We start from the raw sequence: 93,601 nt of genomic DNA on the forward strand, positions 1-93,601 counted from the left end.
TCTCGGGGCGCTCGGACACGACCTACGCCGAGCGCGTGGCGCTGGACCTGGACTATGCCAGCCGCTGGAGCCTGCGCCGGGACATCGCGATCATGCTGCGCACCGTCCCGGCGGTGCTGGCCCAGCGCGGCAGCAAGTAGCGCGCAGACGCCAAATTTGCTGGCTCCGCGCTGACGGCGTTGGCGCATGCCGATGCATCGGTCTACAGGCGGACCAGTCCCGCATGCAGGGGCGGGGACGGTATACAATGAAAGGGCTGTTGCTGAACGCGCTGCTCGGCCTTGGGCTTGGGCGCTTCGGCTCGGTGTGGTGGCTTCTCGCACTCCTGCCGATCGTGGCGGCCGAACTCGCCTATGACGTCTACACCTACCATCTTAGTATGAGTGGCGGTCTTCGCCGCGGAACAGCGCTACTGGTGTGTGGCCAACTGGCCTTTCTACTCGGTGCACTTATGCGTCCTATGCGCGGCGAGACATAGCGACCGATTAAGAACTGCGCACCGGGTAACCATGGTCGCAGGTCGCACAGACTTCGGAACTGTTTAGGATAGCTCGTTGCTTCTCAGCTCCTAACGGAGAGCTGAGATCATGAATTCATCTCAAAACGGCACAGGCGAAGCTGGGCCGCCGAAGCGGAAACGTGGTCTAGGACAAATTTTGTTCGCGCGGTTCGGCGCGACAGCGATCCTCGCCACAGTGTTATTAATTACAATCGGCTGGATTGGCTTCCTGGGCTGGGCGCTAATATGGCTGATCGCTTGAGTTAGATCCTATGATATAGAAGTCAGATGTTATTCAGCCATTAGCGGAGCTTCCTGACACAGTCGCCAAAACTCGATGAGTCCGACGGTATAAGCGGCAAGAAAAACGGCACACCAGTGCATAATCGGATCCACCCACTCTACGCGCATGGTCATGCGTCCAAAAACTTGAATATTCTTTGCCAAGCTCGGACAGGTTTTCGGTCTGCTATCGTATGACGCTTTTTTGCTCCTATGATAGGGGCAAAAATGTATTCATTCTGCGTGGCGTTCGCTATCTGCAGCCTCCATCTACATTCCAGTGAGCTGCAGGGCTTCCCACAGGGCGGTATCGTCTCGCCACCCAACGGCAGCCATCAGGACCGCTAAAGCCGTCCGCGACACGGTGAAACAGCGTTAGGTCCAGTCGACGAACTCGACGCCGACCTGACCGTGTTCGCACCACACCGTCCGACAGCGGCGCGAACTGCCGGATAAGTCGGTCGTCAACTCAAACTGGTCAGGTACTGTCACGGAGCCGGGCACCTGCAGCCGCACGCCGCTGACAGAGATATCTACAACGGTGCATTCGGCCATCCAGGCCGCCTCGACGCACGCCGCCTGCTTGGCCGTGCCCATCGTTTGGTCCGCGATGTCGAGTTGTTGTCCCATGACGGCCGCGGCCTCCATCGCCAGGACGTAGGTGGTGGCTATCTGGTGGGCGAGCATCCGCTCCAGAGCATCGCCACCCTGGATCGTGTCGGCGGTATCGAGGACCAGCTCGAGCGAGCCCGCGTTCTCCGCTCGCTCGGCCTCGGCCAGCAGCGAAAGAAGGCAGCCCCGAAGGCTACTGAACCGGAGGAGACCGTCTCCGAGAAGCCAAAGGGTGCCGGGCGGCCGCGGAAGGCAAAGGAAGCCTGAGGCCAAGCGGGGATCTGCCCGTTCCGTCTGGCGATCCCCATATCCTCACCTATCGCAGCGGTTGAGCCTTCAGTGGCTCCCGCCTGCGAGCGCGCCGGTCGCCGTGTTCCCCCCGTTCACGCGTGGCCGGTGCGTCCCTTCACTGTCCGGGCAGCCGTCGTACACCTGAAACGAGGAAGGGAAAGTCGAACTTTCTGGGGTTAGCAGCTCGGGGCAGCTGGGAGCTGTCGCAGCGCTCAAGCCCTAGAGGCAGCAACATGAAGGGGAGGGCGGAGAGAGCCGGGCAATCCGGGAGAAGGCCAGGAAAGGTTTTCAAATCGATGCAGAAGGGCGAGGGCCGCCTTGATGCCTCCGCCGGCCGTGCCGGTGTCGTGGGCGGCACGAAGGTCGAGGCGGACGGCAGCGCGAACGTCCTCGTTCAGAAGCCTGGGCCGGACACCACCGTCCGCACCTCCGCCTCCGGCAACCTGTTCAAGGATGTGGTGCTGCAGCGGAGTCGAACGATGGCATCGGCTGGAGGGTAGATCGCAGGACCGACATCACGGTGTCCGGCCCCGCATCGCAGCCGGCCGGCACGATGATCTTGACGGCGAGGTCGTCGGTCGCGGAGACCTTCTGCATCGCCAGGCGGGCATAGGCGCGACGTGCGAAATAGAGCGCGTTGAGGCCGATCGCGGCCGCGCGGCTCTCGAGGTTCCAGCCGCGATAGACGTAGAATACGTGATCGTCGGGATGCGGCGCTCCCACGAGTGACGGGTCGGACCCGTATGGGCTGGCCGCGACAAAGTCGACGGATGCGGGCGCCGGGCAGAAAGCAAGCGTCACGACGTGGTGCCGGGCGGCGGAGCGTGGCAGCAGGACGCCCCCGCCGAAATCCACGAGGGCGCCGGAAACATCCCACGCCGCCAGGCCGTCGCCTTCAGACAGATGCCGGTAGGCGTAAACCCGCCCCGTGCCCGAGGCGACGAGGAGTAGGCACATGAGAGCAAGGCCGCCGTGAGCCCAAGATGTCAGGTTTGCGGGTTGAGCCGGCATGCACGCCCCTCCACGTGGAGCAGGACGGGGAGGATGGCGGCGCAGACGGAACTCAGCGCAACCCAGGACGATCCCGGCCCATCATGCCAAAACACGAATGCGTCGTGGGAGGGCAGCATCGCCAGGATGCGCGCGACATTGATCGCGACGACCAGGCAGGCGCTTACGCCCAGCGCACGGAACGCCGCTGGGCTCGCCGCTCGCCCGGCGATCTTCAGGATCGAAAGCCATATCAACACGGTCAGTGACAGGTTGTGGAAGGACGAGCAGCCTTCGAGGATCACGATCGACCAGTCGCCTCGGACGCTGAGGCTGGCCCCGGCCACTCCGAGGCCGCCGTAGAACAGGCGCCCGACCTCGTAGATCAGACTTACCTCGACCACCTCGATCGTCTGGTAGGCGAGCTTGAACAGAAGCTTCCCCCAGAGTTCGTAGACAGACAGGGCAAGCCAGACTTGGGCGATGCCGGCCAGCCGCCGGTCGGAGCGCCTCCCGAGGAGCGCCCAGGCCCCGGCGATCGTCGTGGCGAGATAGACTCCGTGCTGCTCAGGCACCAACCAGGCAAGCGCGGACAGCAGCAGCACGGCGATGTCCGATCCGACCAGCGTTACGTCCTCACGCCGGTCGGCGTGGACCAGCGACAGGATCGCAGCGAGCGCGAACGCCTCGCCCACGTTGAACTCGACGAGATGCTGGGCGGTCTGCGTCGCTTCGAGCAGGTGCCTCTGCAGGACCGCAGACAGGACAGTACCGCCGGAGAACACAGCTAGGAGCCAACGCGCGGCCGGGATGCGCCGCCGGGGCACCGGCGGGCATGTCCCTGGTCCGACGCCAGCGTCCAATGGCACAGAAAGGTAGGCCATCGCCAGACCTTCAGGCCGCCCGCACGGTCCGGCTGCCGCGCCTGCGGCGGAGGAAGGCGACCGTGCCGCCCACCAGGATCAAACCGAGGCCGGCATTCACCTCTGGCGACGGAGCGCCGCCTGAGTTCTGGCTACCCCCACCTCCGGAACTGAATTCGAAGACTGAACCGCCAGAGCTGTAAGAAGTAGACGCGCTGGCTAGTGGAGCGGGAGTGCTACCGCCACTTGGGGTCGGTGAGGGCGATCCGACACGCAGACCTCCGCCAGACATCTCGCCGTTCCATCCGCCGGCAAGGGCATTGCCGTTTCCTGCATGGGCAGGACTACATAGGCAGATCGCTAATCCGGCCGCGTATATTCTACCTAAGCATTTCATTTTTAGTCACCAAAACTACACACTCATGTGTTTATTAATGGCGATATATTTATTGGAAATGCAATACGCAGTTATTAGTTAATACGCACGAACCACAGACGGATTTTAAAGCTAAGCTTAATAGTCAAGCTGTCTGTGACATTCGTCAGAGGCGACGGTCGCGCAACCAGTCCAGTCGTTTTGATACCCACCCCGACATCGTGCAGAACCACGGGCGCCAGATGGCGAAGGCGGAGTAAGCTGCAGCTTTGACCGGCGCTTGTCACACCTTCGTGTCGTGACACCACCGGGCGCGGCAGTACGGTTGCGTTCGTCGATCCCGCCGATCCGACAAACCAACCTTCGCCTGCCCGGTCCGCCGGCGCAGGCTTTTTAGTGGTCTGCAACCACCCCATTGAGGGGCAGTCATCCCAGAAGCCCGATGACGCTGTTGATGCCCATGCCGAGCGCGAACACCCCGGCCCCGATCCACACGAGGTTGGCGACCACGCCCAGGATGATCATGGCGCGTCCCAGTCCATCGCGGCGCATCTGCCATTGACGTTCAACCCACGCAGACATTGCGACCTCCTGGTCCGCTGCTATGTGGGCCATGAACGCTGAACGTTTGCCTGCTGCTCCAGCCACACTCCCGTTATCCACTACCTACGCATAGCGATGCGCAGATGCGGAAGGCGGATTAGTCCGCCGTCCAGCATACTTCTCGATCGCCCAGGTCCCTGACAGCACCCCTTTGGAACGCGCTGCCGGTCCAAACGATCTCCTCGGCCTTGCACCGCTCGTCCGATATGTAGCGAGCGACAATCAGCCGGCTGTCGACCTGATATTTCATATCGAGCGACAGCATATCCTCACCCCCGAGAGGGGAGTCGAACACGCGTCCCGTCTGCACGTCGACCACGGGTACGAAAACGCAACTGGATCTGCAGCCGATCGTCACGAGGGCAAGGTGTCCCGCGAAGTTCGGGCCGGCCTTGGCACCGGCCAGGATGCGGGTTCTGTAAGAGGCGTGCTGGCGGTCACGCCCTCGAAAATCAGGGTAGCTGATGGGCCCTCGGTAGGGAGCAGCGGCATAAGCCGCGAAGTCTGGTGCCCTCGGCTTGGACGTCACGGTAGGGGCTGTCTGAGCTGTTGGCTTCGAGACATCGTCGAAGCACCGAAGGCGGAGCAACGAGTCCTTCACATCCCGGCAGGCGGCAATGTCCGATGCGCCCTCAGCCTGCGCCCCACCGGCAGCGACGACGAAGGCAAGGGCGGCGAGGGCTGTGCGCATGGTGGCAAAATAGCTGCCGGGATGGCGGTGTCGAGCGACAGCTTGGCAATATCAGCAACCCCACCCAAAAGCGTTGAGGTGGGCAGGGCACTGATACCTTCGGTCATTCTCTTGTGGATAGGTGTGGCTCCACACTGCACGACACCTTGTTGCAGCTAAAAACAGCCCTCTGTGAATGGCTGTGGATAAATCACGCGTTCCTAATTTGTCCTCTGGATGGTAATTTGGCGTCGCAATCAGTTTGTAGGGCAGACCGGTGAAGACCGCAGACCCGATCCCAACTCGCCTGCTCAAGGCGAAGGTTCACTCCCTCGCGGAGGACGCTGCTGCACGCTTAAAATTCAAGGCCGGCGATCCGCTTGAGCCGGTGGTTGTCCGATTGGGCGGCCGCATTGAATACAAGACTGCAGAGGTCACCGCCGATAAGTTGCCGGAGTCGATTATTGTAATCGCGCAACGATTTTACAATATTCCTTCCTAGCGTTACGTCAGTTGTTCGCGACAGATTTACGATAGCTCACGAGCTTGGACATCTATTTCTACATTACCCGTTGGTTGCGGCTCATAATCCTGGTGCGGTGATGATTGCGACCAGATGGGTGAATGAGGACAATGAGGCGTTGAAACGCGCGGAATGGGAAGCCAATTGGTTTGCCGCGGCCTTTTTGATGCCATCTGCAGAATTTAAAGAAATCTACGAAGCAATGGGCAGATCAACCGAGTTTACGGCTATGCAGTTTGGGGTAAGCCCCAAGGCGGCAGAGATACGCGCACAGTCGTTGCGGATTTAGTTATGGGCGGATGTCCGGAATGTCGCGTGCGACTATTCATGTCGGTTGATCTTGTTGGTTCAACGGCATTCAAAGCAAAGCACAGCGATAGACGGGATGGTGATGAGCCCTATCCGGTTTGGCTAAACCGCACGAGAAGTTTCTATAGGTAGTTCCCCCAGATTATTGATAAGTTATTCACGGAATATTCTGGTATTCTAGACGGAAGGGAAACGTTTAGACATCGATCACCGAAAGTTTGGAAAACTGTTGGTGACGAGATTATTTTTGTATCCGAATTGTCTGCCTTGAACATCTTGCGTGCTGTATAAGATCGTTTGTTAAAGCGCTATCGACTTATGGCGACCTTATTAATAGCCAAGAGCCAGAATTGGACGTGAAAGGTTGTGCTTGGATCGCGTCTTTTCCGGCCCCTAACGCTACCGTGACATCGGCAAGTCGGTTCACCATCCAGCAAACTGAAAGTCGAGTAGGCGATCAACTCGAAGAAGAAGATGAGCGATAGGCAGATATAAACCCAGGTGAATATGATTTTCTCGGCAAGAAAATTGATACAGGGTTTCGAATATCCAAGTTTGCTCAAGCTCATGAGCTGGCTCTATCAATCGACCTTGCATGGTTGCTGACGCTTCTTCGACAGCGCGATTTAGTCGATTGTCAATTCACTTACAGGGGCAAAGAAGCCTTAAAGGGTGTTATCGGCGGGGCTCCATACCCAATCATTACTTTGCAAACCGAGAGATCAACGGATAAACGCGAGCTAGACTCACTGGAGAGAACCGTAGCAGGAGTTTCCTTTGCGGAGCCCATCAGCTTGCGCAATTATTTGCATAGTTTTATGGAGCAAAATAAGGTCGAGATACCAATCATCGTCTTGCATCACGATAAGATTGATGAGACCAAGCTCCCGAAATGCTACGACGCCTTGAAGACTGCATGGGGCGTAGGTGAAAAAGAGGACACTGAGCGCGAGAAGGCAAAACAGGAGGCCAATGACTACGACGACGTTGCGGCGGTACTGCCCACGCCTGAAACGCCTGACCTTGTCCCTAATCCTGCCCCTGCCCCCGCCCCTGCCGAACCGAGCAATATTGGAGAAATAAACTTCACGGTTGACAGAATGATCGAGGAATATTGGTCGAGCGGGAAATGGTGATCCGCGATCATGGCAAAGTCCAAATTCTTATGCCGCCTCGCTTCCCCGCGCCCCCAATCCGCCCCTGCATCGCGGCCCGCTAGAGGTTCTGAATGATGCGGTATGCGATGGCCTTCTTCAGCCGCACACCCGGCCCCTCGCCATTCTCCTCAATGAAGATGACGCCAGCGGCTTCGAGCCGAGTAGCGATGCCGTGCACGCGTGACCTCGCCGGCTCGGCGGGCACAGTCAAACTCAAAGATCTGGCACCGTCGCATCCAGCCAATCTGCTGCAGCTTTCAGTGTCCCGAACTTGTGCGTCTCCTGCGTGAATGGAGCAGGATAGGGTGGGCTCTCGGCGAGCGTCTCGGCCATCCAGTCACCCTCACGGCCGTCCTCGGACACTTCTCGGACGAGACTACCGACAACCTTGCCGTCGAGGACGAGATCGAAGCTGCCTGGGGCGAGGCGTTGAAGGGTGTAGGGCATCAGGTTTCCAAAACGGACGCCGCGCCACGCGACATCAGCGCGGCAACGCCGGGAGGGGATGTCAGTTCGCCCCCTCAGGATCCTCGCGGTGCCGCACGTAGCCCTGGCCGATGAGCCAGTCCGTGAGGGCGTGGCGGATCGCTTCTCGACGGGTTGGCTTCGGATCGGGCTGATCGGCAATCCAAGCATCCAGTGCATCGGAGACGGCAGGCTGCATATCAATCGCTGCGATGCGCATGCGGTCGCGCAATACCGCTTCTGCTGCAGCCTTGGCGATGCCGTTGACGTGGCCGCTCATAAGAACCGCTTCGCCTTCAACGCCTCTTCCACGAGACGACGGATGGGGGTCATTGCATCTTCCTGGCAGTAGCGGTGGCGCCGAACGATGCGATGTCGTCCCTCTCTACGGCATCTGCGAAAGCGCGGTAGGCCTCCTGCTCGGTCGCAAACAGCGTAAGCCATTCGGTGCTGCCGCTCGACATGTGGACGACAGCCAACTGCCATGGATCCTGCGTGCCGGCGAACCTGTAGATCTCTACGTCGACGGTCTCACCATCGCGGGTAAAAGAGCCGGACAGCGGCGAGTGCTCGAACTCGCGATCCCCGTCCTCCACGAACGCTTCCATCAGTTCGCCCGCGCTCTACCCAAAACCGTGATGAGGCCGCCGGCAAGCAGCGTGGTCATCAGGATTATGACACCGGCGTGCTGGTAGCCAGCTTCGTGGAGAAGCCGCACCGACGCCATTGTCACGACCAAGAGGCCCAAGCCTACCGCCAGGGGTTCGGGCCTCATTTAAGATAGCCCTTCGCCTTCAGGTGCTCGGTGAGGGGCATCAGCTCGCCCCTTAGGATGTTCGTGGTCCCGCACGTCGCCCTGTGGCCGGCGAGCCAGTCAGTCACCGCGCGCAGACCAGCTGTCGCTCCGTCGCTCGGATTTGAGCCACCGGCTCTCGCTGCCGTGTCGATAGCGGCACATCGGCCTCGTCGTCGAACTGACACCCCGCATTGCCGAACGCCTGAATGGCCTGCGGTGTTCGGAAGCCGTAGCCCGCAGCCTTGAAGATCGTGTTCCGCTCGGACCACAGCTCCTCGCACGACGACGATACGGACCCATTCGGCGCGCTTCGACCGCTCGCGGCCGTGCGGCGGCAGCCGACGTACCGGGCGCTCACCCATCCGGTCTGGCCGGACGGTAGCTGGATGTTCACCCAGCCGCTCTGGCGGCCGAGCTCGGTGAAGAGGGTGTCGGGACCGAGCCGCGCGAGGCGGACGCCCTGGGTGCCGCTCGGGAGGCTGCGCAGCGCCAGGAAGTTGTCGCCGTAGGGATCGAGGCCGACCTGGTAGCTTAAGGCCTCCTGCTGAACCTGAGCCAGCGTCGGCCAACTCGCGACAACGGCGAGGGCCGCGGTTGCGGACAGAAGGAGGGGGAGGGAAGAGAAACGACTCGGTGAAGACCCAATGCGGTGACACTTTGGTGACACCGCCGGTCTCTGAATCAGGGTTGATCCCTGCTAAGTCATTGAGAATATTGGCGCACCCGACACGATTCGAACGTGTGACCTTTGCCTTCGGAGGGCAACGCTCTATCCAGCTGAGCTACGGGTGCTAACCGCGCCGATTCCCTAACCCAACAGCGCCGCCAGCGCAACGGCTTGGGTGAACCTGGAGGCCGAACCGCGTCCGGGGGCTGTGTCGGGTCGGGCATCGAAGATCGGGGCCCCGGCCAGAAGTACGAAGGCTGCCGGGTGTTGCCCGGGCGGCCTTGTGTTCACAGGCCGTTTGCCCGCCCCTGGACATCATTCGGGGGATCACGGGGCGGGGGCGGGTGTCGCAAGAGGTCAGCGGGGGAGACCGGGCCGCGAACAATTTCGGCTCGCTGCGCGTGCTCTTTGCCATCCTGGTCGTTCTTTCGCACGCACCGGAGCTGGCGGACGGCAATCGGTCGCGGGAATGGCTCACGCAGGTGTTCGGCACGCTGTCGCTCGGCGAGGTCGCGGTCGACGGTTTCTTCCTGGTCAGCGGCTATCTGATCACCGCGAGCTATCGCGCCAAGCGTTCGTTCTCCGATTTCGTGATGCGGCGGGCGCGGCGAATCTATCCGGGCTTCGTGGTGGCGTCCCTGGTCTGCATCGCCGTCGTCGCCCCCTTGAGCGGGGGGAACGTCGCGGCGGTCTCGCCCATGGAGACCGTGCTGCGGCTGTCGCTGCTGCTCATGCCCATGGTCCCGGGTGCATTCGAGGGGCTTCCCTACCCGATGCTCAACGGTGCGCTCTGGACGATTCCCTGTGAGTTCGGCTGCTACCTTCTCCTCGGCCTTGTCGGCACCGCACGCGCCCTGCGGCGGCGGGGCCGCTACCTCGTGCTGCTCGCCGGCCTCGGAGGGCTCTTGATCCTGCGCCGGCTCTACCTGCCGATAGGCGCGCCGGGCGACGGGCTCGGCACCCTGTCGGAGATGATCCGCCTGAGCTTCGTGTTCTGTTGCGGCGGGGCCTTCCGGCTGTTCGGCGACCGGATCGCCTATACCGGCCGGGGCGCGAGCCTCGCCGCGCTGCTGCTTCTGCCGCTGATGTTCAGCCCACCGCTGGCCGAACCCGCCTTCGCGATCCTCGGCGGCTACTTGATCTTCTGGTTCGCCCTGGCGGTGCGCCCGAACCTTCTCAGCCGCGCAACCGCGCAGGTCGACGCCTCGTACGGGATCTATCTCTACGCTTGGCCCGTGCAGAACCTGCTGGTTGCCCGGCAGCCGGGACTCTCGCCCTGGCTGGCCGCGCTCCTCGCCCTTGCGACGGCCATCCCCCTGGGCTTCCTGAGCTGGTATCTGGTCGAAAGGCCGATGCTCCGTGACCGGCCCGGCGGGTCTGGGGGCCAGGAATCCGGCGACGCGCTGGCGGCGAGGCCTGCGCTCAGCCCGTGAGGGGCCGGTAACCGCTGGCGGTCACGCGCGTTTTCAGAGGGAACGCGGGCTGCAGGGGGCGGGCAGGGGCGGGGGCACGGATGTCGCAGACGATCGATCGCGGGACGTTGGATCGGCTGATCGGCCTCGGCAGGGCGCGTGGTGAACTCACGGCCCAGGATCTCCAGGCCACGCTGCCGGTCGACAGCATGGATGTCGATGCCCTCGTGCTGGTGATGCTGGAACTCGACGCCGCGGGGGTCAGCGTCGAGCCGGAGGCCTTCGGGCCGCCCGTGGACCGGCCGGTCCCGGGATCGGTGTTGCTGCCGGCGCAGCGTTCCGGGACGCAGCCTCTGGTCCTGCCCGCGGGCGGGACGGGCGCCCCGGCCATCCTGACTGAGCCCGCGCCGGGTCCAGCCGCCACCCCGACCGAGCAAGATCCGGACGAAAGCCGGGACGTCACCCGGGCCGTCGCCTTCGCGGGCCTCGCGACTCTGCTCGTGCTCGGCGCCGTGTCGCTGTTGCTATGATGCCTAGCCGCGGGGCCCCGCGCCGGAACGCTTCCGCGACCGACCCCGTTGGCCCCGGTCCTGGCGGACCAAGAGGACGAACTCCAACCATGCGTCAACGAGCCGACAATACCCTGGCCCTGCTGGTCTCGGCCCTGCGCGAGAGCGCAGCGCATATGGAGGCGCTGCTGACGCTGGCGCGGACCGAGATCGACGGCAACGTCCGGGCCATCGTCTCGCTGATCGCGATCGTGGGCACGATCCCCGTCCTGCTGATCGTTACCTTCTTCCTCGGGCTCGACGCGGTGGTGAAGCTGCTCGCCGTGCCATTCGGCTCCGAGGCACCGGCAGCGCTGATCGTCGCGGCGCCATTCCTGATCGTGGCGCTCGGACTCGGCTGGCTCGGCCTGCGCCGGATGGCGCTCTCGAACCTGGAGCCGTGGCGGACCTGGCGGCAGCTGAAGCAGGATGCCCGCGAGGTGGCGCGGCCCCGGGCCTGACGCGCGGGCAGTCCTGCCTCCGGGATCGCGACAGGCGTTACTGCGTCGGCGCCAAGATCGCGCTCAGTCCCGGCGCGAGCGGCACATCGAGGTGGCAGCGCAGGCCGTCGGCCTCGAAGGCGAGGTCGACACGGCCGTCGAGCTCACGCCGCACCCCGCCGGAAATCAGGCGCGTTCCAAAACCGGCCCGGGCCGGTGGCTGCACCGGCGGGCCGCCGCTCTCCTGCCAAGTGAGCTGCAGGCGCGGCGTCCCGCCCTCCTGCGTGACGAGGGACCACGAGACCCGCACGCGCCCCCCGGGGGCCGAGAGCGCGCCGTACTTGGCCGCGTTCGTAGTCAGTTCGTGGATCGTCATCCCCAGGGCCAGCACATGCCGGGGGGACAGGGAGATGTCCGGCCCGTCGAGGCCGATCTGATCGCCGCCCGTACGATAGGGGCTCAGCTCGCTCTCCAGCACCTCGCGCAAGGAGGCGCCGCTCCAATCCTCGCGGGTCAGGAGGTCGTGGGTCTTCGAGAGGGCCAGGATCCGCGCCTCCAGCCCCCCATCGGCCCCCCGGGACTGGCGGGCCAGCGCCTGCACGGTGGCCAAGGTGTTCTTCACCCGATGGTTCAATTCGTGCAGCATCGTCACCTGCTGCTCCTGAAGGGCGCGCCCGCGGCGGATCTCGGCGTGCAGGTCATCGGCGTTGCGCTGGAGCGTGCCGGCCATGACGTCGAGCTTGCCCCCGAGGCGTCCGAACTCCGTCATACCGCGCAGGCCCGTGCGGGCGGTTAGGTCGCCGGCCTGCCAGGCGGCTGCGATCCTGAGCAGGCGATCGATCGGGCGGCGGATGAACATCCGACCGGCCAACAGTGCCGCCGCCAGCGCCAGTACCGCGCCCAGGACGATCAGCACCAACCCGCGGCGGGTGGCGGCGTCGATATCCGCGAAGGCCGCCGCGCTGTCGCGTCCGACCATCAGGCGCACCCCCGCGAGCGGTCCGCCCGGCATGGCCGTTGCGATGATCCGCTTGCGGCCGTCGAGGCCCTCGGCGATGCGAACCTCGCCGTCCCCGGCCGTCAGCATCACGGCGCGTTCCGGCGGGATCGGCTTGCCGATCCAGTCCGCCCCATTCGGCCGCCGCGCGATGATGAGGCCGTCACGGTCCGTCACCGTGATGGCCGTCTCCGCCTGGTGCAATGTCTGCTCCAGGTGATCGGACAGCCAGTCGAGATCGACGGCGGCCAGGAGGAGGCCCGTGGCCGGGCCGTCGATCGCGTCCCCGCCGGCCACAACCCGGGCGAAGTGGATCGAAGGTCGGTTCGATACCGTCCCCAGCGCGTAGCCTCCGACCGCGAAGCCGCCCGCCTCCAGGGCGCGGCGATGATAGGCCCGCGCGCCGGTCGAGTAGGATCCCGGCGCCGAACCGGCGCTGTCGCAGATCACGCTGCCGCCGGGATCCGTAAGCGCGATCAGGATCACGTGCGGGAGCCGAGCCGCGGATCGCTTCAGGTAGGCCGTGCAGGCGGCGGGGTCGCGCACCTGCACGGACGGATCTCCGGAGATCAGATCGAGGGCCTGCCGCATCCGCTCCGAGAGCTGGGAAAAATCCTCGGCGGCGCCGCGGACGGTGGCAAGGGCGTCGGCCCGCACCGCCGCGTCGCGGCTCGTCCGCAGGGCGACCTCGTTGTAGCCCTGGATCGCCAGCGCCGGGGTGAGCGCCAGCAGCACCAGCAGCAGGATACGCGTGGTGAGCGACATCGGCGGTCAGTCGAGACCCGCGCCGGAATGCGCAGCCTGGAGCGCGGCGCCTCCGACGTCGACCGGAACCTCCACGATCAGGTCGCGCAAAGCCGGCTCATCCTCTGCCACGCGCACGATGTCGCTGCGCCCGGTCTGGGGCGCTTCGGTCAGGCCTGCCGTCGCCGTCTCGGGCGCCACGACGGCGGCGTGCCACGACAGATAGAGCTTGACCGTCCGGGTGCAAACCGACTCGGCGTCGATACGGCCATGTCCCGCCGGCTCGATCAAACCGTCGTTCCTCGACAGGCTGGCGCAGAGCGGCACGAAGGCCTCGGCGGCGCGCTTCGCGCTCACGGCGCGCGGGCAGTGCGATATCGCCCGGGCACAGCCGGAGGAGCGATAGGGGAGAGTTCGAAGGCGGGACGCCGGCTCATCTCGGCCTTGTTGCAGAACCGCCTGACGCTCGCCAGCCCGCAGATGGCCTCGGAGGCCGACTGCCTTAATGCTCGCGGCTGCGGGCGCCGCCTGCGATGGGGCGAAGATGCAGGAAGCTGCGTTCGCCCGTAGCCGCCTCGGCCACGTGCTGGATCGTGTCGAGCAGCTCGGTGACCGCCTGCGGCGCGTCAGGGCGGAACTGCGCCTTGGGCTCGACCCAGCGCTTCTGGGTGCGCCTCGCGGCGATCTGAGCCTCACTCAGCGCATCGAAATCCCGGCGTCGAACCATGGCTCTGCCCTCCGCCCGGAACTGTGTCGAGGCATGGTTGACGAACGGTTAATAGGCCTGACGGATCGATGCCGGCACGGCGGCCATATCCCACCGAGGGGAGGGCTGCCGTGCCGCGGGGTGACGGCGCGCGAGCCTATAGTGACCCCGGTCCGCGCGGGTCCGGCTGGTCCGCTAAAGATTGCCAAGCTCCATCACCGCGTCTGATCCCTGAGTGGAGCCTGGAGGAGGCCCTGGCCGAAGCGCACAGCGTGATCGAAGAAATGGCGGGCTCCGTCGGGATGGGCGCCCCCGGCGCATCGTGGACCCTCGTGGTTCGAAATGCGGCCGGCTCGGTGGTCGGCCGCATCCCGATCCGGGCGTGACGCCGCCGCGATCAAAGAACCCGCCGCGGCACAGGCCGGGCGGGTTTGAAGGTGATCTCGTCTCGGAGAAGGCCGCACCCTAAACGCTGCATCCCATCGCTGCATCCCCCATCCGGGGGACAGCCTCCACACGATTCAGCGATCCCTCGTCAGCGATCCCTCGGCCGGGTGTGGCCGGCCCCGTAGATCAGGCCATCAGCGGCCGAAGGCGCGGGGCGGCAGGCCGGTCACTTCGACATCGAGCTCGAACAGCGCCCCGGCGGACGGCTCGTGCTCGACGCCCCGCGACGCCGACGTGACGAACAACCGATCGAGCCCGGGGCCCGCGAAGGCGCAGCTCGTGATGTTGGTGGCTGGGAGCGGGATCGCCCGCAGGAGGCGCCCGTCCGGATCCAGCCGGCTGATCCGGCCCGCCCCCCAATGGGCGATCCAGAGGCAGCCATCGGCATCCGTGGTCATCCCGTCCGGCCAGCCCCAGGCCTCGGGAAAGCGCAGGAATTCGCGTTTGCCCGACAGGGTCCCGTCGGCAGCGAGATCGAAGGCGAAGACGGTCCGGGCCGCGCTGTCGCTGTGATAGAGGATCCGGCCGTCGCGGCTGAAAGTCGGGCCGTTGGCAACGCCGTAATCGCCGTCCATCCGGCGCCAGGTCAGGTCGGGATCGAGCCGGTGCAGGGCCCCCGAGATTGCGGTCTCGGCCTGGTGCATGCTCCCGGCCCAGATCCGGCCGGCCGAGTCGACCTTGGCGTCGTTCAAGCGGTTGTCCGGGTAATCCGGCTCCGGATCGCCGATCGGCGTCACGCTGCCGGCCTCTAGGTCGAACAGTGCAAAGCCGCTCTTCAGGCCGATCACGAAGTCGCGCCGGCCGGCGCGGGGGATGATCCAGCCGATCGGCTCCGGGAACGGGCGCGTGCCCGTCTGGCCGCTCGCGAGGTCGAGCCAGCGGAGGGCCGGCGCCTCGATATCGACCCAGAACAGCCGCCCCCGCTCCGGCACCCAGATGGGGCCTTCGCCGAGTCGGTCGCGCTCGGCACGGGGGACGATGCGAAACTGTGCTTCCATGGATTGCCTTGTCCAGTCCGGCGACGGGGCACGGCCCGCCGCCGCGTGCGGCCTCGCCGACGATGGCTGATCAGGCGCGGTCGGAGGCGACTTGGCCCGGCCGGCTGCCCCAGAGGGCGAAGAACAGGACGTAGAGCTCGCAGGCGGCGGTGATCAGGAAGGAATACTGCAGGCCGAACCGGTCGGCGGCCCAGCCCTGCACCACCACCAGGGAGCCCCCGGCGATCGCCATGATCAGCAGGCCCGCCCCCTCCTCGGTCAGGGGCCCGAGGCCGCGGATGCCGAGGGTGAAGATCGTCGGGAACATGACGGCGTGGAACAACCCCACGGAGATCAGCGCCCACATCGCGAGCGGCCCCGTCGCGAAGGTCGCCACCAGCATCACCACGAAGGCCGCGATGGCCGCACCGGCCAGGATGGTCTCGGCGGAGCGCCCCTGCATCAGGTAGCTGCCGACGAAGCGGCCGACCATCATCCCACCCCAGAGCAGGAACAGGTAATGCGAGGCCTCGGTGTGCGTGAGGTTGCCGATCTCCGGCTGCGAGACGAAGTTGATGAACAGGTTCGAGACCCCGATCTCGGCGATCAGGTAGATGAAGATCGCCGGCACGCCGAACACGAGGTTGCGGTGGCGCCAGAGCGACAGGCCCGCGCGCTCGACCTTGGCGGCGCGCTTCGCGCCACCGCTTCCGATGGCCGGCAGCGGGAAGCGCGCGATCACCACGGCCAGCACGACGAGGATCGCCGCCACGATCAGGTAGGGGAGTTGCACCGACTGCGCGTCGGCTAGCCGTTCGGCCGGACTCAGGGTGACGCCGGCGGCGACGTTGCCCGAGGCGGAGCGGCCGAGGATCAGGTAGCCACCGAACAAAGGCGCCAGGGTCGTGCCGAACGAATTGAAGGCCTGGACGAGGTTGAGGCGCGCCGGGGCGCTCTCCGGCGGCCCGACCACCGCCACGTAGGGGTTGGCGGCGACCTGGAGCAGGGTGATGCCGCTGGCGATCACGAACAGGGCGGTCAGCGTGATCGCGTACGAGATCTGGTGCGAGGCCAGGACCATGCCGAGGGTCCCCAGCGCCATGATGCAGAGGCCCACCACCAGGGCGCGCTGGTAGCCGATGCGCGCGATCAGCTTCGCCGCCGGGATCGACGCGATGAACCACAACGACTCGATCAGCGTGGTCTGCGTGTAGCTGAGGTCGAACACGCTCCGCAGATGGGGCAGCAGCGTGTTGTTGATGACGGTGATGAAGCCCCACATGAAGAACAGGCTCGCGAGCAGCGAGAGAGCCGGGCGGTAGCTGCCCTCCTCCCGCGTCATCGTCCCCGCCGCGGGCGACCCGAGGCTCGCGATCGGTCCTGCCATCGAACGTTTCCTCTTGCCGCAGCCGCCTTACCGGGGCCCCTTGTTGTAGAAGACAATTGTATGAGTATATAGCCATTCTACGGACGTCAACCGCGGCCTCCGTCGAGGACCCGCGCCCGGTCGGCAAGCGGTCGGCACGACGCGGTGGGCATCGTACGGGGGGATCGCATGCGTGGAGCAGGATCGGTAGCGCTGGGTGCCTGTGCAGCAATCCCGATGGCCGCCCAGGCGGCCGAACCGGTCCGGACGCTGTTCGGCACCCTCCCGGACGGCCGCACCGTCGAGGAGGTGACGCTCACCAACGGCAAGGGCGTCACCGCCCGGGTGATCGCCTGGGGTGCCCTGCTGCGGAGCCTCGAGGTGCCCGACCGCGCCGGCAAACCCGCCGACATCGTCCTCGGCTACGGCGATCTCGCCGGCTACCTCGCCCAGCCCAACTATTTCGGCGTCAGCGTCGGGCGCTACGCCAACCGGATCCGTGGTGGCCGCTTCACGCTCGACGGTCGGACCTACACACTCGCCATCAACGACGGCCCCAACGCCCTTCACGGCGGCATCGCGGGCTTCGACAAGCGGCTCTGGACCATCACGGAGGTCAAGGGCGGCACGACCCCGTCGGTCACCCTGCGCCACGTCAGCCCGGACGGCGAGGAGGGCTATCCCGGCACGCTCACGGTCACCGCAACCTACGCCCTGGACGACACCGACACCCTCACGGTCACCTACCTCGCCACCACCGACAAGCCGACCATCGTCAACCTGACCAATCACAGCTTCTTCAACCTCGCCGGCGAGGGCTCCGGCCGCGCGGTCCTGGATAACATCCTGACCATTCCGGCCGGGCGCTACACGCCGGTCGATGCGACGCTTATCCCCACGGGGGAGCAGGTCCCGGTGGCGGGCACGCCGTTCGATTTCCGCAAACCGACGGTGATCGGGTCCCGCATCCGCGACGGACGCGACATCCAGATCGTGCGCGGGCAGGGCTACGACCACAACTGGGTCGTGACCGACGCACCCACCGCCGAGCCGCACCTCGTGGCCCGGGTCGAGGATCCGGCATCGGGCCGCGTCCTCGAAGTCGCCAGCAACCAGCCCGGCGTGCAATTCTACGCGGGCAACTTCCTCGATGCGACCGCAGTGGGCAAATCCGGCCTCGCTTATCGGCAATCGGACGCCCTGGCGCTGGAGCCCGGGCTGTTCCCCGACACCCCGAACCAGCCGGCCTTCGGCTCGGCCCGGCTCGATCCGGGCGCGACCTATCGGAACGTGATCACCTATCGCTTCTCCACCAGCGCGGCGCAGCGAGGCCACGAGTGATGGGTTGCCCCGCAGGATCGACATGACCGCGATCCCCGAGGGCGCGCCTGATTTCAGCATCGGCGCCGGGACACTGCGACCGCCCCAGGCACCACAACCTGATGTGTATGAGTAAACGGTGTGGCTTGCACGTAATCGGCAGGCCAACCCGCCGACGGCAAAGGAAAGTGCGATGCGTGGGTTGAGTTGGTTGGTGCTTTGCGCTTGTGCGGCGATCCCGGTGGTCGCCCAGGCGGCCGAGCCGGTCCGAACCGTGTTCGGCACCCTGCCGGATGGCCGCACCGTCGAGGAGGTAACGCTGACCAACGGCAAGGGCGTCACCGCCCGGGTGATTGCCTGGGGCGCCCTGCTGCGGACCCTCGAAGTCCCGGACCGCGCCGGGAAGCCCGCCGACATCGTCCTCGGCTACAACGATCTCGCCACGTATCTCGACAAGCCGAAGCGGTTCGGGGTGACCGTCGGGCGTTACGCCAACCGGATCCGAGGCGGGCATTTCACCCTCGACGGCCGGACCTACACCCTGGCCACCAATGACGGCCCGAACACCCTGCACGGCGGCAATGCCGGCTTCGACAAGCGGCTCTGGACCATCACCGAGGTGAAAGGCGGTGCCACGCCATCGGTCACCTTGCGCTACGTCAGCCCGGACGGCGAGGAGGGTTTTCCCGGGACGCTCACGGTCACCGCGACCTACGTTCTGGACGCCACCAACGCGCTGACCATCAGCTACCAGGCCACCACCGACAAGCCGACCATCGTCAACCTGACCAACCACAGCTTCTTCAACCTGGCCGGCGAGGGCTCAGGTCGCTCGGTTCTCGACCAGATTCTGACCATCCCGGCCGAGCGCTACACCCCGGTCGACGCCACGCAGATCCCCACGGGTGAGCAGGTCCCGGTGGCGGGCACGCCGTTCGACTTCCGCAAGCCGACGGTGATCGGGTCGCGCATCCGCGACGGGCGGGACATCCAGATCGTGCGCGGGCGCGGCTACCACCATAACTGGGTCGTGACCGAGGCGCCCACCGCCGAGCCGCACCCTGTTGCGAAGATCGAGGATCCTCACTCGGGCCGGGTTCTGGAGGTCGCCAGCAACCAGCCAGGTGTGCAATTCTACACCGGAAACTTCATCGACGCGACCGTGGTGGGTAAATCCGGCCTCGTTTACCGGCAGTCGGACGCCCTCGCGATCGAGCCCGAATTGTTCCCCGACACGCCGAACCAGCCGGCCTTCGGCTCGGCCCGGCTCGACCCCGGCGCCACATACCGGAACGTGATCACCTACCGCTTCTCCGCCAGCTCCGCACCCCGGACTCAGCCATGACCGATCGCCCGACCAACCGCCCCCTGCGCTCGCGCGCCTGGTTCGACAACCCCGACAATATCGACATGACCGCGCTCTACCTGGAGCGCTACCTGAATTTCGGCCTGAGCCTGGAGGAACTCCGCTCGGGCAAGCCGATCATCGGCATCGCCCAGACCGGCTCGGACCTGTCGCCGTGCAACCGGCACCATCTCGTCCTGGCGGAGCGCGTGCGCGAGGGCATCCGCGAGGCCGGTGGCATCGCGCTCGAATTCCCGGTCCATCCGATCCAGGAGACCGGTAAGCGGCCCACCGCCGGGCTCGACCGCAACCTCGCCTATCTCGGCCTGGTCGAGCTCCTGTACGGCTACCCCCTCGACGGCGTGGTGCTGACCACCGGCTGCGACAAGACCACCCCGGCCTGCCTGATGGCGGCCGCCACCGTGAACATCCCGGCCATCGCCCTGTCGGTGGGGCCGATGCTCAACGGCTGGTACAAGGGCCAGCGCACCGGCTCCGGCACGATCGTGTGGCATGCGCGCCAGATGCTGGCCGCGGGGGAGATCGACAACGACGGCTTCATCAAGCTGGTGACCTCGTCGGCCCCCTCCACCGGCTACTGCAACACGATGGGTACGGCGACGACCATGAACGCCCTCGGCGAGGCGCTCGGCATGATGCTGCCGGGCTCCGCGGCGATCCCGGCGCCCTACCGGGACCGCCAGGAGGTCGCCTACCGCACGGGCAAGCGTATCGTGGAGATGGTCGCTGAGGACCTCAAGCCGACCGACATCCTGACCCGCGAGGCCTTCCTCAACGCGATCGTGCTCAACTCGGCGATCGGCGGCTCCACCAACGCCCCGATCCACCTGGCCGCGCTCGCCCGCCACGCGGGGGTCGAGCTCGACATCGCCGATTGGCAGACGCACGGCCTCGACGTGCCGCTCCTGGTCAACCTGCAGCCGGCGGGCGAGTATCTCGGCGAGGATTATTATCGCGCCGGCGGCCTCCCGGCGGTGGCCGCACAGCTGATGCAACGCGGGCTGCTCCACGAGAACGCCCTGACGGTGAACGGCCGCACCATCGGCGACAATTGCCGCGGCGCGGTGATCGAGGACGAGGATGTGATCCGCCCGATCGACCGGCCGCTGAAGGAGGCGGCGGGCTTCCTGGTGCTGCGCGGCAACCTGTTCGACGCGGCGATCATGAAGACCAGCGTGATCGGAGAGGAATTCCGGCAGCGCTACCTCTCGAACCCCGAGGATCCGGAGGCCTTCGAGGGCCGGGCCGTGGTGTTCGACGGACCGGAGGATTACCACCACCGCATCGACGACCCGGCGCTGGGGATCGACGACAACAGCATCCTGATCATGCGGGGCGCCGGCCCCGTCGGCTATCCGGGCGCGGCCGAGGTGGTGAACATGCGCCCGCCCGCCTACCTGATCCGCTCCGGGGTGCACGCGCTGCCGTGCCTCGGCGACGGGCGTCAATCCGGCACCTCGGCCTCGCCGTCCATCCTCAACGCCTCGCCCGAGGCGGCGGTCGGCGGCGGCCTCGCGCTGCTGCGCACCGGCGATCGGGTGCGGATCGACCTGAAGCGCGGCACTGCCGACATGCTGCTCGACGCGGACGAGATCGAGCGTCGGCGCAAGGCCCTCGAGGCGGCAGGGGGCTACGCCTATCCGGCATCCCAGACCCCGTGGCAGGCGATCCAGCGCGCATCCGTGGGGCAGATGCACACCGGCGCGATCCTTGAGGGCGCCGAGCGCTTCCAGCGGATTGCGCAGACCAGCGGGCTGCCGCGCGACAACCACTGACCGGAAACCCCGCCGCCGCGAGCGATGGCGGCGGGGTTTGTTATGCCTTGAGCGAGAGCTCTGTGTCGGCGAGCGCGAGGCGGACCAGTTCGGTCATCGCCGTGCGCGCCGCCTCGACGTCGCCGGCCACGATTGCCTCGTACAGGATTCGGTGGTCCGGCATCGGATCCCGGGGCAGGGCGCTACGGCGCTGTTTGAAGATCGTCGTCCACGTCACGGCCGCAGCAATGGAACTGGACAGGGCCATCAGCGGCCCGTTGCGCGCTGCCTCCAGGATCGTGTTGTGGAAGGCTTGGTCGGCGGCGCGCCCGATCTCGGTGGAAAGTCCGTAGCGGCCCATCTCCTCCAGGGCGTGGCCCATCCGGGAAATGTCGAGGCCCGAGCGCCGCTCCGCCGCCAGAGCCGCCGCCGCCGGCTCGACGATCATCCGCAATTCGAACAGGTCCCGGATGAACGATTCACTCGGCTCGGCCTCGAAGGCCCAGGCGAGGATGTCTGGGTCGAGCAGATTCCAGCGGCTGCGCTGGGTCACGCGGGTGCCGGTGCGGGGCCGGCTCTCGACCAGCCCCTTGGCGCTCAGGATGCGGACCGCCTCGCGATAGGCGGTGCGCGAGACCTTCAGCTGCTCCGAGAACTCGATCTCGCCGGGCAGCACGTCCCCCGGCGCGTAGCGGCCCGCCAGGATCGCGATGCCAAGATCGCGCGCCACCGAGCCGTGGATTCGGCGCGAGCCCGAGGCCAGCGGCAGCTTGATGTCCTCGAACGCCGGATCCCCCCTCACCTGATACCTCCAGTCCGAGCCGCCAGGACGGGGCAGGATCGCCGCGATCGTACCCGGAAGTTGTAGGAGTGCAAGCGCCGACACCCGCAGGCATCATAGTGCCGCGGCGCTTGCAGCCACTGCACAACTGCTCTAAGTTATTTGTATTAGTAAAGAGCTGAGTGCCCTCGCCGAGATTCGCGGCACGATCCTGATCGGCGCCGCGGATTTGACCACGGCAGATACCTTCCGAGCCGTCGATGCAGCAAGCGGAGCAGCGCTGGAGCCCGCCTTCTCGGCGGCCGGCCCGGCTGAGGTCGAGGCCGCCTGCGCCCTGGCCGATGCGGCGTTCCCGAGCTTTTCCGAATCGCCCCCCGCGGTGCGGGCCAATTTCCTGGACGCCGTGGCCGAGGCCGTGAACGCTCTTGGCGAGTCCTTGATCGCGCGGGCCATGGCCGAGACCGGCCTGCCGCGTGCTCGGCTGGAGGGTGAGCGCGCGCGCACCGTCGGCCAACTGCGCTTGTTCGCCTCCGTCGTCCGCGCGGGCGACTGGGTCCAGGCCACGATCGATCCGGCGCAGCCCAAGCGCACGCCCCTGCCGCGGCCCGATCTGCGCCGCCGCCACGTCGCCGTCGGACCGGTGGCGGTGTTCGGCGCCAGCAATTTCCCGCTGGCCTTCTCGGTAGCCGGTGGCGACACCGCCTCCGCGCTCGCGGCCGGCTGCCCGGTGGTGGTGAAGGGTCACCCGGCCCATCCCGGCACCGGCGAACTGGTCGCCCGGGCGGTGCGGGCGGCGGTCGCCGCCAGCGGCCTGCATCCGGGCGTGTTCTCCTACCTGCCGGGGCCGTCGAACGACCTCGGGACGGCGCTGGTCGCCGACCCGCGAATCAAGGCGGTGGGCTTCACCGGCTCGCGCGGCGGCGGCCTCGCCCTGATGCGGGTGGCGGCCGGCCGGCCCGAACCGATCCCGGTCTATGCCGAGATGAGCGCGGTTAATCCCGTCCTGCTGCTGCCGGGCGCCCTGCGGGCGCGGAGCGCGAGCCTGGCGACCGGCTTCGTCCAGTCCCTGACGCTGGGGGCCGGGCAGTTCTGCACCAATCCGGGCCTGCTGATCGGAATTGCAGGCTCCGACCTTGACGCCTTCGCGGAGGCCGCCGCGGCGGCGATCCGCGCGAGCACGCCGCACGCGATGCTGACCACCGACATCCGCGCCCGCTTCGAGCAGGGCGTCGCCGAGATGGCGGCCCGCCCGGGAGTGACCGTGGCGGCGCGCGGGGAGGGGGCCGGGCCGGGGGGCGCCCCCGCCGCTCTGCTGCGGACGAACGGGGCGCGGTTCCTGGCGGATCCCGGCCTCGCCGACGAGATGTTTGGACCCGCGGCGATCCTAGTGGCGGCGGCGGACCTCGACCAGGTCAATCGCATCGTCGCCGCGCTCCCGGGCCAGCTCACCGCCACCCTGCACCTCGACCGCGCCGACGAGCACATCGCCGCCGGCCTGGTCCCGGCCCTGGCCCGCAAGGTCGGCCGCATCCTCGCCAATGGCTGGCCCACCGGCGTGGAGGTCGCCCCCGCGATGGTCCATGGCGGCCCGTTCCCGGCGACCTCGGACGGGCGCACCACCTCCGTCGGCACCCTGGCGATCGAGCGCTTCCTGCGCCCCGTCTGTTACCAGGACCTGCCCGAGGCGCTGCTGCCGCAGCCCCTGCGCCCGGACAATCCCTGGCACCTCACCCGCAGGGTCGACGGCACCCTCAGCCCGGCCTTCGAGCGCTGACGCGCCGACGCGCGCGGCAACCCAATTTCGAGCCGGCCCGACGAAGGCCAGCCCTGGGAGGATCACGATGGGTCAATCACTCCTACAATTCCGCAGACCCGACGGGCGGCGGGGTGTGGCGGTGCTGGAGGACGGCCGGGCGCGGAGCGTGTCCGGCGTGGACAGCGTCCTGGATCTGGCCCGGCGCGCCCTAGCGGCGGGGGACGGCTTAGCCGAGACGGCGTCCCGGCTCGGCCTCGGCGACGCCGTGGATCTCGATGCCGTGCGGCTGCTGCCGCCGATCGACCACGCGGATCCCGCGCATCTGCTGCTCAGCGGCACGGGACTGACCCATCTCGGCTCGGCCGAGGGCCGGGACAAGATGCACCGCGCCGCGGCGGCGGATCCGGCCCCGACCGATTCGATGCGGATGTTCCGGATGGGCGTGGAGGGCGGCAAGCCCAGGCCAGGCGAGACCGGGGTCCAGCCCGAATGGTTCTACAAGGGCGACGGCGCCGCGATCGTCGGCACCGGCGAGCCGCTCCTGTCGCCGTCCTTCGCCCTCGACGGCGGCGAGGAGCCGGAGATCGCCGGCATCTACCTGATCGACCCGGACGGCGATCCGGTGCGCCTCGGCTTCGCGCTGGCCAACGAGTTCTCCGACCACGTCACCGAGCGCGGCAACTACCTGTGGCTGGCCCATTCGAAGCTCCGTCCCGCGGCGCTCGGCCCGGAACTGTGGCTGGGGGATCTGCCCGCCGACGTACGCGGCTCCAGCCGCATCCGGCGCGAGGGCGCCGTGCTGTGGGAGAAGCCGTTCCTTTCGGGTGAGGCGAACATGTCCCACACGATCGAGAACCTAGAGCGGCACCACTTCAAATACGCCCCGTTCCGCCGCCCCGGCGACCTGCACGTCCACTTCTTCGGCACCGCCACCCTGTCGTTCAGCGACGGCATCACGGCGCAGCCCGGGGACGTGTTCGAGATCGAGGCCGCCCCCTTCACCCTGCCGCTGCGCAATCCCCTGGCGATCGCGCCCGCCCGCGACCTGTCCGTGAAGGTGCTCTGAGATGTCAGCTTCGAACGGGACGATCCGCATCGGGCTGGTCGGCGTCGGCAAGATTGCCCGGGACCAGCACCTGCCGGTCATCGGCGCCTCGCCGGACTACACCCTGACCGCCGTGGCGAGCCGCGAAGGCCGCCATGAGGGGGTGCCGAACTACCGTACATTGACGGAGATGCTGGCGGGTCAGCCCGACCTCGACGCGGTCGCCCTGTGCCAGCCGCCGCAGGTGCGCTTCTCGGCTGCCCTTGAGGCGATCGCGGCCGGGCGGCACGTCTTCCTGGAGAAGCCCCCGGGGGCGACCCTGGCAGAGGTCGGGATCCTGGTGGAGGCCGCACGCGCGCGGGGTGTGAGCCTGTTCGCCAGCTGGCACTCTCGCTACGCCCCCGGAGTCGAGCCTGTGCGCCGCTGGCTGTCGGGCCGCAGGATCCGGTCGGTGGCGATCGCCTGGATGGAGGATGTCCGGCACTGGCATCCGAACCAGGCCTGGATCTGGCAGGCCGGCGGCATGGGGGTGTTCGATCCGGGGATCAACGCCCTGTCGATCGCGACCCACATCCTGCCGCCCTTCCTCCTCACCGGCGCGACCCTGTCGGTCCCGGAGAACCGGCAGGCGCCGATCGCCGCCGACCTGCATTTCACCGACGCCGCCGGCACCCCGATTGAGGCGGTGTTCGACTGGCGCCAGACCGGCCCGCAGACCTGGGACATCCGCGTCGACACCGAAGACGGCCTGCTGGTGCTGTCGAAGGGCGGCAGCGTCCTCACGATCGACGGCAACCCGCAGCCGCTGCCTCCGGAGGCCGAGTATCGCGGCCTCTACGACCGTTTCGCCGCCCTCGTCCGGTCCGGTACGAGCGACGTCGACCTGAACCCGCTGATCCACATCGCCGACGCCTTCCTGCGCGGCGAGCGCCGCACCGTGGAGGCCTTCACGGACTGACCGGAGGGATCCCGGCGGACACGAACGCGACAGAGCCAATCAGGGCCGCGCGTCTTAGGGGGAGTCACTGTTATGGGAACGTACACGCGATGGGCGGCGCTCGCACTCTGCGCCGCATCACTCTCGGCCGGCATTCAGGCGGCCGAGGCACAGGATGCCAACGCTCCGGACGGGGGCCCGTCCCTGGTGAACCCGGGCCCGAAGGCGAGCCCGGCAGCGAAGGCCCAGTACCGGGCGAACCGCTCCAGGCGGCGGACCATCCGCGAAGCCCGGAGTGCCGCCGGCGCCAGCAGCGCCGCGGCCTCGATCGACGTGCAGGGCAGCAGCGCGACGCCGCCCGGCCTGCCGCCGGGCACCTTTTACCTCGGCAACGGGATCAGCATGATCCTGAACTACACCGGCGAATTCGCTGCCAACCCGTCCGGCGGCATCCGCCAGGGATCGGCCTATGCCGGCCAAGTAGTGTTCGGCCTGGATGCCGATCTCGGCCGCCTCGCAGGGATCGACGGCGGCTCGTTCCACACGATCGTGACGCAACGTCACGGCCGTAGCCTGGCGCGAGACAGCATCGGCTTCGACGGGAGCGTGCAGGAAATCTACGGCGGCGGCCAGACGGCCCACCTCACGTCGATCTCTTACGAGCAAAAATTGTTTAACGACCGCGTTGATATTGAAGTTGGGCGGATATTGGCCAATCCAAACTTCCTAGCCTCACCGCTGTATTGCAATTTTCAAAATAATGCAACCTGTGGCGCACCTAAATCGATCTTCAAGCTGACGAATTTCAGCTATTGGCCGATCGCCACCTGGGGCGCCCATGCGAAAGCCTGGGTCACCGACAAGGTGTTCGTCCATGCCGGCGTCTACGAGGTGAATCCCCGTGATCAGCAGGACAACCAGAACGGCATCGACTGGTCGACCCGCGGCGCCACCGGCGTCCTGATTCCCGTGGAGGCCGGCTACTCGACCAACTTCGGCAACGATCCGCTGCCGCGCAACTACAGTGTCGGCGTGGTCTTCGACCAGTCCGACTACAAGGATCCGGTCTATGACGTGCGCGGCGGGCTTCGTGTCTTCAGCGACCTCGACCCGCTGACCCGCTTCGGTCGGTCGGCGGTCTATGCCCGCTTCGACCAGATGGTCTGGCGTCCGGATCCGAACGGCGTCCAAGGCCTGTCGGTGTTCGGCGTCGCGTTGGGCGGCACGGGCGGCCGGCAGATCCAGGATTATTTCCTGGAGGGCGGCGCGGTGCTGACCGGTACCTTCCCGGGCCGGCCCTACGACACCCTCGGGTTCGTGTTCGCCATGGAGAAGCTCTCGCCCCTCGGCTCGGCCGGAATCCGGGCGGCGCGCGCGTCGTACGGGCTCAGCAGCCGCAACGTCGACACGCTGCAGACCATCCTGGAGTTGAGCTACGGCATTCAGCTCACCCCGGCGATCCGGCTGATGCCGAACCTGCAATACGTGATCGGTCCGGACCAGACCCGCTTCCCGCTCCGGCCGAAGCCGATCCCCGACGCCTTCGTCATCGGCGCGAAGCTCTCGGTCGACCTGTTCACCCTGGGCGGCCTGGCCAAGGGTCCGGGAAGCCTCTGACATCGAGCGCATCACGGCAGAGCCTGCGAACCCATCACCGGTGGGCTCGTGGGCGGAAACCGACAAGGATCGGCGCGCGCGGAGCATCCGTGCGCGCCGATCGCGTTTGAGGGTGAGCGATCCGGGCTGGGCAGGGGGGAGGGGCGGCCGGAACCCGAGTCATCCCAGGTCGTCCAACGTCGCCCCACGTCGCCAGCCCCTCTCGGCAGCCCCGTGGAGCCGGCACTGACACCAAGCGCACGGCCCCGACGTGGAACCAGACACGCAGTCGTGGGTTGACCAGCAGATTGTAGCTGTTCTAATTCGTAAGAGAGAACGGCACGCCGCCGAACCGACACGGGAGCATCGAGACATGGCCAGCGCAAACTGCGAGAGCTGCAAGTTCTTCGACGAGCACAAGGGCAACGGCGCGAGCGCCCAGGGCGATGCCGGCCTGTGCCGCTTCAACCCCCCCGTGAGCCAGCCGGCGCCCGAGTCCAAGGGCTTGTGGCCGGTCGTGACGAACAACGATTGGTGCGGCCACTTCACCGCAGAGATGACCGCGGCCGAGTAAGCCCGGGCGCGCTCACCGCCGATCCGGTGACGGGCGCGCAAACGCTGCACGGACGACTCGTCGCGAGACGCAGGGCCAGCCGCCACGGCTGGCCCTTTTTCGTGCGCGGATCGGACGGTCAGAGCCGGAACGCGTGAGCTGAAACCTCAGAATCCGGACGGCACCATCCCAACCGAAATGACGTGCCTTGCACGTCCAGAGGCCTTTCCAGCTTACGCGCTCGCCCCTCCGGCGGCCGGATCAACCCGACAGAACGATCCGCCTCCCGATGCCCAGATCTGAAGTATTTTTATCTCTACGACTCCATATCGAGAGATCAAACCCAGCTCGAAATCCGATTGACGCGTGCGCGGAGCCGCAATCCACACGCAGCGCCCCCCAAGGGCGAGATGAAACCACGCTCCAAAGCGCCTCTTCCGAGGAGAACATTTTTCTATTCGGAATGAATTTGGAAAGCCGTTTCATTGACGCCGTGCAGCGCAGTCAGCAATTCTAGCGCTCTATTTGGATATCCGATCACGCCTCAGCCGCTCCTCACCGAGCAGGGCGGGCTGGCATTGTCGCAAGGCTTCTGCAATGACACGACCGAGACTCGTCGGGCTGAGCGCGAACGTTCAGCGCCCGTCCAAGACCCGCACGCTGGTCGATGCGGTGCTGCACGAGGCCTGCGCGCAGGCGGCGTTCGACGGGCGCATCTTCGACTTCGTCGATGCCGGTTCCGGCCTCGGGGCCGCCTGGACCCGGGACCAGCTGCCGCTGCCCGCCCGCCGGGTGCTCGACGCCATCGAGGAGGCGGATGGGCTCGTGGTCGGCTCGCCGGTCTACAAGGGCGCCTATACCGGCCTGTTCAAGCACCTGTTCGATCTGGTCGATCCCACCGCGCTCGCCGGCAAGCCCGTGGCCATCGTGGCGACCGGGGGCGGAGCGCGGCATGCCCTGGTGGTCGAGCACGCCTTCCGGCCGCTGTTCGGTTTCTTCGGCGCCCTCCAGATCCCGACCGCGGTCTACGCGTCCGACGCGGATTTCAGCGACGGCGTGCTGACTGAGGCCGGCGTGCGCGCCCGCGCCGCCGAGGCCGGCGGCCAGCTCGCCGCCCTGCTCCTACACCGGGCGTCGGCGGCGACCGGCCCGGCCGAGCTCGCCGCCGCCGAGTGAGCCCGACGATGCTCGACCGCCGCACCTTCCTGGCCGCATCCCTTGCGGCCGTCCCGGCCCTGCGGGGCGCCCGGGCGGCCGAGCCCGGCGTGCTGCGCATCGGCTACCAGAAGAACGGGATTTTGGTCGTCGCCAAGCAGCAGGGCATCATCGAGCGGCGCCTGGAGCCTCTCGGCCACACGGTGCGCTGGGTCGAGTTCTCGTTCGGGCCGCCGCTGCTGGAGGCCCTGTCCCTCGACGGGATCGATTTCGGCCAGACCGGCGACGCACCGCCGATCTTCGCCCAGGCGGCCCGGTCGAGCCTCGTCTACGCAGCGGCCCAGGAGGGCGGCAGTTCCGGCATCGGGATCCTGCTGCCCAAGGGCTCGCCCGTGCGCAGCCTCGCCGACCTCAAGGGCAAGCGTGTCGCCTTCGCCAAGGCCTCGAGCGCGCACAACCTGACGGTCGCGGCTCTGGAGAAGGCGGGCCTGCGCTACGCCGATATCGAGCCGGTGACCCTGGCGCCCGCCGACGCGGCGGCGGCCTTCACCCGCGGCAGCGTCGATGCCTGGACGATCTGGGACCCATATCTTGCCATCGCCGAGGAGGGCGACGGAGTGCGGGTGCTCGCCCTCGCCACCGAGATCACGCCGCAGAACAATTTCTTCCTGGCACGCCGGGCCTTTGCGGAGACGCAGGGAGCGGTGCTCGTCGCGACAATCGACGCCCTGAGCGAGGTCGCGGCTTGGTGCCGGCAGAACCGTGGCGCGGTGGCCGCGCTCCTGTCCCAGGGCACCGGCGTGCCGCTGCCGGCTACGCGCCGGGCGGTGGACCGCGCCGAGTACGTGATCGGCCCAATGACCGAACGGATCATCGCCGAGCAGCAGGCCGTGGCCGACCGGTTCCACGCCCTGAAGCTGATCCCGAAGCCGATCCGCATCGCCGACGCGGTCTGGACGGCGCCCGCCCGCAACGGCTGAGATCCATGACCGAGAGATCATCTCCTTTGGGGCTATTCGGGCTCGCCCCGAGCCGGCGCCACCTCCTGTCCGCGGGGCTCGGCCTCGCGGCGGCTGGCGCCCTGCGCCCGGCCCGGGCTGCCGGCGGCAGCATCCGGGTCGGCTACCAGAAATACGGCTCCCTCGTCCTGCTGAAGGGCCGCGGCACCCTCGAGAAGGCGCTCCAGCCCCTCGGCTACACGGTGGCATGGTCGGAATTCCCGTCCGGCCCCCCGCTGATGGAGGCCCTGAATGCCGGGGCGGTCGATTTCGGCTCGGCCGGGGAGGCGCCGCCGATCTTCGCGCAGGCCGCGAGCGCGGACCTGCGCTACGTCGCCACCGAGCCGCCGGCCCCCCGGGGCGAAGCGATCCTGGTCCCCAAGGATAGCCCGGTGCGCAGTGTCGCCGACCTGCGCGGCCGGACGCTGGCCCTCAACAAAGGCTCGAACGTCCACTTCCTGGTGGTGCGCGCCCTGGAGCAGGCCGGCCTGCCCTACGATGCGGTGAAGTTCGCCTTCCTGGCCCCGGCGGACGCCAACGCCGCCTTCGTGCGCGGCTCCGTCGACGCCTGGGCGATCTGGGATCCCTATCTCGCCGCCGCAGAACGGGCCACCGGCGCCCGGGTGCTGGCGGACGCGCAGGGGCTTGCCCCCAACCGCCAGTTCTACCTGTCCCGTCGCGGCTTCACCGATGCCAGCCCGGAGGTCGTCTCGGTCGTGCTCAAGGCGATCGAGGAGGTGGATACCTGGGCGGAAGGCCATGCCGACACCGTGGCGGCGGAACTTGCGCCCTCCGTGGGCATTCCAGCCCCCGTGCTCCGCATCGCCCTCGACCGCCTGTCCTATGGGGTCACGCCCCTGGATGCCGCGGCGATCGCCGACCAGCAGCGGGTGGCGGACGCCTTCCACGGCCTCGGCCTTCTGCTGAAGCCGATCCGCGTGGCCGATGCGGTCTGGACACAGCCCGAACGCCGGGCGGAGAATCGATGATGCGCCCCACCCCTCTCGGTCGCCTGCGCGACACGGCCGTACCCTGGCTCCTGCCGGTCGCGATCCTCCTGGGCTGGCAGGCAGCGGTCTCGACAGGCCTCGTCTCCAACCGATTCATGCCGGCGCCCCTGGACGTGGTCCGGGCCGGCTGGGAGGCTGCGCGCACCGGAGAGCTCTGGACCAACCTCTGGGTCAGCACCCTGCGGGCGCTGTCGGGCTTCGCGGTCGGCGGCGGCATCGGCTTCGCGCTGGGCCTCGCCAACGGCCTCTCGCGCCTGTCGGAGCGGCTGACCGACACCTCGGTGCAGATGGTGCGCAACGTGCCCCATCTGTCGCTGATCCCGCTGGTGATCCTGTGGTTCGGCATCGGCGAGGAGGCCAAGCTGTTCCTGGTTGCGCTCGGCGTGTTCTTCCCGATCTACGCCAACACCCTGCACGGCATCCGCTCGGTGGACCCGGCGCTAGTGGAGATGGGTCGTGTCTACGGCATGTCGCGCACGGAGCTGTTCACCAAGGTGGTGCTGCCCGGCGCCCTCCCATCGATCTTCGTCGGCTTACGCTACGCGCTGGGGATCATGTGGCTGACGCTGATCGTTGCCGAGACGATCTCTGCTTCCTCGGGGCTCGGCTACATGGCCATGCAGGCCCGTGAGTTCATGCTGGTCGACGTCGTCGTGCTGGCGATCCTGATCTACGCCGCCCTGGGCAAGCTCGCGGATGCGCTGACGCGTCAGCTCGAGCGCGCCTGCCTCGCCTGGAACCCCGCCTACAGGAGCGCCTGATGCTGCTCGACGCCCTTCGCCGCGAGGCTCCGGCCGATCCCCTCCCCGAGACCCGGGCCACCGTGCCCCCGACGCCCGCGTCGGCGCGCCAGCCGGCGGAGGCCGCCGGCCGCGGCATTGCGGTGACGGCCCGCGACCTCCGCAAGAGCTTCGACGGCCACGCCGTCATCGAGGGGCTCGACCTCTTCCTGCCGGCCGGCGGATTCACCGCTGTGGTCGGGCGCTCCGGCTGCGGCAAGAGCACGTTGCTCCGCCTGATCCTCGGGTTGGAGACGCCCACCGGCGGCCGGATCGTGCTCGAAGGACCCGAAACCGGCCCACGCCGGAGCGAGCCGCCGAAGCGGATCATGTTCCAGGAGCCGCGCCTGCTGCCCTGGGCTCGGGTGGTGGACAACGTCGCGGTCGGCCTCTCCGGCCACGGCTCCCGGGCCGAGCGCCGGGAGCGGGCGCTGGCGGCACTCGCCGAGGTCGGCTTGGCCGACAAGGCCGGGCAATGGCCGGCGACCCTGTCGGGCGGCCAGCGGCAGCGCGTGGCGCTGGCCCGGGCGCTGGTGAGCCGGCCGGGCTTGTTGGCCCTCGACGAGCCGCTGGGCGCCCTCGATGCCCTCACCCGCATCGGCATGCAGGATCTGATCGAGCGGATCTGGCTGGCGCAGGGCTTCACCGCGCTGCTGGTCACCCACGACGTGGCCGAGGCGGTGGCGATGGCCGATCGCATCCTGGTCGTCGAGGCCGGCCGCATCGCCCTCGACCTGCGGGTCGACGTGCCGCGCCCGCGCCGGCGCGGGGATCCGGATCTGGCCCGGCTGGAGGGGCGTATCCTCGATCATCTGCTCGGCGCACAAACGGACATCTGACATCGGGCCGCCGTTTCCCGGAATCGGCGGCCTGCCCTAGCTCTTGATGATCGCCGGATGCGAGAAGTCGGATCCGGCTTTTCCGCACCCGGCTTGCAACCGCAATGGAGACCCTGATGACCACGACGCATGACGGGCGCGCCGACGTCCTCTGGTTCCTGCCGACCCACGGCGACGGCCGTTATCTCGGCGCCCAGGAAGGGGCGCGGGAGGTCTCGATCAACTATCTTCGGCAGATCGCCCAGGGCGCCGATGAGCTCGGCTATTACGGCGTGCTGCTGCCGACCGGGCGCTCCTGCGAGGATTCCTGGATCGTCGCCTCCGCGCTGGTGCCGCTCACCAAGCAGCTGCGCTTCCTGGTTGCCGTGCGGCCGGGCCTGATGGAGCCCTCCGCGGCGGCCCGCATGACCGCGACACTCGACCGGATTTCGGACGGGCGTCTCCTGATCAACGTCGTCACCGGCGGCGATCCGGTGGAGCTGGCCGGGGACGGCGTATTCCTGTCCCATGACGAGCGCTACGCCGTCACCGACGAGTTCCTGACGATCTGGCGCGGGCTGCTCTCGGGCGAGACCGTGACCTTCCAGGGCCAGCACCTGCGCACCGAGAACGGCCGGGTGATCTTCCCGCCGGTGCAGAAGCCCTATCCGCCGCTCTATTTCGGCGGCTCCTCGCCCGCCGGGATGGAGGTCGCGGCCGAGCATTGCGACGTCTACCTCACCTGGGGCGAGCCCCCGGCCCAGGTCGCGGAGAAGATCGCCGCCGCCCGGCAGGCCGCGGAAGCCAAGGGCAAGACCTTCTCCTACGGCATCCGCCTGCACGTGATCGCCCGGGAGACCGAGGCCGAGGCCTGGGACGCCGCGGAGAAGCTGATCTCGAAGCTCGACGACGCCACCATCGCCAAGGCGCAGGAGACCCTGAAGCGGCAGGATTCCGTCGGTCAGAGCCGGATGATGGCGCTCCACGGCGGCAACCGCGACAAGCTCGTGGTCTCGCCCAACCTGTGGGCCGGGGTCGGGCTGGTGCGCGGCGGCGCCGGCACGGCACTGGTCGGCTCGGCCGATCAGGTCGCCGACCGGATGAAGGAATACATCGATCTCGGGATCGACCGGTTCATCCTCTCGGGCTACCCGCATCTCGAGGAAGCCTACCGCTTCGCCGAGCTGGTCTTCCCGAAGCTGCCGCTCCGCGCCACCACGGGCCGGGCGGCGGGCAATGCGCGCAACGACGGCCCGTTCGGCGAGATCATCGCCAACGACCTCGTGCCCGCCCGTCGCGTCGGCGCGCACTGATCCCGTCGAACTGACCGCCCGGACCCGATCGGGAGGAGCCGAATACGCATAGGATGCGTATTCGGCTCTCGTGTTGTGCACACATGGCCGGGCTGCACCCTTGCCATCCGGGCGTCATGGTCGTGCCATCCTTGGCGCCCAGGTGCCGCGCTTATCACCGCGCGGCTTGCTCGCGCGATCATCGCATAGCGACAAGGACATCCATGACTTTGACCAAGGCGGTCGTCCTGACCCTCGGTCTCTGCCTCGGCCCGGCCGCGGCGCTGGCCGAGCAATCCCCGGCCCGCGAGGCGCTCAAGCAGCACTGCACCGGCGACTACATGGATTATTGCAGCGCCTACGCGCCCGGCGGCCCGGAGGTCGAGGCCTGCTTCAAGGCGAACATGAAGAACCTGTCGCCCGGCTGCTCCGCGGCGATCACCGCCTACAAGCAGGAGAAGCGGGCGACCAAGCGCGTCAGCGAAGTGCGCTGACGCGACCGCCGCGAGAGGGGATGCGGCTCACCGTACCGCGATGCCCAGCGGGGCGCCGCGACAATTGAGATGGGCCGGATTGGTGGAGACCACCCCGGCATTGCAGCCGCCCTCCAGGCCGACATAGAGCGGGGTCCCGCCCGCACCGGCGGCCGCGAGGTAGCCGATCGGGCGCGTGCCGGCGTCGAGATGGTGCGGGTTGTTGGTGACCAGGCCGACATCGAGCCCGGCCGCGGTGCCGGCATAGACCGGCGCGTCGGCGGGCGAGGACGGCTGCCCCAGGGTCGCGCCGATCGGGGCCGTGGCGCAGCCCTTGTAGCCCGGGTCGATCGTCACTGCGCCGGCATTGCAGCCCTGCTGCGTCCCGACATAGAGCGCCACACCCGGGCTCCGCACGGGCGGGGCGGCAGCCGCTCTGGGTGCGGGGGCCGGGTTGGCGGGGAGGGAGGCCGGATGCCCGCCGGCCAGGGCTGACCGCAGGGCGACGAGGCCCGCACGGACATCCTGCAAGGTGCCGACCACCACGTAGCAAGTGTAGCTGTGCGCCCCCGCCGGGACATTGTTCTCCCGGAAGGCACAGTTCCATTTCACCGTGGCATTGCCCGGGCCCGGCAGGGTCGCGAAGTTGAACCGGCCGTAACCGGCATTCGGAACGGTCGCCTGGGGGAGGGCGGGGCTGTAGACGCCCATCGCCCGGGAGCCGTCGGGGGTGGCCAGGATCACCGGAACGCCCTGCTCGGCGGGCCCGGCCGAGAGCGGCGCGGACTGGCCCGTTGCCGGGTCGAGGCTCCAGAACGCCGTGAAGTCCGGCGGCATGTAGGCGGTGGCGGCCTCGAACGTGGCCGAGGCATGGGCCTGCGCAGTGATGTAGGTCACCCGGTACGCGATGGCGTTGGCCACGCCCGCCGCGCCCAGGGTGACGGTCTTGGCCAGGACGTCGTCCGAACGAGGACCGGCATGGGGACCGGGTCCCTTCGGGCAACTGCCGGTCACGCGGCCGGGCTCGATCCAGTAGGCCATCTGCGCGCGCGTCTGGAGCGTGTTGGGGCCGATCTTGAGCTCGGTGAGCAGGGTCGTGCTGCGCGGGCCGGTACCGTCGGAATCGCTGCCCGCCTCGGTGGGGTTCAGGCACTCGCCGTAGCCATCATACGAAGACGCCGATTGCAGCTCGCGGCCGTGGTCGTGCGCGTTGATGAACTGCGTGCCGCCCCAGGTCAGGCTGTCGATGGCCCCGCCGGTCCGGGACGAGACGCCGACCGTGATCGGCGATCCGTTGAAGGCCCGGCTGATTGTCGCCCGGCCGCCGGGCTCGGGCCACGCGATCGACGGGGCGTCCTCGGCCTGCGCGGCTCCTGCAAAGCCGGCGAGCAAAAGCGCGACGCGCACGGGACGGGACAAGGGGGTCGAGGCGGGCATCGGCAGCTCCTGGGCGGAGCCGGCTTAGAGCATGGCGCGGGGGAGGGGAATCCGACGCTAGATTTGGCAAGCCGAGCACAGAGACAGTCCCGCCCTCCTGGCCCAGACCGACCTCCGGCATGGTTCTGATCCCATCAGAACCGGTTGAAATTTGGACAGGCCCGTCATCCGCCCCGGGCCAGCGGCACGATAATTTAAGTCCCGGGCTGCGATGGGGCTAGAAGGTTGCGGCCAAGCCCGATTCCCCCCGCTCCGCTGCGCGTGTGTATGCGGCGGCCGGCGATCTGCTGTCCCGGCCTGGATCGAACCTTCGGAATACGGATGCCGTCCCGATGACCACCACCGATATGGCGTCTGCTCGGGGCGGGCGGCCGACCGAGGGGCGCCAGGCGCTGGTCCGCACCGCGCGCACGATCGCGGCGGCGGCCGTCGCCGCCATGGCGCTGCTGCTCGATCTCATCAGCTTCTCGCAGCTGATCTTTTCCGGCCCTTTGGCAGAGAGCCGCGTCGCCGGGATGTCGGCGATGCTGGCGGCCTACGTGCTGGGCAGCCTCGTCTTCGTCGCGCTGCGGCGGACCGTGCTGGTGTCGCTCTCCTTCATCGGGGCGGCCGCGATCGTGCAGGCGGCGATCGCGGCCGCGGTGGCCGGAGAACTGCGGGATGCAGGCGTGACCGATCCGGCCACGGTCGGCCGGATCGTGCTCGTCGCCTGCGGGGTCTCGACCTTCGCCACCGGTATCGTCTTCGCGCTGCTCGGCACGCTGCGCGCCTCGCTGCTGGCGCAGCTCCTGCCCTACCCGGTCCTGACCGGGTTCCTCGGCGGCGTCGGGCTGCTGTTCCTGAAGAGCGGCCTGCAGATCGGCGCGCATCTCGACGATCCCACCGCCGCGATTCACGGACTGCTCGATCCGGCGGCGCTCGACCCGAGCCGGATCGACCTCGGAATGCTCGGCCGCATCGCCCTGACCTTCGGCATCGGGTTCTGCGCCTTCTACCTGCCCCGGCGCATCAGGCATTGGGGCACCTACCCGACGGTCATCCTGGCGAGCCTCGTCGTCGTACATCTGGGCTTGGCCTGGCGAGGCATCGACACCGCCGCCGCGCAGGCCGCCGGCTGGCTGATCGAGGCCCTGCCCACGGGATCGCTGCTGCAAGCCCCGGCGGCGATGGCGCTCCAGGCCCTCGACCCCGCCCTGCTCCTGCCGATCCTGCCGCGGATCGCCACCGAGATCGTCGTCGCGGTCATCATCCAGATCCTCTACGTCATCAGCGTCGAGCTGGAGATGCGGCGCGAGCTCGATATCGACCGGATGTTCGTCGCCTCCGGAGCGGCCAACCTGCTTGGCAGCCTGTTCGGCAGCCCCGCCATGGGCTTCGGGCGAACCTCGACGCTGCTGCTGCACAATATCGGCGGCAGCCATTGGCTGGGCTGGTGGCTGACGCTGGCCGTGATGGCGGCGCTGCTGGTCTTCGGCGCGAGCCCGTTGGCGCTGCTGCCCCGCCCGCTCGCCGGCGGCGCCCTGATCGCCATCGGGCTGGGCCTGCTGGTCAACCTCGCGCTCGCCTGCCGAACCTTCCCGGTTTGGGAGACCAGCATCGCCCTGGCAGTCTGCGGGGCGACCGCTGCGTTCGGCGCCACCGTGGGCTTCCTGGTCGGTGTCGTGCTGGCGATCCTGATCTTTGCGGTCCAGTACGGCCAGATCCCGGCGGTACGCCGGGCGCTGTCCGGCGCGGAGCGGCGCAGCAGCATCATCCGCGCCCCCGACACCGCCGAGCTGCTGCGCGAATCCGGGCACCGGACGCGGATCTACGCGCTGCAGGGCTACCTGTTCTTCCTCAACGCCCAGACGATCTATCGCCGGGCCGCCGCGGAGCCTGGTACCCTGCGCAGCCTGATCCTGGATTTCCGCGATTGCGTCGGGTTCGACAGCTCGGCACTGATCGCGTTCCGCAAGATCAGCCAGCTCGCCGAGCAGCGCGGCTTCGACGTGCTCCTGGTCCATCTGAGCCCGGCGGCCCGCAAGCAGGTCGAGCGCGGCGGTCTCGCCGGGCCGCGGCTGCGGACGCGCGACACCCTGGACGAGGCCCTGCGCGAGGCCGAGACCCTGCTGCTCACCGAGGTTGGCTCCGGCGGGGAGGGAGCCGTCGCGCTGTTTGCCGAGCACATGGCCGACCGGCTCGGCTGCGCCCTCGCGCCGGCCGATTTCGCGCCGTATCTCGCCGTCCGCACCCTGGCGGCCGGGGAGGCCCTGCTCCGCCAGGGCGAGGCGGCCGACAGCCTGTACTTCCTCGAACAGGGCGTGGTCTCCATCGAGATCGAGGTGCCCGGCCGCCCGAACCTGCGCCTCCGCACCACCACGGCCGGGACGGTGATCGGCGAGATCGGGCTGGTGCAGGGTGGGCAGCGCACTGCCACCGCCATCGCCGAGAGCCCCTGCCGGGTGGTCGGCGTCGACCGGGCCGCGCTGGCCCGGATGGAGCGCGAGCGCCCGGACCTCGCCCTGTCCCTGCAGCGCTTCCTGATCCTGGAACTCGCCGGCAAGGTCGCCGACACCAACCGGCTGCTCGAGGCCGAGCTGACCTGAGACTTGATCTTTCCCATACACACGGGCTGCGTCCCTGGCGGCGTGATGGGGCACACAGGCCATCGCCCGAGACAGGGAGAAACCGGTTACCGAAGGGGTCTCTTGGGATAATGCGCTAAACCGTGAGGATCACGCGCCCCGTGGTGCGCCCGCCTTCCAGATCGGCATGGGCCCGAGCCACATCCCGAAGGTCGTATTCGGCCCCGATCGGACTGATCAATCCGTCTTGCAGAGCCGCGATCAAGTCGACGCTGCCGCGCTGATACAGCGTCGGATCGTTGGCGTAGGCGATCACGCTCGGCCGCATGAGGGCGACCGGACGGCCGCTCCCCAGAGTCTCGACGCGGACCGGCGGGATCGGCCCGGCCGGCTGGCCGAGGCTTGCAACCATGCCGAAGGGCCGGACCGCCGCGAAGGTCCGGGCCAGCATGCCGCCGCCGATGCCGTCGATCGCCAGATGCACGCCCTGCCCATCCGCCAGGACCCGGGTCCGCTCCGCCCAGTCGCCATCCTCGTGCAGGAGCACCACATCGGCCCCGGCCTCCAGCGCCAGCGCCCGCTTCCCTTCGGAGCCGACCGTGCCGATCACCTGCGCGCCGAGGCGCTTGGCCCAGCGGGTGACGATCTGTCCGAGTCCGCCGGCGGCGGCGTGGACCAGGATCCAGTCGCCGGGTCCGACGGCGCGGACCTTGTGCAGCAGCATATGGGCGGTCAGGCCGCGCAGCATCGTGCCGCCGACGATGTGGTCGGGCAGGGCGTCGGGCAGCCGCACCAGGCGTTCCGCCGGCAGGATCCGGGCCGCGGCATAGGCGCCCATCGGCTGGCCGTGATAGGTGACGCGGTCGCCGGGCTTCAGCATCGCGACCCCCGGACCGACGGCCTCGACCGTCCCGGCCCCCTCGAAGCCCAGCACCGCCGGATAGGCGTCGAGCGGGTAGAGGCCGGTTCGAAAGTAGATATCGACGAAGTTCACGCCGATCACGGAGTGCCGGATGCGAACCGCACCCGGGCCGGGCTCGCCGAGGTCGATCTCGGTCGCCGTCAAGACCTCCGGCCCGCCGGGTCCGGCCATCATCATCGCTGTCGTCATGGTCCACCTCCTGCCCGGGCAGAGAACCGCGTTTTGATCTGCGCGAGAATTCGGGATCTCTTCACGGATCCCGCGCGAAACTTCACCGATGGTCGATTGGCAGGACCTCCACCACTTCGCGGTCCTCGCCCGGGCCGGCTCGCTCTCGGCCGCGGCGCGGGACCTCGGCGTCGATCACGCGACGATCGGCCGGCGGGTCGCGTCCCTCGAGGACGCCCTGGCGCTGCGGCTGATCGAGCGCCTGCCGCGCCGGGTCTCGCTGACCCCGGAGGGGATCGCCATCGCGGCCCTGGCCGCCGAAATCGCCGGGACCGTGCAGGCGATCGAGCGCCGCGCCCGGGGCTACGCGGCATCGCCGGTCGCCACGGTCCGGATCAGCGCGCCGCCCGCCCTGGCGGCTCGTCTCATCGCCCCGCAGGTCGCAGGCTTCCACCGTGCGCAACCGGGCATCACCCTGGTCCTGTCCGGCGCCGCCCGGATCGCGGCGCTCGACCGCGGGGAGGCGGAGATCGCCGTGCGCCTGAGCCGCCCCGACGATCCGGATCTCCTGATCTGCCGGATCGGCGTGATGCGGTTCGGGCTCTACGCGACCCCGGACCAAGCGGCGACGCCCCCGGAGGAGTGGACATTCATCGGCTACGATCCCGTCCTGGAGCACGTCCCGCAGCAGGCGTGGCTGCGGAGCCTGCTGGCGGGCCGACCAATCGTGTTCCAGGCGAGCGACCTGTTCGGCCAGAAGGAGGCGGCCCGGGCCGGCCTCGGCGCCGTCGTCCTGCCCCGCTTCCTCGGAGATGGCGACCCGACGCTGGTCCACCTCCCGGTGGAGCCAAAGCCGCCGTCCCGGGATGTCTGGCTCGTGACCTATCCCGACCTGAAACGGTCGCCCGTGATCCGCGCGGCGATGGATTTTCTAGCCCGGGTGATCGGCCAGGGATGCCCGGTCGGCGCGCAGGTTGAGTAGGTCGGCGCGCGGAGCCTTCAGAGATCGGCCTCACCATAGCCGAGCGGGGTGACGCGGAAGACGAACCGGATCTCGGCCTCGGCATCCGGCAGTGCCAAGGCGCTGACCGGCCCGGTGATGATCTTGGCGCCACCATCCGGTCGCGCGGCGTAGCGGCCTTTGCGGCCGAGCGAGGCCAGGGCACGCAGGGCGTGCCGGGCCGCGCGGGGGCGCCAGGCGCCGTTCTCGTGGAGCCAGAGGGTTTCGTCCGCGGGCCACAAGCGCACGGGATGGCGGGCGCCGCGTCGGCGCGGTCCGGGCGCCTGCGCATCATCCCGCACGGTGGCTTCCGACTTTCGGGAGGAGAGGATCCCGAATCGAAGACCGATCGCGTCGCGGACGATCCGGGACGTCACGGGCGGACGCCCCAGGCCGCGGCGTGGAGCGCTCGGAGGCTGCCCATCGGGATCGCCGGGCGGATCCGGGGTGCAGGCGAGACCGAGCTGATGGCGACCAGCCGGACCAGCTCGGCGGCCAGTCCGGTATAATCCGCCAGATGCACGCCATCCGGATGAAGACCGGTGCGAGCGAGCCCCGAGCCACCGTCCCGCAGGGCCGCGAACGGGTCGAAGAAGCTGTGGCCGCCCGCCCGGCAGAGCGCTTCGAGGCGGTCCGAGAAGGCCGCGACGGCGGTGGGATCCCGGCCCGTCGCCCAGGCGCCGATCGGCGGGATTGCGGCGACGAAGACCTGCGCCGACCAGACCTCCAGGATCCGCAGGATGCGCCGGACCTCGGCCTCGAACCGGCGCTCGGTGGAGGCTCGCTCCGGATGCCGCCAGCGCAGGATGTCGTTGGTGCCGATGATCAGCACCGAGGCCGCGCAGCGCATCGGCGCTCGCAGGTCCGCGAGAAAAGCCGCGCAATCGGCGGCGGTGCTGCCGCCGATGCCGAGATTGATGCAGGGCCGGCCACCGCAATCCGGCGCCCCGAGGAACTCGACATGCGAGTTGCCGGCCAGGATCACGCTCTGCGGCCCGGCTTTGCGAAGCGCCGCGCGCAGAGCCGGGCCGCGCTCGGTCAGGCGGTTTCGAACGCACCGCCCGTGTCGCCAATGCCGGGCAGCCGTCGCGATCCAGGGTGCGTACATGGCGGTCCCGAACAGGCATGAGGGATCGGTCGCGCCGGGGCTGCTGCCCGGGCGCGGGGATGTGGCGTGAACCGTGTCGTGACCGTGCCGCCGGCCAGATGTCCTGGTGTTACGGCGGCAGAAACATGTGCTTACTTTCGATCATCGACAGCACGGCAAGCAGAACTCTGCATAACAGCGCACGATGACTTCATCCTGCATATGTGGGAATTTTTCACACGTCAACGGCTCAGCTGACGGAATAGCCTTCCGGACTTCACGATCCCGCGCTACGCCGGGGCTCCAACGAGCCGGGGGAGCCAGGATGATCAAGGATCGCGTCTACATCGTCACCGGTGCGGGCTCGGGGCTCGGCGCCGCGGTGGCGCGCAGCCTCGTATCGGCTGGCGCCAGCGTCGTCGTGGCCGACATCGCCCGGGAGGCTGGGGCCGGGGTGGCGGCGGAACTCGGCGCGCAGGTGCGCTTCGCGGCCACAGACGTCACCAGCGAGGCGGACGGTCAGGCGGCGGTCCAGGCGGCGCTCGACGCGTTCGGGCACCTGCACGGGCTGATCAACTGCGCCGGGATCGCGCCGGGGGAGAAGGTAGTGGGCCGCGACGGTCCGCACCGGCTCGACAGCTTCGCCCGGGCGGTGTCGGTCAATCTGGTCGGCACGTTCAACATGATCCGGCTCGCCGCCGCAGCGATCGCCCGGGAGGCACCGGACGCGGACGGATCCCGGGGCGTGATCGTCAACACCGCCTCGATCGCCGCCTTCGACGGTCAGATCGGGCAGGCGGCCTACGCGGCCTCGAAGGGCGGCGTGGTCTCCATGACCCTGCCGATCGCACGGGAGCTGGCCCGCCACGGCATTCGGGTCGTCACCATCGCGCCGGGGATCTTCGAGACGCCCATGATGGCGGGGATGTCCCAGGAGGTGCAGGACGCGCTCGGCCAGAACGTGCCGTTCCCGCCGCGGCTGGGCCGCCCGTCGGAATATGCCGACCTCGTCCGGCACATCTGTGAAAACCCGATGCTGAACGGCGAGACGATCCGCCTCGATGGGGCATTGCGGATGCCGCCCCGCTGAAGCGAAGTCGGTTCAGCCGATCGAGACGCTGGTCAGGAGCGCGGCGGCCCGGCGCACCTCGGTGACAATCAGCTCCTCGCTCGGGCCCTCGATCGGCATGTCGGACAGGATCGCGGCGACATCGCGCTTCACGTCCTCGCGGATCTCCGGGTTCTCCTCGGACAGGCGGCCGATCAGAACGCCCAGGACGATCTCCAGGGCGGAGAGCTTCGCGTGCACGCGGGTGAAGTCGTCCAGCGGTTCCGGCTCGTTGGCGTTCATGAGTTGCTCCGTGGGGGTGGCGCCGGCTTCCGGTCTGCGCGACCGCAGGCTTCAATTCGGCCGCTCGCCGGCGGGCGGGGTCAGCATGGCTTCCATCTGGTTGACGGCGCTGCGCAGGGCTTCGAAGGCGGGCAGCGGCCCGCGCAGATGGGCGACGAGGCGCCGCCGCGTCCGCGACGGGGCACCCGGCGTGGTGGGCTCGTAGACTTCCATCTTCAGGGTCATCCGCCCGATCCCCGCCCCGACACCGAAGGCCGAGACGGACTCGAAATAGACGACCGGCGCCTCGATGCCGCCGTCAACCTGGGGCGGTGCGCCGGCTTCTGGCGTGTCGGGCATGCACGGTCTCCCGGGATCAGGCCGCCGCACCATCCGGGTGACGGGCGACGCCTCGGGCCAGCCATACGCTCCCGCGGCCGGTAAGGTCGATCCCGGGACGCGCCGCGGTCAGGCGGCCGCGCTCTCGGTCCAGGCGGCTAGGGCCGCCGCGACGCCGGCGCCCGGCGGGACGGAGAAGCCTTCCGCCCGCAGGACCGCCTCCAGGGCGCCCAGGGTGATCAGCACCTTGTGCTTGCGGGCGTTGTAGCCCATCGCGCCGATCCGCCAGACCTTACCGGCCAGCGGCCCGAAGGCGGTGCCGATCTCGATCTCGAAATCCTCTCGCATCCGGCGCCGCACCGCCTCGCCGTCGATCCCGTCCGGGATGTGGAGCGCGGTGACGTTGGTCATCCGGTACCGGTCGTCGCCGAACACGGTGAGCCCCATCGCCCGGATGCCCGCCGCGACCGCGCGCCCGGCGGCCGCATGCCGGCGGTGGCAGGCCTCCAGCCCCTCGCCCAACAGCACCCGGGCGCATTCCCGGGCGCCGTAGAGCATCGTGGTCGCCTCGGTGTGGTGGTTCAGCCGCTTCTCCGACCAGTAATCCATGATCATGGCGAGGTCGAAGTAGTTCGAACCGATCCGCACGCCCAAGCCGTCGTCGATGTCGTCCCGGCGGATGCCGTGCTCGACATGGCGCCGGGAAAAGATCCGCTCGGCCGCTGCCGCCGAGACGGTGATCGGCGACGAGCCCGAGGGGCCGCCGAGGCATTTCTGCAGGCCGCCGGTGACCACGTCGACGCCCCAGCGGTCGGCGGCGATTTCCATGCCCCCGATGGTCGCGGTGGCGTCGACATAGGAGAGGGCGCCGGCCCGGCGGCAGAGCGCGCCGAGTCCGTCAAGGGGCTGGGCCATGGTGGTCGAGGTGTCGCCGTGGACGGTGGCCACGACCTTCGGGCCGAAGCGCTCCACAGCGGCGGCGATCGCCTCCAGGGACACGACCTCGCCCCACGGCGCGTCCACCGTCTCGACCACGGCGCCGACCCGCTCCAGGATCTCGGTGAGCAGCAGGCCGAATCGGCCGAAATTGACCACCAGCACCCGCTCGCCGGGGGCGACCAGGCTCACCAGAGCCGCCTCGATCCCGGCCCGCGCCGTGCCGTCGACCAGGAATGTCCAGCGGTTCTCGGTGCCGAAGATCGGGCGGTAGAGCGCCATCACCTCGTTCATATAGGCGGTCATCTCGGGGTCGAACTGCCCGAGCAGGTCGGCCGACATGGCGCGCAGCACGCGTGGATGGGCATTGACGGGGCCCGGCCCCATCAGGAGCCGCTGGGGCGGGTCGATCTCGCCGATCTGATCGAGCACGGGCTGTCTTCCTTCGTTGTCGCGCATTCCGGGCGGGGCGACGCAATCCTCTGGCCATGTCGCTTCGGGCCATGTCGCGGTTGGGAGCGGTGCTAGGGATCCGCGGCCCTCCGATCAAGCGGTGCGTTTTTTCCCATCGGCGGAAACCTCATCCGGGCCTCGGCGTTTCTCGGTCCCAAGACCCAAGCCACCAAGATCGAACCCGCAAAGGGAAACCCGCCATGATCAAACGCTTTGCCACCGCGGCCGGCCTGCTCGCGCTCTCCACGAGCTTCGCCCTGGCCCAGACCGCCACCCAGACCGACAGCAACCTGAAGGAGTGGCAGGTCGCCAAGGTCGCCAAGGTCGGCCTTGCCCAGGCGCTGACCACAGCCCAGGCGCAGGGGGACGAGAAGGGCGGCCGCGCCATCGACGCCGATTTCGAGAAGGCAGGCAGCAAGGACCCGGCCCACTACGCGATCAAGGTCGTCTACCCGAGCGGCAAGCTGGTGGAATACGGCATCAACGCCGATACCGGCGCCCTGTACAAGACCGAGAACCAGCCGATCGAGCGCTACTTCACCCGGCTGAAGCCCGCCGACTTCCAGAACGCCAAGACCTCGCTCAAGGACGCGCTGGTCATCGCCGAGCAGAAGGCGGGCGGCGGTAAGGCCTACGAGGCCGAGGTCGAGAAGGAGGGCTCCGCGGTCGAGTACGAGATCAAGGTGGCCGGCGCCGACAAGGAGCAGACGGTCAAGGTCGGCCCGGACGGCAAGGTGGTCGATTGATCCTGTAGGATCACCATCCGAAGCGGCGGGGCAGCGCCAAAACTGCCCCGCCGCTGCATGGTGTCGCCCCGGCGCTCGGACGCGGAGCCGGGCGGCCGCCTCGGCGATTGCTCCCGGACGAGACTGCGGATCGGGAGCGCCAACATGGAATCAGGTACGCAGGCCACCCAGAAAATCCTCGGGACGGCCCATACCCGGGTCGAGGGCCCCGACAAGGTGACCGGACGGGCGCTCTACGCCTCCGACCGGACCGGCCCCGAAACGATGGCCCATGCCGCCCTGGTCACCAGCACCGTCGCCCGGGGCCGGGTCACCGGGTTCACCCTCGGCGCCGCCGAGCGGGTGCCGGGGGTGCTGGGGATCTTCACCCACCGGGCGTTCGCCGGGGCGGTGGCGCCGGTGAAGCACCTGATGGCCGGCGGCTACGCCAACAGCTCGCACCGGCCGCTGGACTCCGACGCGGTGGCCTATGCGGGCCAGATCGTAGCCCTGGTTGTGGCTGAGACCCAGGAGGCGGCCGAGGAGGCCGCCGGTGCGGTTCGGGTCTCCTACGCGGAGGAGCCCGCCGCCGGCGGGTTCGACGCGCCCGGGGCCGAGACCGTCCGGCTGGCGGACCTCAAGGCTCAGCACGAAGATATCGCCCGGGGCGACGCCGCGGCCGCATGGCGCAACGCCGCCATCCGGGTCGAGGCGCGCTACGAGACCCCGGTCCAGCACCACAACCCGATCGAGCTGTTCACCACCCGGGCCACCTGGGACGGCGACAGGCTCACCGTGCACGAGCCGACCCGCTATGTCGGCGCCGTGCAGCACGGGCTCGCAGCGCAGCTCGGCCTCGACCCCGCGCAGGTTCGGGTCGTATCCGGGCTGATCGGCGGCCATTTCGGCTCGAAATTCGCCCTGTCGCAGCACACGGCCCTGGTCGCCCTGGCGGCCAGACGTCTCGGCCGGCCGGTCTCGCTGGTCCCGACCCGGCGGCAATGCTTCACCATCGCCAATTACCGGCCGGAATCGCGTCACGACATCCGGCTCGGGACCGACCGCGACGGCCGGTTCACCGCCCTGGTGCACGAGGCCGAGACGGTCACGTCGCGGTTCGATCCGTTCGTCATGGAAGGCGCCGAGGTCACCGCTAGCCTCTACGCCTGCCCGGCGATCCGAACCGAGGAGCGGGCGGTGCGGGTCGATCGCAACACGCCGGGGCCGATGCGGGCGCCGCCGGAGGTGCCCTATCTGTTCGCCTTGGAGAGCGCCGTCGACGAGGCGGCCGTGGCCCTCGGGATGGATCCGATCGCCCTGCGGCGGCTGAACGACACCCCGATCGATCCCGTCTCCGGCAAGCCGTTCTCGACCCGGCCGCTGATGGCCTGCTTCGACGCCGGCGCGCGGGCCTTCGGCTGGGGCCGCCGGGCACCGCGCCCGGGCACGATGCGGGACGGGCCCTGGCGGGTGGGACTGGGCTGCGCGGCCTCGGTGCGGCCGGTGAAGATCGCGGCCGCGACGATGCGGGTGCGGCTGAACCCGGACGGGACCGCGGAGGTCGCCTGCGCCCATCACGAGATCGGCAACGGCATCACCACGCTGCTCGCCATGGGCGCCGCCGAGGGCCTTGGCGTGCCGGTGGAGCGGGTCACGGTCCGACTCGGCGACACGGCGCTGCCGGCGGCCGGCATCTCGGGCGGGTCGAGCACGACCACGAGCCTGATGAACGCCCTGGCGCTGGGCTGCGATCAGATCCGGGAGAACCTGGCCCGGGCGGCGACCGCCTCCGGCGGCGGGCTCGCCGGGCAGGACCCGGGCGCCCTGTCGCTGGCGGGCGGGCGGCTTTCAGCCCCGGACGGCACCGGCGTCGCGCTGGCCGACGCGATCGGCCCCGCGGGGGTCGAGACGCTGGCCGAGTTCGTGCCCGCGGGCGGCGACCGGGAGAAGGCGCTGGCGAGCCTGCGGCAGGGCCATATCGGGCTGGCCTTCGGCGGGGGCGGGCGCTCGGTCTCCTGGGGCTTCGGGGCCCAGTTCGCGGAGGTCCACGTCCATGGTGAGACGGGAGAGATCCGGGTGGCCCGGCTCACGGGCGCCTTCGCGGCGGGGCGGATCCTCAACCCGCTGACCGCCCGGAGCCAGCTCACCGGCGGGATGATCTGGGGCCTCGGCTCGGCGCTGCTGGAAGAGACCGTGCTGGACGGAGCCGCCTACCGCAATCCGGATCTCGCCGAGTATCTCGTCCCGACCTCGGCCGACGCCCCGGAAGTCGAGGCGCTGCTGGTGCCGGACCCGGACGATCAGGTCGACGCCCTCGGCCTTAAGGGCCTGGGCGAGCTCGGCATCATCGGCGTCAACGCGGCCATCGCCAACGCCGTGCACCACGCCACCGGGCGCCGGATCCGCAAGCTGCCGATCCGGCTGGAGGATGTGGCTTGAGGGCGGGCGCCGGCGACTATTCCATCGTCGGCGCGAGCTTCTTCACGCTCTGCACGTCCTCGCCGAGCCAGGCGGCGTTCTTGGCGGTGCCGTCGAAGGTCGCGCTCGTCTTGAACAGCTCGTACTTGCCCTCCAGCGCGTAGGGCTTCGCGCGCGACAGCAGCTCGGCCACCGTCGCCTTGTCCATCGGCTTGAAGGTCTTCACCGCCTCGAAAGCCTGGTCGAGATCGCGCTGGTTCTGGATGCCGGTGATCACAACCGAGACCGGCAGGTTCAGCGAGAAGTGCAGGTATTCCAGCGGCTTGATCGGCGCGTCGGCCTTCAGGATCACCCCGTCGCCGAAGGTCTTCATGGCGAGCGGTGCGATGCCCTCGGCCACGAGGTGCGGCAGCACGAGATGGCCGAACGAGCGGAAATGCGCGTCCATCACGTTGAGCGGCATCTGGCAGGAATCGAACTGGAAGCCGCGCTCCTGCGCCACCGCCAGCATCTGCAGGTGGATGCGCGGGTCCTTGTGGCCGGTGAAGCCGATATAGCGCAGCTTCCCCTGCTTCTTGGCTTCCAGGAAGCCCTCCATGGCACCGCCCTCCGCGAAGACGCGGTCCGGGTCGTCGTAGCGCAGGATCTCGTGGTGCTGGACGAGGTCGATCCGGTCGGTGCGCAGGCGCAGGAGCGACTGGTCGATCTGCTTGAGCGCCTCTTCCTTGGTCCGCCCGTCCATCTTGGACATCAGGAAGACCTTGTCCCGGTAGCCACCCTGGGCCAGCGCCGCGCCCATGCGCAGCTCGGAGCGGCCGTCGTTGTAGTCCCAGCAATTGTCCATGAAGGTGATGCCGCGATCGACGCCGGCATGGATCAGCCGGGTCGCCTCGTCGTCGGTCACCGCGCTCTTGCCGAGGTGGAACCCGCCCATCCCGATCGCCGAGATCTTTTCGGACGTTCGCCCGAAGGTGCGATAGAGCATCTCGCCCCGGCGCTCGCCCGGATCGGAGATCAGCGGCAGGTCGGCTGGGTCCTGCGGCCGGGTGTTCGGAAGCGGCGGGACGCTCACGGCCGCACCTGCGCTGCCGGCGCCTGCGAGGCCTGTTCCCGTGATGCCCGCGCCGAGCACGGCGCCTTGGAGGAAGCTGCGGCGTTCCATCGGATATCTCCGTTCGGGAAGAATTGGGGTTCGTGCGGTAACGGGTGGCGGGACATCATCGTTCGGCCTCCTGGGCGAGGCGGCTCGCCGCGTTGAGCAGGCGCAGGGCGGCGCAGGCCGCCCCGTAGCCGTTGTCGATGTTGACCACCGTGATCCCAGGGGCGCAGCTTGCCAGCACGGCGTCGAGGGCCGCACGCCCGCCCGCGGCGACGCCGTAGCCCACGGAGGTCGGCACCGCGATCACCGCGCCGGCCACGAGGCCGCCGACCACGCTCGGCAGCGCCGCATCCATGCCGGCGGCGACGATCACCACCGGATGCGCCCGGATCTCCTCCAGTCGCGTGGTCAGCCGCCACAGGCCGGCGACGCCGACATCGGCGAACAGCGTCGCGGCCCGGCCGGCATAGCCAAGCGTGCGCAGGGCCTCCCGGGCGACCGGGACGTCCGAGGTCCCGGCCGCAACGACGGCGACCCGGGCCGGACCGGCGACGGCCGGGGGCTGCCCGAACACCGCCGTGCGCGAGACCGGGCAGTAATCGAGCCGCCCCGCGGCCCCGAGCCGGTCACGCTTCTCCGGGTCGAGCCGGGTCAGGAGCAGGGAGGCGCCCCGGTCCCCGGCGGCCACCAGGATCGCGTCGATCTGCTCAGGGCTCTTGCCAGCGCAGAAGATCGCCTCCTCCAGGCCGATCCGCTCGGGCCGGGCGAAGTCGAGGGTGAATTCGTCCGCAACGCTCATGACGGGGAGGCTCCGGTCAGGAAGGCGCTGCCGACCCGGTAGGGCGCGAACCGGACCGGGCCGGCGAGACGCGGCGGCGCGATCTCCCGGATGCCGGCCCCGAGTTCTTCGCGGCTCTTCGGGTCGAGGGCGGCGAGGCTGCCGGGGTCGAGTTCCACCACCACGCCCTCGGCGCGCACCCGGCAGCGGACCGCCCGCTTGGCCCCCGTACCGGCGTCGAGGGCGCCCCCGACCAGCCGCTCGACCGCGTGGATGAAGCCCAAGGTCTCCGGCTCAATCGGGATGCCGGTCTCGACCCGGCTCGACAGGCACGGCGCGGACGGCAAGTCCGCCACAGTCCCGAGGCCGAGGTCGCGGGCGAGCGCCCGGACGGCCGCCTTGTCGAGACCCGCCTCCACGTAGGGGTGGCGCACCCCGTGCTCCCGGGCGGCGTCGAGGCCGGGGCGGTACTCGCCGAGGTCGTCGCGATTGGCACCCGACAGGATCTGCCGCTCGGTGACGCTCCGGATCGCCCCGTACAGGTTGGTCTTGCAGAAGAAGCAGCGGTTCACGGGGTTGGCCCGGTAGGCCGGGTCGGCGAACTCGCCGGCCTCGATCACCCGCAGGTCCCAGCCCTCCCGGGCGGCCTCGGCCCGGACCCGCGCGGTCGCCTCGCCGGGCACGGCGGGGGAGACCGCGTGGACCACGAGGACCGCGCGCGGCGCCAGCCGGTGGGCGAGGGTGGTCAGCGTCAGGCTGTCGACCCCGCCGCTTACCGCCACCGCGACGGGCCCGAGTTCCGCCAGCACGGCTTCGAGATGCGCGCGCGTCACCGCTCCTCCTTCGTGAACTCTTGCGTGATCTGTTGCAGGGCGAGGGCCTCGGCCTCGCGGCGCAGGCGCGCCCGGTCGGCCTGGCCCGCTTGGCGCAGAGCGTCGTCGGCCTCGGCCTTGGCGGTGCGCCCGCCCGGCCGGTCGACCACCTTGACCCGGACCGAGTGCCCCTCCGGCGCGACCGTCACGGCCTCGCGGTCGAGCACCGCGCGCGCGACCCGGTGGTGGCGCAGCCCGATCGTGGTGGTCTCGCGAAAGCAGGCGGCGATCGCCGCCTCCAGGCTCTCGGGCTGAACCAGGACCTGGATATGGGCCATCATCCGGCCCTTCTTGCCCAGGACCGGCATCTGCACGACGTCGCGCACGCCGGGCTCCGCGCGCAGGCGGTCGAGGCCCATGGCCAGGTCCTCGCCCGACTGATCGTCGATCTCGAACGCGAGGACGGCGAGCTCGCTCCGGTCCGGCCGGGATGCGGCTGCCTCGTCGAGTACCAAGACGCGCAGGCAATTGCTGAGGCCCGGCAGGACCTTCGTGCCGAAGCCGATGCCGCTCCGCCCGATCGTGCTGGAGGGCCGGCCGCGCCCGGGCTCGAGGCCGCAGAGATGGCGCAGGATCGCGGCGCCGGTGGGGGTCACGCGCTCGCCCGCAATCCCGTCGTCGAGGGTCGGAAAGCCTTCGAGCAGCAGCGTGGTGGCGGGGGCCGGCACCGGCAGGGGACCGTGCTGGGTCCGGACCCGCCCGGAACCCAGCGGCAGGGCCGAGACGCTCCAGCTCCGCACGTCCACCGCAGCGATCAGGTGGGCGGCGGCGACGATGTCGGCGATCGAATCGTAGGCGCCGACCTCGTGGAACGCCACCGCGTCGACCGCGATGCCGTGAACCCGGGCCTCAGCGTCGGCGAGGTGCCCGAAGATGGCGAGCGCATGCGCCCGGACGGCCGGCGCGAGCTCCGCCCGCTCCAGCTCCGCGCGGATCTCGGACCAGGGCCGGTGGCCATGATGCGCCGGCTCGTGCGCATGGCTGTGCGGGTGATCGTGGTGGTGATGATCGTGATGGTGGTCCGCGGGGCCGCCGTGCCGGTGCGGCGCGGGAGCCGCCTCCGTCCCGGGGGCCGAGACCGCGAAGCGCGAGCCCTGCAGAATGCCATCATTCTGCGCAGGCGCCGCGCAGGCGATGCGCGGATCGACCGCCCGCACGCTGGCGCGCACGCCATCCAGATGCTCGGGAAAGGCATCCAGCAGCGCGGCAGCGAACATGTCGCCGGCCACGCCGCCGAGCGCGTCGAGGTGAATGTGCATAGTGTGTCGGTGAGCCCGAACCGGAATCGTGATGCTGCTCAGATCGGCCGCCGCGAGCCCAAGGCAAGGGACACGGCCCCGATCCGGCGACGCGGCGTATCGCCGTGGGTCCGGGCCGGGCCTTCAATCCGCCGGTGCCGCGCGAGTCGCCGCATGGGCACGGCCCAGGATGGGGCACCCGATCGAAACCGGGGACTCCGGCGCGACGTTTGATGTCGCTACGCGACGATCCGCCTGATCATCCTCGCCGGAACACCGCCGACCAATATTCCCGCCTCCACATCTCTGGTTACGACTGAACCGGCCGCAGCGATCGATTGCTCTCCGATCGTGACACCGCACAAGATGATGGCGCCGACCCCGATCCAGACCCCATCGCGCACGACGATGTCTCTATGGAAAGTCAGACGCGTCTCATCGACACGATCATGAAAATCTTCAATCACAAGATTATGGGTCGATGTTTCGAAGCTTACCCTGGGACCGATCATGCATCGATTGCCGATCGCGATCCGAGAATTTCGGCACGCAAACCGGACTTCGGAATTGACAAACGTTTGATACCCGATCGTAAGGCCGCGTACCGTCTCTTCGCTGAGACTTTGCTCGAAAACGAGCGGACTTGAAATATGGGATCTTGCCCCGATTCGAACGCCAATAGTGCGCAGCAACGCACATCGGACACCGTTCAGCACGTAAAAATTTGGCAGCTGATTGTATATGCTCAAAACAAAGAAGACGAATATTCGGAATAAATAAGGCGCCAGCAATTTAGAAGCCCATCTCCGACCGCCGATGATGCAACGGTACAATCAAATATTATTCCAGAAACGACACCCCGGGCGAGCGCATCAGGTCGCGCGTCAACATCGGCGCCCTCGTCCGCGCGCCCGGGTTCCGCGCCTCCGCATCCGGGCGAGGCACCGGCAACGCACCGATCACGGCGAGCGGTGCGCCGGTTGCCTCACGCGGCGGCGGCCCCCACGGAATCCGCCATCCGAGCCCGGCGCGTGCCCAGCGGTTGAGGCTCGCCCACCGTCGTATCCTCGGCGGTCTGGTGCTCCATCTCGGCATTCAGCTGGGCGCCGGCGAGCACGATCATGGTGGAGATCCAGATCCAGGTCATGAAGCCGATGGCCGCGCCGAGCGAGCCGTAGGTCTTGTTGTAGCTGCCGAAATGGGCGACGTACCAGGAGAACAGCAGCGAGGCGACGAGCCACAGCAGGGCGGCCGATGCGCCCCCGGGCGTCACCCAGCGCCAGCGCGGCGCGTCCCGGCTCGGGCCGTAGCGGTAGAGCATGGCGAGCCCGAGCAGGACCGCCACGAGCAGCGCCGGCCAGCGCACCAGGGTCAGCCACCACGCATCGGTGCCGAGCCCGACATAAGTCAGCACCACAGGCAGCACCACGACCGCGGCCAGAGCCAGGATCAGGAAGGCCAGCGCTCCCGCGGTGAAGCCGAGGGAGACCACGTTGAGCAGGACGAAATTGCGCTTCTCGCGCTCGTTGTAGACGATGTTGAGCGCGTCGAAGACGTGCTTCACGCCGCCATTGGCGCTCCAGACCGACAGGGCGATGCTGACGATCAGGCTCAAGCCCAGCGCGGTGTTGCCCTTCTCGTTCAGGCGCTTGACCTGATCGTCGAGGATGTCGAGGGCGCCCTGGGGCATGATGCCTTGGAGGCTGGCAAGTTGATCGTTGATGGTCGAGGCGTCGGCTACGAGGCCGTAGCAGGAGACCAGCGCCGCCACAGCCGGGAAGATCGCCAGTAGGGTGAAGAACGTCACGCCCGCCGCGATCAGCGGCAGTCGGTTCTCGCCGATGTCGCGATAGGTGCGCAGCGCGATGTCTTTCCAGCCCTTGGCGGGAATCTCGGCCGGATGGCTGGCGCCCCGCCCACGATCGGCCTGGGTTTGGGCGACCGCCTTCGCGTCGTCGCCCTCATGCGTGGGCGAAGGCTCGTGCGCCGAGGAACCCGCGAAGGCGGGCCGGGGGCGCGCATCCGCTTGCGGCCCGGCGGGGCCGGCCGCCCGGCGCGGGAACGCGACCAAGCCGACGAGCGCGGTGGCGAGGGCCAGGGTCCAGACCGTTGAGGCCGCCCCCCCGGGCTCGCGGGTCACGCTGCGGTCTGGATCGGGAAAAGCCATCGCTACGCCTCGGCACGGAGTCACGGATCGCCTGCAATCCGCCCCCCGACGGCCCACAGATCCCAGAGGGGAACGCCGCGGCACGGTCCCGGTTCGCCGGGCTGTTGTGATCCAGGGCAGCATCCAGTCCTCAGTGCCGCAGTCTTGCTTGTATTGAACCGGTTTCACCGTCGATGCGGCGGGTTCTAACCCATGTTGGGGCAAGGGCGACGCAAGCACGCCACAAGCGGTTTCGACGGGCACGACCGGCCCGTTCGCCGACGCCCGGACCTGATGCCCGACATAGAAGGCCATCCCCTGCTCGATCCGGCCCGCGACGTCCGGCACGGCCTGCCGGAGTCGGTCCGCATCCATCTCGGAGCCCTGCTCGGCCTCACCTACGATCGGGTCGGCCTGACCCCGGGGGCTGCCTCGGATCGCTTTGCCGACCTGCTGGCGCGACTCGACGCTGCGCTCGCCAAGGATGAAGATCTGGACGCGGGCGAGCGGGAGGCCACGTTCCGGGCCGGCCTGCTGAAGGTGGTCCCGGCCCTGCACCGCTTCGCCGTTTCACTGACCCGCGATCCGGCTGCGGCCGACGATCTGGTGCAGGACACGCTGCTGCGCGGCTGGCGTGGGCGCGCCGGCTTTACCCCCGGCTCAAACCTGGAGGCGTGGCTGTTCACGATCCTGCGCAACGTGTTCTACAGCCAGCACCGCAAGCACGGCCGTGAGGTTGCCGACACCGACGGCAGCTATGCCGAGCGGTTGACCAGCGTGCCCGAGCAGGGCGGCCACCTCGACCTCCAGGACGTACGCGCCGCCCTCGAACGTCTCGCGCCGGTGATGCGGGAGGCCTTGGTCCTCGTGGCGATCGAGAACCTGAGCTACGAGGAAGCCGCCGCCGTCATGAACTGCCAAATCGGCACGGTGAAGAGCCGGGTCTGGCGCGCCCGGGAGCAGCTCGCCCGCATGCTCGGCTATACCGGAGCCGAGATCGGCAACGACGGGGTGATGCTGTCGGTGACGGGAACCACGGCCTGACGGGCCCTGAGGGTATCCACCGGTGAATACCCGTCTTCAGTGGATCCGCCTCTGTATTCACCCAAAAATTTGACTTAAGTGAAGGCGCCCGGGCTGATTCCCGGGCGACATAGGGCGGGTTGGGTCGATCCGTCGTCCCGGCTCAGCTCCCGTCGGTGTGACATCCCCCCGATCCACCGACGGGAGCCCCTTCGAGACATACGCGTCAGCGCGTCGCGTCGTCCGCCCGGTCCGCGTCGAGCTGGTGCAGCAGTTCCGCCAGCCTCGGATCCAGCGCCTCGTCGATCACTGGATCATAGAGCGCTTGCAGCTGGCGGCCGAGCCGCATCCGTGTCTGCGCGTCGAGGGCCGGGGCGCCGCTCGCGACCGGGAATACCCGCAGGGCCGCGGGGGCGGTCCGGGGCGCGGATCTCGGAGCGGCGCGCTGATGGTCGGGCTGTGGCATCCCGCCTACATCGGTCTGGAGGGGCGCGACGGCAACCACCCGGCGCCAGGAAGTCTCAGGCAGCCCCCAGTTCTATGCGTCGTCCTCGGGCGCGAACACTTCGCCCTTCTCGGCGAGGACTGTGTCGGCCTCGTCGCGGGCCAGCTCATCCGCGTCGGCGCGGCCCAGAGCCCGGGCCAGAGCGCGCTCCCAATCCGGCGGCAGGGGGCTGCCCTGCACAGCCAGGATCTCGGCAGTGCGCCCGCGGATCCGCCCCCAGGCCTGCGCGTCCAGGCCGGCTAAGGCGGCGCTTCCGAGGCCGAGTTCGACGGCGGCCTGCGCGGCGGCTTTCGTAGCTGTCGCGGCCCAGTCGAGCGGGGCAGGGGGTACGGTCATGGCGGCCTCGCGCGGTCTTCGATCGCCTCTGACATAGCGCATGCGCCGCGGAGGTCAGCGCAGCCCGTGGCGGGCGATCTCCTCCGGGACCAGCTCGGCCGCGTCCTGGCGGTCCAGGATGGCGTCGATGGCGATCGGGCGGTCGTCCCAGGCATCGACCCCGACATCGCAGGAGCGGCTGGTATCGGGCAGCCAGCCGTGGCTGTGGCCGTAGAGATGGCGGGTCTCCCGCCACAGGCCGGGCCAGGCCCGGTGCGCGTAATGCGACAGGAACAGACGGTGCTCCCGGCCCCGCGCGTCCGGGACCGAGATCCGGGCACTCTCCATGGGGGGCTCGGCCCAGGGCAGGTCGAGCACGCGGTTCGAATCGTGGTTGCCCCGGATCAGGCGCTTGATGCCGTTGAGCTGCGCGAACATCGCGGCGCAATGCTCGCGGCTCGCCCCCGCGGCGAAGTCGCCGAGATGCCAGACCATGTCCTCCGGACCGACCACAGCGTTCCAGGCGTCGACCAGGGCCGCGTCATGCGCCGCGATGCTGTCGTACCGCGCCCCGCGATGGCGGAGGATGTGCGGGTCGCCGAAATGCGTGTCCGCGATGAAGAAGATCGCCATGAGGCCGAATCCGCGAGTCCCGTCCAAACCCACCGTCGCATCCGGCGCCGCTCCGAGGTGGACCGGCGCGAGCGCCCGGCAAGGCTTGCGCGGCATCGTGGCCGCGGCTCACGGAACGGAGCATCGTCCCGGACGGTGGCTTCGGGGCTTTCGGGACGAAGCGGCGGCGCACCCTGGTCGAAGGCCTTGAGGCCGCACCCGATTGCCCGGCGCTCGGGCCCCTCCCTATCTTGGCCGCGATGCTCGACCCTGCCGCCTACGCGCACCTGCTCGACGCCGCCCGCGCTCATCCGCCTCTGGAAGCCGCAATCCGGCAGGCCGGCCCGCTCCGGATCGAGCCGCCGTTGCAGGCCTGCGTGGCCGACCGGCTGTTCGTCGAGGTCGTGAACCAACAGCTCTCCACCCGGGCCGCGGCGGCGATCTGGGCGCGGGTCGAGGCCGCCGCGGCGGCGGCGGGTTGGAGCCCACGCGGGCTATTCGAGGTCGGCGACCCAGCGTTGCTGCGGGCTTGCGGGATCTCTGGCAACAAGGTCCGTGCCCTTCAGGCGATCGTCGCCGCCGAGGCGGCGGGCCTGCTCGGCCCTGGGCTTGTCGGCCTGCCCCATTCCGAGCGCGCCGCGATCCTGTGCGGCATCCGCGGGGTCGGCCCCTGGACCGCCGACATGGTCGGCATCTTCCATTTCCACGATCCCGACATCTGGCCCGAGGGCGATGTCGCGGCGGTGAGCTGCCTGCGCCGGCTCACCGGCGGCACCGACACGCGCGCCCTCGCGGCCCCATTCGCGCCCTACCGCTCGATCCTCGCCCGCTACCTGTGGCGCATCAAGGACACCACCCCGGCCGAGCCGCCAAGCCTCCCCACCCGCCGCCTCCGGCGTCCCCGCTCTACGACGGAATCCGGGTGACGGACGTCCCCCGATCGGCTATCCGTTTCGCGGGCGCAGGGCCTGTAGCTCAATGGTTAGAGCCGACCGCTCATAACGGTCTGGTTGCAGGTTCGAGTCCTGCCGGGCCCACCACCCGTTTTGCCAAGGACCAGCGCACGACAGGGTTTCCGGCCCGGCCCGGCCCGCACCCCAGCTCTCGCGGCCTCGCACGGCCTCCCATGACCACAGGCCGGACGATCTGCGACCCTGAGACAGCGTCCGCTCACGCGGCGATCCGGGCACTCCGGCGTTCCCTCGAAGTCCGCACCGAAACCCGGTCGCGGACGACCGCACCTTTCCTGCCTCGGGCGCGGGGCGCGGCGTCGCCCTGCAAACCATGAGCACTGATCCGATGGGCTCCGACCTGACTGTCTACTACGATGGCGGCTGTCCCCTCTGCCGGGCCGAGATCGGCCATTATCAGCACTGCCGGGGGGCGGAGCGGATCGCCTTCGTCGATGTCGGGCGCGACGCGCCGCAGGTCGGTCTCGGGCCGGATCTCGATCGGGGCGACGCGCTGCGGCGCTTCCACGTGCGGGGCGCCGACGGTCGGCTGGTGTCGGGCGCGGCGGCGTTCGCGCGGCTGTGGCGGGTCCTGCCGAATTGGCGCTGGCTCAGCCGCCTCGTCGAGGTGCGCGTCTTCGGGCTGCCCCTCGTCCTGCCGCTGGCGGAGGCGGCCTATCGACTGTCGCTGCCCCTGCGGCCACGGCTGGCACGGCTGGTCGCCCGCCGGCACCGCTGAACCCGTGACTTCGCATTCCGCGGACGATGACTGCGGGAACGCGCAGCGGATCTCCGGGAGCCCGATTTCATGAGACCTCTCCGGCGCGCGATGCGGCCGAACCTGTGACCGACCGCGTAACAAACGCAGATGATGTCACGGGAAGCGGCCTTGCGCGGCCAAGACTGGATTGGCCATCGGGACCGGATCGTTGCCAGTGTGGCTCTCATCCGGCGCGCGCACTGATGGCGTCAGGGATGGCCAGGGGAAACGCGATGACGCACATGCTGAGCCGTCGGCACCTTCTCGGATGCGGCTGCAGTCTCGGCGCGGGGATGATCGCCGCGATGACGACGCCGCACCCGGCCCGGGCTGCCGCGCCGAGCACCAAGAAGACCGACATGACGCCGGATCAGGCGCTCCAGGCGCTCAAGGACGGCAACACAAACTATCTCACCGACTCGCCGGTGCGCTCCGCTCAGGGGCGTGAGCGCCGCATCGAAATCGCGCTCGGGCAGACGCCCTTCTGCGTGCTGGTGAGCTGCTCCGACAGCCGTGTCTCGCCGGAGATCCTGTTCGGTCGCGGCCTCGGCGAGCTGTTCATCGTGCGCAATGCCGGCAACACGGTCGACACGACGGCGCTGGGGTCGATCGAGTATGCCGTGGCGCAGCTCGGCGTGCCCTTGATCCTGGTGATGGGCCACAGTCGCTGCGGGGCCGTCGAGGCCGCCGTGAGCGTGGTCCGGAACAACACCACCTTCCCGGGAGCCATCGGCCAGATGATCGAGCCGATCGTGCCCGCGGTCCTGACGGTCCGGGACAAGCCGGGCGACCTCGTGGAGAACGCGGTCCGCGCCAACGTCGATCGCACGGTGATGCGCCTGCGCTCGGCCGCCGAGCCGCTTCTCACCGACCCTCAGAAGACCGGCAAGCTGCGCGTGGTCGGCGCCGCCTACAGCCTGGATACGGGCAACGTGGATTTCTTCAACGAAGGGTAGCGAGGTCGCTCGCCCGCTTCGCCGGCGAGCGACCTCCGTCCCGACATGCGCCGAGCCGCCCGCGGGCGCCCGTCCTTGACTCCGGGCTGCTGCGATCGGCCCCGGTTCGGTCGCGCCGAACATCCACCGAAGCGCTTCCGCCCAGCCGCGAAAGCTGGCATCCTAACGCTGTGATCCTCTGGTTGGCCCTTCGGCGGCTGCTTCCGCTCCTGGCGGTTCTGAGCCTTGCCCTGACACCGGTCGCCGCCCCGGCGGCGGTCGCCGGCATGCATGCGCCGATGGTCCAGGCGGATCAGGCTCCTGTGCTGCACGAGCATGGCCCCGCGATGGCTTTGATGGACGTGGCGGCGATTGACGCCATGCCCTGCTGCCCGCCCGAGGCTGCGACGCTGGCGGACCATCCTGCCGATGGCGCGAAGGGCTGCCTCAAGGGCTGCCCGCTGATGGCCCTATGCCTGGCTGGCCTCGCCTCCCTGCCGCCCTCCGGGATCGGCCTGCCGGTGCCGCTCGCCACCGGGACGGCCGCGTTCGCTCGCCGCGCCGAGGGCTTCGCCAGCCTCACCGAGACGCCGCCGCCCGAGCCGCCCCGAGCCTGACCCCGATGAAGCGGGCCGCCGAGCCCGCGTGAGGCCGCACGCCCGTGCGGCTGGCCATCGCGGTTCAGGAGATTTTTGTGATTTTTCACTCTGTTGCCCAATTCTGGGCGCGCGCCTGCGCGGCCTTGCTCGTCGGCGTCGCCCTGTCCGCACCGGCGCGGGCCGCCCCGGCGGATTACCGGTTCGAGCTCGTTACCCGGGAGGCCAAGGTCGGCGAGGCAGTCCTGACGGTCCGCCTGGTCGACACGCGCAGCGGCGAGCCCGTCACCGACGCGGTGATCTTCGCCAAGCGCATCGACATGGCCCCCGACAGCATGGACGAGATGACCTCGACCCTGGCGCAGCTCCCGTCCACGGAGCCCGGCCTCTACCGGTTCAAGACCCAGCTTACCATGGCGGGCGGCTGGCGGCTGTCGCTTGGGGCCAAGGTCCAGGGCGAGACCGGCACGGTGAGCGATAAGCTCGTCGTCCGGGCCGTACCGTGAGCCGCGCGGCCTGGCTGGCCGGGACCCTCGCCGCCCTGGCGGCGGGGGGCACCGGCTATGGGGCGGGGCGCGTGCGCGATGGCGCAACGCCCCTGTCCGTCGCCCGCGCCTGGGCGGGCTTCGCCTCACAGGCTCCGGCTGCCGCGCCGAAGCCTGCGGGGCCGGTGGTCTATTACCAGGACCCGGACGGCAAGCCGGTCTACTCCCTGTCACCGATGATGACCGAGGATGGGCGCCTGTTCCGGGCCGTCCAGGCCAGCGAGGACCTGCGCTTCGACCGGCCCGCCGCCGAGGACGGTTCGGGGCGGGCCGGGCCGGGGGCGGGCGGCGGCCCCGAGAAGCCCGGCCGGACGGTGCGCTACTACCGCAACCCGATGGGCCTGCCCGACACCTCGCCAGTGCCCAAGACGGACGCGATGGGGATGGACTACATCCCCGTCTATGACGGCGACGATCCGGACCCGACCACCGTCACGGTCTCGCCGGGCCGGATCCAGCGCACCGGCGTGCGCAGCGCCGTGGTCGAGCGACGGGTCGTGTCGCGGCCGGTCCGGGTACCCGGCACCGTGGCGCTGGACGAGCGCCGGGTCACCGTGGTGGCGACCCGGGCCGACGCCTATGTCGACCATGTCGAGGACGTCACCACCGGCGACCGGGTCCGGCAGGGGCAGCCCCTGGTCTCGGTCTACGCGCCGGAGATCAACGCCGCCGCCGCGCAGCTGATCGCCAATCCGGGCTTCGACGGCGCCCACCGGCGGATCCGGAACCTCAACGTCTCCGAGTCGGTGATCGCCGAGATGGAGCGCACCCGCACGGTGCCCCGGGCAATCACCTGGGCCTCGCCCCGCGACGGGCTGGTGCTCGAACGGCGGGCCATCGAGGGCATGAAGGCCGCAGCCGGCGACACCCTGTTCCGGATCGCCGACCTGTCGCAGGTCTGGGTGCTGGCCGACGTGCCCGAGCACGACCTCGCGGGCATCCGCGTCGGCCAGGCCGCCATCGTGCGGGTGCCCGGCCGGACCGTTTCGGGCCAGGTCGGCATGATCTACCCGCAGGTGAATCGGGAGACACGTTCGACCCGCATCCGGATCGCATTGCCGAACCCGGACGGGCTGCTTCTGCCCGACATGTACGCGGATGTGGAGATCGCCACGGGCGCCACCGAGCCGGTGGTGGCGGTGCCGGAGGCGGCGGTGCTGGAGACCGGATCGCGCCAGGCGGTGCTGATCGAGGCCGGGGAGGGCCGGTTCGCGCCCCGGGCGGTGGAGATCGGGCGGCGCGGCGACGGCTATGTCGAGATCCGCGCGGGCCTCCGGGTCGGCGAGCGGGTCGTCACCGCGGCGAATTTTCTGATCGACGCCGAGAGCAACCTGAAGGCCGCCCTGGCCAGCCTCGCCGCCCCGCCGGCTGCAGGGGAGGGAGGGCGATGATCGCCCGGCTGATCGCCTGGTCGGCGCGCAACCGTGTGCTCGTCCTGATCGGCACCGTCTTCGCGGTGGCGGGGGGCATCCAGGCCCTGCGCACCCTCCCGCTCGATGCCATCCCGGACCTCTCGGACGTGCAGACCATCGTCTACACCGAGTATCCGGGCCAGGCGCCGCAGGTGGTGGAGGATCAGGTCACCTACCCGCTGACCACCGCCATGCTGACGGTGCCGCGCTCCAAGGTGGTGCGCGGGATCTCGATGTTCGGAGTCTCGTTCGTCACGATCATCTTCGCGGACGGCACCGACCCGTACTGGGCGCGCTCGCGGGTGCTCGAATCCCTCAACGGCCCGGCCAGCCGCCTGCCCGCCGGGGTGACCCCGACGCTCGGGCCCGACGCTACCGGCATCGGCTGGGTCTACCAATACGTGATCCTGGCCCGGCAGCGGACGCTCGCCGAACTCCGGTCCCTGCAGGATTGGGTGGTCCGGTTCGCGGCCTCCCGCGGGGAGGGGGTGGCGGAGGTCGCCCCGGTGGGCGGCTTCGTGAAGCAGTACAGCGTGGTGGTCGATCCGAACCGCCTGCGGGCGCAGGGCATCGGCCTGAACCGCCTGCGCGACGCCATCCGGGCGAGCAACGCCGAGATCGGCGGCCGCACGATCGAGCTGTCCGAGTTCGAGGTGGTGGTGCGCGGCCGGGGCTATCTCAAGGGCACCCAGGATATCGGCGCCGTCGTGCTCAAGAGCGACAACGGCACACCGGTGCGGGTGCGCGACGTCGCCCGGGTGGAGATCGGACCCGACGAGCGGCGGGGGATCGCCGAGCTCGACGGCGAGGGCGAGGTCGCCGGCGGCATCGTGGTGCAGCGCTTCGGGGCGAATGCCCGCGCCGTCATCGCCAGCGTCAAGGATCGTTTGGCCGAGATCGCCAAGAGCCTGCCGGCCGGGACCGAGATCGTGCCGGTCTACGACCGGTCGCAGCTCATCGACGCCGCCATCGCGACGCTGACCCACACCCTGGTCGAGGAATGCGCCATCGTCGCGCTGGTCTGCGTGGTGTTCCTGCTGCACCTGCGCAGCGCGCTGGTGGCGATCCTGATGCTGCCGGTCGCGATCCTGATGGCGTTTTCGGCCATGCGCGCCCTGGGGCTGAGCGCCGACATCATGAGTCTGGGCGGCATCGCCATCGCGGTCGGGGCGATGATCGACGCCGCCATCGTGATGATCGAGAACGCCCACAAGCACCTGGAGCGCGCGCGCCCCGACCGCCCCCGGGCCGAGATCCTGGTCGAGGCCGCCGCCGAGGTCGGGCCGTCTCTGTTCCTGTCCCTGCTGGTGATCACGGTCTCGTTCCTGTCGATCTTCACCCTGGAGAGCCAGGAGGGCCGGCTGTTCGGGCCGCTCGCCTTCACCAAGACCTTCGCGATGGCCGCCGCCGCGCTCCTGTCGGTGACCCTGGTGCCGGCGCTGATGATCCTGTTCGTGCGCGGCCGGATCGTGCCGGAGCACCGCAACCCGGTGAACCGCCTCCTGGTCGGAGCCTACCGGCCGCTGATCGCCGCGGTGCTGCGGGCCCGGATCCTGACGCTCCTCCTGGCTCTCGGGGTGCTCGCCGCCACGCTCTGGCCGGCGCGCCAGCTCGGCTCGGAATTCATGCCCGAGCTCAACGAGGGCACGCTGCTCTACATGCCCACCACCCTGCCGGGCCTCTCCGTCACCAAGGCGGCGGAGCTGCTGGCGACCCAGGACCGGATCATCAAGACGTTTCCGGAGGTCGCCTCGGTCTACGGCAAGGCGGGCCGCGCCGGCACCGCGACCGATCCGGCACCGCTGGAGATGTTCGAGACGATCATTCGGCTCAAAGCCCCGGAGGCGTGGCGGCCTGGGGTGACGCTCGCGAGCCTGCGGGCCGAGATGGACGAGGCGTTGCAGTTTCCCGGCGTGTCCAACGCCTGGACCCAGCCGATCCGCGCCCGGATCGACATGCTCGCCACCGGCATCCGCACCCCCGTGGGGATCAAGCTGTTCGGCACCGATCTCTCGGCGATGGAAACGGTCGCCCGGGCGGTGGAGGCGGCGCTCCGCACGGTCCCGGGCACGACGAGCGCCTATGCCGAGCGGGTCGTGGGCGGCACGTTCCTCGACATCACCCCGGACCGGGAGGCGCTCGGCCGCTACGGGCTCAGCGTCGGCGACGTCCAGGACGTGGTCGCCACGGCGCTCGGCGCGGCCACCGTCACCACCACCGTGGAGGGACGCGAGCGCTACGGTGTCGCTGTCCGCTACCCGCGCGCCCTCCGCTCCGACCCGCAGGCCATCGCCAACGACGTCCAGGTGGCGCTGCCCGCTGGCGGGACCGTGCCGCTCGGGGCGGTCGCGTCGACCCAGCTCGCGCGCGGGCCGACATCGATCCGCACCGAGAACGGGCGGCTCGCCCTCTACCTCTACGTCGACATCGCCGGGCGCGACCTCGGCGGCTACGTCGGAGAGGCGCGGGACGTGGTGGCCCGCGCGGTGCCGCTGCCGGAGGGCATGACGCTGCAATGGAGCGGCCAGTTCGAGGCCCTGGAGCGGGCCGAGGCGCGGCTGCGGATCGTCGTGCCGGCGACCCTGATGGTGATCGTGCTGCTGCTCTACCTGGTGTTCCGCCGGGTGACCGAGACGTTGATCGTGCTGCTGTCGCTGCCCTTCGCGCTTGTCGGCGGCGTCTGGCTGATGTGGGCGATGGGCTTCCACCTGTCGGTTGCCGTGGCGGTGGGCTTCATCGCGCTCGCCGGCGTCGCGGCCGAGACCGGGATCCTGATGCTGGTCTATCTCGACCAGGCGCTCACCGAGCGGCGCGCGGCGGCCGCGCGGGAAGGGCGGCCCTTCACACGGGAGGACCTGCGCGCCGCCATCATGGTCGGGGCGGTGGAGCGGGTCCGCCCGAAGATGATGACCGTGGTGGCGATCATGGCCGGCCTGGTGCCGATCCTGTGGAGCACCGGCGCGGGCTCCGAGGTGATGCAGCGGATCGCCGTGCCGATGATCGGCGGCATGGCCTCCTCGACGCTGCTGACCCTGATCGTGATCCCGGCGGTCTACGGCCTGATCAAAGGCAGGGGGCTGCCGGCGGAGGCCGACCTGCCGGGCTCTGCCCCGGACGGGGCCGCGGCCCGCTCGGCCCTTCCGAACCAGGCGTAGAGGGCCGGCAGGACCACCAGGGTCAGCAGGGTCGCGCTGATCAGGCCGCCGATCACCACCGTGGCCAGCGGCCGCTGTACCTCCGCGCCCGTACCGGTGGCGAGCGCCATCGGGACGAAGCCCAGCGAGGCGACGAGTGCCGTCATGGCCACCGGCCGCAGCCGGGTCAGGGCCCCCTTCAGGATCGCCGCCCGCAGGGGCCGGCCCTGGGCGACCAGCTGCTTGATGAAGGTCAGCATCACCAGGCCGTTCAGCACCGCCACGCCCGAGAGCGCAATGAACCCGACGGCGGCCGGCACCGACAGCGGCATACCCCGCAGCCACAGCGCCGCGATCCCGCCTGTGAGTGCCAGGGGCACGGCGGAGAACACCAGCAGCGCGTCGCGGGCGCTGGCCAGCGCCGAGGTCAGCAGCAGGAAGATCAGGACGAAGCAGGCCGGCACCACAAGGGTCAGGCGCCGCCGGGCCGAGGCGAGGTTCTCGAACTGGCCGCCCCAGGTCACGGAGGAGCCGGCCGGCAGCGCGACCTGCTCGCCGACCTTCGTCTGCGCCTCCGCCACCAGCGAGCCGATATCCCGGCCACGGACATTGGCGGTGACGACGACGCGCCGCCGGCCGTTCTCCCGCGAGATCTGGTTCGGCCCCTCGGTCACCGAGAAGCTGGCGACCTGCCGCAGGAGCACGGAGGCGACCTTGCCGTTCGGCCCCGGGGGCAGGGGGACGGGCAGGTTCTCCAGGGCCTCGCGGTCCTCCCGGACGGCGTCGGTCAGGCGCACCACGATCGGGAAGCGCCGGTCGCCCTCGAACACGTAGCCGGCGTCCCGGCCGCCGATCGCGGCGCCGATCACCTCTTGGATCGCGCTCGTGCTCAGGCCCAGCCGCGCCGCCTCGGTCCGGTCGATCCCGATCTCGAAGAACGGCAGCCCGGCGATCTGCTCGACCTTGACGTCGTCGGCGCCGTCGATGCCGCGCAGGATCGCGGCGATCTGGTTGGCGGTCTTCAGCATCGGCTCGAAGGCGTCGCCGAACACCTTGACGGCGAGGTCACCCCGGGTCCCGGCCAGCAGCTCGTTGAAGCGCAGCTGGATCGGCTGGGAGAATTCGTAGACGTTGCCGGCGAGCGCCCCGACCGCCGCCTCGATCTGCTCCTGCAGGGCCGCCTTGGTGAGCGTGGGATCGGGCCACTCCGCCTGCGGCTTCAGGATCACGAAGGTGTCCGAGGCGCTCGGCGGCATCGGGTCGGAGGCGATCTCGGCGGTGCCGGTCTTCGAGAAGACCGTAGCCACCTGCGGGAAGGCCGCAACGACCTGCTCGACCTTGAGCTGCATCGCCTGCGACTGGGTCAGGGAGGTCGAGGGGATCCGGCTGGCGTTGAGCGCGATGCTCTTCTCGTCGAGGCGGGGGATGAACTCGGTGCCGAGCCGGGTGGACAGGAGCGCCGCCCCGGCGAGCAGCAGCAGGGCCGCCCCGAGGAACGGCGCCGGCGCCCGGATCGCCCCGGCGAGCAGCGGCCGGTAGGCGGCCTTCAGGCCCCGGATCAGCGGGTTGTCGGCCTCGGTGACCCGGCCGGTGATCACGATGGCGATCAGGGCCGGTACGAAGGTCAGCGACAGCAGGAACGCGCAGGCCATCGCAAGGATCACGGTCAGTGCCATCGGCTCGAACATCTTGCCCTCGACCCCCGTGAAGGTCAGGAGCGGCGCGTAGACCAGGATGATGATCGCCTGCCCGTAGAGGGACGGACGGATCATCTCCTCGGCCGAGGCCCGGACCGTCTCGAGGCGCTCCTCCAGGTCGAGCCGGCGCCCCAGCGCGTGCTGGCGCTCGGCGAGGTGGCGAAGGGCATTCTCGGTGATGATCACCGCCCCGTCGACGATCAGCCCGAAATCCAGGGCGCCAAGGCTCATCAGGTTGGCCGAGATTTTTGCCTCGACCATGCCGGTGACGGTCATCAGCATGGCGACCGGGATCACCAGGGCCGCGACCAGGGCGGCCCGGACGTTGCCGAGCAGCAGGAACAGGACCGCGATCACCAGGGCCGCGCCCTCGGCGAGGTTCCCTGCCACCGTGCGGATCGTGGCCTCGACCAGGATTGTCCGGTCCAGCACCGTCTGCACCACGATCCCGGGGGGCAGCGTGCGGCGGATCTGGACCATGCGCGCGTCGACCGCGGCGGCAACGGTGCGGCTGTTCTCGCCGATCCGCATCAGCGCAGTGCCGATCACGGCCTCCCGGCCGTCCTTGCTGCCCGAGCCGGTGCGCAATTCACGCCCGAACCGCAGGGCGGCGACGTCCCGGACCCGCACCGGCACGCCGCCGCGGGTGGCGACCACCACGTCGGCGATCGCCTCCAGGCTCTCCAGGCGGCCGGCGGCGCGCACGACGTAGCCCTCGCCGTTATCCTCGAGGTAGCGGGCGCCCTGGTTGGCGTTGTTGGCCTCGAGCGCCCGGACGACGTCCGCGAAGGACAGGTCGAGGGCGGTCAGCTTCGTCGGGTCCGGCTGGACGTGGTACTGCTTCTCGTAGCCGCCGATGCCGTCGACGCCGGCCACCCCCGGCACGGTCCGGATCTGGGGCCGGATGATCCAGTCCTGGACCGTGCGCAGATAGGCGTTCTGCTCCAGCGCGGTGGCGAGGCGCTGGCTCTCCGGGGTCAGGTAGCTGCCGTCCGGCTGCCAGCCCGGCCGGCCCGCGGCCGCCACATCCCGTTCGCCGGGCTTCGCGTAATGGACCGACCAAATGTAGATCTCGCCCAAGCCGGTCGAGATCGGGCCCATATGCGGCTCGGCCCCGGGCGGCAGGTCCCCCTTCACCTGGGACAGTCGCTCGGCGACCTGCTGGCGGGCGAAGTAGATGTCGAGCCCCTCGTCGAAGACCGCGGTGACCTGCGAGAAGCCGTTGCGCGAGAGCGAGCGGGTGTGGTCGAGGCCCTTGATGCCGGCGAGCGCGGTCTCGACCGGGTAGGTCACCTGGCGCTCGATATCCACCGGCGACAAAGCCGGGGCGAGGGTGTTGATCTGGACTTGGTTGTTGGTGATGTCCGGGACCGCGTCGATCGGCAGCCGGGTCAGCGCCGTGGCGCCGAAGCCCGCCGCCAGCAGCACGAGGAGCAGGACCAGCCAGCGCTGGCGGATCGAAACGTCGAGGATGCGGCTGAGCATGTCCGGCCCCTCAATCGTCGTGGCCGGCTTCGGCCTTGCCGAGCTCGGCCTTCAGCAGGAAGGTATTGCCCACCGCGATGGCCTCGCCGGGCGCGAGCCCGGCGGTGACCGCGTAGGATTCATCGTCGGCGCGCCCGAGCTCGACCGCGCGCATCGCGAAGCCATCGGGATTGCGCACGAAGACCACCCGCGTGCCCGCCACGGTTTGGAGGGCCGCCTTGGGTACCCGGACCGGCACATCCTCCCGGGCGATCTCGAGTTCGGCAGTCACGAAGGTACCGGGCCGCCAAGCCAAGTCGGCATTGGGCAGGGCGACCACGACCCGGGCCGAGCGCGTCTCCGGGTTGAGGAACGGGCTCACGAAGATCACCCGCCCCTCCGCGCGGCGATCGCCCCCCTCCCGGCTCGGGGTGACGGTGACCCGCGCCCCCTCCTGCACCTGGGCGAGGTCGAGGGTCGGCACCGACAGCTCGATCCAGACCGTAGAGAGGTCGGCCACGAGATAGACATCGGCCGGGTCGCCCTCCTTGCCCACCGCCGAGCCGACATCGACCCGGCGCTCGACCACGCGGCCGGCGAGCGGCGCCCGAAGCTCGTAGCGGCGCAGGGTCGAGAGCGTCGGGGTCGCCTCGTCGCGCTTCTGCGCGGCCGCGACCGCGGCGGCGTCGAGCCCCAGCGCCGACAGCTTCTGCCGGGCGAGGTCGGCGCGCAGCTGAGCCTCCAGGAACGCCGCGCGGGCGCTCTGGAACGCCGATTCCGAGGCCGACCGCGAGGCCAGCAGCTTCTGCTGGCGCTCGAAGTTGATTGTCTGGAGTTCGACCTGGACCAGGGCGGTGAGGTACTCGCTCTTGGCGTCGGCGACCTCGCGGCTGTCGAGCACGGCGACGACCTCGTTCGTCCGCACGGAATCGCCCAGCCGCTTGCGCATCTCCGCGACGGTCCCGACCACCCGGGCGGGAACCCGGGCGATCCGGTCGGTATCGGGGGTGATCGTGCCGGGGACGAGGAGGTGGCGCGCCAGGGTCCCGCCCATCACCGGCGCGACCGTGATGTCCTGGGACGCCACCTGCTCCGGGCTCATCCGGATCACGCCGGCCTCGGCCTGCTCCGCGTGCCCGTGACCGTCAGGGCCATGATCGCCGGGTCCTTCGGACGACGCGGCCCGCGGCGGGTCGTGATCGTGCCTGGTCGGTGCGGGGCCGGGTTTGCCGGCGGGCCCGGCCAGGCCAATCGCCGCGACGCTGTCCCGGACGAAGCCGGACAGGGTGGGAACCGTCGCGCCGACGACGATGCCGGCGGCCAGGAGGAGGGCGGAGACGAGAATGCGCATGGGGCCTGCCCAGCCGGGACCGCAGACAGCCGCACGGCGGCTCCGATGGCTCCCGTTCAGAGGACGCGTGAGGGCGAGCCGGGCGCCTGCAAGGCCGCCCGGACAGGACGCGCGCCGACGAGCGGCGGCGTCAGCTCAGGCGCGGGGAGGCCGGGGCAGTCGGTCGGGGATGATGGAGGGCAGGGCGCGGGCGATGCGGTCCGTGACGGGCCGGCCTGGCACCGCCGGCGGGGCAACAAGTCCGGTCTCCAGGGGCGCGACCTGATGGCAACCGCAATGGCGATGTGCGGTCACGCCGGGATCGACGGCGCCGCCGGCATCCGCGATGGACGGCCCCACGCTCCGGCCGTGCTCGCCGCCCGCGTGGAACGCCAGGTCCGATGCGAGGCTGACGCCCGATCCGGCCAGCGACAGCGCCAGGACGAGCGCGAGCATGCGGGCGGCGATCGCCCACCAGCCGCGCACCGAGCGCCCATGCCGAACCCGAGATTCCATCGCGGCTCTTATGGGCGATCCGGCCCCGGACGCACAAGGGCCGCCCTCAACAGGGCCGCCCTCGACCGGGGGTTGGGGGCTCGACGGAGGGCGACAGGTCTTGGATCGGCCCCAGGCTCGAAGAAAGCGCGGGCCCAGCAAGGCACGTGCGTCTTCCTCCTCCCGCTGCGGGCTAGCGGATACACACGTGTTCGAACACGGCGCAGGCCCCCTCGCCCGCACGGGCTATGATGTTCACGCATCGTCTTCGGTGTGGCACGACGCGCTCTCCTCCCCCTTGTGGGGAGGGGAAACGCGTTGCGTTTCAGAAGCCTGTCAAAGAACGAAGCCGATCTGTGAAGCTGCTAGCCCGCACGGGAGAGGGGGCACGTTGCGGCCTTCACAGGCGATTGTCCCTCTCCGAAACGAGCGGCAAAGCCCCGCCATCGCCCGCGGGCTACCCAAGCTGATACACCGCCGCCAGTTCCGGATCCTTCGCGGCGACCAGCTTGGCCAGGTCCACGATGACCTTGGCCTGCTTCCAGGTGGCGTCGTCCTGCATCTTGCCGTCGAGCATCACGGCGCCGGTGCCGTCGGGCATCGCCGCGACGATGCGGGCCGCGAAGGCCACCTCGGCGGGGTCGGGGGCGAAGACACGCTTGGCGATCGCCACCTGGCTCGGATGCAGCGTCCAGGCGCCCGCGCAGCCCATCAGGAAGGCGTTGCGGAACTGCGCCTCGCAGGCATCGCCGTCGGAAAAGTCGCCGAACGGGCCGTAGAACGCCTTGAGGCCGTTGGCCATGCAGGCATCGACCATCTTGGCGATGGTGTAGTGCCAGAGGTCCTGCTGGGCGGTGGCCCGGGGGGCGTCGCCCGCGGGATCGCTGAGCACCCGGTAATCCGGGTGGCCGCCGCCGACCCGGGTGGTCTTCATGCCGCGCGACGCCGCGAGATCCGCCGGGCCGAGGCTCATGCCGTGCATCCGCGGCGAGGCCGACGCGATGGCGTCGACATTGGCCACGCCCTCGGCGGTCTCCAGGATCGCGTGGATCAGGATCGGCTTGGTCACCCCGTGGCGCGCCTCGAGCTGGGCGAGCAGCTGATCGACGTAGTGGATGTCCCACGGTCCCTCGACCTTGGGCACCATCACGACGTCGAGCTTGTCCCCGACCTCGGCGACGATGGTGAACAGGTCGTCCAAGATCCAGGGCGAGTTGAGGGCGTTGATCCGGGTCCAGAGGCCGGTGCCGGTGGCGGCGAAATCGGTCGCCTGCGCTAGGGCGACGAAGCCCTTGCGGGCCGCCTCCTTCTGGTCCGCGGGGACCGCATCCTCCAGGTTACCCAGCACCACGTCGACGGTGCCGGCGAGCTCGGGCACCCGGGCGCGGACCTTGTCGTTGTGGGGCGGGACGAAGTGGATCATCCGCTCCAGCCGCACCGGCAGCTCGCGGAACGGGGCCGGTGCGCCGGTGGCCAGCGGCTGGAAGAAGCGGCGGGGCAGTTTCATGATGGGCCTCTTGTACGGGGCTTGGCGTCTGGCCCCGTTAAGGCAGGCTTGGGCGGGCGCGTAAAGCCGTGCCGCGCCGAACGCCCCTCCGACTTTGGGCGCAGATCAGCCCCGCCGGCCCGGCCGGTCGACCATGCCGACCCGGCCGCCAAAGAAGTCGCCCCGGCTGCCGGCCACCACCACGAGGCGCCGGACCTCGCCCCGCAGGAACGCCTGCAGGAAGCGGTTGTAGTCGCGGAACGAGACGCAGCCGTTCGAGGCGCCGGGCTGGCGCAGCATGTAGGTGTGGGCGAGCAGGCCGTCGCGGCCGTGGATGGCGCCGCTGCCGCCCACCGGGTTGAGGCGGATCGCCCGCACGCCGTGGAACAGGCGCTCGCGCTCGGTCAGGTCGTAGGTGGCGGGGGGCGTCGAGCCGCGCATGCGCAGATGGACGTAGCGCGGATCGTCCATGGCCTCGCCGAGACCGGAATGGGCCTCCAGCACCTCGCCGGAGGGCAGGGTCACGGTCCGGGCGCTGATGTCGTAGACGGCGGTGCCGGCGACCGATTCCGGGGCGGCGCTGATCCGGGTGCGCGGGGCCTCCTGGGGCAGGGCGTCCGGGCTGGCATAGGCCAGCGCCTGGCGCGGCTCGGAACGGGGCGCGGCGGCGCCGACGCCGAACAGCTTCTCGAGGAAGGACGGCTCCTCCGCCATGGCGGCGCGGAACACGTCGCGGGTGCGGGGCAGGGCGCGGGTGGCGACCCGAGGGGCCGGAGCCACGGCCGGGCGCCGCAGCTCGGACGGCCGGGCGACCGGGAGCGGAACGACGCTCGGCGCGAGGGCCGCGGGCGTCGGCTCTACGGCGGCGATCCGGACCGGCGCGGCTGTCTTGGCGGGCATGGCAGCGGCCTGAACGACAGGAGCCTGCGCGATCGGTGCTCGTACAACGGGGGCCTGCACGACGGGAGCCAGGGCCGGCTCGACCGACGCCATCCTGGCCTGGACCACCTTGCGGGCGACCCGCTGGGCGATCTCTCGGACCGCCGGCGACGGCTCGGCCACTGCGACCTGGAAGGACGCGGCCGGGGGCGGCGCCCCGAAGGCCGTGGCGGCGCCCGAGCCCAAAGCCGGGCTCGGATCGAGCATCCAGGCGATGCTCGGCCGCGGCGCGGGCCGGGCTTCGGGGACGGGCTGCACCTCGGCCACCGGAGCGGGCTCGCTCCCGAAAGTCGGCAGGGTGATCGGCAGGCCGTGCGGCAGGGTCAGCACGGTCCAGCCGGCCATGGACAGGGTGGCCAGCGAGATCAGCGCCGTCAGCCGGGCGCGACGGCGGGCGCGCCGCATGGCGCTCGGGTAGGGGGCCCGGGTCGGGGGCGCGTCGGGCGTCTCGTAGGCGAGGCGCGGGTACGGCGCCGGGGCAAAGGCCTGGGCAAGCGCCGGGATCGGGGCCGCGTCGCGGTACGCGGGTCGGGAATACGCAACCTGGGCCATGCGGGAACTCGCGTACGCGCTTCCCCACTTGGCAGCCGCCGCCGTTCGCCCGCGGAGGCTTTTTCCGCGCACGTGGCCTGGGTTGCCCGTCTGGGGAGGACATCAACCGTCCAGCCCATTAGGCATCGCCATGGTTAATCTTGGCTAAAGACCCGGATGCCTCGCGCGGGCCGACATGGAACACCCGTCGAAGCGGCGCGGAACACCAGAGTATCGGTCCGAACATCGGTCGCCGCCCTCCCGAAGACTGACGCCCGCGGAAAGCGGCCTGCCGCCCGTCAGGCCGCCGGCGCCTCCATGGGCCCGTGACGGCGCGCCACGAGGAGACACAGCAGGGCCACCGGCACGCCGATCAGGGCGGTGCCGACGAAGAACCACGCGAACCCGGTCTGCTCGATGACGAAGCCCGAGAACCCGGCGAGCACGCTCCCCGGCAGGGCGCAGAGCGAGGTCAGCAGGGCGTATTGGCTGGCCGCGTGCTCGGTGGCCGCGAGCCGGGACATGTAGGTGATGAGCACGATCGACGCGAAGGCGTAGGCGAAGCCGTCGATCCCGACCGTGACCGCGAAGGTCCAGAACGCCGCCCCACCATGGCCGCCGTGCCAGGCGAGGTAGGCGAGCGCGAGATGCGACGCTGAGGCCACCACGGTGCCGATCAGGAGGCTCGCCATCATGCCGATCCGCGGGATGATGGCGCTCGCCAGGAAGGTGCCGCCCAGCGCGATCCAGAAGCCGAACAGCTTGGTCACCGTGGCGATGTCGGTGTTGGTGTAGCCCAGCGTCTTGAACAGCGGGATCGCCATGGCGTTCGAGACGTAGCCGGGCATCCGGAAGCCCGCCACCAGCGCCAGGACCGGCACCGCCAGGGGCCCGAGGCGGGCGAGCAGGTCGCGGATCGGCGCCCAGACCGTCCCGACGAAACCGCCCTCCTGCGGCGGCGCGGGGGGCGGCTCCGGGGCCAGCAGCGCCGCGATCGTGCCGGGGGCGAGCAGCACGGCCATGCACAGGTAGGCGACGCGCCAGCCGTAGGCATCGGACAGGTAGAGGGCGCCTGCCCCGGCCGCGAGGTTGCCGATCCGGAAGCCGATCTCGGCCCAGGACGACATCAGTGCCTGGCGCTCGGGCGGCGCGACGGTGATGCGCCAGCCGTCGATCACCACGTCCTGGGTCGCGCCCGCCACCCCGAGCGCCAGCGAGAAGGCCACCGTCCAGGCGAGCCAGTTCGCCGGGTCGCCGAAGGCCACCCCGGCCAGCGCCAGCGCCACCAGGATCTGCGAGGCCACGATCCAGCCGCGCCGCCGCCCGAGCCAGCGCCCGAACAGGGGCGCATCGTAGCGGTCGAGGAACGGCGCCCAGAGGAACTTGAGCTTGTACGCGATGGTCAGCTCACTCATCAGCCCGATCGTCGCCAGCGGCACCTTGGCCTGGACGAGCCAGGCGGATTGCGTCGCGTAGACGAGCAGGAACGGGATGCCCTGGGCGAAGCCGAGCCCGAGCACCGCGGCGACGCGCCGGTCGGTGAACAGGGGCGTGAGGAAGGCGCCTGTGGCGGCCTTCACCGGCTCGGGCGCGCCGGTGGCCTGCGCCGGGTTTGCCATCTATGCGTCTCCTGAGCCTCGGGAAGAGAGAGCAGAGATGGGCCGGGTGTGCAACGACCGCGCGACCGTCCCCCGGGTCGCGGCTGGAGGGTTCACCGCCAGGAGGAGCCGGGTGGGCAGGAGAGGTCCTGCCGGACCGGGGACCGACCGCCAGGCCCAACGCACCCGCGGGCCGACCGTGTCGCAGACAGTAGACTTTCGATCTTCTTCGCTTACGCTACAGATACACCAAGCAAATTCCGAGATGATTCGCGCCGCTCAGCTCCGCTTACATCTCATCAAGACTGACGACACATGGGCTATTAACTTGCCATCAAGGTCATCGAATGCGTCCTTCCGGTCATATGCGTCGGGCTGACCGGATATCTCTGGGTCATTTCTGGTCGGAAGCTGGACGGCGCGATCCTGACGCCCATCGCCACGGACATCGCCACACCCTGCCTGATCGTATCGACACTCCTGAAGACGCAGCTTGAGCCGGAGATCTTCGTCTCGACGGCTGCCGCCTCGGTCGTCGCGCTGGCTCTCTTCGCGCTGCTCGGTGCGCCGCTGATCATGGCCCTCGGCCTGCGGGTGACGACGTTTTTGCCCGCGATCGCCTTCCCCAACGCGGGCAATCTCGGACTGCCGATCGCCCTCTACGCCTTCGGGCCGCCGGGCTTGGCGCACGCCGTGATCTTCTTCGCCCTTTCTTCGATCGCGAACTACACGATCGGCCAAGCGATCATCTCGGGACGCTCGAACTGGCGGGCGATCCTGCGGATGCCGTTGATCTATGCGGTCATCGTCGGCGCCGCGGCGGCCTATTGTCGAGTCCCCGTCCCGAAGGCTCTTGTCGACACCCTGACCCTCGTCGGCGGCATGGCCGTCCCGCTGATGCTGCTCCTGCTCGGCGCGTCGTTGGCGAAGCTGTCGGTTTCGGCGATCAACCACGCCCTGGCGGCATCCGCACTGCGCATCGGATTGGGTTTGGTGATCGGACTGCTCGTTGCGTTCGTGTTCGGGATGCGGGGGATCCAGAGACCAGCCTTCATCCTGCAGTGCTCGATGCCGTCGGCCGTCTACACGTTCCTCTTTGCCCAGAGATGGAACAATCAGCCCGAAGAGGTTGCCGGTGTCGTCTTCGTCTCGACGATCCTATCGATCGCTTCGACACCGATCATCTTGATGGGCCTGCTGAATCAGGCTTGAAGCGGGAGGATCCAGCCATGGAACGCGCGACGAACGACAGAGCTTCGGGGCTTCCCGGACACTCGGACGGTCCGGACGCCGCCGCAGCGAGGCAGGCCGAGGCGACCCTGTTCCCGATGCACCTGAGCACCTGCTGCCGAAGCCTCGCCGAGGCGCGCCATTTCTACGACACGCTCCTCGGCTGCCGCGAGCGCCGGTGCACGCCGACATCGGTGCATTTCGACTTCTTCGGCAGCCAGCTCACGCTGCACGAGGTCGCGGGCTACAACGCCGGGAATCTCCACCGCGAGGTCGACGCCGAGGATGTGCCGGTCCCCCATTTCGGGGCGGCCCTCGACGTGGAGGCCTTCCACGCCGCTGCCAAGCGCCTCGTCGAGGCCGGCACCGCGTTCGTCCTGGAGCCGCACAAGCGTTTTCTTGAGAAAGGCCACGAACAGTGGGTGCTGTTCGTGCTCGACCCCTCGGGCAACGCCATCGAACTCAAGAGCTTCACCAAGGTGCCGACGGGCACTTGGTGTTGAATCGATCCGGCGGCGCAGGCTGCCGGATCGCCGCATGCGTCAAGGTCACCGTCAGCTGAACGCGCGGAACGGGACGCCCTGCGCGAGACTACCTACCACAGCCTTGCGCCCGCCTGTGGGGCTGGCGGTGCAACCAACGGTCCGCCGATCCAGGCCACTTCATCCTGAGCTGCCGCGTAGCAGCTTCGAAGTTAGCCTCCAGGGATCGCGCGGCTGGCCGGAGCCCTCCTTTGAGGCCTGCGCTGCGTTCCGGCGCCCAGGATGAGGAGGTGGGTGGGAGGAGTGTTGCTCGGCCCCCCCTCACGCCGCCTTCTTCACCCGTTCGGCGATCTTCACCAGGCTGCGCAGCACATCGGTGGCGGTCTTGAGCCGGGCCGGGATCGTGGTCAGCTCGCGCACGAACACGACGCTCATGTCGGGCCGCACCTTGGCGAAGGAGGCCTGCTCGGCGACGTACGCCACCAAGCCCTGCGGGTTGGCGTAGGACTTGTCCCGGAAGTGGACGACCACGCCCTTCGGGCCGGCCTCGACCTTCTCGACATTGGCCTTGAGGCACAGGATCTTGATCGTGCCGATCTTGAGAAGCTGCTCCACCTCCGGCGGCAGGGGCCCGAACCGGTCGATCATCTCGGCCCCGAAGCTCTCCATCTCGGCATCGTCCTGGAGGGTGGCGAGCCGCCGGTAGAGGGACAGCCGCGCGCCGAGATCCTCGACATAGGTCTCCGGGATGGTCACCGGGGCGCCGAGCGCGATGGTCGGCGACCACGCCTCCTCGGGCACGTCCTCGATGCCGGCCTTGAGCGCCGTGACCGCGTCCTCCAGCATCTGCTGGTAGAGTTCGTAGCCGACCTCCTTGATGTGGCCGGACTGGGCGTCGCCCAGGAGGTTGCCGGCGCCGCGGATGTCGAGGTCGTGGCTGGCGAGTTGGAAGCCCGCGCCGAGGGTGTCGAGGGTCTGCAGCACCTTGAGCCGCTGCTCGGCCTGGGTCGTGAGCTGGCGGTTGGCCGGGGTCGTGAACAGCGCGTAGGCGCGGGCCTTCGAGCGGCCGACGCGGCCGCGCAGCTGGTAGAGCTGGGCCAGGCCGAACATGTCGGCCCGGTGCACGATCAGCGTGTTGGCGGTGGGGATGTCGAGGCCGGATTCCACGATGGTGGTCGAGAGCAGCACGTCGAACTTGCCCTCGTAGAACGCGGTCATCACGTCTTCGAGCTGGCCCGCCGCCATCTGGCCGTGGGCGATCGCAACCTTGATCTCCGGCATCTCGGCATCGAGGAATTTCTTGACCTCCGCCAAGTCCTCGATGCGCGGCACGACGTAGAACGACTGCCCGCCGCGGTAGCGCTCGCGCAGCAGTGCCTCCCGGATGGTCAGCGGGTCGAACGGCGTCACGAAGGTACGCACCACCAGCCGGTCCACCGGGGGCGTGGCGATGATCGAGAGCTCGCGCACGCCGGTCATGGCGAGCTGGAGCGTGCGCGGGATCGGGGTCGCCGAGAGCGTCAGCACGTGGACATCCGCCTGGAGCGCCTTCAGCCGCTCCTTGTGGGCGACGCCGAAATGCTGCTCCTCGTCGACGATGATCAGGCCGAGATCCTTGAACGCGATGTTTTTCGCCAGCAGCGCGTGGGTGCCGACCACGATGTCCACCGTGCCGGCGATCAGGCCCGCGCGGGTCTGCTTCATGTCCCCGGCCGAGACGAACCGGGACAGCTGCGCGACCTCGATCGGCAGGCCCTTGAAGCGCTCGGAGAAGGTCCGGAAATGCTGGCGGGCGAGCAGGGTGGTCGGCACGATCACCGCCACCTGCTTGCCGGCGATCGCCGCCGCGAAGGCGCCGCGCAGAGCCACCTCGGTCTTGCCGAAGCCGACATCGCCGCAGACCAGCCGGTCCATCGGCCGGCCGGCATTGAGGTCGTCCAGCACCGCGTCGATGGCGTTGGCCTGGTCCTCGGTCTCCTCGAACGGGAAGCGGGCGGCGAACTCGCCGTAGAGCCCCTCGGGCGCCTTGAGCACCGGCGCCTTCCGGACGAAGCGCTGGGCCGCGACCTTGATCAGCTCGCCCGCCATCTCGAGGATGCGGCGCTTCATCTTGGCCTTGCGGGCCTGCCAGGCGCCGCCGCCGAGCCGGTCGAGGGCGACCTCCGAATCCTCCGAGCCGTACCGGGTCAGGAGCTCGATATTCTCCACCGGCAGCAGCAGCAGGCCACCGGTATAGCTCAGCTCCAGGCAATCGTGCGGGGCGCCGGCGGCGTGGATCGTCTTGAGGCCGGAGAACCGGCCGATGCCGTGGTCGGCATGGACCACGAGGTCGCCGGGCTGGAGCGCTTGCACCTCCAGGATCACGTCCTGGGGACGCTTGGCCTTGCGCTTCTGGCGCACCAGCCGGTCGCCCAGGATGTCGCCCTCGGAGACGACGGCGAGCTCGCCCACCGTGAAGCCCGCCTCCAGGCCCCAGACCGCCACGGCGGAATCGGCGCCGCGCTTCAACGCGTAGACGTCCGACAGGCGGGTGATCGCCACGGGTTTCCTCAGGCCGTGGTCGGTGAGCACGCCGCAGAGCCGGTCGCGGGAGCCGTCGGACCAGGATCCAAGGATCACATGATGCCCGGATCCCTGGAGATCGCGGATATGGGCCACCGCCGCGTCGAACACGCTGGCGCTCTCGTTCGCGCGCTCCGGCGCGAAGTTTCTTCCGGCTTTCGCGCCGCAATCGATGACCGCGCGCTCGGGCGAGTCCGGCTGCGCGAAGGGCGTCAGCCGCGCCACCGTGGCGGCGGCGATCCGCTCCTTCAGCTCGTTCGGGGTCAGGTAGAGGGCGCGGGGCGGCAGCGGCTTGTAGGGGGCGACGCCCGATTGCGGCGTCTTCATCGCGCCCTCGCGGGCCTGGTAGTAATCCTGCACGAGGCTGATCCGCTCGGCGGCGGCGTCCTCGACCTGCGGGTCGAACACCAGCGGCACGCCGCCGAGATAGTCGAACAGCGTGTCGAGGCGATCGTAGAACAGCGGCATCCAGTGCTCGAGGCCGGCATAGCGGCGGCCCTCGCTCACGGTTTCGTAGAGCCGGTCGTCCCGGGTCGCGGCGCCGAAGCTCTGGATGTAGCCCTGGCGGAAGCGCCGGATCGTCTCGGTGGTGAGCTGGACCTCGCTCATCGGCATCAGGTCGAGCGAGCGCAGCTGCCCGGTGGTGCGCTGGGTCTCCGGGTCGAAGGCGCGGATCGATTCGAGGGTGTCGCCGAAGAAATCGAGGCGAATCGGGGCCGGCAGGCCCGGCGGCGACAGGTCGAGGATACCGCCGCGCACCGCGTATTCGCCGGTATCCCGCACCGTCCCGGTGCGCAGGAAGCCGTTGGCCTCGACCCAGGCGACCACGTCGTCCATCGCCACGACGTTGCCGATCGCGGCCGAGAACGCCTCCTTGGCGATGTGACCCCGGGGCGGCACCCGCTGCACCAGGGCGTTAACCGTGGTGCAGAGGATGCGCGGGCGGTCCTCGGCGGAGCGGGTCCGGGCGAGGCGGGCCAAGGCGGTCATCCGGGCGGCGGCCGTGGCCGTGGTCGGCGAGACCCGGTCGTAGGGCTGGCAGTCCCAGGCCGGCAGGTTCATCACGTCCATCTCTGGCGCGACGAAGCCCAGCGCCGACTGGAACGCCGCCGAGCGCCCGGAATCGCGCGCCACATGGACCAGCACGGCCGGCGCATCGACGGTGGGCGCCAGCGCCCGGGCGAGGTCGGCCACCGCTAGGGCGTCGAACCCCTCAGGCGCGTTCGCCAGGACCGGGCTGTCGCCGCGCTTCAGGGCCTCGAGCACCTGCGCGAGCGCCGAGGATTTCGGCAGGGCGAAGCGCGCGACCTGCGGCTTTGCTGCGGGGGCAGGGGGCTTCGGGGAGGATTTCGGCTGGGGCTTGGCCATCGGGTCTTTCGCGGGGAGTCCCGCCGGGCACAGGGAGGGCTGACGCGGGCCGGCGTTAGCCCATTGAGCCGTCGTGATAAAGCATCCCGGCGGCGGCGTTGGGGTGGCTGACGGTGCCCTATATGGCGGCTACGCTCCAGCATGGAACGCGTGTTCAAGTGCGATTCGGGGAAGCAGGCGCTCCTGCTGGAGGCGCGGCACTTCGACCTGTTGGATATGGCCGAGGTTTTCGCCGACGATGCGCGGCTCGATCTGCTGGACGATCGGCACGATTACGGCGAGGAACGCCGCGTAACCATCGGCCAGGCGCTGGGCGGCATTTTCACCGTCGTCTACACTATGCGCGGACCGGTCACGTGGCTCATCACCGCTTGGCCCGCGAACAGGAAGGAGCGCGCACGCTATGCCGAACGCTGACACGATCACGTTCACGCGCCTAGCGGATGGGACGCTTCTGCAACGCCATCCCGATGGCGCGTTCAGGCCAGTGGTTGCCCAGAGCGACCGCGCTAAACTCGCGGCCCTGACAGACGAGGAGATCGAGCGCATGAGCGCGTGCGACCCCGATCATCCCGGCCTCGACGATGCCTTCTGGGAACGGACGGCACGGCCCCCCGCTCAGGAGGCAGTCTCGATCACGCTCGACAGTGACGTACTGCAGTACTTCCGAAATGCCGGCCGCGGTTATCAGGCCCGGATCAATACCGTGCTGCGGCACCATATGCAGGCGGCCGGGAAGGAGCGCTGAGCCCCAATCTTACGCGTCGGGCCCGACGATTTCCGCCAGCGCCGCCTCGACCCGGCCGCGGAAGAAGTCGGCGTTGGGCATGCCCTCGGTCATCGTGGCAGCCCGGCTGGTCGCCTGACGCAGGATCTCGGAGCGCAGCGCCGGGTCGCTGCGCTCCATCATCTCCAGCATGATGCGGACCACGATCTCGGTGGCGATCGACCGGGCCGGGTGGTCGTAGGGGGGCTTGGGCTCGTCCATCGCGGGATCTCGCTCTCAGGAATGGATCGGCGCGTCGTGCCGGTGGAACGCCCGCACGCGCCGCCAGACCGACGTGTCGTAGTTCGACGGCGTCTCGGCCTCGCCGGTAAGCCACTTGAACAAGTCGCGGTCCGGCACCTCGATCAGCGCCTCGAACTGGTCGAGTTCCGCCTCCGACAGGGTCCCGATCTCCGCATCGGCGAAGCGGCCCATGATCAGGTCCATCTCGCGGATGCCCCGGTGCCAGGACCGGAAGAGCAGGCGGCGGCGGCGCGGATCGAGGTCGGCGCTGGTGCGGGTGGTGCCGGACATTTTGTGGGACTTCCGGTCGGAGGGTAGGCAGGATCAAGATAGGCGGCCGGGCGCCATGGATCCAGGATCCGGGTTTCAGATCGGGCTGCAACGGCAGGGCGAACGGGAAAAACGAATTGCCTCCGGCGGCCGCTCCGTTATCTCGGGTCCGCGACGTCCCGGCGCAACGGGGCTCGAGCGGGAGTACGACGATGCCGAAGGCGATCCGGGTCTACGAGTACGGCGGCCCCGAGGTGATGAAGTTCGAGGACGTGCCCCTGGCCGAGCCCGGCCCCGGGCAGATCCGGGTCAAGCAGGCGGCCATCGGCGTCAACTTCATCGACATCTACTTCCGCACCGGCGCCTACAAGTCGCCGCACCTGCCCTACACCCCCGGCAAGGAGGGCGCCGGCACCGTCTCGGCGGTGGGCGAGGGGGTGACGCAGTTCAAGCCCGGCGACAGGGTAGCCTACGGCTCGGTGCCGGATGGCTGCTACGCCGAGGAGGCGGTGATCCCGGCCGCCGCCGCGGTCCCGATCCCCGACGGCGTCGACGAGAAGACCGCCGCCGCGATGATGCTCAAGGGCCTGACCGCCGAGTACCTGCTGTACCGGACCTACGCGGTGAAGCCCGGCGACACGATCCTGTGGCACGCCGCCGCCGGCGGCGTCGGCCTGATCGCCTGCCAATGGGCCAAGCATCTCGGCGCCACGGTGATCGGCACCGCCGGCAGCCCCGAGAAGGCGGCGCTGGCCAAGCAGAACGGCTGCGACCACGTCATCCTGTACCGCGAGGAGGATGTGGCCAAGCGGGTGCGTGAGATCACCGGCGGCAAGGGCGTGCCCGTGGTCTATGACGGCGTCGGGCAGGCGACCCTGATGGGCTCGCTGGACAGCCTCGCGCCGCTCGGCCTGCTGGCGAGCTTCGGCTCGGCCTCCGGGCCGATCACCGGGCTCGATCTCGGCCTGCTCGCCCCGCGCGGCTCGCTCTACGTGACCCGGCCGACGCTGGCGACCTTCTCGTCCAACCGCGCCACCCTGGAGGAGGCGGCCGCCCGCCTGTTCAAGGTGGTCGGCGACGGCGCCGTGAAGATCGCCGTCAACGCGACCTACCCGCTGGCCGAGGCGCAGCAGGTACACCGGGACCTGGCCGGCCGGGAGACCACCGGCTCCATCGTGATGCTGCCGTGACACCCGGCGCCGCCGACCTGCTCCTCGTCATCGACGTGCAGGTCGATTTCCTACCGGGCGGGGCTCTCCCCGTCCGGGACGGCGACGCGGTGGTCGCGCCGATCAACGCGCTCCAGCGAAAATTCCGGCACGTGGCGCTGATGCAGGATTGGCATCCGGCCGATCATGTCTCCTTCGCCGACACCCATCCGGGGCGGGTTCCGTTCGAAACGGTGGCGCTGCCCTACGGGCCGCAGGTGCTGTGGCCCCGGCACTGCGTCCAGGGCAGCCCGGGGGCGGGCTTCGCGCCGGGGCTGGCCACCGACCGGGCGAGCCTGGTGGTCCGCAAGGGCCTGGACCCGCGCGTCGACAGCTACTCGGCGTTTCTGGAGGCAGACCGCAACACCCGCACCGGGCTCGCCGGGGCGCTCGCCGAGCGCGGCATCACTCGCGTCGTCCTGTGCGGGTTCGCCACCGATTTCTGCGTGCTCTGGAGCGCGCTCGACGCCCGCGAAGCCGGCTTCGACGTGTGGGTGGCGGCGGATGCGGTGCGGGGGATCGACCTCGACGGGTCGGTGGCCGCGGCCTGGACCCGGATGGAGGCCGCCGGGGTGCGCCGGATCGAATCCGCCGCGATCGCCTGACGGCCCCCGGGAGGCGAACCGCCGCATGCCCGCCGGGCGACCGCCCGGGGCTCGGCGCGTTGGCTCGGCTCCGAGACCCGATCAGGAATCAGGCGATGTCATCCAAGCACCCGAAGACCGAGACCCCGACCGATGCCGATCTCAAGGGCAATCCCGGGATTGGCACGTCCAAGGGCATGAGCGGCGCCGACCCGGAAGATTTGGAGGCCGACTCGACCTTCGAGGGCGACGTCGAGAACGAGACCAAGACGGATGGCGGCATCGACCCGAACCACCGCCCGCGCAAGAACGCGTAAGAAGAGAGAAGCCCGGGCCTGTCCGGCCCGGGCGGCGTCCCGTCAGCGGGCGCGGGCCGGCGCCTTCGGCCGCTGCGGCGCGGCGATCCCGCCGGCGAGGAAGCCGGTGCCGGGGCCGCCCGAGGACAGGTAGAGCTGCGGCGGGCTCGCGGTGTAGCCTCGCAACAGCGCCGCGTTGGCGGCGCCGAACGAGGCGGTGCTGTCGGCATGGGCGGCGCCTGCCGGAACGCTCAGCAGCAGGGCGGCGGTTAGGGCCAGCGACGTGTTCTTCGACATGGGGGGCTCTCGGTTCGTGCGATGTGCGGCAATCCCGGCCGCACCGGATGGCTCCCACCTGTGGTTGATGGGTCGCAGCCGACGTGCGGCGTCGCACCCAGCCGCCCGCCGCGCCGGATCAGAGCCCCAGCCCGAGCTGCAGCGGTTCCGCCTTCTCTCCCTGCTCGAAGCCCGAGAGCGCGATCCCGATCAGCCGCGCGCTGCGCCGGAGGGGAAACAGGCCGGCGAGCAGGTCCAGGCCGATCCGTTCGAGGGCGGCCCGGTCGGCCACTGGGACGGAGAGCGACTTCGCCCGGGTGACCTGCGCGAAATCCGAGAACTTGAGCTTCAGGGTCACGGTCCGGGCGCGCATCCCCTTGACGTCGGCCCCGGCCCAGACCTTGTCGAACAGGGGCGCGAGCCGCCCCGCCAGGACGTCGAAAGCGGCGGTATCCTCCGAGAAGGTCGTCTCCGCCCCGATCGACTTGCGCACCCGATGGGCGCGGACCGGCCGCTGGTCGAACCCCCGGGCGACTGCGTGGTAATAGGCGCCCGCCGATCCGAAGGTCTCGCGCAGGCGGTCGAGATCCCAGGCGCGGAGATCCGCCCCGGTCTCGATGCCGAGCCGCTTCATCTTCGCCTCGGTCACCGGCCCGACCCCGTGGAACCGGCCGATCGGCAGGGCGGCGACGAAATCCAGCCCCATGGACGGGGTGATGACGAACAGCGCGTCGGGCTTGCGGTAGTCGGAGGCGACCTTGGCCAGGAATTTGTTGTACGAGACCCCGGCCGAGGCGACGAGGCCGGTGCGCTCCAAGATCTCGGCCCGGATCGCCTTGGCGACCGCGGTCGCCGTCGGAAGGCCCAGGAGATTCTCGGTGACGTCGAGATAGGCCTCGTCCAGGGCGACCGGCTCGATCACCGGCGTGTGCCGGGCGAACACGGCCCGGATCTCCTCGGAGACCGCCCGGTAGACCTCGAAGCGCGGCTTCACGAACAGCAGGTCCGGGCAGAGCCGCCGGGCGGTGGCCGACGGCATGGCCGAGCGGACGCCGAACTTCCGCGCCGCGTAGCTCGCGGCCATCACCACGCCGCGCTCGCGCGAGCCGCCGACAGCCAGCGGCAGCCCGCGCAAGGACGGTTCATCCCGCTCCTCCACGGAGGCGTAGAACGCGTCCATGTCGATATGGATGATTTTTCGGAGGGCGACCTCCGGATCCATCGCCGCCTCGGGGGCTCAGCTGAAGTTCCTGATATGTTCCAAAGAATCAGGACCGGCTGCCCGGGTCAACCGATCCGGTAACGCAGCGCACAGGGGATCAGGCGAAGTCCCAAAAAATCAGGTCACGCTGCCGTAGAGGTCGTAGGCGTCGGCCCGGTCGATCTTGACGGTGACGATGTCGCCGGGCCGCACCGGGCGCCGGAAGGCGGCGTGAACATTGCCGTCGATCTCCGGGGCGTCGGCCTTCGACCGGCCCTTGGCGATCCCGCCCTCGACGGAATCGACGATCATGGCCAGCCGTTTGCCGACCTTGGCCCGCTGGAGCCGGAGCGAGATCGCGTTCTGCGTCTCCATGAACCGGCGCTTGCGCTCGGCCTTGAGCTCCGGCGGCACGAGGTCGCCCAGCGCGTTGGCGGTGGCGCCGGCGACCGGCTCGTATTCGAAGCAGCCGACGCGATCGAGCTTGGCCTCCTGCAGCCAGGCCAGCAGCTCCTCGAACTCGGCCTCGGTCTCGCCGGGGAAGCCGACGATGAAGGTCGAGCGGATCGCGAGATCCGGGCAGGTCTGCCGCCAGCTGCGGATCCGGTCGAGCTGACGCTCCTGGTTGCCCGGCCGGCGCATGCGCTTGAGCACGGAGGGGCTGGCGTGCTGGAGCGGCATGTCGAGATAGGGAAGCACCTTGCCCTCGGCCATCAGCGGGATGACCTCGTCCACGTGCGGGTAGGGGTAGACGTAGTGCAGCCGCACCCAGGCCCCGAGCTCGCCGAGCTCCTTGGTGAGGTCGTAGAACTTCGCCCGCACGCTCCGGTCGCGCCACGGGCTCTCACTGTAGCGGACATCGACCCCGTAGGCGCTGGTATCCTGCGAGACGACCAGCAGCTCCTTCACGCCGGCTCTGACCAGCTTCTCGGCCTCGCGCAGCACGTCGCCGGCCGGGCGGCTGACGAGGTTCCCGCGCAAGCTCGGGATGATGCAGAAGCTGCAGCGGTTGCTGCAGCCCTCCGAAATCTTCAGGTAGGCGTAGTGGCGCGGGGTGAGCTTGATCCCCTGCGGCGGCACCAGGTCGAGGAACGGGTCGTGGGCGGGGGGCACCGCCTCGTGGACCGCCGCCACCACGGATTCGTAGGCCTGCGGCCCGGTCACCGCGAGCAGGTCCGGGTATTTCGCGCGGATCTCCTCGGGCTGCGCGCCCATGCAGCCGGTGACGATCACCCGGCCGTTCTCGGCCATGGCCTCGCCGATCGCCGAGAGCGATTCCGCCTTGGCGGAATCCAGGAACCCGCAGGTGTTGACGATCACCACGTCCGCCCCGTCGTGGCGGCGGGCCAGCTCGTAGCCCTCCGCGCGCAGATGCGTGAGGATCCGCTCGGAATCGACCAGCGCCTTAGGGCAGCCCAGCGACACGAACGAGATCTTTGGGGCGGCCCCGGGGGTGGCTCCCTGAGGGGCGGGCGTGGCGGTTGCGGTCATGGTCGCATTCGGAAGACGGGTCGGACGCCACCCTCGCGTGCAGCCGGTGGATCGGGTCGCACGGCGCGCGAGGACAGGCGTTCGGGATCGCGTCCCTATAGCGGTTCTAACGCGCCCGCGCGAGACCGGCCGCCGCAGGGGTGCCCGGCCCGACGCGGGAGGCTGGCGCCACGATCGAAACTTGGCTGTTTGCAGGGCTTTGCCGGCGGGTCCTGAGATCCAACATCAGGTCCTGCCGGCCTTTTCCCACGCCCGGGACGGGTCCCGACCGCCCGCGACGGGCGCGACCTTGCGCGGAACTGCCGCTTTCCCCGCGGCATCGCCTGTGCAACGGCAGCGCGCGGGGCGCGTGCCCTCAGAGGACAGCAGCCCGAACCCGGTCATGTGGACCCAAGAGATCTGGACCCGAGAGATCCCCTTCGTCGATCCCGTCGCGGCCGCCGCCCGGCTGCGGCCCCTGCCGGATCTCGCCTTCCTCGACAGCGCCATGCGGCACGACGCGCTCGGCCGGCACTCGATCGTGGCCGCCGACCCGTTCGCCCGCTTCCGGTTCCGCGACGGGCGCGCGACTTTGGACGGGCGTCCGGTCCCGGGCGGGCCGTTCGCGGCGTTGCGGGCCTGCCTGGCGCCCTACCGAGTCAAGCCCGATCCGGAGATCCCGTTCCCGGGGGGCGCCATCGGCTATCTTGCCTACGATCTCGGTGCGCAGCTCGAGCGGGTCGCGGCCCCTTCCCGGCGGGCGGGGCTCACCGACGATAGCGCGTTCAATCTCTACGACACGGTGGTGGTGATCGACCACGCCGCCGGCACCTGCCGGCTCGTCGCCACCGGCTTCCCTGAGACCGAGCCGGCGGCCCGGCAGGCGCGGGCCGAGGCACGGCTCGCCGCCTTCGCCGACCGGCTCGGCACGGAAGCCGGACCGGCGGAGACACCGCCCCAACCCACAAAAAACCTCGCGTGGCGCTCGAACTTCGACCGACAAACTTATGAAAACGCGGTCGAAAAGGTTCGTGCCTATATCCGGGCCGGCGACATCTACCAGGCCAATATCGCCCAGCGCTTCAGCGCCGACCTGCCGGCGGGCTTCGACCCGTTCGCGCTCTACCGGCGCCTGCGCGCCACCAACCCGGCGACCTTCGGAGCCTATCTGGAGCTGGAGGGGCTGACGGTCGCGTCGTCCTCGCCCGAGCGCTTCATCCGGCTCGACGGCCGCCACGTCGAGACCCGGCCGATCAAGGGCACCGCCCGCCGGCTCGACGACCCGGCAGCCGACCGGGCGGCGGCCGAGGCGCTGCTCGCTTCGGTCAAGGAGCGGGCCGAGAACGTCATGATCGTCGATTTGCTGCGCAACGACCTGTCGCGGGTCTGCGCGCCAGGCAGCGTCGCCGTGCCCACCCTGTGCGGGCTGGAGACCTACGCCAACGTCCACCACCTTGTCTCGGTAGTGACCGGGACGCTGCGCGACGGGCTCGACGCCCTCGACCTCCTGGAGGGCACCTTCCCCGGAGGCTCGATCACCGGCGCCCCAAAAATCCGCGCCATGGACATCATCACCGAGATCGAGGGCGACGCCCGGGAGCTCTATTGCGGCGCCATTGGGCGGATCGGCTTCGACGGGGCGCTCGACACCTCCATCGCGATCCGTACCGTGTTCATGGACGAGACCCGGGCTGTCCTGCAGGCCGGCGGCGGCGTGACCCTGCTGTCGGAGCCCGGCCCGGAATACGACGAGACCCTGGCCAAGGCCGCGCGGGTGTTCGAGGCCTTCGCATGATCCTCGTGCTCGACAATTACGATTCCTTCGTCTTCAACGTCGTCCGCTACCTGGAGGAGCTGGGCGAGACAGTCCGGGTCGTGCGCAGCGACGCGCTCGACGTCGCCGGCATCCGGGCGCTCGCTCCAGACGCCCTGGTGGTGTCGCCGGGCCCCTGCACGCCGGCGGAAGCCGGCATCTCGCTGCCGGCGATCCGGGATCTCTCCGGCCAAGTGCCGATCCTCGGCGTCTGCCTCGGCCACCAAGCGATCGGCGCGGCCTTCGGCGGCACGGTCGCGCGGGCGCAGCGCCCTCTGCACGGTCAGGCGACGCCGATCGACCACCGGGGCGAGCGGCTGTTTGCCGGGCTGCCGGCGCCGATGCCGGTGGGCCGTTACCATTCGCTGGTGGTGACGCCCGAGCCCGGTATGGAGAAGCACCTTACTATCGACGCGGTCTCGCAGGAGGGCGAGGTGATGGCTCTGTCGCACCGGACGCATCCGACCTACGGCATCCAGTTCCACCCGGAATCGGTCCTGACCGAGGGCGGCCACGCCCTGTTCGCCAACTTTTTGGGATTGGCCCGTGCCTGGCGCGACGCGCATGGCCGTCAGGACAGGCACGACGATGCTGTGGCGTGACGGGGCGATCGTCCCGGGGATTCAGGCGCCCCTGGACCACACCGATCGGGGCCTGACGCTCGGCGACGGCCTGTTCGACACGGCGCTGGCGCTTGGCGGCCGAGTGGCCTTCGAGGACGCCCATATCGCCCGGCTCGTCGCCGGCGCGGAGACCCTCGGGATCCCCGGCGAGGCGGACCGAATCCGCGCAGCCATGCGGGCGCTCGCCGGGCAGGGGAATGACAAAGGCAAGGGAGACGCGGACAGGCTGGCGATCCGCACCACCCTCACCCGGGGCTCCGGCCCGCGCGGGCTAAAGCCGCCGCCGGATCCGCATCCGACCCTGTTCGCCACCGCGGCGCCGAGCGCCAAGGGCGCGGCCTTCGCGCCCCTGCGGCTGTGGCCCACGCCCATCGCCCGCAACGACACCTCGCCCGCCGCCCGGCTGAAGACGCTGGGCTATCTCGACGCGGTGCTGGCCGCCCGGGAGGCCGCCGCTTCGGGCTTCGATGAATCGCTGTTCTGCAACACCCGCGGCCGCGTCGCCTGCGCGGGCACCGGCAATCTGTTCGCCCTGTTCGGCGACCGGCTTGTCACACCGCCGCTCGCCGACGGCGTGCTTGCCGGGATCGTGCGCGCGGAAGTGCTGGAACTGGCACGGGCTTGCGGCGTGCGCCCGGAAGAGGGCTCGCTGAGCCTGCCCGAGCTTCTCGGCGCCGAGGCGGTGTTCGTCACGAATTCCCTGCGGCTGCTCGCCCCCGTGACGGCGATCGGGGCGACCGGCTTTGCCAGTACGGACCACTCGGCCGTGTCCCGGCTCACGGCGGCGCTCCGAACCGCAATCGCCCGCGCCTGTGGGGTCGCGGAGGAGCATGTCTGATGTCTGAGCCGACAGCCGAGATCTGGCGCCGGCGGCTGCGCTACGCGCTGGCCCTGGTCTATGCCGGCATCGGGATCGTCCACTTGGTGGCCGCCGACGCGATGCTGCCGCTGATGCCGGACTGGGTGCCGCAACCGCGCCTCGTGATCCTGGCCACCGGCCTGTGCGAGATCGCCGGCGCGATCGGCCTCCTGACCCGCTCGTTCCGTCGTGCGGCGGCGATCGGGCTCGCCCTCTATGCGGTCTGCGTCTATCCGGCCAACCTGAAGCACGCCTTCGACCATATCCATGTCGACGGCATCCCGAATTCGTGGTGGTACCACGGGCCGCGGCTGGCGTTTCAGCCGGTCTTCGTCTGGTCGGCGCTCTGGGCCGGCGGCCTGATCGACTGGCCGTTCGGCCACCGCCGCTGATCCGCCAACCGGTCGATCGCGCCGGCGATCCGGCATTCGCGGGAACCCGGACGGGCCCGCAGCCGCGCCATCCAGCAACCCCTGAGAAACCGTGATCACAGGATCCCGGAATCGCAGGCTCACGGCAGGCTTTGATCCTGGGATCACCACGGATAGACTGTGGTGCGGTCGCCGCACGCGCTGGAACATCGCGTCGCCCGGCCCCGATACGAGCCACGTGCATGACGAAGCGCCGCGCCGCCGGCCGAACGACGCCGATCGCCGACACGCTGCCGGAGCGCGCCGAGGTCGAGCGCGCCATCGAGGCCGTCCTCGATCGCCTGTGCCCAAAGCCGGTGGGAGCGTCAGCGTCCCCGGCCTCACCGAGAAAGACCACCCGGAAACCCCGCCCGGGCCGGAAGGTCGACTGAGCGGCCGCGGCGGCCGGAAAGGTTCCTCCACAGGGCGAAGATATCGCCAGGACCCGTTGGGCCTGACCGGCGTTCCCCGTCCGGAAGCTGCATTCTCGAATGCGGCCCGCACCGGAGACAGACCGCCCCATGGCCAAGCCGAAGACGCTGCACGACGCCTTCTACGAGACCCTGAAGGACGTCTATTACGCCGAGAAGCAATCCGTGAAGGCACTCAAGAAGTCCGCCAAGGCGGCCGAGCACCCGGAGCTGCGCCAGGCCTTCGAGACCCATGCCGAGGAGAGCGCCCAGCAGGTCGAGCGCCTGACCCAGGTGTTCGAGATCATCGGTAAGCCCGCCCGCGCCAAGACCTGCGAGGCGATGCAGGGCATCACCTCCGAGATGGAGGAGGATCTGGAGGATTTCGCCGACAGCCCCGCCGCCGACGCGGTTCTCGCCGCCTGCGCCCAGGCAGTCGAGCATTACGAGATCGCCCGCTACGGCACCTTGAAGACCTGGGCGCGCCAGCTCGGCCACGACGAGGCCGCCAAGCTCCTCGACGAGACCCTGCAGGAAGAGAAGAAGGCCGACGCACTGCTCTCCAAGATCGCCGAGACGATCAACACTGAGGGCACGCCCGACGACGACGCCGAGACCCCGAAGGGCAAGACCCCTAAAAAGGCGGCCTAAGCGCTGCGGCGGCGGAGGGGAGCCCGCTCCGCCGCCGCCTTGGAGATCCGAAATCTCAACGGGCTGAGCCCTTTGTCGGGGTCCGGGGCGCGGAACCCCGGGCTATCAATTCGCCTTCTCGATCGCGCTGAGCGGCGTCCAGTAGCAGCGATCCTGCCCGGTCGTCAGGGCGAGGCAGCCATAGGTCATCGTCCGCGTCTCGAGCCGGACGTCTTCGCCGGGCTTCCAGTACCGGCACTCGCCGCTGGCGAGGCTGCCCTTCAGGAGCTGCCCGAAGCCCGACTCGTCCCCGGCCATGACCAGCTTGAACAGGCGGTCGGTGACCTCCTGGGTGTGGCAGCCGAACCGTTCCTTGACGATTGTCTCGGCTTGGACGGCCCGGGGGAGGGCGATGGTCACGGCGAGGACGGCGAGGGCAGGCAGGAGGATGCGCATGGCCCAAGGATAAGCGCCGGCCGCCGCCTGTCGAGCCCTCGAGCCCGGGCCGTCATGCGGGCGAAGGCCGCGCCCCGCTCCGTCAGGAGCGAACCGGGATCCTTGGTTGCTGCGCTCGCGTGCCCCGAACCGGCCTCCACTCCGGCGGCGCGCGCTAGCGCGCCTTCTCGTCCCGCTTCGCCGCCTGCCAGGCGGCCTCCAGGGCGGCGAAATCCGAGCGCCCGAGTTCCCCGCCCGCAGCCTTCAGATGCTCCGCCATGGCGGCGAAGCGGCGCTCGAACTTGGCGATGCCGTCGCGCAGGGCGGTCTCGGGATCGATCCCGGCATGCCGGGCGAGATTGGCCACCGAGAACAGCAGATCGCCGATCTCCTCGGACAGAGCCTGCGCATCGCCGGCGTCCAGTGCCTCGGCGACCTCGTCGGTCTCCTCCCGGACCTTGTCGATCACCTGGGCGGCGTTGCCCCAGTCGAACCCGTAGGCGGCCGCCCGCCGCGAGATCTTTTCCGCCCGGGCCAGAGCCGGAAGGGCCCGGGCGACGCCGCTCAGGGGATCCGGGACGGTGGCACCGGGATCCCGTTCCGCCCGCTCCTGCGCCTTGATCGCCGCCCATTGCGCCTCGACCTGGGCCGGGTCGCGCAGGGTCGAGCCCGCGGGGAGGGGGGTCCCGTCCGGGGCGAACACGTGCGGATGGCGGCGGACCAACTTCTCGCCGATCGCCTTGGCGACGTCGTCGAAGGCGAAGGCGCCCTCCTCTTCGGCCATGCGGGCGTGGAACACCACCTGGAGCAGCAGGTCGCCCAGCTCGTCACGCAGATCGGCCCGGTCCCCTCGCGCCACCGCATCGGCGACCTCGTAGGCCTCCTCAATCGTGTAGGGCACGATGGTCGCGAAGGTCTGCCGGACATCCCAGGCACAGCCGCGGTCGGGATCGCGCAGGTCGGCCATCAGGCGCAGGAGCCTGCGCAGGGAGGGCAGCTCATCGGCCGCCGGAGTCTCGGGCCGACTTGAATCGCGTGTGTCGCTCATGCCCTGGGGTTAGAACATGGCGTGGGACAAGGAAATCCGGCGGCGGCCCGGGTCAGACCCGGGCGTCGCGCTCACGCACCCGCTCGGACTGCAGGTCGCTGAGATAGCCGGTCAGGCGACCAGTGACCGCCGGGTCGGCGCACTGGACCCAGAGCGGCGCCGGCAGCGCGCGCCTGGGCAAGCGTAAAAGGAAGGCTTCGGCCGACAGGGCCGCCTCCCGCTCGGAATTGGCGGCCAGCAGCCGGGCTCCCGCCTGCGTGCCGATCAGAATTGCGATCGTGGCCATGGGCTCCCTCATCCTCGACGACCAACGACGCGAGCGGCCTTCGCGTTGCGTCCGCCGGGGAGGGCGCCGGTGCCGCGTCTGACGCAGTGGAGACCCGCGGGGCCGAACCCGCATCCGGGGCGGCGAAGCGCTCGGCCCGCCCTTGCGAAACAGAAGGTCCGCCATCACCTCTGGCAAGCGCTAACCCTGCGCCAAGCGGGTGGGTGCCCCCCCTCGGAACGCCGTGAACCTGCCGCGCCTCGCCTCACGAAGCGGCGGTTCGCCATCGCGGCGTTCTGGCGACGGTATCGGGTTCACCGGGGCCAGCGGGTACGCTCTCGGTGCGATGCCGGCAAAAGGGCTGTTGACAGCAGAATGCAGGGCGTCCTATACGGCGCCTCCCGACGCGGTGCCCAAGCAAAGGCGAGCCGGCGGGACGGACTTTCTGAAGATCTCAGTAGCACTTGACCGGGACAATCCGGTGGTTTACTGGTCTCTTCAAGGCGCTGACCACGGTCGGTTCCGCTCTTTGACAAGTGAATACGAGAAAGAGAAGCGTGGACGGCGCATGTCCTTGCGGATCCGGTGCAAGCCGGGTCATCAAGAGGATGCGAGCTGTCATACGCTTTTTGGAAGCTCACACTGTTCGGGTGGAAACGCCCGGACGAATGTGAGCCTCTGTCAAGATGTAGTGATCAGCTTTGATCAATCTCTTCAACGTGAGAGTTTGATCCTGGCTCAGAGCGAACGCTGGCGGCAGGCTTAACACATGCAAGTCGAGCGGGCCCTTTCGGGGGTCAGCGGCGGACGGGTGAGTAACGCGTGGGAACGTGCCCTCTGGTTCGGAATAACTCAGGGAAACTTGAGCTAATACCGGATACGCCCTTTTGGGGAAAGGCTTGCTGCCGGAGGATCGGCCCGCGTCTGATTAGCTAGTTGG

At 69.5% G+C, this 93,601-nt stretch carries 96 protein-coding genes, 2 tRNA genes and 1 rRNA gene; 53 read left to right on the forward strand and 46 right to left on the reverse strand.

Features of this window, described 5'->3' with window-relative positions; all coding sequences use genetic code 11:
• The 3 genes from MKK65_RS02480 to MKK65_RS02490 all read left to right on the forward strand — a co-directional run.
• Positions 1-140 (forward strand): sugar transferase (locus MKK65_RS02480; RefSeq protein WP_243955182.1); only part of this gene is annotated, 140 nt, incomplete at its 5' end.
• Positions 141-247: 107 nt separating this feature from the next.
• Positions 248-478: a hypothetical protein gene (locus tag MKK65_RS02485; protein ID WP_243955041.1), complete on the forward strand. Its 231-nt coding sequence runs from the start codon at positions 248-250 to the stop codon at positions 476-478.
• 109 nt (positions 479-587) lie between these two features.
• Complete coding sequence (locus tag MKK65_RS02490; protein WP_243955043.1) at positions 588-761, forward strand: hypothetical protein; 174 nt, start codon at positions 588-590, stop codon at positions 759-761.
• A 395-nt stretch (positions 762-1,156) separates the two neighbouring features.
• On the opposite strand, the gene MKK65_RS02495 is transcribed toward MKK65_RS02490, so the two are convergent.
• The 4 genes from MKK65_RS02495 to MKK65_RS02510 form a co-directional block, all read right to left on the reverse strand.
• The gene (locus MKK65_RS02495; RefSeq protein WP_243955044.1) at positions 1,157-1,666 is read right to left on the reverse strand and encodes a PilZ domain-containing protein; all 510 of its coding nucleotides are present in this window, start codon (positions 1,664-1,666) and stop codon (positions 1,157-1,159) included.
• A gap of 465 nt (positions 1,667-2,131) precedes the next feature.
• Positions 2,132-2,641: a hypothetical protein gene (locus tag MKK65_RS02500; protein WP_243955046.1), complete on the reverse strand. Its 510-nt coding sequence runs from the start codon at positions 2,639-2,641 to the stop codon at positions 2,132-2,134.
• 29 nt (positions 2,642-2,670) lie between these two features.
• Positions 2,671-3,501 (reverse strand): hypothetical protein, encoded by an 831-nt coding sequence (locus tag MKK65_RS02505; protein WP_243955048.1) that lies wholly within the window; start codon positions 3,499-3,501, stop codon positions 2,671-2,673.
• A gap of 1,112 nt (positions 3,502-4,613) precedes the next feature.
• A complete protein-coding gene (locus tag MKK65_RS02510; protein WP_243955050.1) occupies positions 4,614-5,207 on the reverse strand; it encodes a hypothetical protein in 594 nt (197 codons plus the stop codon).
• Positions 5,208-5,463: 256 nt separating this feature from the next.
• On the opposite strand from MKK65_RS02510, the gene MKK65_RS02515 reads away from it, so the two are divergent.
• From MKK65_RS02515 to MKK65_RS02525, 3 genes are all read left to right on the forward strand, one after another.
• The gene (locus MKK65_RS02515) at positions 5,464-5,688 is read left to right on the forward strand and encodes a hypothetical protein (RefSeq protein ID WP_243955052.1); all 225 of its coding nucleotides are present in this window, start codon (positions 5,464-5,466) and stop codon (positions 5,686-5,688) included.
• A gap of 31 nt (positions 5,689-5,719) precedes the next feature.
• Positions 5,720-5,998, forward strand: coding sequence for an ImmA/IrrE family metallo-endopeptidase (locus tag MKK65_RS02520; RefSeq protein ID WP_243955183.1), 279 nt, complete (start codon positions 5,720-5,722; stop codon positions 5,996-5,998).
• Positions 5,999-6,617: 619 nt separating this feature from the next.
• Complete coding sequence (locus tag MKK65_RS02525; protein ID WP_243955054.1) at positions 6,618-7,154, forward strand: hypothetical protein; 537 nt, start codon at positions 6,618-6,620, stop codon at positions 7,152-7,154.
• A gap of 234 nt (positions 7,155-7,388) precedes the next feature.
• Here MKK65_RS02525 and MKK65_RS02530 read toward each other — a convergent pair whose 3' ends face one another.
• The 5 genes from MKK65_RS02530 to MKK65_RS02555 form a co-directional block, all read right to left on the reverse strand.
• Positions 7,389-7,622, reverse strand: a complete 234-nt coding sequence (locus MKK65_RS02530) for a hypothetical protein (RefSeq protein ID WP_243955056.1) — start codon at positions 7,620-7,622, stop codon at positions 7,389-7,391.
• 61 nt (positions 7,623-7,683) lie between these two features.
• Positions 7,684-7,920: a hypothetical protein gene (locus tag MKK65_RS02535; RefSeq protein WP_243955058.1), complete on the reverse strand. Its 237-nt coding sequence runs from the start codon at positions 7,918-7,920 to the stop codon at positions 7,684-7,686.
• 49 nt (positions 7,921-7,969) lie between these two features.
• Positions 7,970-8,248, reverse strand: coding sequence for a hypothetical protein (locus MKK65_RS02540; RefSeq protein ID WP_243955060.1), 279 nt, complete (start codon positions 8,246-8,248; stop codon positions 7,970-7,972).
• 270 nt (positions 8,249-8,518) lie between these two features.
• Entirely contained in the window at positions 8,519-9,103 is a 585-nt protein-coding gene (locus MKK65_RS31480) for a YARHG domain-containing protein (protein ID WP_409565352.1), read from the reverse strand.
• Positions 9,104-9,151: 48 nt separating this feature from the next.
• Positions 9,152-9,228: transfer RNA gene (locus tag MKK65_RS02555), tRNA-Arg, on the reverse strand.
• 219 nt (positions 9,229-9,447) lie between these two features.
• On the opposite strand from MKK65_RS02555, the gene MKK65_RS02560 reads away from it, so the two are divergent.
• The 3 genes from MKK65_RS02560 (at position 9,448) to MKK65_RS02570 (ending at position 11,524) form a co-directional block, all read left to right on the forward strand.
• The gene (locus MKK65_RS02560) at positions 9,448-10,536 is read left to right on the forward strand and encodes an acyltransferase family protein (protein WP_243955062.1); all 1,089 of its coding nucleotides are present in this window, start codon (positions 9,448-9,450) and stop codon (positions 10,534-10,536) included.
• An 80-nt stretch (positions 10,537-10,616) separates the two neighbouring features.
• On the forward strand, positions 10,617-11,045 hold the full coding sequence (locus MKK65_RS02565) for an RNA polymerase sigma factor region1.1 domain-containing protein (protein WP_243955064.1): 429 nt from the start codon (positions 10,617-10,619) through the stop codon (positions 11,043-11,045).
• An 89-nt stretch (positions 11,046-11,134) separates the two neighbouring features.
• Complete coding sequence (locus tag MKK65_RS02570; protein ID WP_243955066.1) at positions 11,135-11,524, forward strand: phage holin family protein; 390 nt, start codon at positions 11,135-11,137, stop codon at positions 11,522-11,524.
• Positions 11,525-11,561: 37 nt separating this feature from the next.
• Here the strand turns inward: MKK65_RS02570 and MKK65_RS02575 are convergent, their stop codons facing one another.
• The 3 genes from MKK65_RS02575 to MKK65_RS02585 all read right to left on the reverse strand — a co-directional run bounded on the left by MKK65_RS02575 (position 11,562) and on the right by MKK65_RS02585 (position 13,971).
• Complete coding sequence (locus tag MKK65_RS02575) at positions 11,562-13,265, reverse strand: sensor histidine kinase (protein ID WP_243955068.1); 1,704 nt, start codon at positions 13,263-13,265, stop codon at positions 11,562-11,564.
• A 6-nt stretch (positions 13,266-13,271) separates the two neighbouring features.
• A complete protein-coding gene (locus tag MKK65_RS02580; protein ID WP_243955071.1) occupies positions 13,272-13,601 on the reverse strand; it encodes a hypothetical protein in 330 nt (109 codons plus the stop codon).
• A 145-nt stretch (positions 13,602-13,746) separates the two neighbouring features.
• Complete coding sequence (locus MKK65_RS02585; RefSeq protein ID WP_058190987.1) at positions 13,747-13,971, reverse strand: hypothetical protein; 225 nt, start codon at positions 13,969-13,971, stop codon at positions 13,747-13,749.
• A 68-nt stretch (positions 13,972-14,039) separates the two neighbouring features.
• On the opposite strand from MKK65_RS02585, the gene MKK65_RS31485 reads away from it, so the two are divergent.
• Positions 14,040-14,336 carry a DUF6894 family protein gene (locus tag MKK65_RS31485; protein WP_409565353.1) on the forward strand — a complete coding sequence of 99 codons (297 nt, stop codon included), beginning with the start codon at positions 14,040-14,042 and terminating at the stop codon, positions 14,334-14,336.
• 195 nt (positions 14,337-14,531) lie between these two features.
• On the opposite strand, the gene MKK65_RS02590 is transcribed toward MKK65_RS31485, so the two are convergent.
• Together MKK65_RS02590 and MKK65_RS02595 are read right to left on the reverse strand one after the other, a co-directional pair.
• Entirely contained in the window at positions 14,532-15,395 is an 864-nt protein-coding gene (locus MKK65_RS02590) for an SMP-30/gluconolactonase/LRE family protein (RefSeq protein WP_058190988.1), read from the reverse strand.
• A 70-nt stretch (positions 15,396-15,465) separates the two neighbouring features.
• On the reverse strand, positions 15,466-16,761 hold the full coding sequence (locus MKK65_RS02595) for a sugar MFS transporter (protein WP_243955073.1): 1,296 nt from the start codon (positions 16,759-16,761) through the stop codon (positions 15,466-15,468).
• A gap of 216 nt (positions 16,762-16,977) precedes the next feature.
• Between MKK65_RS02595 and MKK65_RS02600 the strand changes: the two genes are divergently transcribed.
• From MKK65_RS02600 to MKK65_RS02610, 3 genes are all read left to right on the forward strand, one after another.
• Positions 16,978-18,081: an aldose epimerase family protein gene (locus MKK65_RS02600; protein ID WP_243955075.1), complete on the forward strand. Its 1,104-nt coding sequence runs from the start codon at positions 16,978-16,980 to the stop codon at positions 18,079-18,081.
• A gap of 172 nt (positions 18,082-18,253) precedes the next feature.
• Positions 18,254-19,405: an aldose epimerase family protein gene (locus MKK65_RS02605; protein WP_243955077.1), complete on the forward strand. Its 1,152-nt coding sequence runs from the start codon at positions 18,254-18,256 to the stop codon at positions 19,403-19,405.
• The gene (locus tag MKK65_RS02610) at positions 19,402-21,201 is read left to right on the forward strand and encodes an IlvD/Edd family dehydratase (protein WP_243955078.1); all 1,800 of its coding nucleotides are present in this window, start codon (positions 19,402-19,404) and stop codon (positions 21,199-21,201) included. Before MKK65_RS02605 ends, MKK65_RS02610 begins: the two co-directional genes overlap by 4 nt.
• Positions 21,202-21,241: 40 nt before the next feature.
• Here MKK65_RS02610 and MKK65_RS02615 read toward each other — a convergent pair whose 3' ends face one another.
• Positions 21,242-21,982 (reverse strand): FadR/GntR family transcriptional regulator, encoded by a 741-nt coding sequence (locus tag MKK65_RS02615; RefSeq protein WP_058190993.1) that lies wholly within the window; start codon positions 21,980-21,982, stop codon positions 21,242-21,244.
• 145 nt (positions 21,983-22,127) lie between these two features.
• Between MKK65_RS02615 and MKK65_RS02620 the strand changes: the two genes are divergently transcribed.
• From MKK65_RS02620 to MKK65_RS02675, 12 genes are all read left to right on the forward strand, one after another.
• Positions 22,128-23,735, forward strand: a complete 1,608-nt coding sequence (locus tag MKK65_RS02620) for an aldehyde dehydrogenase (NADP(+)) (RefSeq protein WP_243955187.1) — start codon at positions 22,128-22,130, stop codon at positions 23,733-23,735.
• Positions 23,736-23,802: 67 nt separating this feature from the next.
• Positions 23,803-24,783, forward strand: coding sequence for an AraD1 family protein (gene araD1, locus MKK65_RS02625; protein ID WP_243955080.1), 981 nt, complete (start codon positions 23,803-23,805; stop codon positions 24,781-24,783).
• 1 nt (position 24,784) lies between these two features.
• On the forward strand, positions 24,785-25,720 hold the full coding sequence (locus MKK65_RS02630) for a Gfo/Idh/MocA family protein (protein ID WP_243955082.1): 936 nt from the start codon (positions 24,785-24,787) through the stop codon (positions 25,718-25,720).
• A gap of 72 nt (positions 25,721-25,792) precedes the next feature.
• Positions 25,793-27,316, forward strand: a complete 1,524-nt coding sequence (locus tag MKK65_RS02635; protein WP_243955084.1) for a carbohydrate porin — start codon at positions 25,793-25,795, stop codon at positions 27,314-27,316.
• 352 nt (positions 27,317-27,668) lie between these two features.
• Positions 27,669-27,869, forward strand: a complete 201-nt coding sequence (locus MKK65_RS02640; protein WP_243955086.1) for a hypothetical protein — start codon at positions 27,669-27,671, stop codon at positions 27,867-27,869.
• A 576-nt stretch (positions 27,870-28,445) separates the two neighbouring features.
• Positions 28,446-29,024, forward strand: a complete 579-nt coding sequence (msuE, locus tag MKK65_RS02645) for an FMN reductase (protein WP_058190999.1) — start codon at positions 28,446-28,448, stop codon at positions 29,022-29,024.
• Between the two features lie 8 nt (positions 29,025-29,032).
• Positions 29,033-29,983: an aliphatic sulfonate ABC transporter substrate-binding protein gene (locus MKK65_RS02650; protein ID WP_243955088.1), complete on the forward strand. Its 951-nt coding sequence runs from the start codon at positions 29,033-29,035 to the stop codon at positions 29,981-29,983.
• Between the two features lie 5 nt (positions 29,984-29,988).
• On the forward strand, positions 29,989-30,990 hold the full coding sequence (locus MKK65_RS02655; RefSeq protein WP_243955090.1) for a sulfonate ABC transporter substrate-binding protein: 1,002 nt from the start codon (positions 29,989-29,991) through the stop codon (positions 30,988-30,990).
• A complete protein-coding gene (gene ssuC, locus MKK65_RS02660) occupies positions 30,990-31,772 on the forward strand; it encodes an aliphatic sulfonate ABC transporter permease SsuC (protein WP_243955189.1) in 783 nt (260 codons plus the stop codon). The genes MKK65_RS02655 and ssuC overlap by 1 nt, the downstream gene beginning before the upstream one ends.
• Positions 31,772-32,629: an ABC transporter ATP-binding protein gene (locus MKK65_RS02665; protein WP_243955092.1), complete on the forward strand. Its 858-nt coding sequence runs from the start codon at positions 31,772-31,774 to the stop codon at positions 32,627-32,629. The genes ssuC and MKK65_RS02665 overlap by 1 nt, the downstream gene beginning before the upstream one ends.
• A gap of 116 nt (positions 32,630-32,745) precedes the next feature.
• Positions 32,746-33,921, forward strand: a complete 1,176-nt coding sequence (ssuD, locus tag MKK65_RS02670; RefSeq protein WP_243955094.1) for an FMNH2-dependent alkanesulfonate monooxygenase — start codon at positions 32,746-32,748, stop codon at positions 33,919-33,921.
• A gap of 203 nt (positions 33,922-34,124) precedes the next feature.
• Complete coding sequence (locus MKK65_RS02675) at positions 34,125-34,394, forward strand: hypothetical protein (RefSeq protein WP_058191003.1); 270 nt, start codon at positions 34,125-34,127, stop codon at positions 34,392-34,394.
• Between the two features lie 27 nt (positions 34,395-34,421).
• Here the strand turns inward: MKK65_RS02675 and MKK65_RS02680 are convergent, their stop codons facing one another.
• Positions 34,422-35,810, reverse strand: coding sequence for a hypothetical protein (locus tag MKK65_RS02680; protein WP_243955096.1), 1,389 nt, complete (start codon positions 35,808-35,810; stop codon positions 34,422-34,424).
• Positions 35,811-36,142: 332 nt separating this feature from the next.
• Here MKK65_RS02680 and MKK65_RS02685 point away from each other — a divergent pair, with 332 nt between their 5' ends.
• Entirely contained in the window at positions 36,143-38,395 is a 2,253-nt protein-coding gene (locus MKK65_RS02685; protein ID WP_243955098.1) for a cyclic nucleotide-binding domain-containing protein, read from the forward strand.
• 115 nt (positions 38,396-38,510) lie between these two features.
• Here the strand turns inward: MKK65_RS02685 and MKK65_RS02690 are convergent, their stop codons facing one another.
• On the reverse strand, positions 38,511-39,485 hold the full coding sequence (locus MKK65_RS02690; protein WP_243955100.1) for a quinone oxidoreductase family protein: 975 nt from the start codon (positions 39,483-39,485) through the stop codon (positions 38,511-38,513).
• An 88-nt stretch (positions 39,486-39,573) separates the two neighbouring features.
• Here MKK65_RS02690 and MKK65_RS02695 point away from each other — a divergent pair, with 88 nt between their 5' ends.
• A complete protein-coding gene (locus MKK65_RS02695; protein WP_243955102.1) occupies positions 39,574-40,446 on the forward strand; it encodes a LysR family transcriptional regulator in 873 nt (290 codons plus the stop codon).
• 17 nt (positions 40,447-40,463) lie between these two features.
• Here MKK65_RS02695 and MKK65_RS02700 read toward each other — a convergent pair whose 3' ends face one another.
• Positions 40,464-40,841: a hypothetical protein gene (locus MKK65_RS02700; protein ID WP_243955103.1), complete on the reverse strand. Its 378-nt coding sequence runs from the start codon at positions 40,839-40,841 to the stop codon at positions 40,464-40,466.
• The gene (locus MKK65_RS02705; RefSeq protein WP_243955105.1) at positions 40,838-41,572 is read right to left on the reverse strand and encodes an SGNH/GDSL hydrolase family protein; all 735 of its coding nucleotides are present in this window, start codon (positions 41,570-41,572) and stop codon (positions 40,838-40,840) included. The genes MKK65_RS02700 and MKK65_RS02705 overlap by 4 nt, the downstream gene beginning before the upstream one ends.
• A 304-nt stretch (positions 41,573-41,876) precedes the next feature.
• On the opposite strand from MKK65_RS02705, the gene MKK65_RS02710 reads away from it, so the two are divergent.
• Positions 41,877-42,641 carry a 3-hydroxyacyl-CoA dehydrogenase gene (locus MKK65_RS02710; protein ID WP_243955107.1) on the forward strand — a complete coding sequence of 255 codons (765 nt, stop codon included), beginning with the start codon at positions 41,877-41,879 and terminating at the stop codon, positions 42,639-42,641.
• A 12-nt stretch (positions 42,642-42,653) separates the two neighbouring features.
• On the opposite strand, the gene MKK65_RS02715 is transcribed toward MKK65_RS02710, so the two are convergent.
• From MKK65_RS02715 to MKK65_RS02725, 3 genes are all read right to left on the reverse strand, one after another.
• Entirely contained in the window at positions 42,654-42,902 is a 249-nt protein-coding gene (locus tag MKK65_RS02715) for a hypothetical protein (RefSeq protein ID WP_058191009.1), read from the reverse strand.
• A gap of 51 nt (positions 42,903-42,953) precedes the next feature.
• Entirely contained in the window at positions 42,954-43,241 is a 288-nt protein-coding gene (locus MKK65_RS02720; RefSeq protein ID WP_243955109.1) for a hypothetical protein, read from the reverse strand.
• 108 nt (positions 43,242-43,349) lie between these two features.
• Positions 43,350-44,588, reverse strand: coding sequence for a pyridoxal-phosphate-dependent aminotransferase family protein (locus MKK65_RS02725; protein ID WP_201025712.1), 1,239 nt, complete (start codon positions 44,586-44,588; stop codon positions 43,350-43,352).
• A 221-nt stretch (positions 44,589-44,809) separates the two neighbouring features.
• On the opposite strand from MKK65_RS02725, the gene MKK65_RS02730 reads away from it, so the two are divergent.
• Positions 44,810-45,355: a PepSY domain-containing protein gene (locus MKK65_RS02730; RefSeq protein WP_243955111.1), complete on the forward strand. Its 546-nt coding sequence runs from the start codon at positions 44,810-44,812 to the stop codon at positions 45,353-45,355.
• Between the two features lie 144 nt (positions 45,356-45,499).
• A complete protein-coding gene (locus MKK65_RS02735) occupies positions 45,500-47,773 on the forward strand; it encodes a xanthine dehydrogenase family protein molybdopterin-binding subunit (protein ID WP_243955113.1) in 2,274 nt (757 codons plus the stop codon).
• 16 nt (positions 47,774-47,789) lie between these two features.
• On the opposite strand, the gene MKK65_RS02740 is transcribed toward MKK65_RS02735, so the two are convergent.
• The 6 genes from MKK65_RS02740 to MKK65_RS02765 form a co-directional block, all read right to left on the reverse strand.
• The gene (locus MKK65_RS02740; protein WP_243955115.1) at positions 47,790-48,914 is read right to left on the reverse strand and encodes an aldo/keto reductase; all 1,125 of its coding nucleotides are present in this window, start codon (positions 48,912-48,914) and stop codon (positions 47,790-47,792) included.
• 55 nt (positions 48,915-48,969) lie between these two features.
• Entirely contained in the window at positions 48,970-49,650 is a 681-nt protein-coding gene (larB, locus tag MKK65_RS02745) for a nickel pincer cofactor biosynthesis protein LarB (RefSeq protein WP_243955118.1), read from the reverse strand.
• Positions 49,647-50,462, reverse strand: coding sequence for an adenine nucleotide alpha hydrolase (locus MKK65_RS02750; protein WP_243955120.1), 816 nt, complete (start codon positions 50,460-50,462; stop codon positions 49,647-49,649). The genes larB and MKK65_RS02750 overlap by 4 nt, the downstream gene beginning before the upstream one ends.
• Positions 50,459-51,760, reverse strand: a complete 1,302-nt coding sequence (locus MKK65_RS02755; protein ID WP_243955122.1) for a LarC family nickel insertion protein — start codon at positions 51,758-51,760, stop codon at positions 50,459-50,461. The genes MKK65_RS02750 and MKK65_RS02755 overlap by 4 nt, the downstream gene beginning before the upstream one ends.
• A 218-nt stretch (positions 51,761-51,978) precedes the next feature.
• Positions 51,979-52,431, reverse strand: coding sequence for an acyltransferase (locus tag MKK65_RS02760; RefSeq protein ID WP_243955124.1), 453 nt, complete (start codon positions 52,429-52,431; stop codon positions 51,979-51,981).
• A 293-nt stretch (positions 52,432-52,724) separates the two neighbouring features.
• Entirely contained in the window at positions 52,725-53,906 is a 1,182-nt protein-coding gene (locus MKK65_RS02765; protein WP_243955126.1) for a YihY/virulence factor BrkB family protein, read from the reverse strand.
• Positions 53,907-54,179: 273 nt separating this feature from the next.
• Here MKK65_RS02765 and MKK65_RS02770 point away from each other — a divergent pair, with 273 nt between their 5' ends.
• Positions 54,180-54,929 carry a sigma-70 family RNA polymerase sigma factor gene (locus MKK65_RS02770; RefSeq protein ID WP_243955127.1) on the forward strand — a complete coding sequence of 250 codons (750 nt, stop codon included), beginning with the start codon at positions 54,180-54,182 and terminating at the stop codon, positions 54,927-54,929.
• Between the two features lie 205 nt (positions 54,930-55,134).
• On the opposite strand, the gene MKK65_RS02775 is transcribed toward MKK65_RS02770, so the two are convergent.
• The 3 genes from MKK65_RS02775 to MKK65_RS02785 form a co-directional block, all read right to left on the reverse strand.
• On the reverse strand, positions 55,135-55,374 hold the full coding sequence (locus MKK65_RS02775) for a hypothetical protein (RefSeq protein ID WP_058191019.1): 240 nt from the start codon (positions 55,372-55,374) through the stop codon (positions 55,135-55,137).
• Positions 55,375-55,446: 72 nt separating this feature from the next.
• Positions 55,447-55,749 (reverse strand): hypothetical protein, encoded by a 303-nt coding sequence (locus tag MKK65_RS02780; RefSeq protein WP_243955128.1) that lies wholly within the window; start codon positions 55,747-55,749, stop codon positions 55,447-55,449.
• A gap of 54 nt (positions 55,750-55,803) precedes the next feature.
• Positions 55,804-56,361, reverse strand: coding sequence for a metallophosphoesterase (locus MKK65_RS02785; RefSeq protein ID WP_058191050.1), 558 nt, complete (start codon positions 56,359-56,361; stop codon positions 55,804-55,806).
• Between the two features lie 239 nt (positions 56,362-56,600).
• Between MKK65_RS02785 and MKK65_RS02790 the strand changes: the two genes are divergently transcribed.
• The 8 genes from MKK65_RS02790 (at position 56,601) to MKK65_RS02825 (ending at position 64,693) form a co-directional block, all read left to right on the forward strand.
• On the forward strand, positions 56,601-57,266 hold the full coding sequence (locus tag MKK65_RS02790) for a DNA-3-methyladenine glycosylase family protein (RefSeq protein WP_243955129.1): 666 nt from the start codon (positions 56,601-56,603) through the stop codon (positions 57,264-57,266).
• Between the two features lie 38 nt (positions 57,267-57,304).
• Positions 57,305-57,380: transfer RNA gene (locus tag MKK65_RS02795), tRNA-Ile, on the forward strand.
• 244 nt (positions 57,381-57,624) lie between these two features.
• The gene (locus MKK65_RS02800; RefSeq protein ID WP_058191021.1) at positions 57,625-58,029 is read left to right on the forward strand and encodes a thiol-disulfide oxidoreductase DCC family protein; all 405 of its coding nucleotides are present in this window, start codon (positions 57,625-57,627) and stop codon (positions 58,027-58,029) included.
• A 254-nt stretch (positions 58,030-58,283) separates the two neighbouring features.
• Positions 58,284-59,006 (forward strand): carbonic anhydrase, encoded by a 723-nt coding sequence (locus tag MKK65_RS02805; RefSeq protein ID WP_409565354.1) that lies wholly within the window; start codon positions 58,284-58,286, stop codon positions 59,004-59,006.
• A gap of 182 nt (positions 59,007-59,188) precedes the next feature.
• Positions 59,189-59,602, forward strand: a complete 414-nt coding sequence (locus MKK65_RS02810) for a hypothetical protein (protein ID WP_279596478.1) — start codon at positions 59,189-59,191, stop codon at positions 59,600-59,602.
• Positions 59,603-59,679: 77 nt separating this feature from the next.
• Positions 59,680-60,087: a FixH family protein gene (locus MKK65_RS02815; protein WP_243955135.1), complete on the forward strand. Its 408-nt coding sequence runs from the start codon at positions 59,680-59,682 to the stop codon at positions 60,085-60,087.
• Complete coding sequence (locus MKK65_RS02820; protein WP_243955137.1) at positions 60,084-61,517, forward strand: efflux RND transporter periplasmic adaptor subunit; 1,434 nt, start codon at positions 60,084-60,086, stop codon at positions 61,515-61,517. The genes MKK65_RS02815 and MKK65_RS02820 overlap by 4 nt, the downstream gene beginning before the upstream one ends.
• Positions 61,514-64,693, forward strand: a complete 3,180-nt coding sequence (locus tag MKK65_RS02825) for an efflux RND transporter permease subunit (RefSeq protein ID WP_243955139.1) — start codon at positions 61,514-61,516, stop codon at positions 64,691-64,693. The genes MKK65_RS02820 and MKK65_RS02825 overlap by 4 nt, the downstream gene beginning before the upstream one ends.
• Here the strand turns inward: MKK65_RS02825 and MKK65_RS02830 are convergent.
• From MKK65_RS02830 to MKK65_RS02855, 6 genes are all read right to left on the reverse strand, one after another.
• On the reverse strand, positions 64,591-67,854 hold the full coding sequence (locus MKK65_RS02830) for an efflux RND transporter permease subunit (RefSeq protein WP_243955141.1): 3,264 nt from the start codon (positions 67,852-67,854) through the stop codon (positions 64,591-64,593). The genes MKK65_RS02825 and MKK65_RS02830 overlap by 103 nt on opposite strands.
• Before the next feature lie 10 nt (positions 67,855-67,864).
• Entirely contained in the window at positions 67,865-69,184 is a 1,320-nt protein-coding gene (locus tag MKK65_RS02835; protein WP_243955143.1) for an efflux RND transporter periplasmic adaptor subunit, read from the reverse strand.
• Positions 69,185-69,319: 135 nt separating this feature from the next.
• The gene (locus tag MKK65_RS02840) at positions 69,320-69,679 is read right to left on the reverse strand and encodes a hypothetical protein (protein WP_243955145.1); all 360 of its coding nucleotides are present in this window, start codon (positions 69,677-69,679) and stop codon (positions 69,320-69,322) included.
• A 436-nt stretch (positions 69,680-70,115) separates the two neighbouring features.
• On the reverse strand, positions 70,116-71,165 hold the full coding sequence (locus MKK65_RS02845; RefSeq protein ID WP_058191030.1) for an HpcH/HpaI aldolase/citrate lyase family protein: 1,050 nt from the start codon (positions 71,163-71,165) through the stop codon (positions 70,116-70,118).
• A 105-nt stretch (positions 71,166-71,270) separates the two neighbouring features.
• Positions 71,271-72,635: a tlde1 domain-containing protein gene (locus MKK65_RS02850; protein ID WP_243955147.1), complete on the reverse strand. Its 1,365-nt coding sequence runs from the start codon at positions 72,633-72,635 to the stop codon at positions 71,271-71,273.
• A gap of 278 nt (positions 72,636-72,913) precedes the next feature.
• Positions 72,914-74,233 carry an AmpG family muropeptide MFS transporter gene (locus MKK65_RS02855; RefSeq protein WP_243955149.1) on the reverse strand — a complete coding sequence of 440 codons (1,320 nt, stop codon included), beginning with the start codon at positions 74,231-74,233 and terminating at the stop codon, positions 72,914-72,916.
• A gap of 321 nt (positions 74,234-74,554) precedes the next feature.
• Here MKK65_RS02855 and MKK65_RS02860 point away from each other — a divergent pair, with 321 nt between their 5' ends.
• Together MKK65_RS02860 and MKK65_RS02865 are read left to right on the forward strand one after the other, a co-directional pair.
• Positions 74,555-75,424: an AEC family transporter gene (locus MKK65_RS02860; RefSeq protein WP_313902017.1), complete on the forward strand. Its 870-nt coding sequence runs from the start codon at positions 74,555-74,557 to the stop codon at positions 75,422-75,424.
• 17 nt (positions 75,425-75,441) lie between these two features.
• The gene (locus MKK65_RS02865) at positions 75,442-75,945 is read left to right on the forward strand and encodes a VOC family protein (protein WP_058191034.1); all 504 of its coding nucleotides are present in this window, start codon (positions 75,442-75,444) and stop codon (positions 75,943-75,945) included.
• A gap of 300 nt (positions 75,946-76,245) precedes the next feature.
• Here the strand turns inward: MKK65_RS02865 and mfd are convergent, their stop codons facing one another.
• Positions 76,246-79,854 (reverse strand): transcription-repair coupling factor, encoded by a 3,609-nt coding sequence (gene mfd, locus MKK65_RS02870; RefSeq protein ID WP_243955151.1) that lies wholly within the window; start codon positions 79,852-79,854, stop codon positions 76,246-76,248.
• Positions 79,855-79,995: 141 nt separating this feature from the next.
• Between mfd and MKK65_RS02875 the strand changes: the two genes are divergently transcribed.
• A complete protein-coding gene (locus MKK65_RS02875; protein WP_243955153.1) occupies positions 79,996-80,271 on the forward strand; it encodes a BrnT family toxin in 276 nt (91 codons plus the stop codon).
• Positions 80,258-80,602, forward strand: coding sequence for a BrnA antitoxin family protein (locus MKK65_RS02880; protein WP_243955154.1), 345 nt, complete (start codon positions 80,258-80,260; stop codon positions 80,600-80,602). The genes MKK65_RS02875 and MKK65_RS02880 overlap by 14 nt, the downstream gene beginning before the upstream one ends.
• A gap of 9 nt (positions 80,603-80,611) precedes the next feature.
• On the opposite strand, the gene MKK65_RS02885 is transcribed toward MKK65_RS02880, so the two are convergent.
• Both MKK65_RS02885 and MKK65_RS02890 read right to left on the reverse strand, forming a co-directional pair.
• Positions 80,612-80,842: a hypothetical protein gene (locus MKK65_RS02885; RefSeq protein WP_243955156.1), complete on the reverse strand. Its 231-nt coding sequence runs from the start codon at positions 80,840-80,842 to the stop codon at positions 80,612-80,614.
• Positions 80,843-80,857: 15 nt separating this feature from the next.
• Complete coding sequence (locus MKK65_RS02890) at positions 80,858-81,154, reverse strand: succinate dehydrogenase assembly factor 2 (protein ID WP_243955158.1); 297 nt, start codon at positions 81,152-81,154, stop codon at positions 80,858-80,860.
• A 191-nt stretch (positions 81,155-81,345) separates the two neighbouring features.
• On the opposite strand from MKK65_RS02890, the gene MKK65_RS02895 reads away from it, so the two are divergent.
• The 3 genes from MKK65_RS02895 to MKK65_RS02905 all read left to right on the forward strand — a co-directional run bounded on the left by MKK65_RS02895 (position 81,346) and on the right by MKK65_RS02905 (position 83,242).
• Positions 81,346-82,323, forward strand: a complete 978-nt coding sequence (locus tag MKK65_RS02895) for a quinone oxidoreductase family protein (RefSeq protein ID WP_243955160.1) — start codon at positions 81,346-81,348, stop codon at positions 82,321-82,323.
• Positions 82,320-82,946: a bifunctional nicotinamidase/pyrazinamidase gene (gene pncA, locus MKK65_RS02900; protein WP_243955162.1), complete on the forward strand. Its 627-nt coding sequence runs from the start codon at positions 82,320-82,322 to the stop codon at positions 82,944-82,946. Before MKK65_RS02895 ends, pncA begins: the two co-directional genes overlap by 4 nt.
• A gap of 95 nt (positions 82,947-83,041) precedes the next feature.
• Entirely contained in the window at positions 83,042-83,242 is a 201-nt protein-coding gene (locus MKK65_RS02905) for a hypothetical protein (RefSeq protein ID WP_058191041.1), read from the forward strand.
• Positions 83,243-83,284: 42 nt separating this feature from the next.
• Here MKK65_RS02905 and MKK65_RS02910 read toward each other — a convergent pair whose 3' ends face one another.
• The 3 genes from MKK65_RS02910 to rimO all read right to left on the reverse strand — a co-directional run bounded on the left by MKK65_RS02910 (position 83,285) and on the right by rimO (position 86,189).
• A complete protein-coding gene (locus tag MKK65_RS02910; RefSeq protein WP_243955163.1) occupies positions 83,285-83,518 on the reverse strand; it encodes a hypothetical protein in 234 nt (77 codons plus the stop codon).
• A 118-nt stretch (positions 83,519-83,636) separates the two neighbouring features.
• A complete protein-coding gene (gene dinB / locus MKK65_RS02915) occupies positions 83,637-84,719 on the reverse strand; it encodes a DNA polymerase IV (RefSeq protein WP_243955165.1) in 1,083 nt (360 codons plus the stop codon).
• A gap of 117 nt (positions 84,720-84,836) precedes the next feature.
• A complete protein-coding gene (gene rimO, locus MKK65_RS02920) occupies positions 84,837-86,189 on the reverse strand; it encodes a 30S ribosomal protein S12 methylthiotransferase RimO (protein WP_243955167.1) in 1,353 nt (450 codons plus the stop codon).
• Positions 86,190-86,571: 382 nt separating this feature from the next.
• Between rimO and pabB the strand changes: the two genes are divergently transcribed.
• The 6 genes from pabB to MKK65_RS02950 all read left to right on the forward strand — a co-directional run bounded on the left by pabB (position 86,572) and on the right by MKK65_RS02950 (position 90,934).
• Positions 86,572-87,963 carry an aminodeoxychorismate synthase component I gene (gene pabB, locus MKK65_RS02925; protein WP_243955169.1) on the forward strand — a complete coding sequence of 464 codons (1,392 nt, stop codon included), beginning with the start codon at positions 86,572-86,574 and terminating at the stop codon, positions 87,961-87,963.
• On the forward strand, positions 87,960-88,583 hold the full coding sequence (locus MKK65_RS02930; RefSeq protein WP_243955172.1) for an anthranilate synthase component II: 624 nt from the start codon (positions 87,960-87,962) through the stop codon (positions 88,581-88,583). The genes pabB and MKK65_RS02930 overlap by 4 nt, the downstream gene beginning before the upstream one ends.
• Positions 88,570-89,442, forward strand: a complete 873-nt coding sequence (locus tag MKK65_RS02935; RefSeq protein WP_243955193.1) for an aminotransferase class IV — start codon at positions 88,570-88,572, stop codon at positions 89,440-89,442. The genes MKK65_RS02930 and MKK65_RS02935 overlap by 14 nt, the downstream gene beginning before the upstream one ends.
• Entirely contained in the window at positions 89,442-89,855 is a 414-nt protein-coding gene (locus MKK65_RS02940) for a DoxX family protein (RefSeq protein ID WP_243955173.1), read from the forward strand. Before MKK65_RS02935 ends, MKK65_RS02940 begins: the two co-directional genes overlap by 1 nt.
• A 221-nt stretch (positions 89,856-90,076) precedes the next feature.
• Positions 90,077-90,265 carry a hypothetical protein gene (locus tag MKK65_RS02945; RefSeq protein ID WP_243955175.1) on the forward strand — a complete coding sequence of 63 codons (189 nt, stop codon included), beginning with the start codon at positions 90,077-90,079 and terminating at the stop codon, positions 90,263-90,265.
• A 129-nt stretch (positions 90,266-90,394) separates the two neighbouring features.
• The gene (locus MKK65_RS02950) at positions 90,395-90,934 is read left to right on the forward strand and encodes a ferritin-like domain-containing protein (protein ID WP_243955177.1); all 540 of its coding nucleotides are present in this window, start codon (positions 90,395-90,397) and stop codon (positions 90,932-90,934) included.
• A 105-nt stretch (positions 90,935-91,039) separates the two neighbouring features.
• Here MKK65_RS02950 and MKK65_RS02955 read toward each other — a convergent pair whose 3' ends face one another.
• The 3 genes from MKK65_RS02955 to MKK65_RS02965 all read right to left on the reverse strand — a co-directional run bounded on the left by MKK65_RS02955 (position 91,040) and on the right by MKK65_RS02965 (position 92,682).
• On the reverse strand, positions 91,040-91,369 hold the full coding sequence (locus MKK65_RS02955) for a hypothetical protein (protein ID WP_058195128.1): 330 nt from the start codon (positions 91,367-91,369) through the stop codon (positions 91,040-91,042).
• Positions 91,370-91,523: 154 nt separating this feature from the next.
• Positions 91,524-92,396 (reverse strand): nucleoside triphosphate pyrophosphohydrolase, encoded by an 873-nt coding sequence (gene mazG / locus MKK65_RS02960; protein WP_243955179.1) that lies wholly within the window; start codon positions 92,394-92,396, stop codon positions 91,524-91,526.
• A gap of 52 nt (positions 92,397-92,448) precedes the next feature.
• Positions 92,449-92,682 (reverse strand): hypothetical protein, encoded by a 234-nt coding sequence (locus MKK65_RS02965; protein WP_058195131.1) that lies wholly within the window; start codon positions 92,680-92,682, stop codon positions 92,449-92,451.
• Positions 92,683-93,376: 694 nt separating this feature from the next.
• On the opposite strand from MKK65_RS02965, the gene MKK65_RS02970 reads away from it, so the two are divergent.
• A 16S ribosomal RNA gene (locus MKK65_RS02970) occupies positions 93,377-93,601 on the forward strand; the annotation flags it as partial.

It is taken from the genome of Methylobacterium sp. J-001, assembly GCF_022829565.1.
Classification (GTDB): domain Bacteria; phylum Pseudomonadota; class Alphaproteobacteria; order Rhizobiales; family Beijerinckiaceae; genus Methylobacterium.

Bases quoted from the DNA above. Each gene is read 5' to 3' on its own strand.
- MKK65_RS02665 (WP_243955092.1), top strand. From the start codon at position 31,772: ATGCTGCTCGACGCCCTTCGCCGCGAGGCTCCGGCCGATCCCCTCCCC.
- MKK65_RS02785 (WP_058191050.1), bottom strand. From the start codon at position 56,361: ATGGCGATCTTCTTCATCGCGGACACGCATTTCGGCGACCCGCACATC.
- MKK65_RS02885 (WP_243955156.1), bottom strand. From the start codon at position 80,842: ATGGACGAGCCCAAGCCCCCCTACGACCACCCGGCCCGGTCGATCGCC.
- MKK65_RS02835 (WP_243955143.1), bottom strand. From the start codon at position 69,184: ATGCGCATTCTCGTCTCCGCCCTCCTCCTGGCCGCCGGCATCGTCGTC.
- MKK65_RS02680 (WP_243955096.1), bottom strand. From the start codon at position 35,810: ATGCCCGCCTCGACCCCCTTGTCCCGTCCCGTGCGCGTCGCGCTTTTG.
- MKK65_RS02690 (WP_243955100.1), bottom strand. From the start codon at position 39,485: ATGACGACAGCGATGATGATGGCCGGACCCGGCGGGCCGGAGGTCTTG.
- MKK65_RS02800 (WP_058191021.1), top strand. From the start codon at position 57,625: ATGAGCACTGATCCGATGGGCTCCGACCTGACTGTCTACTACGATGGC.
- ssuC (WP_243955189.1), top strand. From the start codon at position 30,990: ATGCGCCCCACCCCTCTCGGTCGCCTGCGCGACACGGCCGTACCCTGG.
- MKK65_RS02540 (WP_243955060.1), bottom strand. From the start codon at position 8,248: ATGGAAGCGTTCGTGGAGGACGGGGATCGCGAGTTCGAGCACTCGCCG.
- MKK65_RS02895 (WP_243955160.1), top strand. From the start codon at position 81,346: ATGCCGAAGGCGATCCGGGTCTACGAGTACGGCGGCCCCGAGGTGATG.
- larB (WP_243955118.1), bottom strand. From the start codon at position 49,650: ATGAGCGTTGCGGACGAATTCACCCTCGACTTCGCCCGGCCCGAGCGG.
- MKK65_RS02930 (WP_243955172.1), top strand. From the start codon at position 87,960: ATGATCCTCGTGCTCGACAATTACGATTCCTTCGTCTTCAACGTCGTC.
- MKK65_RS02940 (WP_243955173.1), top strand. From the start codon at position 89,442: ATGTCTGAGCCGACAGCCGAGATCTGGCGCCGGCGGCTGCGCTACGCG.
- MKK65_RS02825 (WP_243955139.1), top strand. From the start codon at position 61,514: ATGATCGCCCGGCTGATCGCCTGGTCGGCGCGCAACCGTGTGCTCGTC.
- MKK65_RS02775 (WP_058191019.1), bottom strand. From the start codon at position 55,374: ATGCCACAGCCCGACCATCAGCGCGCCGCTCCGAGATCCGCGCCCCGG.
- MKK65_RS02865 (WP_058191034.1), top strand. From the start codon at position 75,442: ATGGAACGCGCGACGAACGACAGAGCTTCGGGGCTTCCCGGACACTCG.
- MKK65_RS02535 (WP_243955058.1), bottom strand. From the start codon at position 7,920: ATGAGCGGCCACGTCAACGGCATCGCCAAGGCTGCAGCAGAAGCGGTA.
- MKK65_RS02650 (WP_243955088.1), top strand. From the start codon at position 29,033: ATGCTCGACCGCCGCACCTTCCTGGCCGCATCCCTTGCGGCCGTCCCG.
- MKK65_RS02780 (WP_243955128.1), bottom strand. From the start codon at position 55,749: ATGACCGTACCCCCTGCCCCGCTCGACTGGGCCGCGACAGCTACGAAA.
- MKK65_RS02655 (WP_243955090.1), top strand. From the start codon at position 29,989: ATGACCGAGAGATCATCTCCTTTGGGGCTATTCGGGCTCGCCCCGAGC.
- ssuD (WP_243955094.1), top strand. From the start codon at position 32,746: ATGACCACGACGCATGACGGGCGCGCCGACGTCCTCTGGTTCCTGCCG.
- MKK65_RS02530 (WP_243955056.1), bottom strand. From the start codon at position 7,622: ATGCCCTACACCCTTCAACGCCTCGCCCCAGGCAGCTTCGATCTCGTC.
- MKK65_RS02935 (WP_243955193.1), top strand. From the start codon at position 88,570: ATGCTGTGGCGTGACGGGGCGATCGTCCCGGGGATTCAGGCGCCCCTG.
- MKK65_RS02595 (WP_243955073.1), bottom strand. From the start codon at position 16,761: ATGGCAGGACCGATCGCGAGCCTCGGGTCGCCCGCGGCGGGGACGATG.
- MKK65_RS02890 (WP_243955158.1), bottom strand. From the start codon at position 81,154: ATGTCCGGCACCACCCGCACCAGCGCCGACCTCGATCCGCGCCGCCGC.
- MKK65_RS02945 (WP_243955175.1), top strand. From the start codon at position 90,077: ATGACGAAGCGCCGCGCCGCCGGCCGAACGACGCCGATCGCCGACACG.
- MKK65_RS02855 (WP_243955149.1), bottom strand. From the start codon at position 74,233: ATGGCAAACCCGGCGCAGGCCACCGGCGCGCCCGAGCCGGTGAAGGCC.
- MKK65_RS02850 (WP_243955147.1), bottom strand. From the start codon at position 72,635: ATGGCCCAGGTTGCGTATTCCCGACCCGCGTACCGCGACGCGGCCCCG.
- MKK65_RS02840 (WP_243955145.1), bottom strand. From the start codon at position 69,679: ATGGAATCTCGGGTTCGGCATGGGCGCTCGGTGCGCGGCTGGTGGGCG.
- MKK65_RS02805 (WP_409565354.1), top strand. From the start codon at position 58,284: ATGACGCACATGCTGAGCCGTCGGCACCTTCTCGGATGCGGCTGCAGT.
- MKK65_RS02905 (WP_058191041.1), top strand. From the start codon at position 83,042: ATGTCATCCAAGCACCCGAAGACCGAGACCCCGACCGATGCCGATCTC.
- MKK65_RS02490 (WP_243955043.1), top strand. From the start codon at position 588: ATGAATTCATCTCAAAACGGCACAGGCGAAGCTGGGCCGCCGAAGCGG.
- MKK65_RS02705 (WP_243955105.1), bottom strand. From the start codon at position 41,572: ATGTACGCACCCTGGATCGCGACGGCTGCCCGGCATTGGCGACACGGG.
- MKK65_RS02950 (WP_243955177.1), top strand. From the start codon at position 90,395: ATGGCCAAGCCGAAGACGCTGCACGACGCCTTCTACGAGACCCTGAAG.
- MKK65_RS02715 (WP_058191009.1), bottom strand. From the start codon at position 42,902: ATGAACGCCAACGAGCCGGAACCGCTGGACGACTTCACCCGCGTGCAC.
- MKK65_RS02830 (WP_243955141.1), bottom strand. From the start codon at position 67,854: ATGCTCAGCCGCATCCTCGACGTTTCGATCCGCCAGCGCTGGCTGGTC.
- MKK65_RS02755 (WP_243955122.1), bottom strand. From the start codon at position 51,760: ATGCACATTCACCTCGACGCGCTCGGCGGCGTGGCCGGCGACATGTTC.
- MKK65_RS02590 (WP_058190988.1), bottom strand. From the start codon at position 15,395: ATGGAAGCACAGTTTCGCATCGTCCCCCGTGCCGAGCGCGACCGACTC.
- MKK65_RS02630 (WP_243955082.1), top strand. From the start codon at position 24,785: ATGTCAGCTTCGAACGGGACGATCCGCATCGGGCTGGTCGGCGTCGGC.
- rimO (WP_243955167.1), bottom strand. From the start codon at position 86,189: ATGACCGCAACCGCCACGCCCGCCCCTCAGGGAGCCACCCCCGGGGCC.
- mazG (WP_243955179.1), bottom strand. From the start codon at position 92,396: ATGAGCGACACACGCGATTCAAGTCGGCCCGAGACTCCGGCGGCCGAT.
- MKK65_RS02640 (WP_243955086.1), top strand. From the start codon at position 27,669: ATGGCCAGCGCAAACTGCGAGAGCTGCAAGTTCTTCGACGAGCACAAG.
- MKK65_RS02570 (WP_243955066.1), top strand. From the start codon at position 11,135: ATGCGTCAACGAGCCGACAATACCCTGGCCCTGCTGGTCTCGGCCCTG.
- MKK65_RS31485 (WP_409565353.1), top strand. From the start codon at position 14,040: ATGCCGGCACGGCGGCCATATCCCACCGAGGGGAGGGCTGCCGTGCCG.
- MKK65_RS02685 (WP_243955098.1), top strand. From the start codon at position 36,143: ATGACCACCACCGATATGGCGTCTGCTCGGGGCGGGCGGCCGACCGAG.
- msuE (WP_058190999.1), top strand. From the start codon at position 28,446: ATGACACGACCGAGACTCGTCGGGCTGAGCGCGAACGTTCAGCGCCCG.
- MKK65_RS02730 (WP_243955111.1), top strand. From the start codon at position 44,810: ATGATCAAACGCTTTGCCACCGCGGCCGGCCTGCTCGCGCTCTCCACG.
- MKK65_RS02575 (WP_243955068.1), bottom strand. From the start codon at position 13,265: ATGTCGCTCACCACGCGTATCCTGCTGCTGGTGCTGCTGGCGCTCACC.
- MKK65_RS02740 (WP_243955115.1), bottom strand. From the start codon at position 48,914: ATGGAACGCCGCAGCTTCCTCCAAGGCGCCGTGCTCGGCGCGGGCATC.
- MKK65_RS02695 (WP_243955102.1), top strand. From the start codon at position 39,574: ATGGTCGATTGGCAGGACCTCCACCACTTCGCGGTCCTCGCCCGGGCC.
- pabB (WP_243955169.1), top strand. From the start codon at position 86,572: ATGTGGACCCAAGAGATCTGGACCCGAGAGATCCCCTTCGTCGATCCC.
- MKK65_RS02565 (WP_243955064.1), top strand. From the start codon at position 10,617: ATGTCGCAGACGATCGATCGCGGGACGTTGGATCGGCTGATCGGCCTC.
- MKK65_RS02910 (WP_243955163.1), bottom strand. From the start codon at position 83,518: ATGTCGAAGAACACGTCGCTGGCCCTAACCGCCGCCCTGCTGCTGAGC.
- MKK65_RS02875 (WP_243955153.1), top strand. From the start codon at position 79,996: ATGGAACGCGTGTTCAAGTGCGATTCGGGGAAGCAGGCGCTCCTGCTG.
- MKK65_RS02605 (WP_243955077.1), top strand. From the start codon at position 18,254: ATGCGTGGGTTGAGTTGGTTGGTGCTTTGCGCTTGTGCGGCGATCCCG.
- MKK65_RS02790 (WP_243955129.1), top strand. From the start codon at position 56,601: ATGCTCGACCCTGCCGCCTACGCGCACCTGCTCGACGCCGCCCGCGCT.
- MKK65_RS02485 (WP_243955041.1), top strand. From the start codon at position 248: ATGAAAGGGCTGTTGCTGAACGCGCTGCTCGGCCTTGGGCTTGGGCGC.
- MKK65_RS02735 (WP_243955113.1), top strand. From the start codon at position 45,500: ATGGAATCAGGTACGCAGGCCACCCAGAAAATCCTCGGGACGGCCCAT.
- MKK65_RS02600 (WP_243955075.1), top strand. From the start codon at position 16,978: ATGGCCGCCCAGGCGGCCGAACCGGTCCGGACGCTGTTCGGCACCCTC.
- MKK65_RS02720 (WP_243955109.1), bottom strand. From the start codon at position 43,241: ATGCCCGACACGCCAGAAGCCGGCGCACCGCCCCAGGTTGACGGCGGC.
- mfd (WP_243955151.1), bottom strand. From the start codon at position 79,854: ATGGCCAAGCCCCAGCCGAAATCCTCCCCGAAGCCCCCTGCCCCCGCA.
- MKK65_RS02710 (WP_243955107.1), top strand. From the start codon at position 41,877: ATGATCAAGGATCGCGTCTACATCGTCACCGGTGCGGGCTCGGGGCTC.
- dinB (WP_243955165.1), bottom strand. From the start codon at position 84,719: ATGGATCCGGAGGTCGCCCTCCGAAAAATCATCCATATCGACATGGAC.
- MKK65_RS02965 (WP_058195131.1), bottom strand. From the start codon at position 92,682: ATGGCCACGATCGCAATTCTGATCGGCACGCAGGCGGGAGCCCGGCTG.
- MKK65_RS02510 (WP_243955050.1), bottom strand. From the start codon at position 5,207: ATGCGCACAGCCCTCGCCGCCCTTGCCTTCGTCGTCGCTGCCGGTGGG.
- MKK65_RS02880 (WP_243955154.1), top strand. From the start codon at position 80,258: ATGCCGAACGCTGACACGATCACGTTCACGCGCCTAGCGGATGGGACG.
- MKK65_RS02765 (WP_243955126.1), bottom strand. From the start codon at position 53,906: ATGGCTTTTCCCGATCCAGACCGCAGCGTGACCCGCGAGCCCGGGGGG.
- MKK65_RS02845 (WP_058191030.1), bottom strand. From the start codon at position 71,165: ATGAAACTGCCCCGCCGCTTCTTCCAGCCGCTGGCCACCGGCGCACCG.
- MKK65_RS02675 (WP_058191003.1), top strand. From the start codon at position 34,125: ATGACTTTGACCAAGGCGGTCGTCCTGACCCTCGGTCTCTGCCTCGGC.
- araD1 (WP_243955080.1), top strand. From the start codon at position 23,803: ATGGGTCAATCACTCCTACAATTCCGCAGACCCGACGGGCGGCGGGGT.
- MKK65_RS02585 (WP_058190987.1), bottom strand. From the start codon at position 13,971: ATGGTTCGACGCCGGGATTTCGATGCGCTGAGTGAGGCTCAGATCGCC.
- MKK65_RS02500 (WP_243955046.1), bottom strand. From the start codon at position 2,641: ATGTGCCTACTCCTCGTCGCCTCGGGCACGGGGCGGGTTTACGCCTAC.
- MKK65_RS02635 (WP_243955084.1), top strand. From the start codon at position 25,793: ATGGGAACGTACACGCGATGGGCGGCGCTCGCACTCTGCGCCGCATCA.
- MKK65_RS02955 (WP_058195128.1), bottom strand. From the start codon at position 91,369: ATGCGCATCCTCCTGCCTGCCCTCGCCGTCCTCGCCGTGACCATCGCC.
- MKK65_RS02610 (WP_243955078.1), top strand. From the start codon at position 19,402: ATGACCGATCGCCCGACCAACCGCCCCCTGCGCTCGCGCGCCTGGTTC.
- MKK65_RS02770 (WP_243955127.1), top strand. From the start codon at position 54,180: ATGCCCGACATAGAAGGCCATCCCCTGCTCGATCCGGCCCGCGACGTC.